The 108610-nt window shown below is 70.7% G+C and carries 111 protein-coding genes and 1 riboswitch (2 of these 112 only partly in view); of the genes, 58 read left to right on the forward strand and 53 right to left on the reverse strand.

The annotated features are described in order from the left end of the window. On the reverse strand, nt 1–1364 hold the 5' portion of the coding sequence (locus G9Q37_RS17390) for a feruloyl-CoA synthase (RefSeq protein ID WP_166229162.1). 475 nt of this gene lie to the left of the window's left edge; 1364 of the gene's 1839 nt are visible here — the first part of the coding sequence; its start codon is at nt 1362–1364; the stop codon falls past the left edge of the window. 134 nt (nt 1365–1498) lie between these two features. On the opposite strand from G9Q37_RS17390, the gene G9Q37_RS17395 reads away from it, so the two are divergent. Beyond that, entirely contained in the window at nt 1499–2137 is a 639-nt protein-coding gene (locus G9Q37_RS17395; RefSeq protein ID WP_166229164.1) for a TetR/AcrR family transcriptional regulator, read from the forward strand. A 4-nt stretch (nt 2138–2141) separates the two neighbouring features. Here the strand turns inward: G9Q37_RS17395 and G9Q37_RS17400 are convergent, their stop codons facing one another. The 9 genes from G9Q37_RS17400 to G9Q37_RS17440 form a co-directional block, all read right to left on the reverse strand. Next, on the reverse strand, nt 2142–2771 hold the full coding sequence (locus G9Q37_RS17400) for a LysE family transporter (RefSeq protein ID WP_166229166.1): 630 nt from the start codon (nt 2769–2771) through the stop codon (nt 2142–2144). A 35-nt stretch (nt 2772–2806) separates the two neighbouring features. After that, a complete protein-coding gene (locus G9Q37_RS17405) occupies nt 2807–3325 on the reverse strand; it encodes a hypothetical protein (RefSeq protein WP_166229168.1) in 519 nt (172 codons plus the stop codon). A 120-nt stretch (nt 3326–3445) separates the two neighbouring features. Beyond that, on the reverse strand, nt 3446–3700 hold the full coding sequence (gene infA / locus G9Q37_RS17410; RefSeq protein ID WP_166229170.1) for a translation initiation factor IF-1: 255 nt from the start codon (nt 3698–3700) through the stop codon (nt 3446–3448). 180 nt (nt 3701–3880) lie between these two features. After that, entirely contained in the window at nt 3881–4141 is a 261-nt protein-coding gene (minE, locus tag G9Q37_RS17415) for a cell division topological specificity factor MinE (RefSeq protein WP_166229172.1), read from the reverse strand. A gap of 1 nt (nt 4142) precedes the next feature. After that, entirely contained in the window at nt 4143–4958 is an 816-nt protein-coding gene (gene minD, locus G9Q37_RS17420; protein WP_166229174.1) for a septum site-determining protein MinD, read from the reverse strand. Nucleotides 4959–4984: 26 nt separating this feature from the next. After that, nucleotides 4985–5731 (reverse strand): septum site-determining protein MinC, encoded by a 747-nt coding sequence (gene minC, locus G9Q37_RS17425; protein ID WP_166229176.1) that lies wholly within the window; start codon nt 5729–5731, stop codon nt 4985–4987. 319 nt (nt 5732–6050) lie between these two features. After that, nucleotides 6051–6626, reverse strand: a complete 576-nt coding sequence (locus G9Q37_RS17430) for a Spy/CpxP family protein refolding chaperone (protein ID WP_166229178.1) — start codon at nt 6624–6626, stop codon at nt 6051–6053. 64 nt (nt 6627–6690) lie between these two features. Next, on the reverse strand, nt 6691–7167 hold the full coding sequence (gene cueR / locus G9Q37_RS17435) for a Cu(I)-responsive transcriptional regulator (protein ID WP_166229180.1): 477 nt from the start codon (nt 7165–7167) through the stop codon (nt 6691–6693). Further along, nucleotides 7167–7364 (reverse strand): heavy-metal-associated domain-containing protein, encoded by a 198-nt coding sequence (locus G9Q37_RS17440; RefSeq protein ID WP_166229182.1) that lies wholly within the window; start codon nt 7362–7364, stop codon nt 7167–7169. Before G9Q37_RS17440 ends, cueR begins: the two co-directional genes overlap by 1 nt. A 127-nt stretch (nt 7365–7491) precedes the next feature. Between G9Q37_RS17440 and G9Q37_RS17445 the strand changes: the two genes are divergently transcribed. Then, nucleotides 7492–9753, forward strand: a complete 2262-nt coding sequence (locus G9Q37_RS17445) for a heavy metal translocating P-type ATPase (protein ID WP_240936424.1) — start codon at nt 7492–7494, stop codon at nt 9751–9753. 62 nt (nt 9754–9815) lie between these two features. Continuing rightward, nucleotides 9816–10397, forward strand: a complete 582-nt coding sequence (locus G9Q37_RS17450) for a hemerythrin domain-containing protein (RefSeq protein ID WP_166229186.1) — start codon at nt 9816–9818, stop codon at nt 10395–10397. Nucleotides 10398–10436: 39 nt separating this feature from the next. Here the strand turns inward: G9Q37_RS17450 and G9Q37_RS17455 are convergent, their stop codons facing one another. Further along, nucleotides 10437–11798, reverse strand: coding sequence for a transaminase (locus tag G9Q37_RS17455; RefSeq protein ID WP_166229188.1), 1362 nt, complete (start codon nt 11796–11798; stop codon nt 10437–10439). Nucleotides 11799–11896: 98 nt separating this feature from the next. Here G9Q37_RS17455 and G9Q37_RS17460 point away from each other — a divergent pair, with 98 nt between their 5' ends. Next, the gene (locus G9Q37_RS17460) at nt 11897–13099 is read left to right on the forward strand and encodes a YbfB/YjiJ family MFS transporter (RefSeq protein ID WP_166229190.1); all 1203 of its coding nucleotides are present in this window, start codon (nt 11897–11899) and stop codon (nt 13097–13099) included. Nucleotides 13100–13114: 15 nt separating this feature from the next. Here the strand turns inward: G9Q37_RS17460 and G9Q37_RS17465 are convergent, their stop codons facing one another. The 3 genes from G9Q37_RS17465 to G9Q37_RS17475 form a co-directional block, all read right to left on the reverse strand. Further along, entirely contained in the window at nt 13115–14650 is a 1536-nt protein-coding gene (locus tag G9Q37_RS17465) for a hypothetical protein (protein ID WP_166229192.1), read from the reverse strand. Nucleotides 14651–14753: 103 nt separating this feature from the next. Continuing rightward, complete coding sequence (locus G9Q37_RS17470) at nt 14754–16496, reverse strand: ATP-binding response regulator (RefSeq protein WP_240936425.1); 1743 nt, start codon at nt 16494–16496, stop codon at nt 14754–14756. Beyond that, a complete protein-coding gene (locus G9Q37_RS17475; protein ID WP_166229194.1) occupies nt 16493–17173 on the reverse strand; it encodes a response regulator transcription factor in 681 nt (226 codons plus the stop codon). The genes G9Q37_RS17470 and G9Q37_RS17475 overlap by 4 nt, the downstream gene beginning before the upstream one ends. A gap of 189 nt (nt 17174–17362) precedes the next feature. Here G9Q37_RS17475 and speB point away from each other — a divergent pair, with 189 nt between their 5' ends. Both speB and G9Q37_RS17485 read left to right on the forward strand, forming a co-directional pair. Then, nucleotides 17363–18295, forward strand: a complete 933-nt coding sequence (gene speB / locus G9Q37_RS17480; protein ID WP_166229196.1) for an agmatinase — start codon at nt 17363–17365, stop codon at nt 18293–18295. A gap of 2 nt (nt 18296–18297) precedes the next feature. Beyond that, nucleotides 18298–19605 (forward strand): NAD(P)/FAD-dependent oxidoreductase, encoded by a 1308-nt coding sequence (locus G9Q37_RS17485; protein WP_166229198.1) that lies wholly within the window; start codon nt 18298–18300, stop codon nt 19603–19605. A gap of 46 nt (nt 19606–19651) precedes the next feature. Here G9Q37_RS17485 and pdxR read toward each other — a convergent pair whose 3' ends face one another. Then, nucleotides 19652–21142 (reverse strand): MocR-like pyridoxine biosynthesis transcription factor PdxR, encoded by a 1491-nt coding sequence (gene pdxR / locus G9Q37_RS17490; protein ID WP_166229200.1) that lies wholly within the window; start codon nt 21140–21142, stop codon nt 19652–19654. Nucleotides 21143–21247: 105 nt separating this feature from the next. Between pdxR and G9Q37_RS17495 the strand changes: the two genes are divergently transcribed. The 12 genes from G9Q37_RS17495 to G9Q37_RS17550 all read left to right on the forward strand — a co-directional run bounded on the left by G9Q37_RS17495 (nt 21248) and on the right by G9Q37_RS17550 (nt 35147). Beyond that, nucleotides 21248–22048 (forward strand): gamma-glutamyl-gamma-aminobutyrate hydrolase family protein, encoded by an 801-nt coding sequence (locus G9Q37_RS17495; protein WP_205710673.1) that lies wholly within the window; start codon nt 21248–21250, stop codon nt 22046–22048. A 59-nt stretch (nt 22049–22107) separates the two neighbouring features. Next, the gene (locus tag G9Q37_RS17500) at nt 22108–23469 is read left to right on the forward strand and encodes a glutamine synthetase family protein (RefSeq protein ID WP_166229202.1); all 1362 of its coding nucleotides are present in this window, start codon (nt 22108–22110) and stop codon (nt 23467–23469) included. A 15-nt stretch (nt 23470–23484) separates the two neighbouring features. Then, a complete protein-coding gene (locus G9Q37_RS17505; protein ID WP_166229203.1) occupies nt 23485–24924 on the forward strand; it encodes an aspartate aminotransferase family protein in 1440 nt (479 codons plus the stop codon). A gap of 235 nt (nt 24925–25159) precedes the next feature. After that, the gene (locus G9Q37_RS17510; RefSeq protein WP_166229205.1) at nt 25160–26338 is read left to right on the forward strand and encodes an extracellular solute-binding protein; all 1179 of its coding nucleotides are present in this window, start codon (nt 25160–25162) and stop codon (nt 26336–26338) included. A gap of 107 nt (nt 26339–26445) precedes the next feature. Beyond that, nucleotides 26446–27549 carry an ABC transporter ATP-binding protein gene (locus G9Q37_RS17515; protein WP_166229207.1) on the forward strand — a complete coding sequence of 368 codons (1104 nt, stop codon included), beginning with the start codon at nt 26446–26448 and terminating at the stop codon, nt 27547–27549. 16 nt (nt 27550–27565) lie between these two features. After that, a complete protein-coding gene (locus tag G9Q37_RS17520; protein ID WP_166229209.1) occupies nt 27566–28471 on the forward strand; it encodes an ABC transporter permease in 906 nt (301 codons plus the stop codon). A 10-nt stretch (nt 28472–28481) separates the two neighbouring features. After that, nucleotides 28482–29318, forward strand: coding sequence for an ABC transporter permease (locus tag G9Q37_RS17525; RefSeq protein ID WP_166229211.1), 837 nt, complete (start codon nt 28482–28484; stop codon nt 29316–29318). 145 nt (nt 29319–29463) lie between these two features. After that, nucleotides 29464–30030, forward strand: coding sequence for an outer membrane beta-barrel protein (locus G9Q37_RS17530; RefSeq protein WP_166229213.1), 567 nt, complete (start codon nt 29464–29466; stop codon nt 30028–30030). 166 nt (nt 30031–30196) lie between these two features. Continuing rightward, nucleotides 30197–31687 carry an aldehyde dehydrogenase gene (locus G9Q37_RS17535; RefSeq protein WP_166229215.1) on the forward strand — a complete coding sequence of 497 codons (1491 nt, stop codon included), beginning with the start codon at nt 30197–30199 and terminating at the stop codon, nt 31685–31687. Nucleotides 31688–31697: 10 nt separating this feature from the next. Next, nucleotides 31698–33005: a 4-aminobutyrate--2-oxoglutarate transaminase gene (gene gabT, locus G9Q37_RS17540; protein ID WP_166229217.1), complete on the forward strand. Its 1308-nt coding sequence runs from the start codon at nt 31698–31700 to the stop codon at nt 33003–33005. Then, nucleotides 33002–34366, forward strand: coding sequence for a type III glutamate--ammonia ligase (gene glnT, locus G9Q37_RS17545; protein ID WP_166229219.1), 1365 nt, complete (start codon nt 33002–33004; stop codon nt 34364–34366). Before gabT ends, glnT begins: the two co-directional genes overlap by 4 nt. A gap of 37 nt (nt 34367–34403) precedes the next feature. Beyond that, nucleotides 34404–35147: a BUD32 family EKC/KEOPS complex subunit gene (locus tag G9Q37_RS17550; RefSeq protein ID WP_166229221.1), complete on the forward strand. Its 744-nt coding sequence runs from the start codon at nt 34404–34406 to the stop codon at nt 35145–35147. A 6-nt stretch (nt 35148–35153) separates the two neighbouring features. Here the strand turns inward: G9Q37_RS17550 and G9Q37_RS17555 are convergent, their stop codons facing one another. The 4 genes from G9Q37_RS17555 to G9Q37_RS17570 form a co-directional block, all read right to left on the reverse strand. After that, the gene (locus G9Q37_RS17555) at nt 35154–35924 is read right to left on the reverse strand and encodes a class II aldolase/adducin family protein (protein WP_166229223.1); all 771 of its coding nucleotides are present in this window, start codon (nt 35922–35924) and stop codon (nt 35154–35156) included. Nucleotides 35925–36019: 95 nt separating this feature from the next. Continuing rightward, entirely contained in the window at nt 36020–36211 is a 192-nt protein-coding gene (locus G9Q37_RS17560; RefSeq protein WP_166229225.1) for a YgaP family membrane protein, read from the reverse strand. A gap of 74 nt (nt 36212–36285) precedes the next feature. Continuing rightward, nucleotides 36286–36540 (reverse strand): YkgJ family cysteine cluster protein, encoded by a 255-nt coding sequence (locus G9Q37_RS17565; protein WP_166229227.1) that lies wholly within the window; start codon nt 36538–36540, stop codon nt 36286–36288. Nucleotides 36541–36552: 12 nt separating this feature from the next. Beyond that, complete coding sequence (locus G9Q37_RS17570) at nt 36553–37146, reverse strand: NADPH-dependent FMN reductase (RefSeq protein WP_166229229.1); 594 nt, start codon at nt 37144–37146, stop codon at nt 36553–36555. Nucleotides 37147–37247: 101 nt separating this feature from the next. Here G9Q37_RS17570 and mnmG point away from each other — a divergent pair, with 101 nt between their 5' ends. The 6 genes from mnmG (at nt 37248) to G9Q37_RS17600 (ending at nt 42831) form a co-directional block, all read left to right on the forward strand. Then, the gene (gene mnmG, locus G9Q37_RS17575; protein ID WP_166229231.1) at nt 37248–39200 is read left to right on the forward strand and encodes a tRNA uridine-5-carboxymethylaminomethyl(34) synthesis enzyme MnmG; all 1953 of its coding nucleotides are present in this window, start codon (nt 37248–37250) and stop codon (nt 39198–39200) included. After that, on the forward strand, nt 39197–39880 hold the full coding sequence (gene rsmG / locus G9Q37_RS17580) for a 16S rRNA (guanine(527)-N(7))-methyltransferase RsmG (RefSeq protein WP_166229233.1): 684 nt from the start codon (nt 39197–39199) through the stop codon (nt 39878–39880). The genes mnmG and rsmG overlap by 4 nt, the downstream gene beginning before the upstream one ends. Nucleotides 39881–39961: 81 nt before the next feature. Next, complete coding sequence (locus G9Q37_RS17585; RefSeq protein WP_166229235.1) at nt 39962–40576, forward strand: LysE family translocator; 615 nt, start codon at nt 39962–39964, stop codon at nt 40574–40576. A gap of 5 nt (nt 40577–40581) precedes the next feature. Next, complete coding sequence (locus G9Q37_RS17590) at nt 40582–41352, forward strand: ParA family protein (protein WP_166229237.1); 771 nt, start codon at nt 40582–40584, stop codon at nt 41350–41352. Between the two features lie 16 nt (nt 41353–41368). Next, nucleotides 41369–41914, forward strand: coding sequence for an RBBP9/YdeN family alpha/beta hydrolase (locus tag G9Q37_RS17595; protein ID WP_166229239.1), 546 nt, complete (start codon nt 41369–41371; stop codon nt 41912–41914). After that, the gene (locus G9Q37_RS17600) at nt 41914–42831 is read left to right on the forward strand and encodes a ParB/RepB/Spo0J family partition protein (RefSeq protein ID WP_166229241.1); all 918 of its coding nucleotides are present in this window, start codon (nt 41914–41916) and stop codon (nt 42829–42831) included. The genes G9Q37_RS17595 and G9Q37_RS17600 overlap by 1 nt, the downstream gene beginning before the upstream one ends. 43 nt (nt 42832–42874) lie before the next feature. On the opposite strand, the gene G9Q37_RS17605 is transcribed toward G9Q37_RS17600, so the two are convergent. Both G9Q37_RS17605 and G9Q37_RS17610 read right to left on the reverse strand, forming a co-directional pair. After that, nucleotides 42875–44299 (reverse strand): FAD-binding oxidoreductase, encoded by a 1425-nt coding sequence (locus tag G9Q37_RS17605; protein ID WP_166229242.1) that lies wholly within the window; start codon nt 44297–44299, stop codon nt 42875–42877. Between the two features lie 74 nt (nt 44300–44373). Then, nucleotides 44374–44592 carry a hypothetical protein gene (locus G9Q37_RS17610; RefSeq protein ID WP_166229244.1) on the reverse strand — a complete coding sequence of 73 codons (219 nt, stop codon included), beginning with the start codon at nt 44590–44592 and terminating at the stop codon, nt 44374–44376. Between the two features lie 177 nt (nt 44593–44769). Here G9Q37_RS17610 and G9Q37_RS17615 point away from each other — a divergent pair, with 177 nt between their 5' ends. Both G9Q37_RS17615 and G9Q37_RS17620 read left to right on the forward strand, forming a co-directional pair. After that, nucleotides 44770–45336, forward strand: a complete 567-nt coding sequence (locus tag G9Q37_RS17615) for a cob(I)yrinic acid a,c-diamide adenosyltransferase (protein WP_166229246.1) — start codon at nt 44770–44772, stop codon at nt 45334–45336. Beyond that, entirely contained in the window at nt 45333–45686 is a 354-nt protein-coding gene (locus tag G9Q37_RS17620; RefSeq protein WP_166229248.1) for a hypothetical protein, read from the forward strand. Before G9Q37_RS17615 ends, G9Q37_RS17620 begins: the two co-directional genes overlap by 4 nt. 45 nt (nt 45687–45731) lie before the next feature. Here G9Q37_RS17620 and G9Q37_RS17625 read toward each other — a convergent pair whose 3' ends face one another. Both G9Q37_RS17625 and G9Q37_RS17630 read right to left on the reverse strand, forming a co-directional pair. Then, nucleotides 45732–47027: a solute carrier family 23 protein gene (locus tag G9Q37_RS17625; protein WP_166229250.1), complete on the reverse strand. Its 1296-nt coding sequence runs from the start codon at nt 47025–47027 to the stop codon at nt 45732–45734. A 92-nt stretch (nt 47028–47119) separates the two neighbouring features. Further along, on the reverse strand, nt 47120–47788 hold the full coding sequence (locus G9Q37_RS17630; protein WP_166229253.1) for a TetR/AcrR family transcriptional regulator: 669 nt from the start codon (nt 47786–47788) through the stop codon (nt 47120–47122). 101 nt (nt 47789–47889) lie between these two features. Here G9Q37_RS17630 and G9Q37_RS17635 point away from each other — a divergent pair, with 101 nt between their 5' ends. Further along, nucleotides 47890–49971 (forward strand): acetoacetate--CoA ligase, encoded by a 2082-nt coding sequence (locus G9Q37_RS17635; RefSeq protein WP_166229255.1) that lies wholly within the window; start codon nt 47890–47892, stop codon nt 49969–49971. A 16-nt stretch (nt 49972–49987) separates the two neighbouring features. Here G9Q37_RS17635 and G9Q37_RS17640 read toward each other — a convergent pair whose 3' ends face one another. The 4 genes from G9Q37_RS17640 to G9Q37_RS17655 form a co-directional block, all read right to left on the reverse strand. Continuing rightward, on the reverse strand, nt 49988–50581 hold the full coding sequence (locus tag G9Q37_RS17640) for a hypothetical protein (protein ID WP_166229257.1): 594 nt from the start codon (nt 50579–50581) through the stop codon (nt 49988–49990). A gap of 109 nt (nt 50582–50690) precedes the next feature. After that, nucleotides 50691–51593, reverse strand: coding sequence for a DMT family transporter (locus tag G9Q37_RS17645; RefSeq protein ID WP_166229259.1), 903 nt, complete (start codon nt 51591–51593; stop codon nt 50691–50693). Between the two features lie 40 nt (nt 51594–51633). Continuing rightward, nucleotides 51634–52146 carry a MarR family winged helix-turn-helix transcriptional regulator gene (locus G9Q37_RS17650; RefSeq protein ID WP_166229261.1) on the reverse strand — a complete coding sequence of 171 codons (513 nt, stop codon included), beginning with the start codon at nt 52144–52146 and terminating at the stop codon, nt 51634–51636. After that, nucleotides 52143–52664 carry a flavin reductase family protein gene (locus G9Q37_RS17655; protein ID WP_166229263.1) on the reverse strand — a complete coding sequence of 174 codons (522 nt, stop codon included), beginning with the start codon at nt 52662–52664 and terminating at the stop codon, nt 52143–52145. Before G9Q37_RS17655 ends, G9Q37_RS17650 begins: the two co-directional genes overlap by 4 nt. Before the next feature lie 75 nt (nt 52665–52739). Between G9Q37_RS17655 and G9Q37_RS17660 the strand changes: the two genes are divergently transcribed. The 3 genes from G9Q37_RS17660 to G9Q37_RS17670 are packed head-to-tail and all read left to right on the forward strand — an operon-like array spanning nt 52740 to nt 55890. Next, nucleotides 52740–53789 carry a 2,5-dihydroxypyridine 5,6-dioxygenase NicX family protein gene (locus G9Q37_RS17660; RefSeq protein ID WP_166229265.1) on the forward strand — a complete coding sequence of 350 codons (1050 nt, stop codon included), beginning with the start codon at nt 52740–52742 and terminating at the stop codon, nt 53787–53789. Further along, nucleotides 53786–54601: an alpha/beta fold hydrolase gene (locus G9Q37_RS17665; protein ID WP_166229267.1), complete on the forward strand. Its 816-nt coding sequence runs from the start codon at nt 53786–53788 to the stop codon at nt 54599–54601. The genes G9Q37_RS17660 and G9Q37_RS17665 overlap by 4 nt, the downstream gene beginning before the upstream one ends. A 23-nt stretch (nt 54602–54624) precedes the next feature. Next, entirely contained in the window at nt 54625–55890 is a 1266-nt protein-coding gene (locus G9Q37_RS17670; RefSeq protein WP_420810295.1) for an acyl-CoA dehydrogenase family protein, read from the forward strand. On the opposite strand, the gene G9Q37_RS17675 is transcribed toward G9Q37_RS17670, so the two are convergent. Further along, nucleotides 55863–57212, reverse strand: coding sequence for a D-amino acid dehydrogenase (locus G9Q37_RS17675; protein ID WP_166229269.1), 1350 nt, complete (start codon nt 57210–57212; stop codon nt 55863–55865). The genes G9Q37_RS17670 and G9Q37_RS17675 overlap by 28 nt on opposite strands. Nucleotides 57213–57328: 116 nt before the next feature. Here G9Q37_RS17675 and G9Q37_RS17680 point away from each other — a divergent pair, with 116 nt between their 5' ends. Further along, complete coding sequence (locus G9Q37_RS17680; RefSeq protein ID WP_166229271.1) at nt 57329–58246, forward strand: LysR family transcriptional regulator ArgP; 918 nt, start codon at nt 57329–57331, stop codon at nt 58244–58246. A 57-nt stretch (nt 58247–58303) separates the two neighbouring features. Here the strand turns inward: G9Q37_RS17680 and G9Q37_RS17685 are convergent, their stop codons facing one another. Beyond that, a complete protein-coding gene (locus tag G9Q37_RS17685) occupies nt 58304–58759 on the reverse strand; it encodes a fasciclin domain-containing protein (protein ID WP_166229273.1) in 456 nt (151 codons plus the stop codon). Between the two features lie 177 nt (nt 58760–58936). On the opposite strand from G9Q37_RS17685, the gene G9Q37_RS17690 reads away from it, so the two are divergent. Then, complete coding sequence (locus G9Q37_RS17690; protein ID WP_240936426.1) at nt 58937–59572, forward strand: TetR/AcrR family transcriptional regulator; 636 nt, start codon at nt 58937–58939, stop codon at nt 59570–59572. A gap of 12 nt (nt 59573–59584) precedes the next feature. On the opposite strand, the gene G9Q37_RS17695 is transcribed toward G9Q37_RS17690, so the two are convergent. The 3 genes from G9Q37_RS17695 to G9Q37_RS17705 form a co-directional block, all read right to left on the reverse strand. Beyond that, complete coding sequence (locus tag G9Q37_RS17695) at nt 59585–60007, reverse strand: universal stress protein (RefSeq protein WP_166229275.1); 423 nt, start codon at nt 60005–60007, stop codon at nt 59585–59587. Nucleotides 60008–60091: 84 nt separating this feature from the next. After that, nucleotides 60092–60895, reverse strand: coding sequence for a metallophosphoesterase (locus tag G9Q37_RS17700; RefSeq protein WP_166229277.1), 804 nt, complete (start codon nt 60893–60895; stop codon nt 60092–60094). Further along, on the reverse strand, nt 60892–61866 hold the full coding sequence (locus G9Q37_RS17705) for a LysR family transcriptional regulator (protein WP_166231461.1): 975 nt from the start codon (nt 61864–61866) through the stop codon (nt 60892–60894). The genes G9Q37_RS17700 and G9Q37_RS17705 overlap by 4 nt, the downstream gene beginning before the upstream one ends. 105 nt (nt 61867–61971) lie before the next feature. On the opposite strand from G9Q37_RS17705, the gene G9Q37_RS17710 reads away from it, so the two are divergent. Next, nucleotides 61972–62508, forward strand: a complete 537-nt coding sequence (locus G9Q37_RS17710; RefSeq protein WP_166229279.1) for a hypothetical protein — start codon at nt 61972–61974, stop codon at nt 62506–62508. 65 nt (nt 62509–62573) lie between these two features. Here G9Q37_RS17710 and G9Q37_RS17715 read toward each other — a convergent pair whose 3' ends face one another. From G9Q37_RS17715 to G9Q37_RS17730, 4 genes are all read right to left on the reverse strand, one after another. After that, entirely contained in the window at nt 62574–64430 is a 1857-nt protein-coding gene (locus tag G9Q37_RS17715) for a phosphoenolpyruvate carboxykinase (GTP) (protein ID WP_166229280.1), read from the reverse strand. A 311-nt stretch (nt 64431–64741) separates the two neighbouring features. Beyond that, complete coding sequence (locus G9Q37_RS17720) at nt 64742–64882, reverse strand: hypothetical protein (RefSeq protein WP_166229282.1); 141 nt, start codon at nt 64880–64882, stop codon at nt 64742–64744. Nucleotides 64883–64935: 53 nt separating this feature from the next. Further along, complete coding sequence (locus G9Q37_RS17725) at nt 64936–65340, reverse strand: PaaI family thioesterase (RefSeq protein WP_166229284.1); 405 nt, start codon at nt 65338–65340, stop codon at nt 64936–64938. A 19-nt stretch (nt 65341–65359) separates the two neighbouring features. Continuing rightward, the gene (locus G9Q37_RS17730) at nt 65360–66559 is read right to left on the reverse strand and encodes a threonine ammonia-lyase (protein ID WP_166229286.1); all 1200 of its coding nucleotides are present in this window, start codon (nt 66557–66559) and stop codon (nt 65360–65362) included. Nucleotides 66560–66829: 270 nt separating this feature from the next. On the opposite strand from G9Q37_RS17730, the gene G9Q37_RS17735 reads away from it, so the two are divergent. Further along, on the forward strand, nt 66830–69103 hold the full coding sequence (locus G9Q37_RS17735) for an ATP-binding protein (RefSeq protein WP_420810320.1): 2274 nt from the start codon (nt 66830–66832) through the stop codon (nt 69101–69103). 63 nt (nt 69104–69166) lie between these two features. Here G9Q37_RS17735 and G9Q37_RS17740 read toward each other — a convergent pair whose 3' ends face one another. The 3 genes from G9Q37_RS17740 to G9Q37_RS17750 all read right to left on the reverse strand — a co-directional run bounded on the left by G9Q37_RS17740 (nt 69167) and on the right by G9Q37_RS17750 (nt 72200). Further along, nucleotides 69167–69511, reverse strand: a complete 345-nt coding sequence (locus G9Q37_RS17740) for a hypothetical protein (protein WP_166229288.1) — start codon at nt 69509–69511, stop codon at nt 69167–69169. Between the two features lie 346 nt (nt 69512–69857). Continuing rightward, nucleotides 69858–71759 (reverse strand): DNA helicase RecQ, encoded by a 1902-nt coding sequence (gene recQ / locus G9Q37_RS17745; RefSeq protein ID WP_166229290.1) that lies wholly within the window; start codon nt 71757–71759, stop codon nt 69858–69860. A 21-nt stretch (nt 71760–71780) separates the two neighbouring features. After that, nucleotides 71781–72200, reverse strand: a complete 420-nt coding sequence (locus G9Q37_RS17750; RefSeq protein ID WP_166229292.1) for a rhodanese-like domain-containing protein — start codon at nt 72198–72200, stop codon at nt 71781–71783. Between the two features lie 70 nt (nt 72201–72270). On the opposite strand from G9Q37_RS17750, the gene G9Q37_RS17755 reads away from it, so the two are divergent. The 10 genes from G9Q37_RS17755 (at nt 72271) to G9Q37_RS17800 (ending at nt 81003) form a co-directional block, all read left to right on the forward strand. Then, a complete protein-coding gene (locus G9Q37_RS17755) occupies nt 72271–73329 on the forward strand; it encodes a homocysteine S-methyltransferase family protein (RefSeq protein WP_166229294.1) in 1059 nt (352 codons plus the stop codon). A 233-nt stretch (nt 73330–73562) separates the two neighbouring features. Next, nucleotides 73563–74513 (forward strand): TerC family protein, encoded by a 951-nt coding sequence (locus G9Q37_RS17760; protein ID WP_166229296.1) that lies wholly within the window; start codon nt 73563–73565, stop codon nt 74511–74513. Between the two features lie 52 nt (nt 74514–74565). After that, nucleotides 74566–75777 carry a PAS domain-containing sensor histidine kinase gene (locus G9Q37_RS17765; RefSeq protein WP_166229297.1) on the forward strand — a complete coding sequence of 404 codons (1212 nt, stop codon included), beginning with the start codon at nt 74566–74568 and terminating at the stop codon, nt 75775–75777. Further along, nucleotides 75774–76466: a response regulator gene (locus tag G9Q37_RS17770; RefSeq protein ID WP_166229299.1), complete on the forward strand. Its 693-nt coding sequence runs from the start codon at nt 75774–75776 to the stop codon at nt 76464–76466. Before G9Q37_RS17765 ends, G9Q37_RS17770 begins: the two co-directional genes overlap by 4 nt. Before the next feature lie 133 nt (nt 76467–76599). After that, a complete protein-coding gene (locus G9Q37_RS17775; protein WP_166229301.1) occupies nt 76600–78009 on the forward strand; it encodes a CmpA/NrtA family ABC transporter substrate-binding protein in 1410 nt (469 codons plus the stop codon). Between the two features lies 1 nt (nt 78010). Next, nucleotides 78011–78880: a nitrate ABC transporter permease gene (gene ntrB, locus G9Q37_RS17780; RefSeq protein ID WP_166229303.1), complete on the forward strand. Its 870-nt coding sequence runs from the start codon at nt 78011–78013 to the stop codon at nt 78878–78880. Then, entirely contained in the window at nt 78870–79739 is an 870-nt protein-coding gene (locus G9Q37_RS17785; RefSeq protein ID WP_166229305.1) for an ABC transporter ATP-binding protein, read from the forward strand. The genes ntrB and G9Q37_RS17785 overlap by 11 nt, the downstream gene beginning before the upstream one ends. Before the next feature lie 35 nt (nt 79740–79774). Further along, complete coding sequence (gene cynS / locus G9Q37_RS17790) at nt 79775–80218, forward strand: cyanase (protein WP_166229307.1); 444 nt, start codon at nt 79775–79777, stop codon at nt 80216–80218. A gap of 4 nt (nt 80219–80222) precedes the next feature. Next, nucleotides 80223–80693 carry a nuclear transport factor 2 family protein gene (locus tag G9Q37_RS17795; RefSeq protein WP_166229309.1) on the forward strand — a complete coding sequence of 157 codons (471 nt, stop codon included), beginning with the start codon at nt 80223–80225 and terminating at the stop codon, nt 80691–80693. Nucleotides 80694–80763: 70 nt separating this feature from the next. Further along, a complete protein-coding gene (locus G9Q37_RS17800; protein WP_166229311.1) occupies nt 80764–81003 on the forward strand; it encodes a hypothetical protein in 240 nt (79 codons plus the stop codon). A gap of 4 nt (nt 81004–81007) precedes the next feature. Here the strand turns inward: G9Q37_RS17800 and G9Q37_RS21965 are convergent, their stop codons facing one another. The 3 genes from G9Q37_RS21965 to G9Q37_RS17815 form a co-directional block, all read right to left on the reverse strand. Further along, a complete protein-coding gene (locus tag G9Q37_RS21965; protein WP_277345023.1) occupies nt 81008–81136 on the reverse strand; it encodes a PIN domain-containing protein in 129 nt (42 codons plus the stop codon). Nucleotides 81137–81269: 133 nt separating this feature from the next. Next, nucleotides 81270–81485, reverse strand: a complete 216-nt coding sequence (locus tag G9Q37_RS17810) for an AbrB/MazE/SpoVT family DNA-binding domain-containing protein (protein WP_166229313.1) — start codon at nt 81483–81485, stop codon at nt 81270–81272. A gap of 59 nt (nt 81486–81544) precedes the next feature. Continuing rightward, nucleotides 81545–82414: a pirin family protein gene (locus G9Q37_RS17815; RefSeq protein ID WP_166229315.1), complete on the reverse strand. Its 870-nt coding sequence runs from the start codon at nt 82412–82414 to the stop codon at nt 81545–81547. A gap of 79 nt (nt 82415–82493) precedes the next feature. Between G9Q37_RS17815 and G9Q37_RS17820 the strand changes: the two genes are divergently transcribed. Beyond that, nucleotides 82494–83549 carry an RNA methyltransferase gene (locus tag G9Q37_RS17820; RefSeq protein WP_166229317.1) on the forward strand — a complete coding sequence of 352 codons (1056 nt, stop codon included), beginning with the start codon at nt 82494–82496 and terminating at the stop codon, nt 83547–83549. A 21-nt stretch (nt 83550–83570) separates the two neighbouring features. Here G9Q37_RS17820 and G9Q37_RS17825 read toward each other — a convergent pair whose 3' ends face one another. The 6 genes from G9Q37_RS17825 to G9Q37_RS17850 form a co-directional block, all read right to left on the reverse strand. Then, nucleotides 83571–84755 carry a cation:proton antiporter gene (locus G9Q37_RS17825; protein WP_166229319.1) on the reverse strand — a complete coding sequence of 395 codons (1185 nt, stop codon included), beginning with the start codon at nt 84753–84755 and terminating at the stop codon, nt 83571–83573. A 77-nt stretch (nt 84756–84832) separates the two neighbouring features. Then, the gene (locus tag G9Q37_RS17830; RefSeq protein WP_166229320.1) at nt 84833–86110 is read right to left on the reverse strand and encodes an FAD-dependent oxidoreductase; all 1278 of its coding nucleotides are present in this window, start codon (nt 86108–86110) and stop codon (nt 84833–84835) included. Then, nucleotides 86107–87255, reverse strand: coding sequence for an acyl-CoA dehydrogenase family protein (locus tag G9Q37_RS17835; RefSeq protein ID WP_166229322.1), 1149 nt, complete (start codon nt 87253–87255; stop codon nt 86107–86109). The genes G9Q37_RS17830 and G9Q37_RS17835 overlap by 4 nt, the downstream gene beginning before the upstream one ends. 5 nt (nt 87256–87260) lie before the next feature. Next, entirely contained in the window at nt 87261–87818 is a 558-nt protein-coding gene (locus G9Q37_RS17840) for an OsmC family protein (RefSeq protein ID WP_166229324.1), read from the reverse strand. Nucleotides 87819–87878: 60 nt separating this feature from the next. Further along, the gene (locus G9Q37_RS17845; protein WP_166229326.1) at nt 87879–88763 is read right to left on the reverse strand and encodes a sulfurtransferase; all 885 of its coding nucleotides are present in this window, start codon (nt 88761–88763) and stop codon (nt 87879–87881) included. Nucleotides 88764–88957: 194 nt separating this feature from the next. Next, nucleotides 88958–90559, reverse strand: coding sequence for a sigma 54-interacting transcriptional regulator (locus G9Q37_RS17850; protein ID WP_166229328.1), 1602 nt, complete (start codon nt 90557–90559; stop codon nt 88958–88960). Nucleotides 90560–90619: 60 nt separating this feature from the next. Further along, nucleotides 90620–90713, forward strand: a riboswitch (S-adenosyl-L-homocysteine riboswitch). Between the two features lie 88 nt (nt 90714–90801). On the opposite strand from G9Q37_RS17850, the gene metH reads away from it, so the two are divergent. Beyond that, nucleotides 90802–93498 carry a methionine synthase gene (gene metH / locus G9Q37_RS17855; protein WP_240936679.1) on the forward strand — a complete coding sequence of 899 codons (2697 nt, stop codon included), beginning with the start codon at nt 90802–90804 and terminating at the stop codon, nt 93496–93498. Between the two features lie 10 nt (nt 93499–93508). Here metH and G9Q37_RS17860 read toward each other — a convergent pair whose 3' ends face one another. Continuing rightward, nucleotides 93509–95035, reverse strand: a complete 1527-nt coding sequence (locus G9Q37_RS17860; protein ID WP_166229332.1) for a YifB family Mg chelatase-like AAA ATPase — start codon at nt 95033–95035, stop codon at nt 93509–93511. Between the two features lie 329 nt (nt 95036–95364). Between G9Q37_RS17860 and G9Q37_RS17865 the strand changes: the two genes are divergently transcribed. The 8 genes from G9Q37_RS17865 to G9Q37_RS17900 all read left to right on the forward strand — a co-directional run bounded on the left by G9Q37_RS17865 (nt 95365) and on the right by G9Q37_RS17900 (nt 101889). Then, nucleotides 95365–95703 carry a P-II family nitrogen regulator gene (locus tag G9Q37_RS17865; protein WP_070400158.1) on the forward strand — a complete coding sequence of 113 codons (339 nt, stop codon included), beginning with the start codon at nt 95365–95367 and terminating at the stop codon, nt 95701–95703. Between the two features lie 33 nt (nt 95704–95736). Then, nucleotides 95737–97272: an ammonium transporter gene (locus G9Q37_RS17870; protein WP_166229334.1), complete on the forward strand. Its 1536-nt coding sequence runs from the start codon at nt 95737–95739 to the stop codon at nt 97270–97272. A gap of 151 nt (nt 97273–97423) precedes the next feature. Beyond that, complete coding sequence (locus tag G9Q37_RS17875; protein WP_166222755.1) at nt 97424–97648, forward strand: hypothetical protein; 225 nt, start codon at nt 97424–97426, stop codon at nt 97646–97648. A 92-nt stretch (nt 97649–97740) separates the two neighbouring features. Beyond that, nucleotides 97741–98868 carry a glycolate oxidase subunit GlcE gene (glcE, locus tag G9Q37_RS17880; protein WP_166229336.1) on the forward strand — a complete coding sequence of 376 codons (1128 nt, stop codon included), beginning with the start codon at nt 97741–97743 and terminating at the stop codon, nt 98866–98868. A gap of 1 nt (nt 98869) precedes the next feature. Continuing rightward, complete coding sequence (glcF, locus tag G9Q37_RS17885; protein WP_166229338.1) at nt 98870–100102, forward strand: glycolate oxidase subunit GlcF; 1233 nt, start codon at nt 98870–98872, stop codon at nt 100100–100102. Nucleotides 100103–100108: 6 nt separating this feature from the next. Then, nucleotides 100109–100477 (forward strand): CidA/LrgA family protein, encoded by a 369-nt coding sequence (locus tag G9Q37_RS17890; RefSeq protein WP_166229340.1) that lies wholly within the window; start codon nt 100109–100111, stop codon nt 100475–100477. Then, a complete protein-coding gene (locus tag G9Q37_RS17895) occupies nt 100467–101207 on the forward strand; it encodes an LrgB family protein (RefSeq protein WP_166229342.1) in 741 nt (246 codons plus the stop codon). Before G9Q37_RS17890 ends, G9Q37_RS17895 begins: the two co-directional genes overlap by 11 nt. Before the next feature lie 118 nt (nt 101208–101325). After that, on the forward strand, nt 101326–101889 hold the full coding sequence (locus G9Q37_RS17900; protein WP_166229344.1) for a hypothetical protein: 564 nt from the start codon (nt 101326–101328) through the stop codon (nt 101887–101889). A 3-nt stretch (nt 101890–101892) separates the two neighbouring features. Here G9Q37_RS17900 and G9Q37_RS17905 read toward each other — a convergent pair whose 3' ends face one another. Further along, nucleotides 101893–102318: a CesT family type III secretion system chaperone gene (locus tag G9Q37_RS17905; RefSeq protein ID WP_166229346.1), complete on the reverse strand. Its 426-nt coding sequence runs from the start codon at nt 102316–102318 to the stop codon at nt 101893–101895. 182 nt (nt 102319–102500) lie between these two features. Between G9Q37_RS17905 and G9Q37_RS17910 the strand changes: the two genes are divergently transcribed. Beyond that, nucleotides 102501–102959, forward strand: coding sequence for a hypothetical protein (locus tag G9Q37_RS17910; protein ID WP_166229348.1), 459 nt, complete (start codon nt 102501–102503; stop codon nt 102957–102959). A gap of 3 nt (nt 102960–102962) precedes the next feature. Here the strand turns inward: G9Q37_RS17910 and G9Q37_RS17915 are convergent, their stop codons facing one another. Next, on the reverse strand, nt 102963–103451 hold the full coding sequence (locus G9Q37_RS17915) for a glutathione peroxidase (RefSeq protein WP_166229350.1): 489 nt from the start codon (nt 103449–103451) through the stop codon (nt 102963–102965). A gap of 166 nt (nt 103452–103617) precedes the next feature. Between G9Q37_RS17915 and G9Q37_RS17920 the strand changes: the two genes are divergently transcribed. Continuing rightward, entirely contained in the window at nt 103618–104778 is a 1161-nt protein-coding gene (locus G9Q37_RS17920; RefSeq protein ID WP_166229352.1) for a response regulator, read from the forward strand. 18 nt (nt 104779–104796) lie between these two features. On the opposite strand, the gene lplT is transcribed toward G9Q37_RS17920, so the two are convergent. Continuing rightward, nucleotides 104797–106068: a lysophospholipid transporter LplT gene (gene lplT, locus G9Q37_RS17925; protein ID WP_166229354.1), complete on the reverse strand. Its 1272-nt coding sequence runs from the start codon at nt 106066–106068 to the stop codon at nt 104797–104799. Nucleotides 106069–106256: 188 nt separating this feature from the next. Between lplT and alr the strand changes: the two genes are divergently transcribed. Continuing rightward, on the forward strand, nt 106257–107366 hold the full coding sequence (alr, locus tag G9Q37_RS17930) for an alanine racemase (protein WP_166229356.1): 1110 nt from the start codon (nt 106257–106259) through the stop codon (nt 107364–107366). Nucleotides 107367–107379: 13 nt separating this feature from the next. Here alr and G9Q37_RS17935 read toward each other — a convergent pair whose 3' ends face one another. Next, nucleotides 107380–108006 carry a hypothetical protein gene (locus G9Q37_RS17935; RefSeq protein WP_166229358.1) on the reverse strand — a complete coding sequence of 209 codons (627 nt, stop codon included), beginning with the start codon at nt 108004–108006 and terminating at the stop codon, nt 107380–107382. A gap of 45 nt (nt 108007–108051) precedes the next feature. Here G9Q37_RS17935 and G9Q37_RS17940 point away from each other — a divergent pair, with 45 nt between their 5' ends. After that, nucleotides 108052–108610, forward strand: the 5' portion of a protein-coding gene (locus G9Q37_RS17940; protein WP_166229360.1) for an ABC transporter substrate-binding protein. 173 nt of this gene lie beyond the right edge of the window; the window shows 559 of its 732 coding nt (coding positions 1–559); it begins with the start codon at nt 108052–108054; the stop codon falls past the right edge of the window.

Below are 108610 nucleotides of genomic sequence, written 5' to 3' on the forward strand. Positions count from 1 at the left end.
AGGTAGCCGGCGTCGCCGATGCGGTAGTAGCCCTCTTCGTCGAAGGCCTGGGCGCTGAGCTCGGGCGCGTGGCGGTAGCCGGGGAAGATGTTCACGCCGCGGATGCGCAGCTCGTGCTTCTCGCCGTTGGGCACGAACTTGAGTTCGACACCGGGCAGCACCCCGCCGATCACGCCCGCGCGCTCCATGCGCCAGTGCGCGCTCGTGACCGCGGGCGCGGTCTCGGTGGAGCCCCAGGAGGTGGTGAGCCAGACCTCGCGGCCCAGCACGCGCCTGGCGAGCCGCTGCAGCCGTTCCCAGCTGGCCTGCGGCAGCGCGGCACCGGCGTAGAACACCGTGCGCAGCCGGCCCAGCACGCGGCGCGCCAGGTCCTCGTCGGCCTCGAGCAGGGGCATGGCCATGTCGAAGCCACGCGGCACGTTGAACCAGATGGTGGGCTGCACCTCGGCGAGGTTGGCCACCGTCTTCTCGATCAGGCCCGGCGCGGGCCGGCCTTCGTCGATCACCAGCGTGCCGCCGTGGCACATCACCATGTGCAGGTTGTGGTTGCCGCCGAAGGTGTGGCTCCAGGGCAGCCAGTCGACCAGCACCGGCTTTTCATGGCGCAGGAAACGCCAGGCCTGCGCGATCATCTGCTGGTTCGCGCACAGCATGCGGTGTGTGTTGATCACCACCTTGGGCGTGCCGGTGGAGCCCGAGGTGAGCAGGTACTTGGCCGTGGTGTCGGGCGTGATGGCCTCGAAGGCCGTGCGCACCGCGGGCGTCTCGTCGCCAGCCAGCAGTTGTTCAAAAGCCAGGGCCCCCGGGATGCGGTCCTGCACGGTGTCGGCGCCCTGGCTGAACACCACGGGCACCTGCAGGCCGCTGCTGGCGATCGCGGGGCCGTACACCGCGGCGTCGGACGCATAGACCAGCGCGGGCTGCAGCGTGTGCAGGATGCCGTGCACCTTGCTGTACTCGCGCGTGAGGCGGCAGTAGGCGCTCGACACGGTGCAGCTCGCGCGGCCGATGTGCTGCGCGGCGAGCACCAGCAGCAGGTGGTCGATGCCGTTGTCGGACAGCACCACCACCGGCGCGTCGGGCGCGAGGTCCAGGCCCAGCAGGGCCTGCGCGACGCGGCCCACCTGCGCGCGCAAGGCGCCCCAGCTCAGGCGGCGCCAGCCGCCCTCGGGCGTGCGCTCGGCCAGCGCGGGCGCGTCGGGCGTGTGGCGGGCCCAGTGCTCGAGCCATTCGCCCACGCAGCGCGCGTAATCACCCAGGGGCTCGGGCGAGCGCAGCACAAAGCTGCCGTCGGCCCGGTGTTCCACCGTGGCCGCGGGCGGTGCGATCCAGGCGGGATCGGCCATCCAGTCGAGGGTGCTCATGGTCTCCATACAGTTATGTATGTTTGATAACCAATGCTATCGAGGGTTTTCACCAGGGGGGTACAGGGTTTCTCCCTAGCTCCGTACATTTCTGTACGGAGCCCTTTGGAGATGCCATCGATAGAATCCGCGCCGTGAGTTCGAGCAGCGACAGCCCCAAGGCCACCGCCCCGGCGCGCAAGACCCGCGCGGGCGGCGAGGCCGCGCGCGTGTCGCTCACGCCCGAGACCTGGATCGAGGCCGCGACCGGGGTGCTGGTGGACCAGGGCATCGACCACGTGCGCGTGGACCTGCTCGCGCAGCACCTGGGCGTCACGCGCGGCAGCTTCTACTGGCACTTCAAGGACCGCGAGGACCTGCTGCGCCGGGTGTTGCAGGCCTGGCGCGAGACCGCCACCGAAAACCTCACGGCCCGGCTCGAGTCCGCGCACGAAGACCCGATGGCGCAGCTGCGCGACGTGCTTTCGCTGCCATTTCGCGGCCGCTCCGCGGCGCGCGCGGCGCGCATCGAGCTCGCGATCCGCGCCTGGGCCCGGCGCGACCAGATGGCGCGCTTCGCGGTCGACGAGGCCGACGCGAGCCGCATCGGCTACATCGCGCAGGTGTTCTCGGCGCTGGGTTTTCCGGTGATGGAAGCGCGCTCGCGCGCCTTCATGCTCTACGGCTACATCGTGTCGGAATCGCTCATGCCCACGCTGAGCAGCAAGGCCCAGCAGGACGAGCGGCGCCGCTTCGCGGAGCGGCTGTTCACGCAGCGCGTGACGCCGGTCTGATCGCTCAAGCGCTGCGCTTGAACAGCGCGAGCAGCCCGCCCGCCACCACGAACAGCGTGCCGAACACGCGGTTGAGGGCGCGCACATGGGCGCTCGACTTGAGCGAACTCAGCAGCCGCGCCGCGAGCGCGGTGTAGCCCGCCATCACCACCAGGTCGGTGAAGCCCAGCGTGAGCGCGATCACCAGGTACTGGGGTGCGAGCGGTTGAGCGAGGTTGAGGAACTGCGGCACCACGGCGAGCAGGAACACCGTGCCCTTGGGGTTGAGCGCGTTGATGATCCAGCCGCGCACGATGAGCTCGCGCGCGCGCCGCGGCGTGGCGTCGGTGCCGGCCTCGGCGATGGGCCGTGCGGGCGCGCGCCATTGCTGGATGCCCAGCCACACCAGGTAGGCCACGCCGGCCCACTTGATGACCGTGAAGGCCGTGGCCGAGGCGGCCACCAGCGCGCCCAGGCCCACGCCCACCACCAGGATCTGCGTCCAGATGCCCAGCACCAGCCCCAGGGTGGTGAGGTAGCCGCGGCGGAAACCGTGCGACAGGCCCGAGCTCATGGCGGCCACGGCGCCCGCGCCCGGCGAGATGCTGATGGCCCAGGACGCGGCGAAAAAGGCGAGCCAGGTGGTGAATTCCATGGTGGTCGGCAAGGGCAACAGAGGGGGCAGCGATGCTACCGGATCCTCAGCTTGAACTGCAGCAGCAGCGCGCCGTCCACGTTCTTCATCGAGGGGATCACGCCCAGGTTGACGCCGAAGCGCCGGCCTTCGATGGTGGCCATGGGCAGGGCCGCGAAGAAGGTGCCGCCGCGCTCGATCGCGGGATAGCCATTGAGCACGCCGATGGCCGCACCGAGCTTGACGGGCCCGATCTGCCAGGGCTGCCAGTTCACGGCCGCGTACTGCGAGTGCTTGCCCAGGCTGTTGTCGTACACGCCCGCCATCAGCGCCACGTCGGGCGAGCGGCGCCACTCGAGGCCGAAGCCGAGGTTGCGCTCGTTGTAGTGCGCGTGGCGGTTGAAGTGGCGCGAGAAGCCGCCGATGTTGACCCACACCGAAGGCGTCTCGGCGGCGGGGATGGCGGGGCCTTCATCGGCGCGTGCGGCAAAGGCCACCAGCGGCAGCGCCAGGGCGATCAGCCAGGCCCGGGACGCGGGCAGGGAAGGGCGGGAAACAGCTGGGCGCGCAAACATCGGTCACCTCGATCACGGTATCCCCGGTGGGGACATGCCTGTGATCTCGGCGCCGCAGCGGCGCCCTGAATGCCACCGGTCGGGCTAACACCCGACCGTGACAAGCGCGTGACGGGATGCTCAGCTGCGCTTGCGCGGCGCAGCGGGGCCGCGACCTTCGAGGTGGCGGAAATTGATGCGGCCCTTGGTCAGGTCGTAGGGCGAAAGTTCCAGCGAAACACGGTCACCCGCGAGGATGCGGATGTGGTTCTTCTTCATCTTGCCGGCGGAATAGGCAATGAGCTGGTGCCCGTTGTCCAGGGTCACGCGAAAACGCGTGTCGGGCAACACCTCGTTGACGATACCCATCATGTCGATCAGTTCTTCCTTGGCCATGCGGATCCTTTTCAGTGGCAACGACGCCACCACGCAAGCCGCCCGGAGCTGCAGCGCAGGCCCGGGTGCGTGGAAGCGAGGAAATGGCCATCGGGGCGATGGCCGGCGAACGGCCCGGGTGCGGAGCCCGGGCAGGCGCGCGGCGGCGCGCGAAACCCCGGGATTTTACCGGGTCGCGCTTCAGCGCTTCTCGGGCAGCTCGATCTTGACCTCGAGCACGTCAAGGTTGTCCTGGCGTTCGAGCTGCACCTTGATGTCGTTGGGGTCGATGCGGATGTACTTGCCGATCACCGCCACGAGCTCGCGCTGCAGCGCGGGCAGGTAGTCGGGTTCCGCGGCGCTGCGGCCGGCCCGCTCGTGCGCGAGGATGATCTGCAGCCGCTCCTTGGCGACGCTGGCGGTCTTTTTCTTCTCGCCGAGCAGGAAGGACAGCAGGGACATGTCACTTCCCTCCGAACAGGCGCTTGAAGAAGCCGGCCTTCTCGGCCTCGATGAAGCGCAGGGGCTTTTCGGCGCCCAGGAAACGGTCGATCACGTCGCCATAGGCCTCGGCCACGTCGCTGCCCTTGAGGTGGATCGCCGGCGTGCCCTGGTTGGACGCCGTGAGCACGCTCTCGCTCTCGGGGATCACGCCGATCAGCGGGATGCGCAGGATGTCCTGGATGTCCTGCAGCGAGAGCATCTGGCCGTCGGCCACGCGCGAGGGGTTGTAGCGCGTGATCAGCAGGTGCTCTTTGATCGGGTCCTTGCCGTCGATGGCGCGCTGGGTCTTGCTCGAAAGCATGCCCAGGATGCGGTCGGAGTCGCGCACGCTGGACACCTCGGGGTTGGTCACCACCAGGGCCTCGTCGGCGTAATGCATGGCCATGAGCGCGCCGGTTTCGATGCCCGCGGGGGAGTCGCAGACGATGAAGTCGAAACCCATCTCGACCAGTTCGTCGAGCACACGCTTGACGCCCTCCTGCGAGAGCGCGTCCTTGTCGCGCGTCTGGCTGGCCGCGAGCACGTACAGCGTGTCGACCTGCTTGTCCTTGATCAGGGCCTGGCCGAGCTTGGCCTCGCCGTGGATCACGTTGATCAGGTCGTAGACCACGCGGCGCTCGCAACCCATGATGAGGTCGAGGTTGCGCAGGCCGACGTCGAAATCGATGACGGCGGTCTTGTGGCCGCGCAGCGCGAGGCCGGTGGCGAAGCTGGCGCTGGTGGTGGTCTTGCCCACCCCGCCCTTGCCGGAGGTGACGACGACGATACGGGTCATGGTGCGGTTCCTTGGATTCGGATGGTTCAGGCAGGCAGCGGATCGATCACGAGCTTCTCGCCGTCGGGCGTGCGTTGCAGGCGCACCTGGGCCGGCTTGCCGTGCAGCTCGCTGGGCAGGGGCACTTCGCTCGTGCGGTAGATGCCGGCGATGGACACCAGCTCGGGTGCCATGGCCAGCGAAAAAATGCGCGCATCGGCAAAGCCGCGCGCACCCGCGATGGCCTTGCCGCGCAGCGGCGCGTACACGTGGATGTGGCCGTCGGCGATGACCTCGGCGCCCGGGTTCACGGGCGCCATCACCACCAGGTCGCGGCCCCGCGCATACACCTGCTGGCCCGAGCGCAGCGGCTTGTCCACCACCAGCGCGGCCGGGTTCACGGGCGGCGGGGGCGGTGGCGCCGCGGCCTCGCGCGCCGGCTGGCGCGGTGCTTCGCGCGGCAGGTTGATGCCATCGGCCAGCGGCAGGCCGGCGCTGCGGGCCGCGGCGCGCTGGGCGTCGTCGAGCGCGTGCACGGCGACTGCGCGCAGGCGGTGCTCCTGCAGCAGGGCCGCCACGGCCGCGAGGTCGGGCGTGCCCGCATCGGCCACGCCCTGCAGATCGATCAGCAAGGGATCGTGGTCGAAGAACTCGGGCTGGTCGCCGTAGCGTTCGCCGAACTCGCGGCGCAGCAGATCCAGATCGCTCGACTTGAGCAGCAGGGCCAGCAGCGGGAGGTGGGCGCTCTTGAGGTCGAAACTGGCGGGCGCTTGGCCGCCCAGGGACACGGGCATGGACGGAGGTCGGGCACGGCGGAAAGGCGCGCAGTGTAGCAGCGGGCACCGGGGCGTCCGGTGAGCGTTCGTGACCGGATGTTGGACAAACCTGTGGAAAGTTCTGGCACAAGCCCGCTGTTGTCCACAGGCGGGGCGCGGGCGGCGGGATTGTCCCCATCGGCGAACACCGGGAACCGGGCCCTCCCCACAGGCTTGTCCGGTTCACAAACGCCTTGCGCCACAAAGGAAAAGGGCGCTTGTCCACAGAAGACAGCGCCCTTCTACTACCTACGACTATCTTTTAAAAAGAAACCATAGATAAGACAGCCGAACTCCTTCAGCCGCGACCAGGGCCCTGGTGCGGGCCGCCGTGGCGGTGGTCGTGGCCGCGGTGGTGGCCGCGCTCGCCGCGCGGGCCGAACGCGGGCTGCTGCGCGTCGAAGGCTTTCTGTTGGGCGGGATTGAGTTGCGCGTAGAAGCTGCGGATCGCGTCATGGCGCTGGGCCATCGCGCGGTCGCGCTCGGCCTTCATCGCGTCCATGCGGTCCAGGCGCTCGGGCGTGCTCAGCTTGCTCCAGGCTTCGCGGTCCATGGGCGGCTGGGCCGGGCCTTGCGGGGGCTGCATGCGCGCCACGAAGGCGTTCCACGCAGGCTCCTGCTGCGGCGTGAGCTGCAGGCTGGCTTTCAGACGGGCCTGGTGCTCGGCCATGCGCTGTTGCAGGCGTTGCTGGTGCTCGGCATGGCGCTGCGCGTCGGCGCGCGGCGCGCCCGGGCGCTCGGCCTTCACCGCGGCGGGCGGCTGGCCGGCGGCCGGGGGGCTGGGCATGTTCTGCGCCAGTGCGGTCAGGGACAGGCCGACGATGGTCGTGGCCAGGACGGTGGCGGCGGTGCGGCGGACAAACAAGGTCTTCATGGTCACTCCTGGAAAGGGCCACCGGGGTGGTGGCGTGGGAATGACTGTGCGCCGCAACCGTGCATCAACCGTGCAACAAGCGCGGCGATTCTGTGTTCTTTCGGTAAAGACCGGTGTCGCCCGCGCCGCCGAGGTCGTCGAGGATGGGGCAGTCGGGCCGCTGGTTGCCCGGGCAGCGCTGCACCAGGTCCTGCAGCGTGCGGCGCATGGCCTCGAGGGCGGCGATGCGTTCGCCCAGTTCTTCGATGTGGCGTTGCGCGATGCGCTTGACGTTCTCGCTGCTGCGCCGGCGGTTGTGCCAGAGGTTCACGAGGTCGCGGATCTCGTCGAGCGTGAAGCCCATGTCGCGCGCGCGCCGGATGAAGCGCAGCGTGTGCACGTCGGCCTCGGCGTACTGGCGGTAATTGCCCTCGGTGCGGTGCACCGCGCCCAGCAGGCCGAGGTTTTCGTAGTGGCGCAGCATCTTGGGCGAGATGCCGCTGAGCTGCGCGGCCTGGCCGATGTTGACCGGCCAGGGCACCGAGGACAGGTCTGTGTTCATCAGGCGCTCACCGCGTAGCCTTCCTCGCGGATGGCCTCGGCGATCTTCTCGCGCGGCTGGGTGCTGGTCACGTCGACGCGGTTGTGCGGCCGGTCGATGCGCACCTCGGCCTGCGGGTCGAGCTGTTTGATGGCGGTGGTCACGGCGCGTTCGCAGTGGCTGCAGGTCATGCCCTGCACGGTGAAGGTCTGGTTCATGGAATAGCTCCGGGGGTTGAAGGGACGGCTTCATTCTCAAGCTTGACACCATGTCAAGGTCAAGCGCAGGGTGTTCCGATCGGTGGTTCTTGACCTTGCCATCGTGGCAAGGTGCACCATGCCGGGCATGAACACCACCACCACCCTGTCCCCGGCCACGGCCGATGCCGAGGTCTGCGAGATCGACCTCGGCATCGGCGGCATGACCTGCGCCTCGTGCGTGGGCCGTGTGGAGCGCGCCCTGCGCAAGCAGCCCGGCGTGATCGATGCGAGCGTGAACCTTGCCACCGAGACCGCGCGCGTGACCGCTGCCGCGGGCGACCCGGCGCTGACCGCGAGGCTCAGGCGCGCGGTGCGCGACGCCGGTTACGAGCCGCGCGCGGTCGAGACCGACGACGACCCCGATCGCGAGCGCGTGCTCGGCGTGCCGCGCAACGCCTGGCCCGTGCTGATCGCCGCGCTGCTGTCGGCGCCGCTCGTGGGGCCCATGGTGGGCGACCTGCTGGGCAAGCACTGGATGCTGCCTGCGCTCTGGCAGTTCGTGCTCGCCACGCCGGTGCAGTTCGTGCTGGGCGCGCGTTTCTACCGCGCGGGCTGGCACGCGCTCAAGGCCGGCAGCGGCAACATGGAGCTGCTGGTGGCCATCGGCACCACGGCCGGCTGGGCCCTGTCGACCTGGCTCTGGTGGCGCGCCGACGCGGGCGAGATGGTGCACCTCTACTACGAAGGCTCGGCCGTGGTGATCACGCTGGTGCTGCTGGGCAAATGGCTCGAAGCGCGCGCCAAGCGCCAGACCACCGAGGCGATCCGCGCGCTGCAGGCCCTGCGGCCCGAGCGCGCGCGGCTGCTGCCCGACGGCGTGCGCCGCACCGAGATGGTCGAGGTGCCGGTGGAAGAACTGCTGCCGGGCGACCGCATCCAGGTGCTGCCGGGCGAGCGCTTCGCGGCCGATGGCGAGGTGGTGGACGGCCACACCCAGGCCGACGAATCCATGCTCACCGGAGAGGCCATGCCCGTGCCCAAGGCGCCGGGCAGCGGCGTCACGGGCGGCTCGCTCAATGGCGAAGGCCTGGTGGTGGTCGAGGTGCGCGCGAGTGGTGCGCAATCGGTGCTCGCGCAAATCATTGCGCTGGTGCAGGACGCGCAGGCCGGCAAGGCGCCGGTGCAGCGCCTGGTCGACCGCGTGGCCGCGGTGTTCGTGCCGGTGGTGCTGGCGATCGGCGTCGTCACGCTGCTGGCCTGGCTCGCGCTGGGTGCGCCGCTGGAAGACGCTCTGCAGCACGCGGTGGCGGTGCTGGTGATCGCCTGCCCCTGCGCGTTGGGCCTGGCCACGCCCGCGGCCATCATGGCCGGCACCGGCGTGGCCGCGCGGCACGGCATCCTGATCCGCGACGCCGAGGCGCTGGAGATCGCGCACCGCGTGCAGGCGGTGGCCTTCGACAAGACCGGCACGCTCACCGAAGGCCGGCCGCGCCTGTTGTTCCTTGCGGGCGAGCCAGGCAGCGACGAGGCCGCGTTGCTGGTGCAGGCGGCCGCATTGCAGGCCGGCAGCGAACACCCGCTGGCCCGCGCGGTGCTGCAGGCGGCGCGCGAGCGCGGCCTGGCCTGGCCCGAGGCGCGCGAGTTGCAGGCCGTGACCGGCCGCGGCGTGCAGGGCACGGTGGACGGCGCGCTGCTGCTGTTGGGCAGCCTGCGCTGGATGGAGGCGTTGGGGGTGGGCATGACCGCGTTGCAGCCCGCGGTGCAGCGCGCGCTCGCGCAGGGCGCGTCGGTTTCGGTCCTGGCGCGCCGCGACGCCCCCGACCGCTTGACGGCGCTCGCGGTGCTGGCCTTCGGCGACGAGCCCAAGCCCGGTGCGCGCGAGGCCCTGGCGCGCCTGCGCGAGCGCGGCCTGCGGCTTGCGCTGGTCTCGGGCGACAACCGCGCCGCGGCCGAGGCCATGGCCGAGCGCCTGGGCCTGCGGCCCGAAGAGGTGATGGCCGAGGTGCTGCCGGCCGACAAGGCCGCGGCGATCCGTTCGCTGCAACAGGGCGGCCGCGTGGTGGCCATGGTGGGCGACGGCGTGAACGACGCGCCCGCGCTGGCCGCGGCCGACGTGGGCCTGGCCATGGGCCACAGCGAAGGCGCGAGCGCCGACGTGGCCCTGCACGCCGCGGGCATCACGCTCATGCGTGGCGAACCGCAGCTGGTGGCGGCGGCTTTCGACATCTCGCGCCGCACGGTGCGCAAGATCCGCCAGAACCTGTTCTGGGCCTTTGCCTACAACGTGGCCGGCATACCGCTGGCGGCGCTGGGTTTTCTGAACCCGGTGGTGGCCGGCGCGGCCATGGCACTGAGCTCGGTGAGCGTGGTGAGCAACGCGCTGCTGCTCAAACGCTGGCGGCCTTGACCTGTGTCAAGACGCAGGGTGGTCGCGCGTGGGATGCTCGTGGCCATTGTGAGGAGATGCCCATGAAACGCGACGCCCTGCGCACCGTTCGCGACGAGCACGCGAGCCTGGCCGCGATGCTGCGCTCCATGCTGGCGATGATCGAACGCGGGCCCGAGACCGACGGGCCCGAGCGTTTCTTCGATGTGCTGCGGGCGATGCTGTTCTACATCGGCGAGTTTCCCGAGAAGCTGCACCACCCCAAGGAATCGGACCTGCTGTTCCCGCGCGTGGCGCGCGCCGCGCCGCACACGCTCGAGGCCATCCAGCGCCTCGAGAAAGAGCACATGGGCGGCGAAGACCGCGTGCGCGAGCTCGTGCACCTGCTCATGGCCTGGGAGTACCTGGGCGAGCCGCGCCGCCAGGCCTTCGTCGACGAGGTGCAGGCCTACGTGAATTTCTACCTCGCGCACATGCGCCTCGAAGAGCAGCTCGTGCTGCCCGCGGCCGAGCAGTCGCTGAGCGACGAAGACCGCCGCCTGCTCGACGCCGCCTTCGCCGCGCACACCGATCCGCTGAGCCCCGAAGGCGCGCGCGACCCGGCCTTCGACCGCCTGTTCACGCGCATCGTGCGGCTCGCGCCCGCGCCGGTGGGCGTGGGCTGAGGTCCCGGCGGGCGCCTGGGCTGGTGTTTGGGCTGGCGTTCAACGCGCCAGTTCGTCCAGCAATTGCTCGAACACCGCGAGCAGCGCGGCCACATCGCCTTCGCGGGTCTCGGGGCTCACCAGCATCATGCTGTGGAAGGGCGTGAGCAGCACGCCGCGGTTGAGCATGAACAGGTGCGTGAGCGCTTCGAGTTCGCTCTGGGCATGGTCGCGCACGTCCTGCGCGTGGCGCGGCGTGTGCGGCATGAACTGCAGTTCGAGCCGCGCGCCCAGGCGCGTCACGGTCCAGGGCCGCTGCGCCCGCGCGATGCGATGCACCAGGCCTTGTTCGAGCTCGGCCGCGAGTGCGAGCATGTGGCGGTAGTTCGGTGCCGTGTGCAGGTGCGTGAGCGCGGCGTCGAGCGCGGCCAATGTAAGCGCGTTGCCCGCCAGCGTGGTGCCGATGCCGCTGTGGCCCTCGGGCGCGGCCGCCTTGGCCGCGGCCATGCGCGCACCCACCGCGTGCGTGAAGCCGTAGACCGCGCAGGGCAGGCCGCCGGCCACGGCCTTGCCCACCACCAGCACGTCGGGGTCGAGCGCATGGGCGCGCGCGTAGCCGCCGAGCGCGGTGGACACGGTGTGGGTCTCGTCCATCACGAACAGCACGCCGTGGCGGCGGCACAGCGCGCGCACGGCGGGCCAGAAGCCGTCGGCGGGCGGCACCAGGCCGAAGTTGGTGAGCGCGGGTTCGGCGAGCAGGCAGGCCACGTCGCCGGCCGCGAGCGCGGCCTCGAGCGCGGCGAGGTCGTTGAAGGGCACCACGCGCGTGAACGCGGCGTGGTTGTGCACCTGGCCCAGCACCGAGGGCCGGGGCAGGGTGCGGCCGGTGGCGGGGTCGAGGTCGACCAGGGTGTCGTCGACCGCGCCGTGGTAGCAGCCGTCGAACACCAGCAGTTGCGGCCGGCCCGTGATGGCGCGCGCCCAGCGCAGCACGAAGCGGTTGGCGTCGCTCGCGCTCAGCGCCATCTGCCACAGCGGCAGGCCGAACACGCGCTGCAGGGCCTCGCCCACGGCCGGGCTGCGCGTGGAAGGCAGCATGCAGGTGAGGCCTTGCGCGGCCTGCTCGGCGATGGCGTGTGCAAGCGGCGCGGGGCTGTGGCCGAACATGGCGCCGGTGTCGCCGAGGCAGAAGTCGGCGTAGCGGTGGCCGTCGGCGCAGGTGAGCGTGATGCCTTGCGCGCTGTGCACGGCCAGCGTGGCGGGCGTGGGCCAGTCGCGCATCCAGTGCAGGGGCACGCCGAAGAGGTAGTGGGCGCGCGCGGCCTCGGCCTGGGCCACGGAGCGCGGGTGGGTGGCGATGAAGCGCTCGCGCTCGGCCTGCTGCAGGGCCGCGATGCGCTGCGAAGCGATGGAGGGGTTCATGCGGCCACTCTACGGCCACACGCAGCGGCCGCACGGAGCCAGTGCGCGGGCGCCGGGGCGGACCGGCGCGACAGGCCCTGCGGGGGCACACGGCCACAATGCCGCGCATGCCGACCCGCGATCACCCCCTTCCCCTGTTGCGCCTGGCGCTGGCGCTCTCGCTCGGGGCCGCGGTCTCGCTGGGCATCACGCGTTTCGCCTACGGCCTGCTGTTGCCACCCATGCGCGAGGACCTGGGCTGGAGCTACACGCTCGCGGGCGCGATGAACACGGTGAACGCGGCCGGCTACCTGATCGGCGCGCTCGCCACGCCGCTGCTGATGCGCCGCTGGCGGCCCGCGACGGTGCTGCTCGCGGGCTCGCTGCTGGCCTCGCTGTTCATGGGCCTGAGCGGCTTTTTTACGGCGGCCGCGCCGCTGCTCGCGCAGCGCCTGCTCGCGGGCGTGGCGAGCGCGCTGGTCTTCATCACGGGCGGCCTGCTCGCGGCGCGGCTGGGCGCGCGCGACCCAGCGCGCAGCGGCTTCCTGCTGGGCCTGTATTACGGCGGCACGGGCCTGGGCATCGTGGTGTCGGCGCTGGGCGTGCCGCCGGTGCTCGCGGCCGCCGCGGCGCAGCCGCACGGCTGGGCCTGGGCCTGGTGGATGCTGGCGCTGGCCTGCCTGCTGGCCACGGCCTTCATGGTGTGGCCCGCGCGGGTGCTCGCGGCGCTGCCCGCGCCGGCGCCGAACGCGCAGGCGCCGGGCCACCGCGTGTTCCGCGTGCGCGATTTCGGCTTCGGCCTCGCGGGCTACGGCTGTTTCGGCATCGGCTACATCGGCTACATGACCTTCGTGATCGCGCTGCTGCGCGAACAGGGCAGCACGGCCGCGGCGCTGACGCTGTTCTACGCGCTGCTGGGCGTGGCGGTGCTGGCCTCGTCGCGCATCTGGGCCGGCCTGCTCGACCGCGAGCGCGGCGGCGGGGCGTTGGCGCGGCTGAACGCGCTGCTGGGCGTGGCGGCCATCGTGCCCGCGCTCACCGCGGCCTGGCCGCTGGTGCTGGCCTCGGGCCTGCTGTTCGGCGCGGTGTTCCTGTCGGTGGTGGCGTCGACCACCGCGCTGGTGCGCCACAACCTGCCGCCCGCGCAGTGGGCCGCGGGCATCAGCGCCTTCACCATCGTGTTCGCGGCCGGCCAGATCGTGGGGCCCACGGTGGTGGGCCTGATCGCCGATGGCCCCGGCGGCCTGGCGCGCGGGCTGGTCTTCTCGGCCGCGGCGCTGTGGCTGGGCGCGCTGCTGGCCTGGCGCCAGCGCGCGCTCTGAGCGTCGGCCCGTCGGTCAGCGGTAGACGTTGACCCAGGGCACGGCGCCACCCACGCCATCGAGCACGTGCCAGGCGGCCGCGGCGCTGCCGTCGGCCGACACCGCGAGCGCGGCGTCGCTGTCGAAGCCGATGTTGCTCGCGAGCGACCACACGCCGCTCTGCGTGCCCCAGTTGCCGGCCGTGTCGCGCACGCGCGAGACCAGGCGGTAGCTGGGTTCGTACGCACCCCAGACGAGCACGATGTTGCCCGTGCTGTCGCGCTGCATCATGGCGCCGCTGATGATGCTGCCCGTGCTGGCGCTGAGCATGCCGGCCGTGCCCACGGTGCCGCCGGCCGTCACGGTGTTGGTGTAGAGCAGGTTGCCCCCGGCGCTGGCCTGCTGCCAGATGACGACCGCGGTGCCGTCGTTGGCGAGCGCGACGCGGCTGAACAGGCTTTCGGCGCCGGTCTGGTCGACCTCGACCGCACTGCCCCAGGCGCCGCCCGCGGCGCGGCGCGCGAGCAGCACGCTGCGGTTTTCGCCGACCACGGGCGAGGTGCGGTGCATCGCGGCGGCAGCCGAGCCGTCGGACGCGATCGCCACGTCTTCGAGCACGCTGTTGTAGCCGCTCACGGGCGTGGTCAGCAGGGCCGGTGTGGCCCAGCCACCGCCCTGGGTGAACACGGTGGCGGCGGCGTACTGGCCGGCGGTCGGGCCCGCAACGATGTTGGTGGTCCAGCCGGCGACCACGTCGCCGTTGGCATTGACGGCCAGGCGCGGCGTCAGGCCGATGCCGTTGATGCCGCTGCCCGCGGGGAAGTCGATGTCCACGTACGGGCCCCAGGTGCCATTGGCGGCCATGCGCGCGGCCAGCGCGCGCCGGGTGTTGAAGACCGCGGGGAAGACGTCGAAGTCCTGGCCCCAGACGGCGGTGGCCACGCCGTTGTTGTCCATCACCAGCGCCACGCGCGAGAAGCTGGAGCCGAGGTCGTCGTCTTCGAGCAGGGTGGGCGTGGCCCAGGCGCCGCCCGCGGTCTGGTGCGAGCCGTACAGGCTGTCGCGCAGGTTGGAGCGGCCGATGAAGGCGATGGCGGCGGTGCCGTTGGGCGCCAGGCCGACGCTCATGCCATGGAAGCTCGGGCGGTCGGCGCTGGTCCAGCTGGCCACCACGTCGGTCGGGCCCCAGCCGGCGCCGGGTGTGTAGCGGCGCGTGAGCAGCGAGCGGTCACCGGTGCCCAGGTCGGCGTCGACCCAGGCCACGATGAAGGCCCCGTTGGCGTTGGCGGCCACCACGGGCCCGGCCGTGCCGTTGGAGGGCCCGTCGGTGGCGCGCAGGCGTTCCGCGGTCTGCCAGGCGCGCGCGGTGGGTGTCGCGGGCGCAGGCGCCGGGGCGGGGGTCGCGGCCGGCGCAGGGGCGGGTGCGGGGCTGTCGCCACCGCCGCCACCGCAGGCGCCGAGCAGCACGGCGGCCATCAGACCGGCGAGCAGCCGGGGCGAGCGGGCGTGGCGTGGCGAGGGCGCGCAGGAAACGGCGGGTGCGGCGGTGTGCGTGGGCGTGACAGCGGCCATGGGTGCTCCTGGTGGCGCGCCCCGGATGGCCGCGCTCGGGGGGCACGATACGGAGGCCGGCACGGCACGAACAGTGCCGAAGGTCACGATCTGCGGGCCGCGCTCAGGGCGCCATCAGGTCGGCCAGCGCCTGGCGCAGCCGCAACGGATCGACCGGCTTGTAGAGCACGGGCAGGCCTGCGTCGCGCAGGCGCTGCAGCCGCTCGGGCGCGGTCTCGCCGGTCACGAGCAGCAGCGGCAGGCCCGGCGCGTAGCGCTCGCGCAATCGCTGCGCCACCTGCAGGCCGTCGGCGCCGTCGGCGAGGCGGAAGTCGCAGATCAGGGCGTCGAAGGCCTGCGTGGCCAGGGCCTCGGCGGCGCGCGCTTCGCCGTCCACCGCGGTGAGCTGCACGCCCCAGCCACCGAGCAGCGCGCCCGTGGCCTGCGCGATGTCGGCCTCGTCGTCGATCAGCAGCACGCGTTGCGGCAGGGCGCGCTGATCGGCGGGCTCGGCGGGCAGGGGCAGCGGCGCGCGCGCGGGCGGCGCCTCGGCCAGCGGCAGTTCGATGCGAAAACGCGTGCCGCGGCCCGGGTGCGAGTGCAGCGCGATCGGGTGTTCGAGCAGCGCGGCGAGCCGGCGCACGATGGCCAGGCCCATGCCCAGGCCGCGCGTGCGGTCGCGACCGGGGTTGTCGACCTGGTAGAACTCGTCGAACACCCGGCCCGCGTGCTCGGGCGCGATGCCGATGCCGGTGTCGATCACCTCGACCCACACGCGGCGCCCGCGCAGGCGCGCCACCACCAGCACGCCGCCGCGCGGCGTGTACTTGATGGCGTTCTCGACCAGGTTGGCGAGCAGGCGCAGCAGCAGCTGCGGGTCGCTGCGCACCCACAGGCCGGTGGCGCGGATGCGCAGCTGCAGCCCGGCTTCTTCGGCGCGGTTGGCGAACAGCGGCAGCAGCGCGGTGAAGACGTCGGCCAGCGCCAGGGCCTGGGGCTCGGGCTCGATCACGCCCGCGTCCAGGCGCGAGACGTCGAGCATGGTGTCGAGCGAGGCCCCGAGCGCGCGCACCGCGCCCATCAGGCGCTGCGCGTGCGCGAGCGCCGAGCGGCCCTTGAGCTCGCGCTCGATCACCGCGCCGAACAGCGCGATGGCGTGCAGCGGCTGGCGCAGGTCGTGGCTGGCGGCGGCGAAGAAGCGGGTCTTGTCTTCGCTGGCGCGGCGCGTGATCGCCATCTGCTCGGCGAGCTGTTCGGCCAGGGCCTCTTTCTCGAAGCGCGTGTGCAGCGCTTCGGTGAGCAGTCGGTGCAGGTTGCGCGCGAACAGCAGCGTGGCGCCCAGGTAGACCAGGCAGCAGCCCGCCAGAAAGGCGTGCAGGGTGTCGCCCTGCCAGAGCAGGGCCGAGGCCAGGCCCAGCACCATGGGCACGGTGAAGGCCAGCACCGAGGCCCAGCGCGTGGCCATGGCGGGCACGCCGGCGCTGCAGATGCCCAGGATCACGAGCATGAGCAGCGCGGTCAGCGGCTGGTTGCCCGCGGGCAGGAAGCACCAGGGCGCCAGGCCCCAGGTGAGGCTGTAGAAGGCGTGCTCGCGCACGTGCACGCGCGCCCAGTGCGCGCTGCGCTCGGCGGCCTGCGGGTCGCGGTGCCAGCGGCCCAGCAGCGGATAGCGCAGGGTCTGCAGGATGTGCAGGCCCCACCACACCAGCACGCCCGGCTCGCGCAGCTGCCACCAGTAGAGCGCGACCATGCTCCAGGCAATGGCCACGTCGGCCAGCGTGGAGGGCGCGAGGTTGCGAAACAGCGCCGCGACCTGCGCGCGGTGCACGCGCTCGTCGATGCCGATCGGCGCGGGGGCGGCGTTCAACGCAGCTGGCTGATGAGCTGGGCGCGCGAGCGCACGCCGAAGAGCAGCAGCAGGGCCGAGACGTGGTTCTTCACCGTGCCCTCGCTGAGGTGGGCGCGCAGCGCGATCTCGCGGTTGGAGGCGCCGGCCAGCACCCATTCGAGCACCTGGGTCTGGCGCTCGGTGAGCGAGAGGCGCTGGCCCTGGGCGCCGTGCCAGCGCGAGGCCGGCACGGGGTCGTCGGCCAGCGCGGCGGCGCAGGCGCGGTCGTGTTCGCCGAAGGTGCCGCGCGAGCGGATGAAGCCGATGACGTGTTGCAGGTCGCCCGCCTTGGGCAGGTAGGCCAGCGCGCCGCGCGAGACCGCGTGGCGCATCAGGCCCGGGTCGCCCACCCCGGAGAGCACCACCACGGGCGCGCCCGGGAAGGCGCGCAGGAAGTCGTCGAGGCCGCTCATGCCGTGGGCGTCGGGCAGCTGCAGGTCGAGCAGCACCAGGCCGATGCGGTGGCGCTGGGCGCGGTAGAGGTCGAGCGCTTCGGCCAGGGTGCGGGCCTCGAACACCGGCACGCTCTGGCCGGTGTCGGCCGCGTGCGACTGCACCAGCGTGAGCAGGCCCAGGCGGACCAGGTCGTGGTCGTCGACCACCAGCAGGCCGGACGCGGTGGTGGCGGGGACGGTGGGCTCGGCGATGGCGTCCATGGCGCGAATGGTAGGCAGCGCCCGCGGCGCCGGGAAGTGACCAAAGTCATTCACATCCCCCAGAGCGATGGTCTGCGCGGTGGACGCCGGGGGCGGCGGCGAAGTGGCTCCCTGGGGCGCGCGCGGGCGGCGCTATCGTCCCGCACCCCTTGTCCCGAAGCCCTTTTCCGCGCTTTGCCGCCTGTCGCCATGGCCCTCGGTCAGTTCGCTTTTGCCAACAACACCAACCGTTTCCTGGCCTGCGCGCCGCTCGACACGCAGCCCTACGCCGTCTGCGGCGTGCCCTACGACGGCGTGGTCACCAACCGCCCGGGCGCGCGCTTTGGCCCGCAGGCCATCCGCGCGGCCAGCCTCATGCTGTGCGACGGCATCCACCCGGTGTTCGACGTGTCGCCGCTGGCGCACGTGGGCGACGCGCTCGACATGCGCCTGCCCAACGCCTCGCCGCTGCCCGAGGTGCGCGCCCACATCGAGCGCCAGGCCGCGGCGCTGATGGCCAGGCACCACTGCGTGTTCCTCGGCGGCGACCACTCGATCACGCTGTCGCTGCTGCGCGCGGCGCGCCAGCGCCATGGCCAGCCGCTCGCGCTGCTGCACTTCGACGCCCACTGCGACACCTGGACCGACCACTTCGGCGAGCCCTCGGGCCACGGCACCTGGACCTACGAGGCGATCCAGGAAGGCCTGGTGAGCCCCGCGCACGCGGTGCAGGTGGGCATCCGCTCGAGCGGCGAGCGCGCGGCGCGCGAGTACGTGGCCGACCAGGGCGGCGCGATCTACACCGCGCGGGCGCTGCGCGGCCTCGACGGCGCGGCGCTGGCGCCCACGCTGCAGGCCATCCGCGAACGACTGGGCGATCGCCCGGCCTACCTCACGCTCGACATCGACGTGCTCGACCCGGCCTTTGCGCCCGGCACCGGCACGCCCGAGCCCGGCGGTCTCACGAGCGCGCAGGTGCTGAGCTTTCTCGAAGAACTGGCCGATCTGAACTGGGTCGGCATGGACTGCGTGGAGGTCGCGCCCGCCTACGACCACGCCGAGCTCACCACCAACGCCGCCGCCTGTTTCGTGTGGACCTACCTCGCCGGGCGCGTGGCGCGCGACCGGGATCGGGGGCGCTGAGCATGTGGGGCTCGCTGACCGGTTCGGACACCCAGCTCAACCAGCGCAGCTACTACGAGGCCAGCGTGCAGCGCGGCGCGCCGCGCGCGCCGCTGCGCGAGCACCTGCACGTGGACGCGCTGGTGGTGGGCGCGGGCTTTTCGGGTCTGTCGGCCGCGCTCGAGATGGCACAGCGCGGGCTGTCGGTGGCGGTGCTCGAGGCCGAGCGCATCGGCAGCGGCGCGAGCGGGCGCAACGGCGGCCAGGCCATCGTGGGCTATGCGAGCGGGCAGGGCCCGTTTGAGCAGCAGCTGGGCCGCGAAGACGCCGAGCGCGCCTGGGCGATGTCGCTCGAGGCCATCGACCTGATCGACCGCCGCATCGCCGAACACCGCATCGACTGCGACCGCGCCCTCGGCTACGTGTACGTGGCCGAGAACGCCCGCAAGGCGCGCGCGCTGCGCGAGGAAATGGACGGCCTGCAGGCGCGCGGCATCGGTGTGGAATGGGCCGAGGGCGCCGACATGGGCGCGCTGATCGGCAGCGATCACTACCGCGCCGCAGCGCGCGAGCGGCGCAGCGGCCACCTGCACCCGCTCAAGTACGCGCTGGGCCTGGCGCGCGCGGCCGAGGCCGCGGGCGTGCGCGTCTTCGAGCGCTCGGCGGTGACGGCACTGCAGCGCGGCGACACGCTGGTGGCGCGCACCGCGCAAGGCCAGGTCTCGGCGCGCTTCGGCGTGCTCGCGGGCAACTGCATGCTGGCCGAGCACGGCCCCGCGGTGGCGCCCGAGATCGCGGCGCGCATCATGCCCGTGGGCACCTACATCCTGGGCACCGCACCGGTCGACCCGGCGCTGGCGGCGCGGCTGATCCCGGGCAACGCCGCGGTGTGCGACAACAACTTCGTGCTCGACTACTACCGCTTCAGCGCCGACCACCGCATGCTGTTCGGCGGCCGCGTGAGCTACACCACGCGCACCCCGGCGCGGCTGGAGCAGACCATGCAGGCGCGCATGGCCGCGGTGTTCCCCGCGCTGCGCGCGGTGCCGGTGGAGCACCTCTGGGGCGGCTTCGTGGACATCAGCATGAACCGCGCGCCCGACTTCGGCCGCCTGGGCCCCAACCTGTACTACCTGCAGGGCTTCAGCGGCCACGGCGTGGCGCTCACCGGCCTGGCGGGCCAGCTCGTGGCCGAGGCCGTGCTGGGCCAGGCCAGCCGCTTCGACGTGTACGCGCGGCTGCGCCACCGGCGCTTCCCCGGCGGGCCGCTGCTGCGCACGCCCAGCCTGGCACTGGGCATGCTGTGGCACCGCTTGCGCGACGTGCTGTGAGCGACAGGCCTTACAAATCCGAAAATGAATTTCGGATTTGTAAGCGCTACCCCACCGCCTTGCGCACCGCCGCCGCGATCAGCGGCCCGCACTGGCGGATCTCGGCCAGCGCGGCGTAGCCATAGCCGATGACCAGGCCGCGCAGGTCGGTGCGGCGCAGGCAGTAGGCCGAGAGCGGGCGCACGATCAGGCCCTGCTGCGCCAGGCGCTGGGCGATGGCCTGGTCGTCGATGCGCGCGGGCAGGCGCAGGCACAGGTGCAGGCCCTGCTCGGCGCCGCTGATGCGCGGCGCGTCCGGGCCCTCGCCGCCGAGTACGGGGCCGAGCGCTTCGAGCAGGCACTGGCGGCGCTCGGCGTAGGTCTGGCGCGCGCGCCGCAGCGAGCTCGCGAAGTGGCCCATCTCGATGAACTCGGCCAGCGCCGCCTGGGTGGGCATGTGGCCGGGGCGGTGCAGGTCGTAGTGGGCCTGGCGGAAGGCCTCGACCAGGCCCTTGGGCACCACCAGGTAGCCGAGCTTCAGCCCGGGGTAGAGCACCTTGGAGAAGGTGCCCATGTAGAGCACGCGGCCGTCGAGGTCCAGGCCTTCGAGGCTGGAGATCGGCGGGCCGCTGAAGCGGTACTCGCTGTCGTAGTCGTCTTCGAGCACCCAGGCGCCGTGCGCGCGCGCCGTGGCCAGCAGCTGGTGGCGGCGCGCCAGCGACATCACCTCGCCCGTGGGGTACTGGTGCGAGGGCGTGACGTAGATCAGCGTGGGCGGCTCGGCGTCGTCGGCCTCGGTGGGGCGGATGCCCTCGTCGTCGGTGGCCACGGGGTGCACGCGCTGGCCGTTGGCCATGAAGGCCTTCATCGCGCCCCAGTAGGCCGGGTCTTCCACCCACACGGTGTCGCCGTGGTCGGCGAGCAGCCGCGCGCAGAGCTCGAGCGATTGCTGCGTGCCGGTTGTGACGATGACCTGGTCGGCCTCGAGCTGCACGCTGCGGAACACGCGCAGGTAGTCGGCGATGGCGCGGCGCAGCGGCGCGTAACCGCCCGAGGTGTTGTAGTCGAGCATGTCCGGGTAGGTCATGCGCCAGTGCTTGTTCTGCAGCCGCTGCCAGAGCGCGAGCGGGAAGGCGCTGAAGTCGGCGATGCCCGGCGTGAAGGGCTGCACCTCGAGCTCGTGGGCGCTGAAGCGGTGCGCGAGCGCTTCGCCGCGCCGCGACAGCCGCGGCGCCTGGCGGTGCGGCGCCTGGGCCGGCGCGCCACGCAGCGCGCGCGCGCCGCTGGCGCGCGGCACGTGGTCGTTCACGTAGGTGCCGCTGCCCACGCGGCTGGCCAGGTAGCCCTCGACGCTGAGCTGGTTGATGGCCGCGACCACGGTGTTGCGCGACAGGGCCAGGTCCTGCGCGAGGTCGCGGCTGGAGGGCAGGCGCTCGCCGGCGCCGAGCTTGCCATCGAGCATGGCGCGGCGCAGCGCCTCGTAGAGCTGGCGATGCAGGGGCAGGGCGTCTTGCGCGCCCAGGCGGTTCATCTCGGCCAGCAGGAATTCGGACAGCATGGGGGGCGGGTCAGGGCGTCAAGTGGCACCATTCGGGGGCCGCAACTGGCCCTCATTATCATCCAATCGACCCGCCACAATGTCCGCAGACCGTCAGGAGAATCCATGAACAAGCCGCCATGCATGGTCTGGCTGCCGGCCGACCACCGCCTGCTGGGCGATCACGGTCACCAGATGCCCTTTCTGTTGCTGGGCGACAAGTACGCGCGGGCCGTGAAGGTCGGGGCGCAGGCCCAGCCCGTCATGTTCCCGCTCGCCGACGCCGAGCAGATCGACGAGCTGCTGGCCATGGTCGACGGCGTGATGCTCACCGGCTCGCCCTCGAACGTGCACCCCTCGCACTTCCACGAGGAGGTGGCCGACCCCAGCCTGCCGCTCGACCCCGACCGCGACCTGCTCACGCTGGCGCTGGTCAAGGCCTGTGTGCACCAGGGCGTGCCGCTGCTGGGCATCTGCCGCGGCTTCCAGGAGATCAACGTGGCCCTGGGCGGCGCGCTCTACCAGCGCGTGCACCAGGTGCCCGGCATGAACGACCACCGCGAGCCCAAGAGCGCCCCGCCAGACGAGCAGTACGCGCCCCGCCATGCGATCCGCATCGCCGAGGGCAGCGCCTTCGCCGAGTGGGCGCAGGCCACGACGGCACAGGTGAACTCGCTGCACGGCCAGGGCATCGCGCGGCTGGCCGAGGGCCTGGAGCCACTGGCCTGGGCACCCGACGGTCTGATCGAGGCCTTCGCCGTGAAGGGTGCGCGCACCTTCGCCTACGCCATGCAGTGGCACCCCGAGTGGCGCTGCTGGGACACCCCGTTCTACGCCGCCATCTTCGAGGCCTTCGGCCGCGCCTGCCGCCAGCGCCGCAGCCTGCGCCTGCAGGCCAGCGACCTCGCGCGCAGCCAGCCCGGTTAGCTGCGCTCATCCGCCCCCGACCCCGAACGATTTGCCCAACGCAGAAACAGGAGCCGGCCATGAGCGCCCCCAAGAATTTCAACGAGCTGGAGAACTGGCTCAACGAACACCGCGTCACCGAAGTCGAATGCCTGGTGCCCGACCTCACCGGCGTGGCGCGCGGCAAGATCCTGCCGCGCGAGAAGTTCACCGAAGACCGCGGCATGCGGCTGCCGCACGCCATCGTGGCCATGAGCGTGACCGGTGAGCAGCCCGCCAGCGGCCCGTACTACGACGTGGTCGAGCCCACCGACCGCGACATGCAGCTGCGCCCCGACCCGAGCACGGTGCGCATCGTGCCCTGGGCCACCGACCCCACGGCGCAGGTGATCCACGACTGCTTCGACCACAAGGGCCAGCTCGTGCCCTACGCACCGCGCAGCGTGCTGCGCCGCATCTGCGACCTGTACGCCGCCGAGGGCTGGGACCCGGTGATCGCGCCCGAGCTCGAGTTCTACCTGACCGCGCGCAACACCGACCCCAACACCCTGCTGCGCCCGCCGATCGGCCGCAGCGGCCGCGCCGAGACCTCGCGCCAGGCCTACTCGATCGACGCCGTCAACGAGTTCGACCCGCTGTTCGAGGAGATCTACGAGTACTGCAATCTCATGGGCCTGAACGTGGACACGCTGATCCACGAGATCGGCGCGGGCCAGATGGAGATCAACTTCTTCCACGACCACCCGCTGGGCCTGGCCGACGAGGTCTTCTTCTTCAAGCGCACGGTGCGCGAGTGCGCGCTGCGCCACGACATGTACGCCACCTTCATGGCCAAGCCCATCGCGGGCGAGCCGGGCAGCGCCATGCACATGCACCAGAGCGTGGTGCACAAGGAGACCGGCAAGAACATCTTCAGCAACCCCGACGGCACGGCCTCGGACGCGTTCTTCCATTACATCGGCGGCCTGCAGCGCTACATCCCGGCCGCGATGGCGCTGGTGGCGCCCTACGTGAACAGCTACCGGCGCCTGAGCCGCCACACGGCCGCACCGATCAACATCGAGTGGGGCCACGACAACCGCACCGTGGGCATCCGCTCGCCCATCGCCTCGCCCGAGGCGCGCCGCATCGAGAACCGCGTGATCGGCGCCGACGCCAACCCCTACGTGGCCATGGCCATGACGCTGGCCTGCGGCTACCTGGGCATGAAGAACAAGATCAAGCCCAAGCCCGAGATGAAGGGCGACGCCTACCTCTCGCCCTACGCGCTGCCGCGCAGCCTGGGCGAGGCGCTCGACTGGCTGCGCCGCGAACCCGACCTGCACGAGGTGCTGGGCCACGAGTTCGTGACCATCTACACCGAGATCAAGGAACTCGAGTTCGACGAGTTCATGAAGGTGATCTCGCCCTGGGAGCGCGAACACCTCCTGCTCCACGTCTGACCCGGAAAGCCTGCCATGAACCCCTCCACCCTGATCGCCCCTCCCGCGCTGGTGCGCCGCGCCGAACAGCAGGACACCCAGGCCATCCAGGCCCTCGACAGCGCGCACTACATCCACCCCTTCACCGACCACGGCGATCTCGCCACGCGCGGGGCGCGGGTGATCACGCGCGCCGAGGGCATCTACATCTGGGATTCCGAGGGGCACAAGATCCTCGACGCCATGAGCGGGCTGTGGTGCGTGAACGCGGGCTACGGGCGCAAGGAGCTGGCCGACGCGGCCTACCAGCAGCTCATGACGCTGCCCTACTACAACAGCTTCTTCCAGACCACCAACGTGCCCGCCACGCAGCTCGCGGCCAAACTCGCGGCGCTCGCGCCCGAGGTCGGCGGGCGGCGCTTCGAGCACGTGTTCTTCAGCTCCAGCGGCAGCGAGAGCAACGACACCAACGTGCGTCTGGTGCGCCGCTACTGGGACCTGCTGGGCCAGCCGCAGCGCAAGACCATCATCAGCCGCCACAACGCGTACCACGGCTCCACCATGGCCGGCGCCTCGCTCGGCGGCATGGACGGCATGCACGCCCAGGGCGACCTGCCCATCCCGGGCATCGTGCACGTGATGCAGCCCTACTACCTCGAGAACGCACTGCCCGGCGAGAGCGAGGCCGACTTCGGCCTGCGCGCGGCGCGCGCGATCGAGCAGAAGATCCTCGAGCTCGGCGCCGACAAGGTGGCGGCCTTCATCGCCGAGCCGGTGCAGGGCGCGGGCGGCGTGATCATCCCGCCCGCCACCTACTGGCCCGAGGTGCAGCGCATCGTCGACCAGTACGGCATCCTGCTCATCTCCGACGAGGTGATCTGCGCCTTCGGCCGCCTGGGCCACTGGTTCGCCTACGAGAAGTTCGGCTACCGGCCCGACCTGGTCACCTTCGCCAAGGGCGTGACCAGCGGCTACGTGCCCCTGGGCGGCGTGATGGTGGGCGACCGCGTGGCCAAGGTGCTGATCGAGCAGGGCGGCGAGTTCAACCACGGCTACACCTACAGCGGCCACCCCGTGGCCTGCGCCGTGGCACTGGCCAACCTGGAACTGATGGAGCGTGAGCAGCTGCCGCGCAAGGTGCGCGAAGACATCGGCCCCTACCTGGCCGAGCGCTTCACCGAGATCGGCCGGCACCCGCTGGTGGGCGTGGCCGAGACCTGCGGCTTCGTGGGCGGTCTGGTGCTGGTCAAGGACAAGGCCACGCGGGCGATGTACGACCCCGAGCTGGCCGTGGGCATGATGTGCCGCGCCCACTGCTTCCGCAACGGCCTGATCATGCGCGCCGTGGGCGACCGCATGATCATCGCCCCGCCGCTGGTGATGACCCGGGCCCAGATCGACGACATGGTGGAGCTGATCCTGCGCTGCCTCGACGCCACGCTCGCGGAACTGCGCGAAAAAGGGCTGCATGGGTGACTCGGCCGCCGCGCCGGGCCGCCCCAAGCCAGGCCGCACCCCCTCGGGGGGCAGCGGCGCGCGGAGTGCGGCGCGTGGGGGCTCTAGAATGGCCGCCGATCCCTTTTCTGGGGCATGGCTGGCGGTCAAAAGCGGGGCATTCCCGGTCTGGAACTTGCATGCCACCCCTGGGTCATCTGCCTGCCGTTGGGTTCGACGGTTCGGGTCCTAAACCTCCTGTGGAGTGAGCAACACCATGAAGAAGCACGTTCTGGCACTCGCGATGGCGGCCATGCTGGTCGCCGCCTGCGGCAAGAAAGAAGAGGCCGCCCCGGCCCCGGCACCCGCGCCGGCGGCCACCGCACCCGCCCCGGCCCCGGCGCCGGCCGGCCCGGTGCTCGATGACGAGAAGGTTCTCAACATCTACAACTGGCCCGACTACATCCCCGAGAACATGATCGCGGAGTTCGAGAAGGCCACGGGCATCAAGGTCAACTACGACACCTTCGAGACCAACGAGGCGCTGCACGCCAAGCTGGTCGCGGGCAATACCGGCTACGACATCGTGGTGCCGGGCAGCGTCTTCGCCAAGCCCCAGATCGAAGCCGGCTTCTTCCAGCCGCTCGACAAGGCCAAGCTCAAGAACTACGGCAACCTCGATCCGGCCGTGATGTCGGTGCTGACCAAGGCCGACCCCGACAACAAGTTCCTCGTGCCCTGGGCCTGGAGCTTCACCACCGTGGGCATCAACAAGACCAAGGTCGCCAAGGCCCTGGGCAGCACGCCCATGCCCGAGAACGCCTGGGACCTGGTGTTCAAGCCCGAGTACACGAGCAAGCTCAAGTCCTGCGGCATCGCCTACCTCGACTCGCCGACCGAGATCATCCCGGTGGCGCTGCACTACATCGGCAAGGACGCGTACTCCAACAACCCGGCCGACTACAAGGAAGCCACGGCCATGCTGGCCAAGGTGCGCAAGGACATCCGCCTGTTCAGCTCGACCATGATCGACGACATCGCCGGCGGCAAGGCCTGCGTGGCCATCGGCTGGGCGGGTGACGTGAACATCGCGGCCGGCCGCGCCAAGGAGAACGGCTCCAAGGACGAGATCGAAGCGCTGCTGCCCTCGACCGGCGCGCTGTCGTTCTTCGACACCATGGCCATCACCAAGGACGCCAAGCACCCGAACAACGCGCACGCGTTCATCGACTTCTTCCTCTCGCCCGAGAGCGGTGCCGCGATGGCCAACGAGATGAGCTACAACGCGGGCAACAAGGCCGCGCTGCCGCAGGTCAAGCCCGAGATGGTGGCCAACAAGACCATCTTCGTGGAAGAGGCCTACATGCCCAAGATGATCCCCCCGAGCAGCTTCACGAACGAAGCGCGTGAGGCGATGGCCACGGCCTACAACGCCTTCAAGAAGGGCGGCAAGTAAGCCCAGGCCTTCACGGGCCTCGACACCCCGGGCTGTTCGTACTCCAGTATGAACAGCCCTTTTTCTTGCCGGGCCGGTCCCGGTCCCCACACACAACAGGCGTACTCATGGCATCTGCGGGCAATCCTGAGGGCTATCTGGTCACCGAGAAGGTGGTGAAGCGTTTCGACGAGGCCGTGGCCGTCGACGAGGTCTCGCTGTCCATCGCCAAGGGTGAGATCTTCGCGCTGCTGGGCAGCTCGGGCTGCGGCAAGTCGACGCTGCTGCGCATGCTGGCCGGCTTCGAAAAGCCCACCTCGGGCCGGCTGCTGCTCGGCGGCCAGGACCTGGCCGCGCTGCCGCCCTACGAGCGGCCGGTGAACATGATGTTCCAGAGCTACGCGCTGTTTCCGCACCTGAGCGTGTGGGAGAACGTGGCCTTCGGCCTCAAGCGCGAAGGCCTGCCGTCCGACCAGATCGCCAAGCGCGTGGACGAAATGCTCGCGCTGGTGCAGCTCACGCCCTACGCCAAGCGCAAGCCGCACCAGCTCTCGGGCGGCCAGCAGCAGCGCGTGGCGCTCGCGCGCAGCCTGGCCAAGCGGCCCAAGCTGCTGCTGCTCGACGAACCGCTGGGCGCGCTCGACAAGAAGCTGCGCGAGCAGACGCAGTTCGAGCTCGTCAACATCATCGAGAAGGTGGGCGTGACCTGCGTGATGGTCACGCACGACCAGGAAGAGGCCATGACGGTGGCCAACCGCATCGCCATCATGAGCAAGGGCCGGGTGCTGCAGGTGGGCACGCCGCAGCAGGTCTACGAGTACCCCACGAACCGCTTCGTGGCCGACTTCATCGGCAACGTGAACCTGTTCGAAGGCAAGCTCAGCGTGGACGAGCCCGACCGCTGCGCGGCCAGCACCACCATCGGCGAGATCCACGTGGGCCACGGCATCAGCGGCGCCCTCGGCATGCCGGTGTCGGTCGCGGTGCGGCCCGAGAAGATCAGCATCGGCAAGCAGCGCCCCGCGGGCATGGACCACAACGTGTTCGGCGGCCGCGTGAAGGAGATCGCCTACTTCGGCTCGTACAACACCTACATCGTGGTCACGCCGCAGGGCGCGCGCGTGAAGATCACCGAGCCCAACGGCTCGCGCCACGAGCAGCTCGACATCACCTGGGAAGACGAGGTCTTCTTCTGGTGGGACGACACCGACGCCGTGGTGCTGCGCGACTGAGCCGCCGGAGCAGACCATGAAGCTGTCCATGCCCGGCAAGCGATTCGTCATCGGCGTGCCCTACGCCTGGCTGATCGTCTTCTTCTTCCTGCCCTTCCTGATCCTGCTGTACATCAGCTTCGTGGACATGGGCGGCGACATCAGCCCCTTCAAGCCGCTGTGGGACCCGGACACCGGCGTGCTGCGGCTCAAGTACGAGAACTACCTGTCCATCTTCCGCGAGGAAGAGGGCGCGCGCCTGTTCCAGACGCTCTACATCGACGCCTACCTGCGCTCGATCGGCTACGCGATGGCCACCGCGGTGTTCTGCCTGGTGCTGGGCTACCCGTTCGCGTACTTCATCGCGCGCTCGCCGGCCAGCGTGCGTCCGGCGCTGCTGCTGCTGGTGATGCTGCCGTTCTGGACCTCGTTCCTGCTGCGCGTGTACGCCTGGAAGGGCATCCTCGCCGACCAGGGCATGCTCAACCGCCTGCTCATGGCGATCGGGCTCACGAGCGAGCCCATTCCCATGCTCTACACCAGCGTGTCCATGCTGGTGGGCATGACCTATGTGTACCTGCCCTTCATGATCCTGCCGCTGTACGCGAACCTGGTGAAGATGGACTTCCGCCTGCTCGAGGCCGCCTACGACCTCGGCACCACGCCCTTCAAGGCCTTCTGGCTCGTGACGGTGCCGCTGTCCAAGGCCGGCATCGTGGCCGGCTTCATGCTGGTGTTCATCCCCTGCGTGGGCGAGTTCGTGATCCCCTCGCTGCTCGGCGGGCCCGAGAACCTCATGATCGGCCGCGTGGTCTGGGACGAGATGTTCACCGCCAACAACTGGCCGCGCTCGACCGCGCTTGCCGTGGTGATGATCGGTCTCATCGTCGTGCCGCTGGCGGTGTACTACAAGGTCACCGGCGACGCCGCCGAGAAGCGTTGAGGAGCGCGCCATGAAACAACTGCTCGAAAAGCACTTCGGCAAGGTCTGGCTGCTGGTCGTCTTCGCCTTCCTGTACCTGCCACTGGCCTTCATGGTGCTGTTCTCGTTCAACAGCACCCGCCAGGACGCGCGCTTCACCGGCTTCTCGCTGCGCTGGTACGAGGCCCTGCTCAACGACAACAAGATCGTCGACGGCTTCTTCCTCTCGCTCAAGATCGCCGCCATCACGGGCGTGCTGTCGGCGGTGCTCGCCACCTTCGCGGCCTTCGTGCTGGTGCGCTACCGCCGCTTCATCGGCCGCACGGTGTTCAGTGGCATGGTGAACGCGCCGCTGGTGATGCCCGAGGTGATCATCGGCCTGTCGCTGCTGCTGCTGTTCGTGGGCGCGCAGAACCTGTTCGACTGGCCGCAGCGTGGCCTGCTCACCATCGTGCTCGGCCACACGCTGCTCGGCATGGCCTACGGCATGGTGGTGATCCAGAGCCGGCTGCTCGAGATGGACCGTTCGATCGAAGAGGCCGCCATGGACCTGGGCGCGCGCCCGCACCAGGTGTTCTTCCTGGTCACGCTGCCCAACATCTTCCAGGCCATCCTCGCGGCCTTCCTGCTCGCGTTCACGCTCTCGTTCGACGACGTGGTGATCACCGAATTCCTCAGCGGCCCGGGCGTGAGCACGCTGCCGCAGGTGATCTTCGGCTACGCGCGCCGCGGCATCAACCCGACCATCTACGCCGCGGCCACCATCCTCATCGTGACCGTGACCATCGTGGTGGTGAGCTACGCGGTGTGGGTGGCGCGCCAGACCCGCAAGCGCGAGCGCGAAATGGCGGCGGCGCTGCGCAGCTGAGCCCCCGGGCCCGGGGATCCGTGGCGCTGCCCCGTGGCATGGGCGCCACGGCGTAGGCCATCGGCCCGAGTGGTGGACCTGGCCCGGTTCGCAAGAATGCGGGCTCTCCGGAATTCGGAGAGTTCTTTCTTCTTACTTGCGAACCATGAAAAGCACCCGCCTCCTGGCCCTTGCGGCCGCCTGTCTTGCCCTGTCCACGGCGCACGCCCAGACCGCAGAAGCGGCCGCCCACAGCGGCATGTACGCCGAGATCGGCTATGCCGCGCCCGAGTTCAAGACGTCCGATGGCATCGACTCGATGAAGGCCTCGCCCAGCCTCGTGTCGGGTGTCTTCGGCTACCAGTTGCATCCCAACTTCGCGGTCGAAGGCTTCCTGGGCCTGGGCGCCGGCAAGGACGGCTTGAAGTTCAACGGCCTGAGCGTGCCGGTGAACGTCAAGCTGGGCACCCTGTATGGCGTGTTCGCCCGGCCCAGCGTGGCCGTCAGCGAGTCCGTCGACCTGTTCGCCCGCATCGGCTGGATGAGCACCGAACTCAAGGCCTCCGGCCCCGGTGGGAGCTATGCCGACCGGAACTCCAGCCTCGCTTACGGCGTCGGCGCCAACTTCAACCTGTCCAAGACCTCGTACCTGCAGGCGAGCTGGACGAGCTTCTACGACAAGCACGAGACCCAGATCCAGGGTCTCGGCCTGGCCTACGGCATGCGCTTCTGAGCCATCCCTGTCTCCCCGTCTCCAAGGCTCTGGCCACCTTCGGGTGGCCTTTTTTTGGGCGCCGCGCGCGCAGTGGACGCCAGCTCGCCCGGGAAAGTGGCTGCCCATGGCCGGGCGCAGGCGGCGTAGCATGGGCCGATTCTTCAGGCCCCGCACCACCCACGCCATGACCACTGCCACGCCCGACACCCCCTCCCTCGCCTTCGACGGCCGCGCCTTCATCAACGGCGAGCGCGTCGCGGCGCGCGACGGCCAGACCTTCGACTGCTTCTCGCCGGTGGACGGCCGCCTGCTCGCGCCCGTGGCGCGTGGCCAGGCCGCCGACATCGACGCCGCCGTGGCCGCGGCGCGCGCGGCCTTCGAAGACCGCCGCTGGGCCGGCCTGGCGCCGGCGCGCCGCAAGCGCGTGATGCTGGCCTTCGCCGACCTGCTGCTCAAGCACGCCGACGAGCTCGCGCTCACCGAAACGCTCGACATGGGCAAGCCCGTGCGCTACGCGCGCAGCGTGGACGTGAACAGCGCGGCCAACTGCATCCGCTGGTACGGCGAGGCGGTGGACAAGGTCTACGACGAGATCGCGCCCACGCCCGACACCGCGCTGGCCCTGATCACGCGCGAGCCCGTGGGCGTGGTGGGCGTGATCGTGCCCTGGAACTACCCCATGATCATGGCCGCCTGGAAGATCGCCCCGGCGCTGGCCGCGGGCAACTCGGTGGTCTTGAAGCCCAGCGAGAAAAGCCCGCTCACCGCGTTGCGCCTGGCCGAGCTCGCGCTGGCCGCGGGCCTGCCGCCGGGCGTGTTCAACGTGGTGCCCGGTTACGGTCCCGAAGCGGGCAGCCCGCTCGCGCTGCACATGGACGTGGACTGCATCGCCTTCACCGGCAGCACGCGCGTGGGCAAGCAGATCCACGTGATGGCCGGCCAGAGCAACTTGAAGCGCGCCTGGACCGAGCTCGGCGGCAAGTCGCCCAACATCGTGTTCGCCGATTGCCCGAACCTGGACAAGGCCGTCGAGGCCGCGGTGGGCAGCATCTTCTTCAACCAGGGCGAGAGCTGCAACGCGCCCTCGCGCCTGTTCGTCGAGGCCTCGATCAAAGACGCCTTCCTCGAGAAGGCGCTCAAGCTGGTGCCGCAGTACCAGCCGGGCAACCCGCTGGACAAAGCCACGGTGATGGGCGCGATCGTCGACAAGACCCAGCTCGACACGGTGTTGCGCTACATCGAGAGCGGCAAGAAGGAGGGCGCGAAGCTGCTCGCGGGCGGCGAGCAGGCCGAGCCCGTGAAGGGCGGCTGCTACGTGCTGCCCACCATCTTCGACGGCGTGAAGAACGACATGACCATCGCGCGCGAGGAAATCTTCGGCCCGGTGCTGTCGGTGCTCTCGTTCACCGACGCGGCCGACGTGGTCAGGCAGGCCAACAGCAACATCTACGGCCTGCAGGCCGCGGTGTGGACGCGCGACATCAACAAGGCCCACGGCGTGGCGCGCGCCCTGCGCGCCGGCACGGTGCACGTGAACCAGTACGACGAAGACGACATCACCGTGCCCTTCGGCGGCTTCAAGCAGAGCGGCGTGGGCCGCGACAAGTCGCTGCACGCCTTCGACAAGTACACGGAAGTCAAAACGACCTGGATCCGCATCGACAGCCCGATCTGAGGAGAGCCGCATGAACGCCCCGCAAACGCCCGAGACCCTGAGCGCCCCGCACACCAACGCCGCCTGGCACCAGCGCCGGCTCGCGGCCACGCCGCGCGGCGTGGGCGTGTTCGGCGACTTCTTCATCGAGCGCGCGAAGAACGCCGAGTTCTGGGACATCGAGGGCCGGCGCTTCATCGACTTCGCGGGCGGCATCGCGGTACTCAACACCGGCCACGTGCACCCCAAGGTGCAGGCCGCCATCGCGGCCCAGCTGCAGCGCTTCACGCACAGCTGTTACCAGGTGGTGCCCTATGCCGAGTACGTGTCGCTGGCCGAGCGCCTCAACGCCATGGTGCCCATCGCCGGGCCGGTGAAGACGGCGTTCTTCTCGACCGGCGCCGAGGCGATCGAGAACGCGGTGAAGATCGCGCGCGCGGCCACGGGGCGCAGCGGCGTGATCGCCTTCGGCGGCGCCTTCCACGGCCGCAGCCTGTTCGCGGTGTCGCTCACGGGCAAGGTACAGCCCTACAAGGCCGGCTTCGGGCCCTTCCCGCCCGAGATCTACCACGTGCCCTTTCCCTGCCACTGCAGCTCGCTCGACGACACGAAGCGCGCGATCGAGCACCTCTTCAAGGCCGACATCGAACCCTCGCGCGTGGCGGCCATCGTGTTCGAGCCGGTGCAGGGCGAGGGCGGCTTCAACCCGATCCAGCCCGCGGCCGTGAAGTGGCTGCGTGAGCTCTGCGACCAGCACGGCATCCTGCTCATCGCCGACGAGGTGCAGACCGGCTTCGCGCGCACCGGCCGCATGTTCGCCATGGAGCACTTTGGCGTGCAGCCCGACCTCATGACCCTGGCCAAGAGCCTGGCCGGCGGCACCACGCTCTCGGCCGTGTGCGGCCGCGCGGCCGTGATGGACGGGCCCGCGCCCGGCGGCCTGGGCGGCACCTACGCCGGTCACCCGCTGGCCATCGCCGCGGCGCACGCGGTGATCGACGTGATGGAAGAAGAACGCCTGTGCGAGCGCGCGCAACGGCTGGGCGACAAGCTGCTCGCGCACCTGATCGCCCAGCGCGCGGTGCACCCGCGCATCGGCGACATCCGCGGCCTGGGCGCGATGGTGGCCAACGAATTCGTCGACCCGAAAACCGGCGCGCCCGACGCCGACACGGCCAAGCGCGTGCAGATGGCCGCCCTCCGGCGCGGCCTGCTGTTGCTCACCTGCGGCGTGCACGGCAACGTGATCCGCTACCTGTTTCCGCTGACGGTGGAAGACGCGGTCTTCGACGAGGGTCTGGCCATCCTCGACGCGGCGCTGGCCGAGGTGCTGGCGTGAACGACCGCAGCGCGGCCCCTGGCAACAACGCAGGCGCCGCGCTCGACGAGCGCATCGCGGCGCTGCGCGCCCAGGGCGTGCATTCGGTGCTCGCCACCTTCACCGACCTCGAGGGTACGCCCAAGGGCAAGCTGGTGCCGCTCGATGGACTGCCCGGCGCGGTGTCGCAGGGCGCGGGCTTCGCGGGCCCGAGCATCGTGGGCACCGGCCTGCCGCGCATGGGCGCGCGCAGCGAGTACATGGGCCGTGTGCGGCCCGAGAGCCTGCGGCCCTTGCCCTTCATGCCCGGCGTGGCGCACGCGGTGTGCGACGGTTACGCGGGCGGCGAGCCGCTGGACACCGACCCGCGCCAGGTGCTGCGGCGCCAAGTGGCGCGGCTGCGCGAGCGCGGCTGGACGCTTTGGGTGGGCATCGAGCCCGAGTTCTTCCTGCTCAGGCGCGGCGACGACGGCCGCTGGGGCGTGGCCGATGCGCGCGACCGCCTCGCCAAGCCCTCGTACGACCTGCGCTCGATCGGCCGCAACCTGGGCTTCCTCGACGACATGCGCGAGGCGCTGGCGGCGCTGGGTTTCGCGCTCGAGCAGATCGACCACGAAGACGCGAGCGGGCAGTACGAAATCAACTACCGCCACGACGACGCGCTCGCCGCGGCCGACCGCTACCAGCTCTTCAAGCTCACCGCGCAGGCCGTCGCCGAGCGCCACGGCTGCACCTTCTCGACCATGCCCAAGCCGCTCGCGCACGCGCCGGGCAGCGGCCTGCATTTCCACCTGAGCCTGAGCGACGCGGGCGGCGGCCCGCTGATGGGCGATGACCAGGGCGCACTCGGCCTGAGCGATGCGGGCTGGGGCTTCGCCGCGGGCCTGCTCGCGCACGCCGACGCGCTGGCCGCGGTCTGCGCGCCCACGGTCAACAGCTACAAGCGCCTGGCCGCGAGCGATTGCGCCTCGGGCACCACCTGGGCGCCGGTGTGGAAGGCCGTGGGCGAAAACAACCGCACCTGCCTGCTGCGCGCGGTGGCGGGCCGGCTCGAATGGCGGCTGCCCGACCCGGCCTGCAACGTGTACCTGGCGCTCGCGGCCACGCTGGCCGCGGGGCTCGACGGCATCGACCGCGGCCTGCCCGCGCCCCGGCCTTGCGAGGACGACCTCTACCAGCGCCACGCCGCGGGCGAGCCCGTGCCCGAGCGCCTGCCGCGCGACCTGCACGAAGCGCTGCGCGGGCTCGAGGCCGACGCCGTGGTGCGCGCCGCGCTGGGCGAGCCCCTGGTGGCGCAGTTCCTCGCGCTCAAGCGCGCCGAGTGGGCCGAGTACCACGCGCAGGTGAGCGACTGGGAACTGCGGCGCTACGCCGAGGGCTGATCGGGCCTCGGCACGGCCGATCGCGATAATCGCGGCCGTGAGTTCTCCCAGCACCACCGCCGGCGCCAAGACCTGGACCAAGACCACCGACCGCCCGCTGCGCAGCGCGCGCAAGTCGCTGGGCATCTGGCTGTTCGCGCGCTTCGTGGGCGTGCCCGTGCCCTGGGCCGCCACGCGCCAGACCGACGCCGTGGCCCTGCTGGCCTTCGAACACCAGCGCCTGCTCGACCTGGCGGCCGCGGGCGAGGCCGTGCCCACGGTGCTCGCCTTCGATGGCCACGCGCTGGTCACGAGCGACATCGGCACCACGCTGGACTACCTGCTGTTCCAGCGCGAGCCCAACCAGCGCCTGCCGCTGATGACCGCGGCCGCGGCCGACCTCGCGGCCTTTCACGCGCGCGGCCACTGGCACGGCGGCGCGCAGGCGCGCAACATCACCTGGGACGGCGCGCGCTTTGCGCGGCTCGATTTCGAGGAGCGGCTGGTGCCGGGCCTGCCGCTGGCCATGGTGCAGCGCTACGACGTGCTGCAGCTCATGCTCTCGCTCGCCCGGCTCATCGAGCCCCTGGGGCCCTCGGCCGTGCACGCCGTGCTGAGCGCCTACGCCGCGGTGGACGAAGCCCAGGGCGAAGCGCTCAAGCGCTTCATCCGACGGCTGCTGCCGCGGCTGGCGCGCGTGGCGCGCATCGCGGCCTGGTCCTCGCGGCTCGACGGCTCGCGCGAGCTCATGCGCCTGCGCACCGTGATGCAGGGCATGGCGGCCTTCGTCGAGACGCGCTGAGGCGCTTCAGGTCTTGTAGCCCGGGTCCAGGCGCTCGAGCTTGCGCAGCTGGGCGGGCCAGGCGATCTGCGCGCCCTGGCCCGCGGTGGCCACGCGCATCACGTCGGCCATGCCGGCGAGGATGCGCGGGTCGACCTGGGTGAGTTCGCTGCCGCCGGCCAGCGCGTCGATCTGGATGCGGCAGGTGTTCTCGAAGGTGTACATCGAGAGGAAGGCGTCGGGCACGGTGCGGCCCACGGTGAGCAGGCCGTGGTTGCGCAGCACCAGGTAATTGGCCTTGCCGAGGTCGGCCTGCAGGCGCGGCTTCTCGTCGGGGCGGAAGGCCACGCCCTCGTAGTCGTGGTACGCGAGCGAGGCCAGCACGAAGGTGCTCTGCTGGCTGATGGGCAGCACGCCGTGCTTTTGCGCGCTCACCGCCACGCCCGCGCGCGAATGCGTGTGCAGCACGCAGCCCGCCTCGGGCCGGGCCTCGTGCACCGCGCTGTGGATCACGAAGCCCGCGGGGTTCACGGGAAAGGGCGAGTCGTGCAGCTTGTTGCAGGCCATGTCGACCTTCACCAGGCTGCTGGCGGTGATCTCGTCGAACATCAGCCCGTAGGGGTTGATGAGGAACTGGTGCTCGCCGCCGCTCACGCTGTCGGGCAGCTTGGCGCTGATGTGGGTGAAGACCAGGTCGCTCCAGCCGTAGGCCGCCACCAGCCGGTAGCAGGCCGCGAGCTCGCAGCGCAGCGCCCATTCTTCGGCGCTGACCACTTCTTTGAGGGACGGGATGTGCATGGCGTGTCTCCGCGGCCGCCTCGGGGCGGGCGGCCTGCCATGCACTGTAGGCGCTGGGTCGCGTGCGGGCCTGTCCGCACGGCGACGCGCGGGGCTCAGCCCTTCGTCTTGCAGGTGTTCAGGCCCAGCATCGCGTAGGGCGGGCACCAGCCCACCAGGCCGGTGAGCAGCGGCACCACGCCGAGCCAGCCCCACCAGCCCACGGTGCCGGTGGCGGCCAGGGCGATCAGCACCAGGCCGAGGAGGATGCGAAGGGTGCGGTCGATGCCGCCGACGTTGCGGGTCATGGCTAGCTCCATCAGTGAACGGTGATGTTCAGGGCGATTGGACGCCCGGGCCTGGCGGTTCGCCTTGATCCAGATCAGGGTTGTGTCACGCGCTCCAGCCGCGCCAGCCACAGCATGGCGTGTGAGCGCTCGCTGCCACACATTTCCAGGCTGGGCTTGAGGGAGCTGCACACCGCGGGCCGCTCGGGCCGGCCGAACAGGCGGCAGCGCAAGGCCTCGTCGAGCTGCGGGCAGGGCAGGCCCGCCGGCTTGCCCTGGGGCAGGCCGGGCAGGGGGCTGCTGATGGACGGGGCGGTGCAGCAGGCCGCGCAGCCCGGGCGGCAGTCCATGGCGGGCGGCGCTCAGGGCGCGTTGAGCTTGCGCGCGGCGTGCAGCGTCTGCTCCACCACGCCCTGCACCGCCGCGAGCGCCGTGGCGTTCACGAGCCGGCCCTCGGCGTCGAAGGCCTCGCCGGCCTTGGCGAGCGCGAACTGGCGCGGCGTGAGCCAGCACTGCAGGTTGAGCAGCAGCGGGCTCAGGTGCGACAGGCTGCGCAAGCCGCCGAGCGCGCCCGGCGAGGCGCTGAGCAGGCCCACCACCTTGCCCGCGAAGGGCTTGGTGCCGCTGGACCATTCCGGGTCGCCCTTGATGGGGCTGGACACCCAGTCGATGGTGTTCTTGAGCAGGCCGGTGTAGCTGCCGTTGTACTCGGGCGAGCAGACGATCCAGGCCGGGTGGGCGTGGAAGATTTCCTTCAGCCGGCGGGCCGCGTCGGGCGTGCCACGCGCTTCGAGGTCGGCGTTGTAGAGCGGCAGTTCGTGCTCGGCGAGCTCGAGCAGCGTCACCTGCGCGCCCGCGGCGCGGCCGACCTCGGCGGCCACGCGGGCCAGGCGGCGGTTGAACGACTGGGCGCGGGTGCTGCCGGCGAAAACGAGGAGGGGAGTGGGTGCGGTCATGGGGGCGGATTCTGGCACCCGGCCACGCGCGCCGCGCCTTGATGGGACAATCGCGGGCTTGCCCGCGCCGGTCTTCCACCGCCGCGGGCTTTGGAGTTCACATGCTGTACCCCCAGGAATTTGATGTCATCGTCGTCGGCGGCGGCCACGCCGGCACCGAGGCCGCGCTCGCCGCGGCGCGCATGGGCTGCGCCACGCTGCTGCTCACGCACAACATCGAGACGCTCGGCCAGATGAGCTGCAACCCCAGCATCGGCGGCATCGGCAAGGGCCACCTGGTGAAAGAGGTGGACGCGCTCGGCGGCGCGATGGCCATCGCCACCGACGAGGGCGGCATCCAGTTCCGCATCCTCAACGGCAGCAAGGGCCCGGCGGTTCGCGCCACGCGCGCCCAGGCCGACCGCGTGCTCTACAAGGCCGCGATCCGCCGCCGCCTGGAGAACCAGCCGAACCTGTGGCTGTTCCAGCAGGCGGTGGACGACCTGATGGTGGAGGGCGACCGCGTGGTGGGTGCGGTGACGCAGGTGGGCATCCGCTTCCGCGCCCGCACCGTGGTGCTCACGGCGGGCACCTTCCTCGACGGCAAGATCCACGTGGGCCTGAACAACTACAGCGCGGGCCGCGCGGGCGACCCGCCCGCGGTGTCGCTGTCGGCGCGCCTCAAAGAGCTCCGGCTGCCGCAGGGCCGCCTCAAGACCGGTACCCCGCCGCGGCTGGATGGCCGCACCATCGACTGGAGCCAGTGCACCGAGCAGCCCGGCGACCTCGATCCGGTGCCGGTGTTCAGCTTCATGGGCAACGCCGCGATGCACCCGCGCCAGGTGCCCTGCTGGATCACGCACACCAACGAGCGCACGCACGAGATCATCCGCAGCGGCTTCGACCGCAGCCCCATGTTCACCGGCAAGATCGAGGGCGTGGGGCCGCGCTACTGCCCGAGCGTGGAAGACAAGATCAACCGCTTCGCCGACAAGGACAGCCACCAGATCTTCCTCGAGCCCGAGGGCCTGACCACGCACGAGGTCTACCCCAACGGCATTTCCACCAGCCTGCCCTTCGACATCCAGTACGCGCTGGTGCGCAGCATGAAGGGGCTGGAGAACGCGCACATCCTGCGCCCGGGCTACGCGATCGAGTACGACTACTTCGACCCGCGCTCGCTCAAGAGCAGCTTCGAGACCAAACAGATCGCGGGCCTGTTCTTCGCGGGCCAGATCAACGGCACCACCGGCTATGAGGAGGCGGCGGCCCAGGGGCTGTTCGCCGGCATCAACGCCGCGCTGCAGTGCCGCGGCGAAGCGCCCTGGCTGCCCTCGCGCGACCAGGCCTATCTGGGTGTGCTGGTCGACGACCTCGTGACCCAGGGCGTGACCGAGCCCTACCGCATGTTCACCAGCCGCGCCGAATTCCGGCTGCAGCTGCGTGAGGACAACGCCGACATGCGCCTGACCGAAGCCGGCCGCCGCCTGGGCCTGGTGGACGACGCGCGCTGGGACGCCTTCAGCCGCAAGCGCGACGCGGTTTCACGTGAAACCGAGCGCCTCAAGTCGACCTGGGTGAACCCGCGTGTGCTGCCTGCGGAAGAGGGCGAGCGTGTGCTGGGCAAGGCCATCGAGCACGAGCACAACCTGTTCGACTTGCTGCGCCGTCCCGGCGTGTCCTACGCGGCGCTCACCGGCATGAACGGCGGCGCCTACGCGAGCGACGCGGTTTCACGTGAAACGCTGGGCGATCTGGCCGAGCCCGTGATCGAGCAAGTGGAGATCGCGGCCAAGTACAGCGGCTACATCGACCGGCAGAAGGCCGAGGTGGAGCGCGCCGCGAACTTCGAGCACCTGCGTCTGCCCGCCGACATCGACTACCTCCAGGTCACGTCGCTCTCGTTCGAGGCCCGCCAGAAACTGGCCAAGCACCGGCCCGAGACCCTGGGCCAGGCGGCGCGCATTTCGGGCATCACGCCCGCGAGCATCTCCCTGCTGCTGATCCACCTGAAGAAAGGTGGCTTCAAGGGCTTTGCCTCGCTGCGCACCGAGCCGGAGGCCGCTGCGCAATGAGCACCCTGCCCGAAGCCCTGCGCCGGGAGTTGCGCCAGGACCTGCTCGTGGGTCTGCGCGCGCTCGAGCTGGAGTTCGACGAGGCCCAGGTCGAGTTGTTGCTCGACTACATGGCGCTGATCGAGAAGTGGAACCGGGTCTACAACCTCACGGCGGTGCGCGAGCCCGGTGAGATGCTGACCCACCACGTGCTCGACAGCCTGGCCGTGGTCGGCCCGCTGCTGCGCGAAACCGACGGACGCCCCGTGCGCCTGCTCGACGTGGGCTCGGGCGCGGGTCTGCCGGGCGTGGTGATCGCCATTGCCTGCCCGCACATCGAGGTGACCTGCGTGGACACGGTGGCCAAGAAGGCGGCCTTCATCCAGCAGGTGGCGACCGAGCTCGCGCTCGTGAACCTGCACGGCCTGCACACCCGGGTCGAGAGCCTGGATCGCCGCCGGGGGGAGGAGGGCTTCGACGTCATCACCTCGCGCGCCTTCGCGGCGCTGGTCGACTTCGTGGACTGGTCGCACAAGGCGCTGCAGACCGGGGGCGTGTGGATGGCCCTCAAGGGCAAGCACCCGCAGGCCGAACTGCTCGCACTGCCGCCCGGCATCGACGTGTTTCACGTGGAACCGATCGCCGTGCCCGGCCTCAAGGCCGACCGCTGCATCGTCTGGATGCGCGACCGCCGCGCCTGAGCGCGCCCGGCGACGCGGGGCGGGCCGGTTCCGCGCGGCCCCTCACGTACACTCGACCCTCTTTTGTGAGGGGCCACCACCATGTTCGGCATCGCGGACTACGGCGCTTTTGTCATCGCCATCGTCGTGTTTCTCGCCATTCCCGGGCCGGGCAACCTGGCCCTGATCACCTCGACCAGCAAGGGCGGCGTGAAGGGCGGACTGGCCGCCACCATGGGGGTGATCGCCGGTGACCAGGTGCTGATGTGGGCGGCCGTGGCCGGCGTGGCCGCGCTGCTGGCCGCCACGCCCGCGCTGTTCGGCGCGGTGCAGTGGCTGGGCGCGATCTACCTGGCCTGGCTGGGCTGGAAGATGCTCAGCGCCAAGCCCGGCGACGCGCCGGTGCTCAACATCCGCCCGCGCCAGTACTTCCAGCAGGCCGCGGCCATCACCTTGCTCAATCCCAAGGCCATCGTGTTCTACATGGCCTTCTTCCCGCTGTTTGTGGACCCGGCCCGCCACCAGGGCCTGATCACCTTCGGCGCCATGGCCGCGACCATCGCGGCGCTCACCTTCGCTTACGGCCTGGGCATGACGCTGATCGTGCACTTCCTGGCCGAGCGCCTGCGCGCCAACCCCACGATCGGCCGCGTGCTCGAGAAGGTGGCGGGTGTGTTCCTGATCGGCTTCGGTGTGAAGCTGGCCCTGTCCAAGTAAGCCCCATGGCCAAGATCTTTTGTGTTGCGAACCAGAAGGGCGGCGTCGGCAAGACGACCACCACGGTGAACCTGGCGGCGGGGCTGGCCAAGGTGGGGCAGCGCGTGCTCATGGTCGACCTCGACCCCCAGGGCAATGCCACCATGGGCTCGGGGGTGGACAAGCGCGCCATGGCGCTGTCGGTGTACGACGTGCTGCTCGAGTCCGCGTCGGTGGCCGAGGCCGCGGTGTTCTCCGAGAAGTGCGGCTACCACGTGCTCGGCGCCAACCGCGAGCTCGCGGGCGCCGAGGTGGAACTGGTGGAGGTGGAGCGCCGCGAGCGCCGCCTCAAGCAGGCCCTGGCCGCGGTGGCCGACCAGTACGACTTCGTGCTGATCGACTGCCCGCCCTCGCTCAGCATGCTCACGCTCAACGGCCTGTGTTCGGCGCACGGCGTGATCGTGCCCATGCAGTGCGAGTACTTCGCGCTCGAAGGCCTGACCGATCTGGTCAACACCATCAAGCAGGTGCACGCCAACCTCAACAAAGACCTGCAGATCATCGGCCTGCTGCGCGTGATGTTCGACCCGCGCATCACCCTGCAGCAGCAGGTGAGCGACCAGCTCAAGGCCCACTTCGGCGACAAGGTGTTCGACACCGTGATCCCGCGCAACGTGCGCCTGGCCGAAGCGCCGAGCTACGGTCTGCCCGGCGTGGTGTTCGATCCGGCCGCGCGCGGCAGCCAGGCCTTCGTCGCCTTTGCCGAAGAGATGGTCCAGCGCATCAAGAAGATGTAAGGGGAGGGCGTTTCACGTGAAACCCGAGAACGTGCTGATCCTGCCGGGTTGGCAGAACAGCGGCCCCGCCCACTGGCAGAGCCGCTGGGAAAAGGCCCACGGCTACCGCCGCGTCGAGCAGCACGACTGGATGACACCCCAGCGCGGCGACTGGATGGCCCGCCTCGAAGACGTGGTGCTCGGCGCCGACGGCCCGGTGGTGCTCGTGGCCCACAGCCTGGGCTGCATCCTCACGGCGGCCTGGGCCGCGCATTCGCGCAGCACCGCGCGCGTGCGTGGCGCGCTGCTGGTGGCGCCGGGCGACAGCGAGCGGCCCGACCTGCGCGATCAGCTGCCGAGCTGGTCGCCCATCGTGCGCCAGCGCCTGCCTTTCCCGGCCGTGCTCGTGGGCAGCCACGACGACCCGTACTGCAGCTTCGAACGCGCCCAGGGCTTCGCGGCCGACTGGGGTGCGCGCTTCATCGACCTCGGCAACGCCGGCCACATCAACGCCGACTCGGGCCTGGGCGACTGGCCCCAGGGCCGGGCCTGGCTCCAGGAACTCCAGAAAGACACGCACTGATGGTCACCAAAAAACCCAAGGGCCTGGGCCGCGGCCTCGAAGCCCTGCTCGGCCCCAAGGTCGACGACACGCCCGCGGGCACCGAGGCCCAGGCCGGCGCGCCGTCCACGCTGCCGCTCGACCAGCTCGTGGCCGGCCAGTACCAGCCGCGCACGCGCATGGACGAGGGTGCGCTTTACGAACTGGCCGAGAGCATCAAGGCCCAGGGCATCATGCAACCGATCCTGGTGCGCAAGCTCGCGAGCGGCCCGAACGCGGGCAAGCACGAGATCATCGCGGGCGAGCGGCGCTTCCGCGCCTCGAAGCTCGCGGGCCTCAGCGAGGTGCCGGTGCTGGTGCGCGAGGTGCCCGACGAGTCGGCCGCGGCGATGGCGCTGATCGAGAACATCCAGCGCGAAGACCTCAACCCGCTCGAAGAGGCGCACGGCCTGCAGCGCTTGGTGAAAGAGTTTGGGCTCACTCACGAGCAGGCGGCCCAGGCCGTGGGCCGTTCGCGCAGCGCGGCCAGCAACCTGCTGCGCCTGCTGCAGCTCGCCGAGCCGGTGCAGACCATGCTCATGGCCGGCGACCTCGACATGGGCCACGCGCGCGCCCTGCTGCCGCTGGACAAGGCCACGCAGATCACGGCGGCGAATCAGATCGCGACCAAGCAGTACTCGGTGCGCGAGGCCGAGAACCTGGTGAAGAAGCTCGCCGCCGAGTTCGCGCTCGCGCCGCAGAAGCCGCGCAAGGAAAAGTCGCGCGACATCCGGCGCGTGGAAGAGGAGCTGGCCGACCTGCTGACCGCCGAGGTCGAGGTGCGCGTGAAAAAGCGCGTGAAGCGCCACGGCCGCGTGGAAGAGATGGGCGAGCTGGCGATCCAGTTCGGCTCGCTGGAAGCCTTGAACGGCATCATCGAGCGGCTGAGGAACAGCTGAGCGCCCACCGCGCTTCGGGCGCCCCCCGGCCGGGGGCGCCCGCTCAGAGCGCGAAGATCTTGCCCGGGTTGAGGATGTTGTCCGGGTCGAGCGCGCGCTTGATGGTGCGCATCATCTCCACCGCGCCCGCGCCGGCTTCGTCGAGCAGGAAGCCCATCTTGTGCAGGCCCACGCCGTGTTCGCCGGTGCAGGTGCCTTCGAGGCGCAGCGCGCGGGCCACGAGCTTGACGTTGAGCGCCTCGGCGATGCGGCGTTCTTCGGCGCTGTCGGGGTCGATCAGGTAGCCGAAGTGGAAGTTGCCGTCGCCCACGTGCCCCACGAGGAAGTAGGGCAGGCCGGCGGCGTCGGCCTCGGCCACGGAATCGAGCAGGCAGTCGGCCAGGCGGCTGATGGGCACGCAGGTGTCGGTGCTCACGGCGCGGCAGCCGGGCTTGCTCTGGATGGCCGCGAAATAGGCGTTGTGCCGCGCGGTCCACAGGCGCGTGCGCTCCTCGGGTGTGGTGGCCCATTCGAAGGCGTTGCCACCGAACTCGCTGGCGATCTCCTGCACCGTCTCGGCCTGCTCCTGCACGCTGGCGGGCGAGCCGTGGAATTCCATCAGCAGCATGTGCTCTTCGCGCAGGCCGAGCTTGCTGTGGGCGTTGACCATGCGCACGGTGTTGGCGTCGATCAGCTCGCAGCGCGCGATCGGCACGCCAAGCTGGATCACCTGGATCACCGTGCGCACCGCGGCCTCGATCGTGGGGAAGGAGCAGATGGCGGCCGAAATCGCCTCGGGCAGCGGGTAGAGCTTGAGCGTGACTTCGGTGATCACGCCCAGCGTGCCCTCGCTGCCCACCATCAGGCGTGTGAGGTCGTAGCCCGCGCTGCTTTTCTTGGCGCGCGTGCCGGTGCGCAGCACCTCGCCGCGGGCCGTGACCACCTCGAGCGCGAGCACGTTTTCGCGCATGGTGCCGTAGCGCACGGCGTTGGTGCCGCTGGCGCGCGTGGCCGTCATGCCGCCAATGGAGGCGTCGGCCCCCGGGTCGATGGGGAAGAACAGGCCTTCGCTCTTCACGGCCTCGTTGAGCGCCTTGCGCGTCACGCCCGGCTGCACCGTCACGGTGAGGTCTTCGGCGTTGATGGACAGCACCTTGTCCATGCGGCCCACGTCGATGCTGATGCCGCCCTGCACCGCGAGCAGGTGGCCTTCGAGCGAGGACCCCACACCGAAGGGGATCACGGGCACCTTGTGCTGTGCGCACAGGGCCACGGCATCGGCCACATCCTGCGTGGACTGCGCGAACACCACGGCGGCCGGCGGCGGCACGGTGAAGGTCGACTCGTCGCGGCCGTGCTGCTCGCGCACCGCCAGCGCGGTGGAACACTGGGCGCCGAAGCGCGCCTGCAGCGCGGCGATGAAGTCGGCGGGCACCTCGCGCTGCGCCACCGTGGGCAGCAGGTGGGTGATGTCGGTGGGGGCGTTCATGGGCGGTCTCCGGCGCGTGTTCTGCAGAACGCGGCAGTTTACGCCCGGGCCTGGCCGCTGCGCTCAGCGCGGGGTCATGGGCGCGGCAGGCGCGCCGTGAGCGGCGGCAGGCTGCCCGTGGCCGCCGACGGGGCCGACTGCGTGCTGGCGCCGCTGCTGGCGTGGCGCGAGGGCAGGGTGTTGTGGGCCGCGGTGAGGCCGCCCATGGCCAGGGTCCAGGCCGCGATCAGTTGCACGCTGCGGCCTTCGAAGTGCAGTCGGCTGCGGGCGGGCGTGTCGGAGCTTCGTCGCATGGATGGAGGTCAGAGGCTGTGGAACGAAGCCGCATTGCAGCCCGGGGCGGCGCCGCGCGCCAGGCTTTTTGCCGGGCGTTGCGCGCTTGACCGCGGCTTCACGCGGTTCACATTTCCCTAAGGCCTGTTACGTGCAGGGCATCGCGCACAATCGGTTTCCGTTCGACGAGGATCACCATGGGCAACCGACTCACGCAGATCGCCACGCGCACCGGCGACGCCGGCACCACCGGCCTGGGCGACAACACCCGCGTCTCCAAGGACAGCCTGCGTGTGCACGCCATGGGCGATGTGGACGAGCTCAACTCCCACATCGGCCTGCTGCTGTGCGAAGCGCTGCCGCCGGACGTGCGCGCGCTGCTGGTAGAGATCCAGCACCAGCTGTTCAACCTGGGTGGCGAGCTCTCCATCCCCGGCTACGAGCTGCTCAAGCCCGAGGCCGTGGCCGCGCTCGACGCCGCCCTGGCCGAGCACAACGCCACCCTGCCGCGCCTGCAGGAGTTCATCCTGCCCGCGGGCAACCGCGCCGCCAGCCAGGCCCATGTGTGCCGCACCGTGGCGCGCCGCGCCGAGCGAGCGGTGGTGGCGCTGGGTCAGGCCGAGCCGGTGAACGATGCGCCGCGCCAGTACCTGAACCGGCTGTCCGACCTGATGTTCGTGCTCGCGCGCGTGCTCAACCGCATGAACGGCGGCGACGACGTGTACTGGAAGAGCCAGCGCCTGCAGCAGGGGGACGCCGCGTGAACCGGGGCACCGCACGCGGCCTGGCCGCGGCGCTGGCCCTGGCCGCGCTGTTCGGCCCCGCACGGGCACAGGCCCCGGCGAGCCGCCCGGCCGAGGTGGTGCTGGCCTGCGACGCGGTGTACCTGCCCGCGCGCACCAACTGGGTCCGCGAGGTGCGTTTCACGCTCGACGAGCGCCGCATCCGCGGCGTCGCCATCGACGGCGTGCCGGTCTACACCTTCACTGTGTACGAGACCGTGCTGCTCACGTCGCTGGACAACGAGCGCATCCAGCTCGACACGGCCACGCTGACCTGGCGCAGCGATTTCCGCGGCCAGTCGACGTCGGAAGGCCGCTGCGAGCGGCGCTGAACGCGCGGCCCGGGGCGCCGCCACCGCGGCCGGCGCCCCTTGTTTTCAGGCCTTGGCGTTGCCGCGGCCCAGCAGCCAGTACAGCAGGATCGCGCCGAAGGTGGCGGTACCGATGCCGCCGAGCGCGAAGCCGCCGAACTTGAGGGTGTACTCGCCCGTGCCGAGGATGATGGGAATGGCGGCCACGAGCAGGTTGCGGTTGTCCGAGAAATCGACCTTGTTGTCGACCCAGATCTTGGCGCCCGCGATCGCGATCAGGCCGAACACCACGATGGACACGCCGCCCATGACGGCCAGCGGGATGGTCTGGATCAGCGCGCCGAACTTGGGGCTGAAGCCCAGCACCACGGCGATCACCGCGGCCACCACGAACATGGCGGTGGAGTAGATCTTGGTCGCGGCCATCACGCCGATGTTCTCGGCGTAGGTGGTCACGCCGGTGCCGCCCGCGGCGCCGCTCACCACGGTGGCGATGCCGTCGCCGATGAAGGCCTTGCCCAGGTAGGGGTTGAGGTCGCGGCCGGTCATGGCGCTCACGGCCTTCACGTGACCCAGGTTCTCGGCCACCAGGATGATGGCCACGGGCGCGATCAGCAGCATGGCCTGCGCGCTGAACACCGGCGCCGAGAACGCGGGCATGCCGAACCAGGCCGCGTTGGCGATGCCGCTGAAGTCGATCGGCTTGCCCAGGCCCATGCCGTTGGTGAGCACGGCGTAGATCACGCTGGCCACGATCAGGCCCACGAGGATCAGCAGCCGCTGCACCATGCCGCGCGTGTACACGGCCACCAGGCCCACGCTCACGAAGGTGATGGCCTGCATCCAGGCGTCGAAGCCGGTGGGCGCCATGTTCTTGATGGGGATGGCCGCCAGGTTCAGGCCGATCACCGCCACCACGGTGCCCGTGACCACGGGCGGCATGAGGCGCTCGACCCAGCCCGTGCCCACGGCCTGCACCACGAAGCCGATCAGGATGTAGAGCACACCGCAGGCGATGATGCCGCCGAGCGCCACGCCCAGGTTGGGGTTGGGGCCGGTGCCGCCGTAGCCGCTGGCCGCGATGACCACGCCGATGAAGGCGAAGCTCGAGCCCAGGTAGCTCGGCACCTTGCCGCCCGTGATGAGGAAGAAAATGAGCGTGCCGATGCCGCTCATGAGAATGGCCACGTTGGGGTTGAAGCCCATCAGCAGCGGCGCGAGCACGGTGGCGCCGAACATGGCGATCACGTGCTGCACGCCCATCACCGTGGTCTGGGGCCACGGCAGTCGTTCATCGGGCGCGATCACGCCGCCTTGTGCCAGTGTGCTGGCGCTTTTTTCGGTCCAGTTGAACAGCCCCATCTCGCTCGCTCCTTCTTGGTTTGGGTGGCGGCGATTGTGCAAGCAAGTGCCGCGCCGGTGGCGTCGCCCAGGCGCGGGCAGGGGCACGGCGATCAGGTCTGGGCGCGGGCATCGGTCGCACCGCCGCCGTGCAGCACGGCCGCGAGCCCGCTGACCGCGTAGGCCACGAGCCGCGGCGCGGCCGTGCGGTCGAAGCCGAGCGCGCCCCCTGGCAGCAGTTGCTCGATGCGCCGGTCGCGCAGGTGCAGCGCCACCGCGCCGAGCGTGAACTGGCAGCCCCAGGCGATCTCGGTCGGGCCGGCCGTGGGCACGGCCTCGCCCAGCGCGAGCATGAAGCGCTGCACCAGGGGGTCGAAGCCCGCGCCCATGGGGTGCTCGGTCACGGGCGAGCCCTGCTGCAGCTCGCGCGCGAGCAGCCGCGCGTAGGCCGCGGTCGACGGGTTGTGGCGCAGGTGCACCAGCGGCAGCACGAAGGCCTCGACGATGCGCAGCAGGCCTTGCGCCTCGCGTGCGTGGCGGCGGGCCTCGTCGATCGTGGCCAGGCGCGCATGGTGGCAGGCCGCGCGGTGGTGGAACACGGCCCTGAACAGGTCGTGCTTGCGGCCGAAGTAATAGCCCACGAGGGCCAGCGGCACGCGCGCGGCGTCGGCGATCTGGCGCAGCGTGACGCCGTGGAAGCCGTGGTCGGCGAACAGGCGCTCGGCGGTGACGAGGATGGTTTCCTGGCGGAGGGTGCGCAGTGGCGGTGCGGTCTGTTCCATGGTGTCGGCAGGTGCGGACCGCCGGGGCCGGGGCCGCAGCCCGCGTGACAGACAGGGCCGCGGCGTGCCGCTAACCTGCTCCCACCCGACCCGAGCCCACCATGCCCCAACCGCCCAACATTCCCCAGATCCGCCGCTACACCGACTGGCTCGCGACCCACCGGGGTTTGCGTTTCGAGGACTACCCCGCGTTGTGGCGCTGGTCGGTGACCGACCTGGAGGCCTTCTGGGGCAGCGTGGACGAATACTTTAGTTTGCAGATGCGGCCGGAGGGGGGGCGGGTATTGGCCGCCAACACCATGCCCGGCACGCACTGGTTCCCGGGCGGGCGCGCCAACTACGCGCACCAGGTGTTGCGGCACGTGGCCCCGGCCCACGCGGCGGGCATGCCGGCGCTGATCTCGCGCAACGAAAAAGGCCTGGCGCGCGAGCTCGGATGGCCCGAGCTGCAGCGCCAGGTGGCCGCACTCGCGCTGCACCTGCGCGAGCAGGGCGTGCGCCGCGGCGATCGTGTGGCCGCCTACCTGCCCAACATCCCCGAGACAGCGATCGCCTTCCTCGCGGTGGTGAGCATCGGCGCGGTGTGGAGCGTGTGCGCGCCCGACATGGGCACCAACGCCGTGCTCGACCGCTTCCGCCAGATCGAGCCCGTGGCCCTGATCGCCTGTGACGGCGTGACCTACGGCCAGCGCGACATCGACCGCCTGGGCGTGGTGGCCGAACTTCGTGCGGCCCTGCCCACGCTGCGCCACGTGGTGCTGCACACCAACCTGGCCGACACGCCCGAGGCGAAGGCGCGTGCGCTCGCGCAGGCCGCGCCCTGCGCCCACTTCGAGGCCGTGTGCGCGCGCGACGACGCGGCCACCGCCGCCTTCGAGCCCGAGTGGCTGCCCTTCGACCACCCGCTGTGGATCGTGTATTCGAGCGGCACCACCGGCCTGCCCAAACCCATCGTGCACGGCCACGGCGGCACGGTGTTGGTGGGCATGGCGCTCAAGATCCTGCACAACGACATCGGCTGCAGCTACGACCCCAACAACTGGGGCGAGCGTTACCACTGGTACAGCTCCACGGGCTGGGTGATGTGGAACGCGCAGGTCAGCGGCCTGCTCAACGGCACCACCTGCGTCATCTACGACGGCAACCCCGGAGGCGCCAAGGAGCGGCCCGACTGGACCACGCTGTGGCGCTTCGCGGCCGAGACCGGCGTGAGTTTCTTCGGCGCGGGCGCGGCTTTCTACGCCAACTGCCTCAAGGCGGGCGTGGACCTGTCCACCTGCGGCGACCTCTCGCGCGTGCGCGCGCTGGGCAGCACGGGCTCACCGCTGTCGGAAGACGCGCAGCGCTGGGGCAGCGCGCAGTTCGCCGCGATCGCCGCCAACCCGGCGCAGCACGACATCTGGTGGTGCAACATCAGCGGCGGCACCGATTTCGCCGGGGCCTTCATCGGCGGTCACCGCGAACTGCCGCAGGTGCCCGGGCGCATGCAGTGCCGGCTGCTCGGTTGCGCGGTGGAGTCGTGGAACGAGCAAGGCCAGGCCGTGATCGACGAGGTGGGCGAGCTCGTGTGCGTGCAGCCCATTCCCTCGATGCCGCTGCACTTCGTGGGCGACGTGGACAACCGCCGCCTCATCGGCAGCTACTTCGACGCCTACCCGCCCGGCCACGGCCGCAAGCCCGGTGGCGGCGATCTCGGGCCCGAGGCCGGCGCGGTGTGGCGGCACGGCGACTGGCTGCGCATCCTGCCCGACGGCTCGTGCGTGATCTACGGCCGCTCCGACGCCACCATCAACCGCCACGGCCTGCGCATGGGCACCAGCGAGATCTACAGCGCCGTCGAGGCCCTGCCCGAGGTGCTCGACTCCATGGTGGTCGACCTCGAGTACCTGGGCCGCGAGAGCTGGATGCCGCTGTTCGTGGTGCTGCGCGAGGGCCACACGCTCGACGACGCGCTGCGCGAGCGCCTGCGTGGCGCGATCCGCAGCGCGCTGTCGCCGCGCTTCGTGCCCGACGCGATCTACCAGGTGGCCGAGATCCCGCGCACGCTCTCGGGCAAGAAGCAGGAGCTGCCGATCAAGAAGCTGCTGCTGGGCCAGCCGATCGAGAAGGTCATCAACCGCGAGGCCATGGCCAACCCGGGCTGTCTCGACTGGTACGTGCAGCTGGCGCGCGAGCGGGCCTGAGTGCGGGGGCGCGGGCTCAGTGCACGAACACCCGCGCCGGGTCGAGGGCAAGCGGGTAACCCGCGCCGTCCACAGCCACGCCCTGGACGGCGGGCGTGAGGAAGAGCTGGCCGTCCTGCACGTCGGCGAGCAGGCGGCCCGTGCCCAGGCCGGCGGCGCTGCCGTCCGGAATGCGGGTGAGGCTGATGCCATTGCCGTCCACCGCACTCGAGTGGCTCGACATGAACAGGGCCTGCCCGCGGATGGCGTTGGCGCGCGTGGGCAGCGTGACTGCCGCGACCGGCAGCGTGAAGCCCTCTTCGACCACACCCTTGGGCACCGCGCAGGCGGTGTCGGTGAACAGGTCGATGGTGACCTTGAGATCGAGCGTGTCGCCGCTGGTGGCGGTGATCGTGTGGCTGCGCAAGCGGCTGCTGTACGCGGGGTTGTAGGCGAACGAGGGGGCGCAGGCGCCGGTGGCGTCCGGCTTCCACACGCCCGCGAACTCCGCGAGCGACAACGACGGCGTGGCCGGGGTGTGTGCATCACCGCCACCGCCACCGCCGCCACCGCCGCAGGCGGAGAGGGCGAGCGACAGCGCGAGGGCGGACAACACTGGGAAGGTCTTCATGAATGGGCTCCGGTCCGTGCACGGAGACACGGGCGAACCGAATGGCCCGACAACCGCTCCCCTGGGACCGGCCTGGGTGGCAGGGGCGCGCGCTCTGTTCCCGCCCCCGCTAGCGCCGGCTCACCAGCACGATGCCCAGCGCCACGCCCGCCAGCGCCAGTATGAGCTGCACCGTGAGCGGCTCGCCCAGCAGCAGCACGCCGAACACCAGCGCGAACACCGGCGTAAGGAAGGTGAAGGTGCTCATCTGCGTCGCGGGGTAGTGGCGCAGCATCCACATCCAGGTGAGGTAGCTCGCGAAAGCGCCGACCACGCTCTGCAGCGCGATCGAGCCCCAGGCGCGCGCCGAGTAGTGAAAGCCCCAGGGCTCACCGAGCAGCAGCGAGAGCACCGGCGCCACGGCCGCGGTCACGGCCACCTGGTAGAAGAGCGTTTTCTCGGCACTGGCACTGGCCATGCGGCTGGCGCGGATGGTGAGCGTGGTCAGGCCCCAGAGAATGCCCGCGGCCAGGCCCATGGCATCGCCGCGCCATTGGCCCGCCACCGGCGAGGCGTGCAGGAAGCCTTCGCTGAAGGCCAGGGCCACGGCCACGAAGGCGATGGACAGGCCGGCCCATTGCACGCGGCGCAGGGTTTCGCTGGGCACCACGCGCGGCAGCAGCAGCGCCACCACGAAGGGGCTGGTGTAGAGGAACACCGTGAGCCGCGAGGCGCTGGTGAACTGCAGGCCCAGGTAGATGAAGCTGAACTCGCCCGCGAACAGCAGGCCGGCGAGCAGGCCCGCGCCCAGCGTGCCGTCGCGGTTGAAGAGCGGCACGCCGCGCGCCACGCACCACAGCCACAGCAGCGCGGTCGCGCCCCAGAAGCGCACCGTGGCCTGCCACAGCGGCGGCACCTCGGTGGCGGCCACCTTGATGAGGATCTGCTGGAAGCCCCAGAAGGCGCAGCACACGATGAGCAGCGCGATGGCCAGGGCGTCGAGGTGGGGTTTGCGTTCGGGCGTGGCAGACATGGGGCGCGATTGTGGCCCGGGCCGGGCCCCGGGGGTGTCGTCAGCGCGGCTGCGCGAGGCGGCGCAGCTGGGCCTTGAGGCGCTGCACCTCGGCGGCCGAGAGCTCGCCCAGCACCTCGGCCTCGTGGGCGCGCGCGCGGCGCAGCAGCGGCTGCACCTTCTCGCGGCCCGCGGGCGTGATGGCCACCAGCGTGCGGCGCTGGTCGGCCGGGTCGTCCTGCAAGGCCACCCAGCCCTGCGCGACCAGGCGCTGCAGCAGCTTGGTCACCGTGGGCTGCTGGCTCAGCACCTCGTGCGCGAGCCGGCCCACGCTCATGGGCGGCTCGCCGCTGAGCACCGCGAGCACGCGCCACTCGAGCGAGCCCAGGCCCGCTTCGCGCACCTGGGCGTCGAAGTCCTTGAACAGCGCGTGGTTGGCCTGGCCGAGCAGGTAGCCCAGATAGTCGTGGGTGAAACGCTCGCCCCCACGCTCCGCCGCTGCGCGGGTCGCTGCCCCCCGAGGGGACTGATCCGCCTTGGGGCGGCCCGGCGGCGGATCGTGCGCTGCGCTCACAAGGGGTGCTCCGTGTAGAAGCGGCCGCCGTGAAAGAGCAGGGGCGAGGCCTCGGCCCGGTGGGCGCAGCGCTCGACCTCGCCCACGAAGATCACGTGGTCACCTTCGGTGTACTGGCTGCGGTTGAAGCACTCGAACACCGCGGCCGCGCCCTGCAGCAGCGGCGCGCCGTTGCCGCCCTCGCTGAAGGCCACGCCGGCCCAGCGGTCGATGTCGCGCGCGGCGAAGCGCTCGGCCAGGGCCTGCTGGTCGGCCGCGAGCACGTTGATCGCGTAGTGCTGGCCGTTGCGGAAGGCCGCCATCGAGCCCGCGCGGTGCGCCAGGCTCCAGAGCACCAGCGGCGGCGACAGCGACACCGAATTGAAGGAGTTGGCGGTCAGGCCCACCAGCGTGCCATCGGCGGTGCGCGCCGTCACGATGGTGACGCCGGTGGCGAACATGCCCAGTGAGGCGCGGAACTCCTGCGCCGAAAAATCGGGCGGGCGCGCCACCAGGCCGGATTGACGGGCAGGAGACATGGGCTGCAATTTACATGAATTTTCATGAATAATGGCCGCCAGACGACCAACCCCCACCCGCGACAAGGAGACCGGATGCTGCAGGAGCGGATCGAACCCGCCTGGATCGACGCCTTCGAGGCCATGCTGCGGCGCTGTGCGCTGCAGGCTGGCGAAGTGGTGGCGATTCTCGGCGAGACGCAAAGCCGGCCCGTGCTGGTGGAATTGGCGCACCTGGCCGCGGCGCGGCTGGGCGCGCGCTGCTTCCGCCTCACGCTGCCTTCGGTGTTCAGCACCAGCGAGCCGGTGCAGCGCTCCACCGGCGCTTGCCCCGCGATCCAGCAGCTGCAGCCGGTGATCGCCGCGCTCGCGGGCAGCCAGCTCGTGATCGACTGCACCGCCGAGGGCCTGATGCACGCGCCCGAGCTGCCCGCCATCCTCGCGGGCGCGGGCGGCACGCAGCCGCGCGTGGTCTACGTGAGCAACGAACACCCCGAGGCGCTGATGCGCCTGCTGCCCGACGAGGCCACCGAAGCGCGCGTGAAGGCGCACGTGAAGCGCCTGCGCGGCGCCCAGCGCATGCGCGTGACCTCGGCCGCGGGCACCGACCTGCACATCGACCTGGCCGGCGCGGTGTTCGGCGGCAACTGGGGCAGCACCACGCGGCCCGGCACGCTCACGCACTGGCCCGGCGGCCTGGTGCTGGGCTTTCCTGCCGCGGGCACGGTCAACGGCACGCTGGTGCTGGCCGAGGGCGACGTCAACCTCACCTTCAAGCGCTACATCGAGCGGCCGATCGCGCTCACCGTCGAGGCCGACACGGTCACGCGCATCGAGGGCCGCGGCGTCGATGCCGAGCTGCTGCGCAGCCACTACGCGGCCTGGAACGAGCCCGAGGCCTATGCGGTGAGCCACGTGGGCTACGGCCTCAACGAGCGCGCGCGCTGGGACAGCATGGCGCTCTACGACAAACGCGATTTCAACGGCACCGAGTTGCGCGCCTTCGCGGGCAACTTCCTTTACAGCACCGGCGCCAACGAGGTCGCGGGCCGGCACACGCGCGGGCACTTCGACTTCCCGCTGCGCCACTGCACCGTCGCGCTCGACGGGCAGGTGGTGATCGATGCCGGGCAGGTGGTGGCATGAACAGCCTGCCCACCTTCACCGCGCTCGGCAGCGGGCCCACCGTGCTCATGCTGCACGGCATCGGCGGTGGCCACCTGGCCTTTGCGCCGCAGGTCGAAACGCTTGCGGGCGCGGGCTACCGCGCCATCGCCTGGGACATGCCGGGCTACGGCCGCAGCGCGCCCATCGAGCCCTACACCTTCAAGGGCCTGGCGCAAAGCTGCGTCGACCTGATCGACGCCCTGCAGTGCGAGAGCGTGGTGCTGGTGGGCCACAGCATGGGCGGCATGGTCGCGCAGGAGGTGGTGGCACGACGCCCCGACAAGGTCAGCCGCCTGGTGCTCGCGGGCACCTCGGCCGCCTTCGGCAAGCGCACCGACGGCCGCAGCGCCGAGGCCTGGGCGCAGCAGTTCATCGCCCAGCGCACCGCGCCGCTGGACGCCGGCAAGAGCATGGCCGAAGTGGCCCAGGTGCTGGTGCCGCAGATGACCGGCCCGGGCGCCTTGCCCGAAGGCCTGCGCCTGGCCGAGCACTGCATGGGCGGTGTGCCCGCGGCCACCTACCGGCGCGCGCTCGAATGCCTGGTCACCTTCGACCGCCAGCAGCAGCTCGCCGACATCCGCGTGCCCACGCTGCTCATCGGCGGCGAGTTCGACCGCGTGGCCGCGCCCGCGGTGATGAAGCAGATGGCCGACAGCATTCCGCGCGCGCGCTACGCCGAGCTCAAGGGCATCGGCCACCTCATGAACCTCGAAGCGCCCGACGACTTCGACGGCCTGCTGCTGGGCTTTCTGGCCGAGCCCGCGCCCGCGCCGCACGCCGACCTGCACTGAGACCGCCCCAAGGAGACACGCCCATGAACCGCGACCCCCTGTCCACCGGCCTGGACTTCACGCCCGCCGTGGGCGACATGGCTTTCACGCCGCTGCAGCGCGAACTGCTCACCGTGGCCCACCGCCTGGGCCGCGAGAAGTTCGCGCCGCGCGCCGCGCAATGGGACCGCGAGGCGAGCTTTCCCTTCGCCAACTACGACGACCTGCGCGAGGCTGGCTTCCTCAAGCTCTGCGTGCCGCGCGAGCACGGCGGCCTGGGCGCCGACTACCCCACCTACATGATGGTGGCGGCCGAGATCGGCCGCTTCTGCGGCGCCACCGCACTCACCTGGAACATGCACATCTGCAGCACCATGTGGACGGGCGTGCTCGCCGACGGCATACCCATGACCGACGCGCAGCGCAGCGAGCACACGGCGCGGCGCGAGCTGCACTTCCGCCGCATCGTCGACGACGGCGCGCTCTATGCCCAGCCCTTCAGCGAAGGCTCGGCCGCCGCGGCCGGGCGCGCACCCTTCGGCACCACGGCGAAGAAGGTCGAGGGCGGCTGGCGCATCAATGGCCGCAAGATTTTCGCCAGCCTCTCGGGTGCGGCCGACTACTACGGCATCCTCTGCACCGAAGACGTGGACGGCAAAGACCCCGACCCGCGCGACACGATGTACATCAGCGTGCCCGCGACCAGCGAGGGCCTGACCATCAGTGGCGATTGGGACCCGCTGGGCATGCGCGGCACCGTCAGCCGCAACCTGCACTTCCAGGACGTGTTCGTGAGCGACGCCGAGCAGCTCATGCCGCGCGGCATCTACTTCACCGGCGCGCAGACCTGGCCCGCCATGTTCTTCACGCTCGCGCCCACCTACCTGGGCCTGGCCAACGCGGCCTACGACTTCACCGTGAAGTACCTGCGCGGCGAGGTCGAGGGCGAGCCGCCCGTGAAACGCCGCCAGTACCCGACCAAGCAGATCGCGGTGGCGCAGATGCGCATCCAGCTCGAGGCCATGAAGAGCCTGTTCGTGCGCGCCATTCAGGAAGCGCGGCCCAACCCGGGCAAGGACGAGAAGCTGCGCCTGTACGCCGCGCACCACACGGTGATGGAGGGTGCCAACGACATCGCGCGCCTGGCCATCCGCACCTGTGGCGGCCAGAGCATGATGAAGCACCTGCCGCTGGAGCGCCTCTACCGCGACAGCCGCTGCGGCTCGCTCATGCTGCCCTGGACGGCCGAGCTCATCGTCGACCGCATGGGGCGCGAAACGCTTTACGAGCCAGGCGAGAGAGACGCCTGAGCGCGCGCGGCGCGCGGCAGGCGCGTGTCGGCTTCGAAGCCGTGGAAGCCGAAGGCCATGGCGGGCCGTTCGCCGCTGATGAGCTCGGCCAGGGCCTTGCCCGAACCGGCGCCGTGCGTCCAGCCCAGCGTGCCGTGGCCCGCGTTGATCCACAGGCCTTTCACGGGCAGGCGGCCGATCAGGGGAATGTTGGTCGGCGTCGCGGGGCGCAGGCCGGTCCAGAAGCGCGGGTTGCCGCCCTCGGCCGGCAGCCGCGTGTCGGCCACGCCGGGGAACACCTCTTCGATGCGGCGCACCAGCATCTCGCAGCGTTTGCGGGCCAGCGGCGTGTCCAGCGACAGGTCGAAGCCACCGAGTTCAATGGTGCCGGCCACGCGCAGCTCGTTGCCCAGGCGCGAGAGCGCGATCTTGCGGCTGTCGTCGATCATGCTCACGAAGGGCGCGCGCTCGGGCTCGAGCAGCGGCAGCGTGGCGCTGTAGCCCTTGCCCGGGTAGATCGGCACGCGCACGCCGATGCGCGCGAGCAGCGGCGTGGTGTACGAACCGCAGGCCACCACGGTGGCGTCGGCCTTGAGCGCAGTGAGCACGCCGGTGTCGCGGCTGCGCACCCGCACATGGGTCACCGCGCCACCGGCCACCTCGATCTGCTCGATGTCGTGGCCGAACAGCAGGCGCGCGCCGCGCGCGGCGCACAGCGCAGCCAGCTGCTGCGTGAACACGCGCGCGTCGCCCGACTCGTCGCTTTCGGTGAAGGTGCCGCCCACGATGCGATCGCCGTACGAGGCCAGCGCGGGTTCGATGCGCAGCAGCTCGTCGCGCGAGACCACGCGGCGCTTCACGCCGAAGCGGCCCATGAGCTCGGCCGCACCGGCCGCGCCGTCGAAGGATTTCTGGTCGACGTAGAAGTGCGCGATGCCGCGCTCGAGCCGGTGGTAATCGATGCCGGTCTCGCGCACCACGTCTTTCAGTGCCGCGTGGCTGTACGAGCCCAGCGCCACCAGCTGCGCCACGTTGCGCTCGAAGGCCGCGTCGTTGCACTGCGCCAGGAACTGCAGGCCCCAGCGCCACTGCGCCGGGTCGAGCTGCGGGCGAAACAGCAGCGGCGAGGTGGGCGAAAACATCCACTTGAGCGCTTTCAGCGGCGCTTCGCGGTTGGCCCAGGGCTCGCAATAGCTGACCGAGATCTGCGCGGCGTTGGCAAAGCTGGTTTCCAGTGCCGCGTCGGGCTGGCGCTCGACGAGCGTGACCTCGTGGCCGCGCTGCAGCAGGTGCCAGGCGGTGCTCACGCCGATGATGCCGGCGCCCAGAACGGTGACTTTCATGGTGGATCTCCCGGCGCGGTGCGCCTGTGCCACCAGTGTCGGGAAATCCCCGTCCGAAATGAAGCGGGATTCAAGCAAAATCGAGTTCATCAGTTTGGCTGATGAAAGAACCCCCGATGAGCACCTTCGATCCCGACGCCCTCGAATGCCTGGCCGCCATCGTGGAAGAGGGCGGCTTCGAGCGCGCCGCGCAGCGCCTGTCCATCACGCAGTCGGCCGTGTCGCAGCGGCTGCGCGCGCTCGAGGCGCAGGTGGGCACGGTGCTGATCGTGCGCAGCCGCCCGCTCAAGCCCACGCCCGCGGGCCAGCTCATGCTCAAGCACGCCAAGATGATGCGGCTGCTGCGCGCCGACCTCGAGAAGGACCTGAAGGAGCTCGCGCCCAGCAACGCCGCCAGCGGCCGCGGCGAGGAGCGCATTTCGGTGGCCATCAACGCCGACAGCATCGCCACCTGGGCCCTGCCCGCCCTCGACGCGCTGGCGCGCGCGGGCCTGCCGGTGGAAATCATCGCCGACGATCAGGAGTTCACCCACGAGTGGCTGCGCGAAGGCCAGGTGCTGGGCTGCGTGACCTCGCTGGGCCAGGCGCTGCGCGGCTGCCGCATGGAGCCGCTGGGCGTGATGGACTACGTGCTGGTGGCAGAGCCCGGCTTTGCGCTGGAGCACTGTCCCAAGGGCCTTAACACGCAGAACTTCCACCGCCTGCCCTTCATCGCCTTCAACCGCAAGGACCAGCTGCAGCACGCCTTTGTCGAACAGCGCTTCGGCCTCTCGCGCGTGGTGCTCAAGCAGCGCTTCGTGCCGTCCAGCGAAGGCCAGGTGCGCGCGGTGCTCGCGGGCTGGGGCGTGAGCGTGGTGCCCGAGCTGCTGGTGCGCGAACGCATCGCGCGCGGAGAACTGGTGGACCTGGCGCCGCGCCACCGCGTGGGCGTGGCGCTGCACTGGCACTGCTGGAACCTGAGCTCTGACGTGCTCGACGCGCTGAGCGCGGCGCTGCGCGACGCGGCCGGCCGGGCCCTGCGCGCGCCGCTCTGAGGCGCGCAAAAAAAAGCCCCGCGCGGGCGGGGCCTGGGCAGCGCCTGCGCGCCGGCCTCACTTGGGCATGATCACCGTGTCGATCACGTGGATGACGCCGTTGCTCGCGGCCACGTCGGTCGCCACCACCTTGGCGTTGTCCACGGTCACACCGCCCGAGGTGCCCACCGTGATCTCGCCGCCCTGCACGGTCTTCACCTTGCCGGCCTTCACGTCCTTGGCCATCACCTTGCCCGGCACCACGTGGTAGGTGAGCACGGCGGTGAGCTTGGCCTTGTCCTTGAGCAGCGCATCGAGCTGGTCCTTGGGGATCTTGGCAAAGGCCTCGTCCGACGGCGCGAACACCGTGAACGGGCCCGGGCCCTTGAGGGTGTCCACCAGGCCGGCGGCCTGCACCGCGGTCACCAGGGTCTTGAACGAGCCGGCGGACACGGCGGTGTCCACGATGTCCTTGGCGTGGGCGGCAGCGAGGGCGCCGAACGCGAGCACGGAGGCAATGAGGGTCTTCTTCATGCAGAGGTCCTTCCTGAAGCCGCGGTCAACATAGACCGCGGCGGAAATTTAAACCATGTTGTTCGCAAGAAGACTGAATAGTCTTAAAGACGACCAAAAAGTAAGGAAGTCGACGATCAGGTTGAACTCGGGCAGAATCCGGCGATCACAACGGGCTTTTGCCTCGATCGCCTTTCCATGCCGCCAGCCGCCAAGTCCTCCGCCGCCCCCAAGCTCAGCTTTCGCGAGCAGATGCACCTCGCCCGCGAGGACGCCATCATTTCGGCGGTCAACCGTTTCCTGGCCGAGAAGGGCTTCGACGCCATGACCGTCGACGAGGTCGCGGCCGACGTGGGCATCGCCAAGGCCAGCCTGTACAAGCACTTCCCGAGCAAGGAAGACCTGGCCGCCGCGGCCATGGTGCGTGTGATGGACCGCGCGCGCGCCTTCCTTGACGGCCTGCAGGCCGACCCGAACGCGCGCCCGCTCGACCAGCTCAAGGCGGTGGCGCGCTGGACCATGGAGGTGCAGCTCGATGGCGAGATGCCCTCGCTGCCGAGCGAGAACTCCTCGCTGCGCACCACGCTGATCAACAACAAGGCCTACATGGACGGCCTGATGGATGTGAGCGAGCGCCTGGGCGCGTGGATCACCGCGGCCCAGGCCGACGGCAGCATCAGCCCTGCGCTGCCGCCCATCGCGGTGCTCTACACGCTGTACGCGCGCGCCTGCGATCCGGTGCTCGGCTTTCTCAAGATGTCCGAGCTCTACACGCGCGAGCAGATCGTCGACATGGTGCTCAGCACCTGCTTCGAAGGCCTGCGCGCGCGCTGATGCCGACGGTGCTCAGCGCACCAGCAGCACGGGGGATTTGCACTGGGCCAGCACCTTGGTGGCCACCGAACCCAGCACCAGGTTGCCCAGCGCGCCGTGGCCGTGCGAGCCCATGATCACCAGGTCGAACTTGCCGGCGTCGGCGGCCTTGGCGATGAGTTCGCCCGCGGGGCCCACCTTGTGCACCACCTTGGCCGCGATGCCGTGGCGCTGCAGGAATTTGGCCACCGGCCCCGTGATCTTGGCCGCTTCGTCCTCGTGGAACTTGTTGGCCACCGTGGCGCCCACGGCCGCGCGGGCCCGCGGGGGCAGCGGGGCCTGCACGCTGATTGCGGTGAAGTCGTTGTCGCTGCCGAACAGCTCGTCGTGGGCCGCGAGGTAGGCCAACATTTTCTTGGTGTAGGCGCTGCCGTCGACAGCAAGCAGGATCTTCATCGGGTGCTCCTTGGTGTTGTGGGAAGAGGAAATGCAGGAGCGCGCAGTGTAGGGCCCGGCCTGCGCCTTGCGCCTTGAGCCGGATCAAGCCGGACCGATGTCCACCGTTCCCACGGGATCGAATCCGAGCTGCTCGTGCTTGTCGCGGTAGCCGAGCGGGTTGGCCTTGATGCGGCAGCGGCCCACGCGCACGTCGGTCGGGCAGTGCAGGTGGCCATGCAGCCAGAGGTCCGCGAGCGGCAGCAGATCGTCGAGTGCGTTGCAAAAGCCCGCGGTGCCCGGCGTGAGGCCGTAACGCGGGTCGGCGCTGTGCAGCGTGGGCGCGAAATGGGTGACCACCACCGTGGGCCCGTCGAAGGGCTGGACCAGCGCGTCGCGCAGCCAGGCCTGGCATTCGATGCCCAGCGCGCGCATGGCCGCGGCGTCGAACAGCGCGCCGCCGCGCTGGCTCGCCATGCTACGCAGGTAATGGTTGGCGGCGCGAAAGGCTTTCTCGCGCTGCTGCAGGGGGTCGGTGCCCGGCGGGCGGATCGCGTCGTAGTCGGTCCACAGCGTGGTGCCCACGAAGCGCACGCCCCGCCAGATCCAGGTCTCGCGCTCGAGCCAGCGCAGGCCCAGGCGTTCGCAGGTGGCGCGCAGGCGGGCGTGGGCGTCGTCCACGTCGAGCGCGTCGTACTCGTGGTTGCCCGGGACGAACAGCACTGGTACCGGCCAATCCGCGAAACGGCCCAGGCCCCAGTCGGGCTCGGGCATGGTGCTGCCGTCGCGGCGGCGCTGGTACGAGCCCACGTCGCCCGCGAGCACCAGCAGCTCCGCGCCCGGGGCGGGGCGTGGCTCGAAATCGGGGTTGGCCTCGAGGTGCAGGTCGCTGAGCAACTGGATCTTCATGCGCCGATTGTCGCGGCCTCGCCCAGCCCGTCGCGCGCGGCCCGGGCCACGGCCTCGCGCAGCCAGCGGTGCGCGCCGTCGTGCTGGCGCTGGCGGTGCCACAGCGTGTCCACGTGCACCTCGGGCACGTCCAGCGGCAGCTCGGCGATCGCGAGCTCGTTCTCCATGCCGGTGGCCGACACGAAGTGGCGCGGCAGCACGGTGAGCAGGTCGGTGGTGGTGACCACGCGCCCCGCGGTGAAGAACTGGTTCACCGTGAGCACCACCCGGCGGATGCGCGAGCGTGCGGTCAGCGCCTCGTCGACGAAGCCGAAGGGCCGGCCCGAGAAACTCACGAGCAGGTGGCGCGCCGCGCAGTACTCGTCGAGCGTGAGCGGGCGGCCGGCCATGGGGTGGCCGCGGCGCATCACCACCACGTAGCGGCCATCGTAGAGCCGCTGGAAGGCGAAGCGCGGCAGCTCGTCCTGCTGCTGCGCCGCACCGAGTTCGGCGATGACCGCCGGGAAGTGACCGATGGCCACGTCCACCGTGCCGCTTTCCAGCAGCTCGCGCGGATCGCGCGTGGTCAGCGGCAGCACGCGCAGGTTCACGCCCGGGGCCTCGGCCTCGCAGATGTTGACCAGGCTGGGCACCAGCTTGGCGGCGGTGGCGTCGGCCATGGCGAGGTGAAAGGTGTTGCTCGCCGAGCCGGGCTCGAACTCACCGGGCGCGAGCGCCCCGCGCAGCAGGCCCAGCGCCTCGCGCACCGCGGGCCACAGCGCCATGGCCGCGGGCGTGGGCTCCACGCCGAAGCCCGCGCGCCGCACCAGCTCGTCGCCCAGCAGCTCGCGCAGGCGGCGCAGGGCGTTGCTCACCGCCGGCTGGGTCATGGCCAGGTTGTGGGCCGCGCGCGTGAGGTTGCGCTCGGCCATCACCTCGTCGAAGACGCGCAGCAGGTTGAGGTCGAAGGTGCGGAAGTTTGGCGGATTCATCATGACGATGAATGGTATCCATCATCAAAATAAAGTGGCGAGATATCGGGGTAAACCCTAGAGTACCGCCCATGCACCCCACCGGGTGTTCTTCAAGGAGTTGCCATGAGCACCACCCTCTCCGCACCGCTGTCTGTTGCCGCCTCTGCTTCCGCTTCGCCCGCCGCCTCTTCCGACGGCGCCCGCCGCCTGAGCGCCCTCCTGCTCGCCGCCGTGCTCGCCACGCTGGTCGTGATCGCCGACCAGGTGATCGACACCTGGGCCGATGGCCACCTCATGCTCGCCTGGGTCAGCCTCTGGGCCCTGGTGTTCGCCGGCCTCGCGCTGTTCGCCGACACCGCCCGCCGCGGCGCCCGCCGCGCCGTGGCCGCGCTCGACGACTGGTCGCGTTCGCTGGCCGAGGCCCGCGCCGAAATGCGCCTGTGGGAAATGGCCCGCCAGGACCCGCGCCTCATGACCGAGCTGGTCGCCGCGCGCAACCGCGCCGAAGTCGAACTGGAAACCCAAGCCGCCCCGGCCCAGGACTTCAGCGATGCACTGGCCCCGATCGGCCTGCCCCAGGCCGCCACGGTCGACACGCGCAGCTACTGGGAACGTCTGGCCGCCAGCCGCGCCCGCTACGCCAAGATGCACTTCATCTGACCAGCGCCCGCGCATGAAAAAAGCCGCTCCGAGGAGCGGCTTTTTTGCGTCTGCGGGGCGCCCGCTCAGGCGGCCAGGCGCTGCTCGATGCGGGCCTTGGTGTCGGTCAGCTCGCGCGGCAGGTGGTAGGCCAGCTGCTGGAACAGCTCGGCGTGCAGCTCCAGCTCCTTCACCCAGGCGGCCTTGTCGATCGCGGTGACGGTGGCGTACTGCTCGCGCGAGAAGGCCAGGCCGTTCCACTGGATGTCCTCGTAGCGCGGGCTCGTGCCGAAGGCGTGTTCCACGCCCTGGCCGCGGCCTTCGATGCGGTCGATCATCCACTTGAGCACGCGCATGTTCTCGCCGAAGCCCGGCCACACGAACTTGCCGCTCTCGTCCTTGCGGAACCAGTTGACGCAGAAGATGCCCGGCAGCTTGGCGCCCTGGGCCTGCAGCTTGCTGCCCATGTCGAGCCAGTGCTGGAAGTAGTCGCTCATGTTGTAGCCCGTGAAGGGCAGCATGGCGAACGGGTCGCGGCGCACCACGCCCTGAGCGCCGAAGGCGGCGGCGGTGGTTTCCGAACCCATGGTGGCGGCCATGTAGACGCCTTCGGTCCAGTCGCGCGCTTCGGTCACCAGCGGCACGGTGGTGCTGCGGCGGCCGCCGAAGATGAAGGCGTCGATCGCCACGCCCTTGGGATCGTCCCAGGCGCTGTCGAGCGCGGGGTTGTTGGTGGCGGCGACGGTGAAGCGTGCGTTGGGGTGCGCGGCCTTGGCGCCGGTTTCCTTGGCGATCTGCGGCGTCCAGTCCTTGCCTTGCCAGTCGATGGCGTGCGCAGGCGCATCGCCCATGCCCTCCCACCAGACGTCGCCGTCGTCGGTGAGCGCGACGTTGGTGAAGATCACGTCCTTGTTCAGGCTGGCCATGCAGTTGGGGTTGGTCAGCGTGTTGGTGCCGGGGGCCACGCCGAAGTAGCCGGCCTCGGGGTTGATCGCGTACAGGCGGCCGTCGGCGGCCGGCTTGATCCAGGCGATGTCGTCGCCGATGGTCGTGACCTTCCAGCCTTCGAAGCCCTGCGGCGGGATCAGCATGGCGAAGTTGGTCTTGCCGCAGGCGCTGGGGAAGGCCGCGGCCACGTGGTACTTCTTGCCTTCGGGGCTGGTCACGCCCAGGATCAGCATGTGCTCGGCCAGCCAGCCCTGCTGGCGGCCCATGGTGGAGGCGATGCGCAGCGCGAAGCACTTCTTGCCCAGCAGCGCATTGCCGCCGTAGCCCGAGCCGTAGCTCCAGATCTCGCGCGTCTCGGGGTAGTGCACGATGTACTTGACCGTGGGGTTGCAGGGCCAGACGGTCTTGTCTTTTTCACCGGGCTGCAGCGGCGCGCCCACGGTGTGCACGCAGGGCACGAAGTCGCCGTCGGCGCCGAGCACGTCGAACACGGCCTTGCCCATGCGGGTCATGAGCTTCATGTTCACCGCCACGTAGGCGCTGTCGGAGAGCTCCACGCCGATGTGGGCGATGGGGCTGCCCAGCGGACCCATGCTGAACGGCACCACGTACATGGTGCGGCCGCGCATGCAGCCGTCGAACAGCGGCTGCAGGGTGGCGCGCATCTCGGCCGGGGCTTTCCAGTTGTTGGTCGGGCCGGCGTCTTCCTGGCGCTCGCTGCAAATGAAAGTGCGGTCTTCCACGCGCGCCACGTCGGACGGGTCGGTGCTCGCGAGGTAGCTGTTGGCGCGCTTGGCCGGGTTCAGGCGCTTGAAGGTGCCGGCGTCGACCAGCTGCTGGCACAGGCGGTCGTACTCGGCGTCGCTGCCGTCGCACCAGACGATCTGGTCGGGCTTGCACAGCGCAGCCATGTCGGCCACCCAGGCGATCAGCCGCGCGTGCTTCACGTAGGAGGGGGTGTTGAGGGCCAGGCCCTGCATCACGGGAGAGTTCATCGGACGGACTCCAGAGGTTGAAAACCAGGGGCGGCTCAAGACACCGACAGCCGCAAAAGCGGCTGTCCTGGGGGGCCTGGGCGGCGGATCGGGTCGGTCGGCGCGGCGGCGCGGATCGGCCAATGGCGCAATTTTAGGGACGGGGGCTGCGGGTTACACCCCAGTTACATGCAAACCCCGCATAACGTGATGCAGTTGGCGTGCCCGAATCGGTTTGCATGCATACGAAAGGACGCAAAAAAGCCGAAGGCCCCGTGGGGGGCCTTCGGCGGGGGCGCGGAACGCCGCGCGGGTTCGGGCGCTGCCGGGGATCAGGCCATGAAGACGGCGATGAAGGCCAGCAGGAACATGAGCACGCCGCCGGCGATGGGCAGCACGATGGGCATCAGCGGCGTGATGGACTCGACCACGTCTTCGGTCTGCTCGGGGGTGTGCTGCGGTTGCTGGGCCATGTCTGCTCCGGTGCGGTGACGACGAAAAACGCGGATTTTAGGCGATGTGCGCGTCAGAGCAGCGCGTAGGTGGTGGTGGCGCGGCAGGCGCTCTTGCCGTCCTCGGCCCCGCGGATGTCGATCTCGCCGAAGGCCAGGCTCTTGCCGGCGCGGATCACGCGCGCCTCGATCAGCGCGTCCTGCCCCGACAGCGGCTTGAGGAAGCTGGTGTTCATCTGCACCGTGGTGCAGGGCCGGAAAGCGCCGAAGTGGCGGATCAGCGCGAGCACCATGGCCGTGTCGGCCGCGGCCATCATGGCCTGGCCGCACAACATGCCGCCCACGCGGCTGAGCTGGTCGCTTTGCGGCAGGCGCAGCGTGACCACGCCCTCGGCGTGGCTTTCGACCGTGAGGCCCAGGGCCTGGACCCAGGGGGCGAAGTACTCGGGCAGGGCGGCTTGCAGCGTGGCGTGGTCCATGGCGGCAGGGGGGCTGGGGTTACTGGACGTGCGCGGCAAAGCCCGCGCCATTGAGCAGGTCGATCACCTGTTGCACGTGCTCGCGCCCGCGCGTCTGCAGCACGAGCTCGATCTCCACGTTCTGGGCCGCCAGCAGGGTGAAGGCGCGCTGGTGGTGCACCTCGTCGATGTTGGCGCCGGCCTCGGCCACCAGGGCGGTGATGCGCGCAAGATTGCCCGGCACGTCGCGCGCGTTGACGGCGATGCGCGCGAGGCGGCCCGCGCGCACCATGCCGCGCTCGATGATCGAGGCCAGCAGCATCGGGTCGATGTTGCCGCCGCACAGCACCAGACCCACGCGCCGGCCGCGGAACCGCTGCGGGTGCTTGAGCAGCGCGGCCAGGCCGGCCGCGCCCGCGCCCTCGACGAGGGTCTTCTCGATCTCGAGCAGCATCACGATGGCCTGCTCGATGTCGCCTTCGTCGACCAGCAGCAGGTCGTCCACGCGTTCGCGCACGATGGGGATGTTGACCTCGCCCGGCGTGCCCACGGCGATGCCTTCGGCGATGGTGCTGCTGCCCTGCGCGTGGTGCGTGCCCTTGATGGCGTTGACCATGGCGGGGAAGCGCTCGGTCTGCACGCCGACCACCTCGATGCCGGGGCGCAGCGCCTTGGCCGCGGTGGCCATGCCGGCGATCAGGCCGCCGCCGCCGACAGCGATCACCAGGGTGTCGAGGTCGGGCACGTCGGCCAGCATCTCAAGCGCCACCGTGCCCTGGCCGGCCACGATGGCCTCGTCGTCGTAGGGGTGCACGAACACCAGGCCCTGCCGCTCGGCCAGTGCGCGCGCGTGGGCGCGGGCCTCGTCGAGCGTATCGCCGTGCAGCACCACCTCGGCGCCGAAGCCGCGGGTGCGCTCCACCTTCACACCGGGTGTGAAGCGCGGCATGACGATCACGGCGCGCAGGCCCAGGCGCTGCGCGTGGTAGGCCACGCCCTGCGCGTGGTTGCCCGCGCTCATGGCGATCACGCCGCGCGAGCGCTCCTCGGGCGTGAGCTGCGCGAGCTTGTTGCAGGCCCCACGCTCCTTGAAGGACGCGGTGTATTGCAGGTTCTCGAACTTCAGGAACACCTGGCAGCCCGTGAGCTGCGAGAGCGTGCGCGATTCCACGCAGGGGGTGCGCAGGAGCTGGCCTTCGAGGCGGGCGGCCGCGGCGCGGATGTCGTCGATCTGGAGCATGGCGCGATTGTGGCCTCGCCGCCGTGGAAAAAGCCCCGGAACGCCTGTCATCACGCACTTCCATCAGGCATCAAGCTGCGTTATGGTGCGCCGCACAGGGGCCGTACTCCCAGGCGCCCCGCCACCGTGGAGGTTGTCGCCCGAGGTTCGCACATGAACAAAAGGCCCTTGTCACCGACTCCCCTGGTCCGCCCGCCGGAAGCGCGCGCGCTGGGCGAAGGGCGCCTGCATGTGCCGCACGGCCTGCGCCAGGCCCCGGTGCTCGATCTCATGTGCTCGCACTTCGTGCTCACGCTGGCCGCACGCCAGGGCCCGCGCTTCAACGTGCGGCGCGACCTCAACACCCTGCTGTCGCTCGCTGGCCGCCACCTGGTGTGGCCGCACACGGTGCTGCAGCGCCTGCGCGAATTCCTGCAGCGCCGCTGCAAGGACAACGACCTCTGGGCCGGCCACGACAAGCTCGCCACCGGCGCATTCATGGACCGCTACGGCGTGTGGCGCGGCCCCTATGAAGAGGGCACGCTGTTCTTCTACCTCGACGAATACGCCAAGGAAGCGCCCAAGGACCTGCTCTCGGTGCTGGCGGTCACGGGCGACTGGCTGAGCCAGGCGCTCAAGAAGCAGAGCACGCTGGTGGAAAAGAACATCGACGCGCTGGCCGAGCTGCTGCAGCTCAACCGCGCCGAGCGCGCGCTGCTGCTCTACGGCACGCTCGCGCGCTACCAGCGCGACCTGCGCTCCATCCTGGTCGAGTTCAAGGTCAACAACGCGCCCGAGGCCTATGCGGCCATCGCCGACGTGGCCGGCGTGAAGGCCAGCGAGGTGGGCGAGGCGCTGCGCGCGGGCTCGCGGCTCGAGCGCATCGGCATGGTCGAGAACCTGATCTCCGAGCACAACATCACCGACCTGGCCGACCTCATGAAGGTCAGCGAAAAGCTGCCGCCGGTGCTCATGCGCGAATACCGCTCGCAGAGCGAGCTCATGGCGGTGTTCACGCGGCCGGCCGCGAAGTCGGCCCTGAGCCCGGCCGACTTCGACTACGTGGCCGACGACGTGCGCCTGCTCAGCGGTCTGCTGCGCGAGGCCGTGGCGCGCAAGGAAGCCGGCGTCAACGTGCTGCTCTACGGCCCCCCTGGCACCGGCAAGACCGAGCTCGCGCGCGTGGTCGCGCAGGCCGCGGGCCTGGCGCTGTTCGAAGTCGAGTACGCCGACCGCGACGGCAACGCGCTCTCGGGCCGCGACCGCTACCGCTCGCTGCAGATCGCGCAGGTCTTTCTCAAGGGCACGGCGCAGTCGGCGCTGCTGTTCGACGAGGTCGAGGACGTGTTCCCCCCGATCTCCAACGAGGCCGCGCAGTTCATGGCGCGCGCCGAGCAGGTGCCCGCGCCGCACAGCCATTCGGTGAGCGGCAAGGCCTGGGTCAACCAGGTGCTCGAATCGAACGCCGTGCCCACGGTCTGGATCACCAACCGCATCGAGCAGATCGACCCGGCCTTTCGCCGCCGCTTCGCCTACCACCTGGAGCTCAAGAGCCCGCCGCCCGGCGCGCGCGAGCAGCTGGTGCGCAAGACGCTCGACGGCGTGGCTGTGAGCGACGCCCTGGTGGCGCGCCTGACCGAGCGCAAGGGCCTCACGCCGGCGCAGATCCGCACCGCGGTGCGCTTCGCGCAGCTGGCGGCCGCGCCCGTGCGCGCGAGCGGCCGTCGCACGGGCAAGGCGGCCCGGGCGGCCGCGCCGCCGATGCTCGACGAGCTCATCGAGCGCCAGCTGCTGCACGCCGACCGCGCGCTCGGCCGGGCCCCCGATGCGGTGCAGCGCCCCAGCGTCACGCAGTACAGCCTGGACATGCTCAACGTCGACGCGCGCCACCCGATCCCGCGCATCATCGAAGCGCTCAAGGCGCGCGGCCACGGCTGCCTGTGTTTCCATGGCGCGCCCGGCACCGGCAAGACCGCGCTGGCCGAGCACATCGCCCAGCAGCTCGGCCGCCCGCTCATGATCCGCCGCGCGAGCGACCTCGTGAGCAAGTTCGTGGGCGAAACCGAGCAGCAGATGGCCGCCATGTTCCGCGAGGCCGAGGCCGAGCGCGCGGTGCTGCTGCTCGACGAGGCCGACAGCTTCCTGCAGGACCGCCGCGGCGCGCAGCGCACCTACGAAGTCACCGAGGTCAACGAGATGCTGCAGGGCATGGAGCGCTTCGCGGGCATCTTCGTGTGCACCACCAACCTCATGGACAGCATCGACCAGGCGGCGCTGCGGCGCTTCACCTTCAAGATCCGCTTCAAGCCGCTCACGCGCGCGCAGCGCGAGACCATGTTCGTGGTCGAGGCCCTGGGCGGCGACCCGGCCCGCCTCGACGCCGCCTGGGCCCGCCGGCTGGGGCTGCTCGAGCAGCTGTGCCCGGGCGACTTCGCGGCCGTCAAGCGCCAGGCCGACATCCTCGGCGCGGCCATGGAGCCGGCCGAGTTCCTCGAGCAGCTCGAGGCCGAGCACCGCATCAAGCCCGAGGTGCGCGAGCAGCGCGGCATGGGCTTCGTGCACTAGCGCCCGCGAGCGCCCAGCAAAAAGGCCACCCGGAGGTGGCCTTTTTCATGGGGGGCTGCGCGCTCAGTGCAGCAGGCTCATGGGTTTGCTGGGCAGCTCGTCGGCGTCGTAGTCGGGGTGGTGCTCGACGAAGAAGGCCAGCTTGGCATCCAGGCGCGCGAGGCGGCGGTTGGCCTCGCCTTCGTGGTGGTGCTTGCAGATCAGGTTGAACAGCTTGCCGCGCAGGAACCACAGGTCGCGCGGGGACAGGCAGCTCATGAGGGCGGCGTGCAGGCGCACGCGCAGCGGGTCCTGGATGTCGGCCATGGCCGCGTGGAATTCGTCGACGAGGTAGTCCAGGTCCAGCACCTGGGTGTCCTGCTGGATGGGCGCCTTGCGCTTGCCAAGCCAGTTCAGTCTGAAAAACATTGCCGCGCTCCGTGCAGTCGATTCGTGTGATGGGAGAACCCCTTGGTTGGAACATCGGCAGCGGCCCGCCGCTCTTGAGCGGTGGGAGCCGGCGGATGGGCGGCTCCCGACGGGCGGTCTGGCGTGTCCAACGGAGGTGTGCTCTCTCGCCGATGGAACCCCGAAAAGTTCGAAGAAGGCATTACCGCGGTCGCTGGGCAAGCCCGGGAGGGTTTGCGATCGAGGCCGTGGCAGCCATGGGTGCATGGTGCCGGCCGCCTGGGGTGGGCACAAATGGGAACGCTTGCAGCGCCTTGTGGTGAAAACCCCGCAGGGCGCGCCCGGGCCTTCCCGGCGGGCGGGGGCCTCAGAGGAAGGCGCTCACCACGCCCACCACGTCTTCGCCATAGGCCGCGCGCTTCTTCTCGCCGATGCCGCTGATGCCGTCGAGATCGCTGATGTCGGTGGGGCGGCGCTGCGCGATCGCGCGCAGCGTGGCGTCGTGAAAGATCACGTAGGCCGGCAGGTTGTGCGCCTTGGCCACCTGCGCGCGCCAGGCCTTGAGCGCCTCCAGGCATTCGCGTTCCACCAGCGACAGCGGCGTGCCGTCGTCGCCCAGCGGCGGCTTGGCGCGCGCGCTGCGCGAGCGCGAGGGCGCGCGCTCGGCCTGGATGCGCAGCCGCACCCCGGCCTCGCCCTTGAGGATGGCGCGCGCGCCGTCGGCCAGGTGCAGGGTGTTGTAGGGCGCGTCGGTCACGCGCACCGCCTCGATGGCGATGAGCTGGCGCAGCAGCGCGCGCCACTGGGTCTCGCTCCAGTCGGCGCCGATGCCGAAGGTGCTCAGGGTTTCATGGCCGTTCTGCAGCACCTTCTCGGTCGACTTGCCGCGCAGGATGTCCATGATGTGGCCCGCGCCGTAGCCGTGGCCGCTGGCCTGCTGCACGCGGTAGATGCACGAGAGCAGCTTGCGCGCGGGCTCGGTGGCGTCGAACAGCTCGGGCGGGTTCAGGCAGTTGTCGCAGTTGCCGCAGGGCTGGCTGTCTTCGCCGAAGTAGCGCAGCAGGCGCACGCGGCGGCAGTCGCTGGCCTCGGCGAGCGCGAGCAGGGCGTCGAGCTTGCCGCGCAGCACCTGCTTGAATTCGTCGGGCGCGGGGCTGTCGTCGATCATGCGGCGCTGGTTCACCACGTCCTGCAGGCCGTAGGCCATCCAGGCGTTGGCGGGCTCGCCGTCGCGGCCCGCGCGGCCGGTTTCCTGGTAGTAGCCCTCGATGTTCTTGGGCATGTCCAGGTGCGCCACGAAGCGCACGTCGGGCTTGTCGATGCCCATGCCGAACGCGATCGTGGCCACCATGATCAGGCCCTCTTCGCGCAGGAACCGGTCCTGGTGCTGCTGGCGCACGGCGGCGTCGAGGCCCGCGTGGTAGGGCAGGGCCTTGAGCCCGGCCTGCTGCAGCATCTCGGCCACCTCTTCGACGCGGCGGCGCGACTGGCAGTACACCACGCCCGCGTCGTGCTGGCCCTGCGCGCCCATGTGCTCGTCGCGGATGAAGCGCAGCAGCTGGCCGGTGGCGTCCTTCTTCTCGACCAGCATGTAGCGGATGTTGGGCCGGTCGAAGCTGCTCACGAAGGTGCGCGCGTCCTGCAGCTGCAGCCGCTCGACGATGTCGGCGCGCGTGAGCGCGTCGGCCGTGGCCGTGAGCGCGATGCGCGGCACGCCCGCGAAGCGCTCGGGCAGCACCGCGAGCTCGCGGTACTCGGGGCGGAAGTCGTGGCCCCACTGGCTCACGCAGTGGGCCTCGTCGATCGCGAACAGGCTCAGCCGGCCCTGCGCGTGCAGGCTCTCGAGCATGGCCTGGCAGCGCGGCGTGAGCAGCCGCTCGGGCGCCACGTAGAGCAGGGTGAGTTCGCCGCGGCGCAGCTGTTGCTCGATGCGCTGCGCGTCGTCGAGCGAGAGGCTGCTGTTGAGGTAGGCCGCGCTCACGCCGGCCTCGGTGAGCGCGCCCACCTGGTCGTGCATGAGCGCGATCAGCGGCGACACCACCACCGCCACGCCATGCCCCGCGCGCTCGCGCACGATGGCCGGCACCTGGTAGCACAGCGACTTGCCGCCGCCCGTGGGCATGAGCACCAGCGCGTCGCCGCCGTCGCTCACGTGGCTGACGATCTGCGCCTGCGGGCCGCGGAAGGCCTCGTAGCCGAACACCGACTGCAGCACGCCGATGCACTGCTCGAGGGTCTCGGCGCCGGGCGCCAGGTCGATCGCTCCCATGCTGGACTCAGGCCCGCCGGCTCACATCTGTTCCCACGGCAGGCCGTCGTGGCGCCAGCCGTTGAGCGTGGAGCGGTGGAAGTGCTCGTTGAGCTCGCCCTCGAAGCCGTGCAGCACGTGCTGCACGTCGGTGAAGCCCGCGGCTTCGAGCGCCTTGGCCGCGTCGAGCGTGCGCTTGCCGCTGCGGCAGATCAGCAGCAGCGGCCGGTCCTTGGCGCCGGCCTCGCGCGCCACGGCCTGCGCGAAGCGCTCGGGATCGGGCGTGAGGTCGGGGTATTCGTACCAGGGGATGTTCTCGACCCCGGGCGGACGGCCCACGTAGAGCGATTCGATCTCCATGCGCACGTCCACGAACAGCGGCGGTTCCTGGCCCAGGGCGCGGCGGCGCTCGGTTTCGGCCTGCAGCCAGGTCCAGGCTTCCTTGGGGGACAGGTGCTTCATGGGCGCGTATTGTCGGCCATGCCTTGCCCCTGCCCGACGAGGGGCAGGGGGGCCTTCTTACAATTCCTTGATGGACAAGACCCCTTCCGCCCACGCCCGCGGCTACACCCGCGCCCAGGCCCTGCCGGCCATCCTCGAGCAACGCATCGCCATCCTCGACGGTGCGATGGGCACCATGATCCAGCGCTTCAAGCTCGACGAAGCGCAGTACCGCGGTGAACGCTTCAAGGACTTCCCCAAGGACGTGAAGGGCAACAACGAGCTGCTCAGCCTCACGCGGCCCGACGTGATCCGCGACATCCACGAGGGCTACCTCGCCGCGGGCGCCGACCTGATCGAGACCAACACCTTCGGCGCCACCACCATCGCGCAGGCCGACTACGACATGGCCCACCTCGCGCGCGAGATGAACCTGGCCTCGGCGCGCCTGGCGCGCGAAGCCTGCGACAAGTTCAGCACGCCCGACAAGCCGCGCTTCGTGGCCGGCGCGCTCGGCCCCACGCCCAAGACCGCGAGCATCAGCCCCGACGTGAACGACGCCGGTGCGCGCAACGTCACCTTCGACGAGCTGCGCGCGGCCTACCGCGAGCAGGTCGAGGCCCTGATGGAAGGCGGCGCCGACGTGCTGCTGGTCGAGACCATCTTCGACACGCTCAACGCCAAGGCCGCGCTGTTCGCCATCGACGAGGTCTTCGAGGCCACGGGCGAGCGGCTGCCGCTGATCGTCAGCGGCACCGTCACCGACGCCTCGGGCCGCATCCTCAGCGGCCAGACGGTGAACGCCTTCTGGGCCAGCGTGCGCCACCTGCAGCCGCTGGCCGTGGGCCTGAACTGCGCGCTCGGCGCGGCGCTGATGCGGCCCTACATCCAGGAGCTGGCCAAGGTCGCGGGCGACACCTTCATCAGCTGCTACCCCAACGCCGGCCTGCCCAACCCCATGAGCGACACCGGCTTCGACGAGACGCCCGAGGTCACCAGCCGCCTGCTGCACGAGTTCGCGGCCGAGGGCCTGGTGAACATCGTGGGCGGCTGCTGCGGCACCACGCCCGACCACATCGCCGCCATCGGCCGCGCGGTGCAGCCACTGGCGCCGCGCCACCGCGCCGGCTTCTACGCCGAAGCCGCCTGAGCCCGGCCCTGCCCGATACCCGACGATTTGCTCGGGTATCGGCGCCGCGGTGACAATTGCGCTTCCCTTCAAGGGGAGTAGTCGGCCTGCCACCCCGCGCACAGCGAGGCCTCGGCAGTGCGGCGTTCTCGTCAATTCGCGGTTTTCAAAGGCCGCCGGGAACGTCCAGCCACCCAGCGGGTGGTGGTGGCAAGACCTTGGGGTGTTCGTCAACACCAAAACTGAGGTCTTTCATGGAAAGCATTGCCCCGCTGTGGTTGTGGGTGGTTTTTGTCGCGTTCGTCCTGGCCGCGCTGTTCGTCGACTTCGTGCTGCTCAAGAAGCAGGGCGCCCACGAGGTGGGCGTGAAGGAAGCGCTCAACTGGTCGCTGATCTGGATCGCGCTGAGCTTCGTGTTCAACGGCCTGCTCTGGTGGGCCGTCAAGGACACCACGGGCTCCACCGCCGTGGCCAACGAGAAGTCGCTCGAGTTCCTCACGGGCTACCTGATCGAGAAGAGCCTGGCGGTCGACAACATCTTCGTCTTCCTGATGATCTTCACCTACTTCGCGGTGCCGCCGGCATTCCAGAAGCGGGTGCTCATGATCGGCATCCTGGGCGCCATCGTGCTGCGCACGGTGATGATCCTCATCGGCGGCTGGCTGCTGGCGCAGTTCCACTGGATCCTCTACGTGTTCGGCGCCTTCCTTGTGCTCACGGGCATCAAGATGTGGTGGGCCGCGGGCAAGGAGCCCAGCCTCGACGAGAACCCCGCGCTCAAGCTGCTGCGCCGCCTCATGCCGGTGAGCCAGAACTTCGACGGCGAAAAATTCTTCACCGTGGAGAACGGCAAGCGCATCGCCACGCCGCTGCTGATGGTGGTGGCCCTGGTGGGCGTGACCGACGTGATCTTCGCGGTCGACTCCATCCCCGCCATCTTCGCCATCACGCGCGATCCGTTCATCGTGCTCACGAGCAACGTGTTCGCCATCCTGGGTCTGCGCGCCATGTTCTTCCTGCTGCAGGCCGTGGCCAGCAAGTTCCACCTGCTCAACTACGGCCTGGCGGTGATCCTGGTGTTCATCGGCACCAAGATGATGCTGATCGACATCTTCAAGATCCCGGTGGCGGTGTCGCTGGGCGTGGTGGTGGGCATCCTGGCCATCACCATGGTCTGGAGCGCCAAGACCGCGCCGAACACCTGAGCGCTGCCGCGGCGCGCACCAACATGGCACAGGCGTTGCTAATGCCTGTGCCATGAGCGCACTCGAGATCCCCAGCCTGGTGAGCAGCGCGGTGGCCCCGTCCACCGCGGCCTGGCGCGACCCGCTGGGCCTGCTGCTCGCGAGCACGGGCGAGGGCGTGTTCGGCGTCGACCTCGACGGCCTGTGCGTGTTCATCAACCACGCGGGCGCGCGCATGATCGGCTACCGGCCCGAAGAGCTGCTGGGCTGCAACATGCACGAGCTCACCCACCATTCGCACGCCGACGGCGCGGCCTACCCGGTGGAAGACTGCCCCATCTTCAACGCCTTTCGCGGCGGCGAGCCCTGCCGCATCGACACCGAGGTGTTCTGGCGCCGCGACGGCAGCGCCTTTCCGGTCGAGTACAGCAGCCATCCCATCGTCGACGGCGGCGCGGTGCGCGGTGCGGTGGTGACCTTCATCGACATCACCGAGCGCCGCCGCGCGGCCGACGCGCTGCAGGCGGCCAAGGACCAGCTCGAGCTGCGTGTGCGCGAGCGCACCCACGCCTTGGAGACCGCGCTGCACCAGCTGCGCGAACTCGCGGCGCGCACCGAAGCCGTGCGCGAAGAAGAGCGCACCCGCATCGCGCGCGAGGTGCACGACGAGCTGGGCAGCCTGCTGGTGGCGCTCAAGATGGACGTGAACTGGATGGACAAGCGCCTGTCCGAGCAGGGCCGGCGCAGCGCGCCCGAGGCCGAGGACATGCGCGCGCGCATGCGCTGCAAGTGCCAGAACATGAGCCGGCTGATCGAGAACGCGGTCGACAACGTGGGCCGCATCATCACCGACCTGCGCCCCAGCATCCTCGACCACCAGGGCCTGTGGGCCGCGCTCGAATGGCAGGCGCAGGAGTTCGTGGCCAGCGCCGAACTGGCGCTCGACTGGCACCTGGACGTGGACGACGCGCCCGAGCCTGCCGAGCCGCAGGCCATGGCGGTGTTCCGCATCTTCCAGGAGATGCTCTCCAACGTCGGCCGCCACGCGCGGGCCCGTCGGGTGGCGGTGCGCATCCGTCACCGCGACGGGCAGCTGCAACTGTCGGTGCGCGACGATGGCATCGGCGCGCCCCCCCAGGCCTTCGAGGCCGCGGATGCCTACGGTGTGATGGGCATGCGCGAACGCGCGCGGCACTTCGGGGGCGACATCCACATCCAGAGCCAACCGGGCCAGGGCACGCACATGGCGCTCACCATGGCGCTCAAACCCGACCAGACCGCATGAACAGCGAATTCAGCGAGGCCAGCCGCTTCGATCTGCTGGCCGACACCATCCGCGTGCTGATCGGCGACGACCACCGCATCGTGCGCGAAGGCCTCAAGCAGATCCTGGCCGAAGCGCCCGACGTGACCGTGGTGGCCGAGGCGCAGAGCGGCGACGAGGTGCTGGCCCAGGTGCGCGCGCTCGGCGGGCCCGAGGGCATCGACCTGGTGCTGCTCGACGTGGCCATGCCCGGCAGCGACGGCCTCGACGTGCTGCAGCGCCTGCGCAAGGAGCACCCGCGCCTGCCCGTGCTCATGCTCAGCACCTACCCCGAGAAGCAGTACGCGGTGCGCTGCATCCGCCTGGGCGCCTGCGGTTACCTCAACAAGAGCGCCGACCCCGACGACATGCTGCTTGCGGTGCGCAAGTGCGCGGGCGGCGGCCGCTACCTCACGCCCGCCACGGCCGAGGCGCTGGCCGCGGCCGTCGGCGGCGCGCACGCGCAGGTCGGGCCCGAGGCGCTGTCGCACCGCGAGCACCAGGTCTACCGCCTGCTCACGCAGGGGCTCACCGTGAGCGAAATTGGTGCACAGCTCGGCCTGGCCCCCAACACGGTGAGCACCTACCGGGCGCGCATCCTCGAAAAGACCGGCACCAAGAACGACGTCGAGCTCGCGCTGTACGCCGAAAGGCACCGTGCGGGCGCCTGAATCGCGCGGTTTGTAGGGCTGGCCCTACACGGCATCGGGCGCGGGCCCACAAAAATCCGCCGCGCGCGCGGGCGGCCCACCAACTGGCCCGCGGCTTGCAATTCGGTGGCATCTCCAACCCATGAGGTGCGCCATGTCCGAATTCTTCGACCCGTACAACGCCGACAAGCCGCTGATGCTCAAGTGCAGCTGTGGCCGCGACCACAGCGTGGCCGAACACCAGGCCGAAGAGGCCGCGGCCGCGCAGGCCGCCGCCACGCTGCGCGAACGCAGCGAGACCAGCGAATTCGAGGCCTACAGCAACGCCTTCGTCGAGGCCACGCTGGTGAAGTCGCTGTTCCCGCACGAGCCGGTGCGCCGCGCCTTCCTCAAGGCCGTGGGCCGGCGCACCGCCATGGCCGCCATCGCCAGCGTGCTGCCCGTGGCCAGCCTGCAGGCCATGGCGCAGGAAAAGGGCGCGCTGGAGAAGACCAAGCTCAAGGTGGGCTTCATCCCCATCACCTGCGCCACGCCGCTGATCATGGCCCACCCGCTGGGCTTCTACAGCAAGCAGGGCCTGGACGTGGAGGTCACCAAGACCGCGGGCTGGGCCCTGGTGCGCGACAAGATGATCAACAAGGAGTACGACGCCTCGCACTTCCTGTCGCCCATGCCCCTGGCCATCTCGCTGGGCCTGGGCAGCAACGCCGTGCCCATGAACGTGGCCACGGTGCAGAACATCAACGGCCAGGCCATCACGCTCAGCCTCAAGCACAAGGACAACCGCGACCCGAAGAACTGGAAGGGCTTCAAGTTCGGCATCCCCTTCGAGTACTCGATGCACAACTTCCTGTTGCGCTACTACCTCGCGGAGAACGGCCTCAACCCCGACACCGACGTGCAGCTGCGCGTGATCCCGCCGGCCGAGATGGTGGCCAACCTGCGCGCGGGCAACATCGACGGCTTCCTCGGCCCCGATCCCTTCAACCAGCGCGCGGTGTTCGACGAGGTGGGCTTCATCCACGTGCTCACCAAAGACCTCTGGAACGGCCACCCCTGCTGCGCCTTCGGCACCAGCACCGAGTTCATCCGCCAGAACCCCAACACCTTCGCGGCCCTGTACCGCGCGGTGCTCAACGCCGCGGCCATGGCGCGCCAGCCCAAGAACCGCGAGCTCATCGCCAAGGTGATCGCGCCCACGCAGTACCTGAACCAGCCCGAGGCCGTGCTCACGCAGGTGCTCACGGGCCGCTTCGCCGACGGCCTGGGCAAGATCCAGAACGTGCCCGAGCGCGCCGACTTCGACCCCATGCCCTGGCAGAGCATGGCGGTGTGGATGCTCACGCAGATGCAGCGCTGGGGCTACATCAAAGGCGAGGTCGACTACAAGCAGATCGCCGAGCGCGTGTTCCTCATCACCGACGCGCGCAAGCACATGAAGGAACTCGGCCAGGACTTCAAGGCCGGCCCGGCCTACGAGAAGCACACCATCATGGGCAAGGTGTTCGACCCGGCCAGGCCCGCCGAGTACCTCAACAGCTTCTCGATCCGCAAGGCGGCCTGAGATGAAGCGCATGCACCTCAACCTGCGCGCCGCGCTGGTCTCGCTGCTGCTGTTCGCGGTCTTCATCGGCGCCTGGCAGCTCGCCACCACCACCGGCGCCGCGGGCGCGGCGGCCGGCAACCTCACGGCCGAAGAGATCGAGTACGCCAAGATGATGGGCAAGGACCCCACGGGCGGCGCCGCCAAGGGCAGCGGCTTTCCGCCGCCGCTGGAGGTCGCACGCACCAGCTGGGGCCACCTGTCGGACCCGTTCTACGACAACGGCCCCAACGACAAGGGCATCGGCATCCAGCTCGCGCACTCGCTGGCGCGCGTGGGCCTGGGCTTCGTGCTCGCGATGCTGGTGGCGCTGCCGCTGGGCTTCCTGATCGGCATGTCGCCGCTCATGCAGAAGGCCTTCAACCCCTTCGTGCAGGTCTTGAAGCCCATCAGCCCGCTGGCCTGGATGCCGCTGGCGCTCTACACGCTCAAGGACTCGAGCGTGAGCGGCATCTTCGTGATCTTCATCTGCTCGATCTGGCCGATGCTGATCAACACCGCCTTCGGCGTGGCCTCGGTCAAGCGCGACTGGCTCAACGTGGCGGCCACGCTCGAGGTGAACCCGCTGCGCAAGGCCTTCCTGGTGATACTGCCCGCGGCCGCGCCCACCATCCTCACCGGCATGCGCATCAGCATGGGCATCGCCTGGCTGGTCATCGTGGCCGCCGAGATGCTCGTGGGCGGCACCGGCATCGGCTACTTCGTGTGGAACGAGTGGAACAACCTCTCGCTCACCAACGTGATCTTCGCGGTGCTGATGATCGGCGTCGTGGGCATGCTGCTCGACCTGGTGTTCGCGCAGCTGCAGAAGGCGGTGACCTATGTGGAGTGATTCCCGTCAACTCGGCCCCGCGTCCGCGGCGCCGGCAACGAAAGATGCGCCCATGAGTGCCAGCCCCCGCGCCTTCCTGCAGGTGGAGAACCTCGGCAAGGCCTACCAGGCCGACCGCCCCGTGTTCGCCGACGTGAACTTCGGCATCCAGAAGGGCGAGTTCGTCTGCATCATCGGCCACAGCGGCTGCGGCAAGACCACCATCCTCAACGTGCTGGCGGGCCTGGACACCGCGAGCCAGGGCCACGCCTTCATGGACGGCCGCGAGATCGCCGGCCCCAGCCTGGAGCGCGGCGTGGTGTTCCAGGGCCATGCGCTCATGCCCTGGCTCACGGTGCGCCAGAACATCGCCTTCGCGGTGCGCTCGCGCTGGCCCGACATGGGCCGCGCCGAGCTCGACGCGCAGGTGGAGAAGTACGTGGCGATGGTGGGCCTGGCACACGCCATCGACAAGAAGCCCTCGCAGCTCTCGGGCGGCATGAAGCAGCGCGTGGGCATCGCGCGCGCCTTCGCCATCCAGCCCAAGATGCTGCTGCTCGACGAGCCCTTCGGCGCGCTGGACGCGCTCACGCGCGGCACCATCCAGGACGAGCTCATGGGCATCGTGCGCCAGACCCAGCAGACCGTTTTCATGATCACGCACGACGTGGACGAGGCCATCCTGCTGGCCGACCGCATCCTGCTCATGAGCAACGGCGCCGACGTGGACGGCCGCTACAAGCCCGGCGGTCTGGCCGAAGTGGTGGAGAACCCGCTGCCGCGCGACCGCACCCGCACCCAGCTGCACCACCTTGACGGCTACTACCCGCTGCGCAACCACATCGTCGATTTCCTCGTTTCGCGGGCAAAAGCCCACTGATTTCCCCCCCACCAAAACGTTTCCAGAGGCAAACCATGAGCCGCATCGCCGTCACCGAAAAGATCGTCACCACCAAGGTCAGCAAAGGGCTGAAGTGGGAAGACGTGGCCAAGAAAGTCGGCCAGTCCAAGGAATGGACCACCGCCCTGTGCCTGGGCCAGATGACCGCCACGCCCGCCCAGGCCAAGGTGCTGGGCAAGATCTTCGGCCTCAGCGCCGAAGAGCAGAAATGGCTGCAGGTCGTGCCCTACAAGGGCTCGCTGCCCACCAGCGTGCCCACCGACCCGCTGATCTACCGCTTCTACGAACTCGTGAGCGTCTACGGCACCACCTTCAAGGAACTGATCCACGAAGAGTTCGGCGACGGCATCATGAGCGCGATCGACTTCAAGATGGACATGAAGCGCCAGGCCGACCCCAACGGCGACCGCGTGAACATCGTGATGTCGGGCAAGTTCCTGCCGTACAAGCAGTACTGAGCCCATGACGGAGCCGCGCCCGCCGCTGCCGCCGTTCACGCGCGAATCGGCCACCGACAAGGTGCGCATGGCCGAGGACGCGTGGAACACGCGCGACCCTGACCGCGTGGTGAAGGTCTACACGCCCGACACCCGCTGGCGCAACCGCGCCGAGTTCCCGCGCGGCCGCGACGAGGTGCACGCCTTCCTCACGCGCAAGTGGGCCAGGGAGCTCGAGTACCGGCTCATCAAGGAGCTCTGGGCCTTCGATGGCGCGCGCATCGCGGTGCGCTTCGTCTACGAATGGCACGACGACTCGGGCCAGTGGTACCGCTCGCACGGCAACGAGAACTGGCAGTTCACCGAGCAGGGCTACATGGCGCAGCGCCACGCGAGCATAAACGACCGCCCGATCCATGCGAGCGAGCGCCTGTTCCACTGGCCGCTGGGCCCGCGGCCGGCGGACCACCCGGGGCTGAGCGAACTCGGGCTGTAGCCGCGCCGCGCGCGGGAACCCGAAGCGGCCGGCGAGCGACTCACGGGCTCGCCCGTGAAGCCTGCCCGCCATGTACTGCCGCACCCTCAACTACCGCGATCCCTACGGCCGCTTTGCCATCCTGGTCGAAGAGCAGCCCGACGGTTCGCTCAAGCTCTGGGAGTTCGACGTGCCCGGCGAAGCCGCGCGCCGGCGCTACGTGATCGACAAGGTCGCCGAAAGCCTGGCGCGCCAGAGCCGGCGGTTGCAGGTGGTGTGGGGCGCGGCGCGCGTGGCGCGCAAATGCGCCGACGACCCGATGTGGCCGTGAGGGCTCAGTGGCGCGTGGCCTTGTTGAAGCAGATCACGTGCGGCAGGCCTTCGAAGTGGGCGTCGCAGGTGAGCAGTTCGGCACCGCGTTGCACGGCGCTCGCATAAACGATGGCATCCGCTGTGGCCAGCATGTATTCCCGGTGCTGGTCGGCACGATGCAATCGGCCGCGGTCGGCAGTTGCTTGCCAAGCTGCTGTCCCAGGGCGGATCCGGTGAGCCATTCGATCCACGCGGAGGTGTCCACCACCCGCAGACGGGCCGCCATCAGTAGCGGTCCTTGCGGTCGCGGTAGCCCTCCTTGTTCCGCGCGCCCTTGGCCAGGCCGGCGAGTTCGTTGAGCGCGGGAACCGGCATCACCAGCACGCCCTTGTCTTTAGGGATGAACACGAACGACTGGCCCGCCTCCCAGCGCAGCGCTTCCCGAACCGCTTTGGGGATGGAGATCTGGAACTTGCTGGACAGGGTGGCGGTCGCGTTCATGTCTGGCCCTTTTGGCATCGATCGACGATTCGTAAGAATGGCCGGTTCGTGATGCCCTGTCAGCCCGGCAGCGGAATCCACTCCTGATCGTCCCCCGGCGGCAGCGCGATGCGCCCCGCCGCCCAGTCGGCCTTGGCCTGTTCGATGCGCTCCTTGCGCGACGACACGAAGTTCCACCAGATGTGCCGCTCGCCCAGCGGCTCGCCGCCGAACAGCATGAGCGTGGCCGCGCTGCGCGCGGTCACGAAGGCGTCGGTGTCGGCCCCGAACACCAGCAACTGGCCTGGCTGGTAGGCCTGCCCCGCGTGCTCGACGTCGCCGCGCGCCACGTACAGCGCCTGCTCGGCATGGCCGCCCGGCAGGCGCACGCGCGCGCCCGCCTCGGCCTCGGCGTGCACGTGGAACAGCGGCGAGAGCGTGGCCACGGGGCTCTTTGCGCCGTAGGCCTCGCCCGCCACCAGCCGCCGCCACACGCCGTCCTCGCGCCACTGGGGCAGTTCGGCCTTGGGCGTGTGCGCGAAGGCAGGCGCGGTCTCTTCGTGCCCGGCGGGCAACGCCACCCAGCTCTGCATCAGCTCCAGCCCGCCGCCCTCGAACGAGTCGGGGTGGGTGAAGCGTTCGCTGTGGCTGATGCCGCGGCCCGCGGTCATCCAGTTCACGTCGCCGGGGCGGATGTCCAGCACCGTGCCCAGGCTGTCGCGGTGCGTCATCGAGCCGCTGAGCAGGTAGCTCACCGTGGCCAGCCCGATGTGCGGGTGCGGCCGAACGTCGGCGCCCGCGATGGCCTCGCGCGACAGCGTGACCGGCCCGGCGTGGTCCCAGAAGATGAAGGGACCGACCATGCGGCGCTTCGCGTAGGGCAGCACGCGCCGCACGGTCAGGCCGTGGCCCAGGTCGGCGGCGCGCGCGGTGATCACCATTTCCAGCATCGGGGTCTCCTCGGGTCTCGGGCGGCCATTGTGGGGCCTGGGGCCCGGGCCTGCGCCGCTGGGCGACAATCCCCGCCCCATGCACCTGAGCGAGCTGCACCAACGCCTCACGGCCCTCGGGGCCGGGCCGCTGCATGCGCAGCGCGTGCTGCGCCACTGGCTGCACGCGCTGCCCGCCGACGCCGGCCGCCGCAAACCCGAGCACCACTTTCCCAAGGCCTTGTTCGAGGCCCTGCCCGCGCTGCGCGACGAACTCGCGGGCCTGGCGCGGCTGCAGGCCGAGCACCCGGGCGAAGACGGCTCGGCGCGCCTGCTGGTGGCGCTGCGCGACGGCCAGACCGTGGAGAGCGTGCGCCTGCCGCGCGGCGGGCTCTGCGTGTCGACCCAGGTCGGCTGCGCCGTGGGCTGCGGCTTCTGCATGACCGGCACGGGCGGCCTGATCCGCCAGCTCGGCAGCGCCGAGATCGTGGCCCAGGTGGCGCTGGCGCGTGCGGGCCGGCCGGTGAACAAGGTGGTGTTCATGGGCATGGGCGAGCCCGCGCACAACCTCGACGCGGTGCTCGAGGCCATCGGGCTGCTGGGCACCGTCGGCGGCATCGGCCACAAGAACCTGGTGTTCTCCACCGTGGGCGACGAGCGCGCCTTCGACGCGCTGCCGCGCGGCGTGGTCAAGCCCGCGCTCGCGCTCTCGCTGCACACCACCCGCGCCGATCTGCGCGAGCGGCTGCTGCCGCGCGCCCCGCGCCTGTCGCCCGAGCAGCTCGTGGAGCGCGCCGACGCCTACGCGCGCGCCACCGGCTACCCGGTGCAATACCAGTGGACCCTGCTCGACGGCGTCAACGACGGCGACGACGAGATCGAGGGCATCGTGCGCCTGCTCGGCGGGCGCTACGGCGTGCTGAACATGATCCCGTACAACGCCGTGGACGGCCTGCCGTTCCAGCGTCCCGCGTGGGAGAAGGCGGCCGACATCGCGCGCCGCCTGCACCGCCGCGGCATCCTCACCAAGCTGCGCCATTCCGCGGGGCAGGACGTGGATGCCGGCTGCGGCCAGCTGCGCGCGCGCTCGCTCGACACCGGCGAGCGCGTGGTGGCGCTGCGCCGGCGCCCGGTGGGCAGCGCCGGCCCGGCCTGAACGCGGCGCGGCCGACCGCCCTCAACCCCGCGCCCAGCGCGCCAGCGTGGGCGTGACCATGGGCACCGTGAGCATGGTGCTGCCCACCGCCATCAGCAGCAGCGCCGTGAAGGTCACGCTGGTGATGATGGCTTTGTCGAGCAGCACGTTGGCGAAGATGATCATGATCAGCGCCTTGGTCTGCAACAGCCAGCCGATCACGCGCGCCTCGTCGCGCGGCCAGCCGAGCCAGCGGCCCGCCAGCCGCATGGCCAGCAGCTTGCCGCCCACCGACACCGCGAGCAGCAGCGCGGCCGCACCGAGCACCGCGAGCCCGCCGGCCTGCCATTCGGTGCGCAGGCCGGTGCTCAGGAAGAACACCGGCATGACCACCAGCAGCACGTGGTGGCGCAGCTGGTCGAGCTGGGCCTGGTCGAACCACTCGGCGTCCATCACCGCACCGGCCAGGAACGCGCCCACCATGTAGTGCAGGCCGGCCCAGTCCGCGGCCAGGCCGCAGGCGGCCAGCCAGATCAGGCCCAGGTACCAGCGGTCGGCCGGCGGCACCGCGCGCATGAGGCGGCGCATGAACAGGGTGCACAGGCCGAACACCGCGAGGAAGCCGATCTGCCGACCCACGCGCGCCCATTCGGTGAGGATGATGGCGAGCACGGCCCAGATCACGATGTCGTCCAGGCTGGCGTAGCGCAGGATGCGCTGGCCCAGCGGCGCGCGCAGGATCTGCAGCTTCTCCATCAGCAGGATCAGGATGGGCAGGGCCGTGACCGCGCAGGCCATGCCGATGCCGAGCAGGAACTGCCAGGGCAGGGCGCGCGGCCCAATCCAGCCCGGCGTGAGCAGCAGCACCACGGCCGCGGCCGCGCCCAGCAGCAGCGGCACACCCATCGCCAGGCCCGCGGTGATGCCGCTCTCGCGCCGGTGCGCCCATGCCTGGCGCAGATCGAGCTCGATGCCCGCGATCCACACGAACAGCATCACCGCCCACTGGGCCACGCCCGACAGCGCCTGGGTCACGGGCGCGTTGAAGACGAAGCGGTGGAGCTCGGGAAACGCCGCGCCGAGCACGCCGGGCCCGAGCACGATGCCGGTGAGGATCTGCACCACCACCAGCGGCGCGACGTGGTCGGTGCGGCCCAGCCGCCAGACCAGGTAGGGCAGGCTGAACACGATCAGCAGGGCGACCAGGAAGATTTCGGAGGAGCTCATGCGCGCGCGGTGGAGGGCGGAGCGCGCGAGTGTGCCAGCGCCCGCGCGCCCATACGGTGGCCCCGGGCGCGGGCCGCCTAGTGCAGCGTGAGCGGCAGCGAGCCCGTCTTCACGCGCACCACCGGCGCGCGCGGCACGTAGGGCGCGGGCGCGGCGCCACAGATGTCGGCCGCGATCGCGCGCGCCTGGCGCGCGATGGGTTCGATGTAGCGGCTGGGTTGGCCGTCGATGGCGATGCAGTCGCCCAGCGCGTGGATGCGCTCGGCGCTGGTGCGCAGGTTGTGCGGCGTCACGCGGATGCCGTTGTCCCAGGCCAGGCCCGCGCTGCGCGCAAGCCGCCCGGGCGTCTCCAGGCCCGCGGCCACTACCACTTGGTCGGCCGCGAAGCGCTGGCCATCGGTGGTGGCGAGGCGCAGCCGACCGCCCACCCGTTCGAGCGACTGCACCTGCACCCCGCCCACGAAGCGGATGCTCAGGTCGCGCCAGGCCTGCAGCAGCTGCGTGCCCGCGCCCTGGGCCTGCCAGCGCGCCAGCGGCTGGTCGCAGGCGTCGAGCAGCGTCACGCGGTGGCCGCCGATCGCCAGGTCGTTGGCGAGCTCGCTGCCGATCAGGCCCGCGCCCACGATCAGCACCTCGCGCGGGGCGTCGCCGAGCCGCTGGCGCAGGCGCTGGTAGGCGGCCAGGTGGTTCACGCGCCAGCACAGCTCGGGCGGCAGGCCCTCGGGCACGCGCGCCTGCGCGCCGTGCGCGAGCACCAGGTGGTCGTAGCGCAGGTTGCCGCGCGTGGTGCGCAGGGTGCGCGTGTCGGTGCAGATGCGGACCGCCTGCGTGTGCGGCAGCAGGCGCAGGCCCAGGCGGGCCGCGGCATCGGCGCCGCGCTCGCGCACCAGCGCGCCGTCGTCGAGGCGGCGCGCGATGGCCACCGACAGCAGCGGCTTGTCGTACACGTCGCCGGCGCACTGGCTCACGAGCGTGATCGGCAACGTGGGGTGCAGCGCGCGCAGCGCCTCGGCGGTCTGCCAGCCCGCGCGGCCCGCACCCACGATCACCACGCCGGCTTCACCGCCGCTGGCGGGCAGCGTGGCGCTGGCCGTGGCGCGCGCGCGCAATGCGTCGATGGCGGGCGCTTCGTAGAGCCGGAAGTCCGCCTTGGTCACGCCGCACAGCGGGCAGGCCCAGTCCTCGGGGATGTCCTCGTAGCGCGTGCCGGGCGCCAGGCCGCTGTCGGCGTCGCCCAGCGCCTCGTCGTAGACGTAGCCGCAGGCCTCGCAGAGGTACTGGCGGTAGGGGCCGAGCGCGCGCACGGCCTGCGCGGTGGTGGTGACGGCAAGGGTGGGGGCGGCGGGCGTGTTCATGCGGGCATGGCCTCGGCGCTCAGGCGCGCGATCTCCTTGCGCAGGTGCTTGATCGCGGGCGTGACGATGGCCACGAAGTGCGACTCGCGCACGCGGCGCTGCACCTCGCTGCTCAGCAGGTAGCCGCGCGCGCCCTGGTGCAGCAGCGCCGACTGCGCCGCGCGCAGCGCGAGCTCGGCGCCGTGCGCGCGCGCGTCGAGCACGTCGATGAAGAAGTCCACCGAGGGGTCGAAGGGCGTGTCGGCCAGCGCCATCACGCGCGCGGTGAGCGCGTCGAGCTCGGCCTGCAGCGCCGCCGGCCGGTCTTCGAGAAACTGGTTCACGTGGCCGAGCTGGTCTTCCACCGCCCACATGGTGTCGATCGCGCCCTGCGTCACGCCCACGGCCATGCCGCACTGGAGCAGCACGAAGGCGCCGCGGATGCGCGCGATGAAGGGCCTGGCCGGATCGGCCATGGTGTCGTCGGCGCCGATGAACAGGTCTTTCACGCGCAGTGCATAGGTGCCCGTGCCTTCCATGGCCGAGAAGCTCGGGCAGTCGCGCAGCTCCACGCCGGGGGCGTCGCAGCGCAGCAGGAACATCACCTCGCGCACCACCTCGCCCTGTTCGTTGACCACGCCCGCGAGCGCGCCGCAGGCGTGGCCCGGGCCCAGGTTGCTGACCCAGGGCAGGGTGCCGTTGACGCGGTAGCCGCCCTCGACCGGCGTGGCCTTGAGCAGCAGGCCCTCGATCTGCGCGTAGCTCTTCATGGGGTTGGACATGGCCGTGCCGCCGAGCGCGTCGCCGCGCGCCAGCGCCATCAGCACCTCGCCCGTGAGCGCGGGGTTGCCCGAGGCCTGCAGGTACAGGCCGCACACGGCCTGGCACCAGACCATGAAGCCGGTGGCGCCGCACACGCGCGAGACCTCGGCCATGGCCTGCAGGGCCAGCCGGTAGTCGCCGCGGCCCGCGGGCGCGTCGAGGTGCGCGCTCATGGCGCCGAGCGCGGCCAGTTGTTGCAGTTCGGCGCGCGGGTAGTAGCCCTCGCGGTCGATGGCCTCCACCACGCGGGCCAGCGGGCCGCGCGCGACGTCGCGCACGGCGGCCAGCACCGCGTCGGGGCTGAGGGGCGCGAGCGGGTCGCGGGGCAGGTCGGCCAGGTCCATGGTGTTCAGGCCATCGAGATCTCGAACGGGATCGGGTTGCGCATGGTGTTGGCCACGGGCGAGTAGTAATTGGCGTGGCGCACGATTTCGTCGAGTTCTTCGCGCGTCGCGTCGCCTTCCACCAGCACCTTCACGCGGATGGCCTGGAAGCCCATCTCGGGCGGCTGCTTCTCCAGCGCGCCGCCCGCGCCCCAGGCCGCGGGGTTGCCGATGTCGCCTTCGAGGAAGACCTCGAGGCGGCTGAGCTTCACGCCCTTCCAGGTGGCGACCGCGGTCACGCCCACGGCGATGCAGCCGCCCAGGCCGGACAGCACGATCTCGCCCGGCGCGGGTGCGGTGTCCTGGCCGAACAGGTGCAGCGGCTCGTCCACCACCACCGGCGCGTGGTTGCCCACGTAGCTGAGCGAGCGGTACTGGCCCTCCATGACGGTGTGGACCTTGTTGGTGCCGCGGCTGCCCGGGTTGGCCTTGCCCTTGGCGGCGAAGGCCGCCAGGCCGGCGGCGTCGATGGGACGCAGGTGGGCCTTGACGGTGGTGGGTTCGGCGGTGGCGGTGGTGGACATGGTGTCTCCGTGGGGATTGAAAAAAAAACGGGGGATCAGGCGGCGAGCGAAGCGCTGGGATCAGGCGGCCAGCGCCAGGGCGGGCTTGGCCGCCTTGATCGGCAGGCCGGTTTCGATGGGCAGCGCGGGGTCGCGCGACCACTCGTTCCACGAGCCGAAGTACATGCGCACGTCGGCGAAGCCGGCCTGCTTGAGCGCGAGGAAGGTGTTGGACGCGCGCGCGCCCTTGAAGCAGTAGAGGTAGATGGTGTCGTCGGTGCCCACGCCCACGGTGGCGAGTTCGGCCTTGACCTCGTCGGGCGTCTTGAACACCGGGCCCTGCGGCGAGGGCTTCATGAAGCGGTACCACTCGACCCATTTCGCGCCCGGCAGGCGGCCCTTGCGCGGCGCGAAGTCGCGGCCGTAGGGGCTGGAGCTTTCGCCGATCCACTCGTCCACATCGCGCACGTCGAGCAGCACCACGTCCGTGCCCAGGGCCTTTTCCACATCGGCCTGGGTGAGCATCACGTCGGTGGTGGCGAGCGTGGGGAAGGTGGCGGGCACCGGCGTGGCGGCTTCGGTGCTCACCGGCAGGCCGGCGGCCTTCCAGGCGCTGAAGCCGCCGTTGAGCACCTTGACCTTGGGGTAGCCCAGCCAGGTGAGCAGGTAGTAGCCGCGGCACGACTGGCCGTAGCCGCTGTTCATCGCGTCCTCGTAGAACACCGCGGTCTCGGCGCCCGACAGGCCCACGGCGCCGAGCGCGGCGGCAAAGCTGCTCTTGAGCGCTTCCAGGCCCTCGGGCGTGGAGGTGGCGAGGTAGGTGAAGATCTCGCGCAGGTTGACCGCGCCGGGGATGTGACCGGCCGCGTAGGCCTCGGGGTCGCGTGTGTCGATGACGACCACGGGGTCGCTGGCTTGCAGGGTTTGCAGTTGCTCGGGGGCGATCAGGGTGGCTTCGATGCTCATGGAGACCTCGCGAGGTTGAAGGGCCGGAAGGGATGTCCGGACCTGCACAGCGCAATGCCCGTGCCAAGCCGCTCGATGAGCGAAAAGATGATTCAAATCAACGGCTTGCGCACAGGTAGCCGTTCCGTGCCGGGGCCTGTGCAACGCCACTGTGTCGACAATGTGTTCACACAATGCGAGGCGGCCCGGGCCGCTCAGCGCAGCTGCGCCTTGCGCAGCCGGTAGCTGAACTGGCGCAGCGTGAGGCCCAGGCTTTGCGCCGCGCGCGTCTGGTTGCCATGGTGGCGCGCGAGCGCGTCGCGCAGCGCCTGCACGCTGTGCGACTGCGCGCTCTGGTACTCGCGCACCAGCGGCGCTTCGCTGGCCGGCAGCGGGCCGCTCGCGGGTCGCGCCGCCGCGCGCTCGTGCTCGGGCATGAAGCGGCGCAGCGCGGCCGCGCCCACCAGCGGGTCTTCGGCCAGCAGCACCACGCGCTCGATCAGGTTGCCCAGCTCGCGGATGTTGCCCGGCCAGTCGTGGGCCTCGAGCGCGGCCAGCGCGTCGGCCGCCAGGTGCACGTTGCGCTGGTGCGCCTGGTTGGCGCGGCTCACGAAGTGCAGCGCGATGGCGCGGATGTCTTCGCGCCGCTCGCGCAGGCTGGGCAGGCGGATCGGCACCACGTTGAGCCGGTAGTACAGGTCCTGGCGGAAGCGGCCGGCCTGCACGTCGCGCGCGAGGTCGCGGTGCGTGGCGGCCACCAGGCGCACGTCCACGCGCACCTCGCGGCTGCCGCCCAGTCGCACCAGCGTGCCTTCCTGCAGCGTGCGCAGCAGCTTGCTCTGCAGCGCCAGCGGCAGCTCGCCGATCTCGTCGAGGAACAGCGTGCCCTGGTGGGCCTGCTCGAACCAGCCCGCGCGCGCGCCGGCCGCGCCGGTGAAGGCGCCGCGCTCGTGGCCGAACAGCTCCGACTCGAACAGCGACTCGGGAATGGCCGCGCAGTTGACCTTGATGAAGGGCTGGTCGCGCCGCGGGCTCGCCAGGTGCACCGCGCGCGCGAACAGCTCCTTGCCCGAGCCCGATTCGCCCAGCAGCAGCACCGTGGCCTGCGACTGCGACACGCGTTCGAGCTCGGCCAGGGCCTGCAGCAGCGGCGGCGAGCGGCCGATGAGGCCGTAGCGCGCGGCCGCGCTGTCGAGCGCGCGCTCGAGCGCGGCGTTGCGGGCCTGCAGCTGGCGCGTCTGCTCGGCCACGAGTTGCTCGAGCTCGAGCAGCTGCCCCGCGAGCGTGGCCAGGATGCGCAGCAGCGCAAGGTCGTCGTTGAGGTGGCGCTGGCGGCTGCGGATGCGGTGGCAGGCCAGCACGCCCACGGTGGCGCCGCGCACCGCCACGGGCAGTGCGATGAAGGCCACGGTCTGGGGCGGCAGCTGCGCGCGCCGCACGCTGCGGAACAGGAACAGCGGCTCGGCGTCCACGTCCTGCACGATGGCGGGCAGGCCGCTGGAAAGCACGCGCCCGGTCACGCCCTCGCCCCAGCGGTAGCGGCCGCGCGCACGCTCGGCGGCGGTGAGGCCGTAGGCGTGGCGGATCGCCGCCTGGCGCGTGCCGTCGGGCGCAAGGTCGTCGTCGACCAGCACCAGGCGGCCGCGGTTGAGCCCGAGCAGCTCGCTCATGAGGTGCAGCATCTCGTGGAACACATCGGCCGGCGCCAGGCTCCGGCCCACCAGGGCCATCACCTGGCGCATCAGCAGCAGTTCCTGGCCGCGCCAGTCGGTGGCGGCGTCGGGGCGGTCGGCGGGCAGGTCGGCGGGGCTGGGCATGGTGCTTCCCGCGTAGCAAGGCCCGCACCAGCCGCCAACAACCAGCCGCTAAAATCGCGGGTTCTCAAGGAGCGTTGCAGCGCCCGTCCCCGCCACGGGGCATCGGGCGTCAGGCTTGAGCGGGCATGACCAGCCCCAACGACGCTCACCAGACCGGTTTCTTGCAAACAACCCTGGTGAGCCGCATGTCCGCCGACCCCGTTCCGTCTTCCGTTTCCGCCGCCCCCTCCGCCGTGCGCCCCATGCTGCTGTCGGGCCTGGAGCCGCTCGTCATCGGCGAGGGCAGCCTGTTCGTCAACGTCGGCGAGCGCACCAACGTCACCGGCTCCAAGGCCTTCGCGCGCATGATCCTCGAAGGCCGCTTCGAGGACGCGCTCGCGGTGGCGCGCCAGCAGGTGGAGAACGGCGCGCAGATCGTGGACGTGAACATGGACGAGGCCATGCTCGACAGCGAGGCCGCCATGGTGCGCTTCCTCAACCTCATGGCCGGCGAGCCCGACATCGCGCGCGTGCCGGTGATGGTGGACAGCTCCAAGTGGAGCGTGATCGAGGCCGGCCTGCGCTGCCTGCAGGGCAAGGGCGTGGTGAACTCGATCTCGATGAAGGAAGGCGTAGAGGAATTCAAGCGCCAGGCGCGCCTCATCAAGCGCTACGGCGCGGCCACCGTGGTGATGGCCTTCGACGAGAAGGGCCAGGCCGACACCTACGAACGCAAGATCGAGATCTGCGAGCGCGCCTACCGCATCCTGGTCGACGAGGTGGGCTTCCCGCCCGAGGACATCGTCTTCGACCCCAACATCTTCGCGATCGCCACCGGCATCGAGGAGCACAACAACTACGCGGTCGACTTCATCGAGGCCACGCGCTGGATCAAGCGCAACCTGCCGGGCGCCAAGGTCTCGGGCGGCGTGTCCAACGTGAGCTTTTCCTTCCGCGGCAACGACCCGGTGCGCGAGGCCATCCACACCGTGTTCCTGTACCACGCGATCCAGGCCGGCATGGACATGGGCATCGTCAACGCCGGCATGGTCGGCGTGTACGACGAGCTCGAGCCGGTGCTGCGCGAGCGCGTGGAAGACGTGGTGCTCAACCGCCGGCCCGACGCGGCCGAGCGCCTGCTCGAGATCGCCGAGACCGCCAAGGGCGCGGCCAAGGACGATTCGCAGAAGAACGCCTGGCGCGAGCTGCCGCTGCGCGAGCGCCTGTCGCACGCGCTGGTGCGCGGCATCAACGACTTCATCACCGAAGACACCGAGGCCATGTGGCGCGAGATCGAGGCCGAAGGCGGACGTCCGCTCAACGTCATCGAAGGCCCGCTCATGGACGGCATGAACGTGGTGGGCGACCTGTTCGGCCAGGGCAAGATGTTCCTGCCGCAGGTGGTCAAGAGCGCGCGCGTGATGAAGCAGGCCGTGGCCCACCTGCTGCCCTACATCGAAGAAGAGAAGAAGCGCACGGAGGCCGCGGGCGGCGACGTGCGCAGCAAGGGCAAGATCGTCATCGCCACCGTCAAGGGCGACGTGCACGACATCGGCAAGAACATCGTCACCGTCGTGCTCCAGTGCAACAACTTCGAGGTGGTGAACATGGGCGTGATGGTCCCGTGCCACGAGATCCTGGCCAAGGCCAAGGTCGAGGGTGCGGACATCGTGGGCCTGTCGGGCCTGATCACGCCCAGCCTCGAAGAGATGCAGTACGTGGCCAGCGAGATGCAGAAGGACGAGCACTTCCGCGTGCGCAAGATCCCGCTGCTGATCGGCGGCGCCACCACCAGCCGCGTGCACACCGCGGTGAAGATCGCGCCGCACTACGAAGGCCCGGTGGTCTACGTGCCCGACGCCTCGCGCAGCGTGAGCGTGGCGCAGGGCCTGCTGTCCGAGCAGGCCGCGGCCTACATCGCCGAGGTCAACGCCGACTACGAGCGGGTGCGCCAGCAGCACGCCAACAAGAAGCAGGTGCCGCTGTGGCCGCTCGAGAAGGCGCGCGCCAACCGCACGCCGATCGCCTGGGCCGGCTACGCGCCGCCCGCGCCCAAGTTCATCGGCCGCCGCGTGTTCAAGAACGTGGACCTCGCCGAGCTCGCGAAATACATCGACTGGGGCCCGTTCTTCCAGACCTGGGACCTCGCCGGCCCCTTCCCCGAGATCCTCAAGGACGAGATCGTGGGCGAAGAGGCGCGCCGCGTGTTCAGCGACGGCAAGCGCATGCTGCAGCGCCTGATCGACGGCCGCTGGCTGCAGGCCAACGCGGTGATCGGCCTGTACCCGGCCAACAGCGTGAACAGCGACGACATCGCGCTCTACGCCGACGAGTCGCGCGAGCGCCCGGCGCTGGTCTGGCACGGCCTGCGCCAGCAGACCGAGAAGCAGGAGGTGGACGGCGTGATGCGCCCGAGCCGCTGCCTGGCCGACTTCGTCGCGCCGCAGGGCGTGGCGCGCGACTACGTGGGCGTGTTCGCCGTCACCGCGGGCATCGGCGTCGAGAAGAAGGAGCAGCAGTTCCTGGCCGACCACGACGACTACTCGGCCATCATGTTCAAGGCCCTGGCCGACCGCCTGGCCGAAGCACTGGCCGAGCAGATGCACCAGCGCGTGCGCACCGACCTCTGGGGCTACGCGCCCCACGAAGCGCTGAGCAACGAGGAGCTGATCGCCGAGAAGTACCAGGGCATCCGCCCCGCACCCGGCTACCCGGCCTGCCCCGACCACAGCGTCAAGCGCGGCCTGTTCGAGCTGCTGCAGGCCGGCGAGATCGGCATGTCGCTGACCGAAAGCCTGGCCATGGCGCCCGCGGCCAGCGTGAGCGGCTTCTACCTGAGCCACCCGCAGAGCACCTATTTCAACGTCGGCAAGATCGGTGACGACCAGCTCGCCGACCTCGCCGAGCGCAGCCGCGTGGCGCGCAACGAACTGCAGCGCTGGCTCGCCCCCAACCTCTGAGCGCCGGCGCTCAGCGCGCGGCCAGCGCGCGCCGGTACTGCACCGCTTCGGCCACGTCGGCCGCCTGCACCGCGCCGTGGCCGGCCAGGTCGGCGATGGTGCGCGCCACGCGCAGCGCGCGGTGCACCGCGCGGCCGCTCCAGCCCAGCCGCGTGGCCGCGGCCTGCAGCAGCTGCCGCGCGGGCGCGTCGGCGCTCGCGTGTTCGTCCAGCGCCTGCCCGCGCAAGGCCTGGTTGGCCACGCCCTGCCGCTGCAGCGCGCGCTCGCGCGCGGCCATCACGCGCGAGCGCACCGCGGCGCTGGGCTCGCCGCCCGGGCCCTGCAGCAGCTCGGTCGCGGGCAGGGCGGGCACCTCCACCTGCAGGTCGATGCGGTCGAGCAGCGGGCCGCTGAGCCGGCCCTGGTAGCGCGCCACCTGCTCGGGGCTGCAACGGCAGGCGCGCGTGGGGTGGCCGAGCCAGCCGCAGGGGCAGGGGTTCATGGCCGCCACAAGCTGGAAGTCGGCCGGGAACTCCACCTGCCAGGCCGCGCGCGCGATGTGGATGCGCCCGGTCTCCAGCGGCTCGCGCAGCGCTTCGAGTGCGTGGCGCGGGAACTCGGGCAGCTCGTCGAGAAAGAGCACGCCGCGGTGGGCGAGCGAGATCTCGCCGGGCCGCGGCGGCGAGCCGCCGCCCACCAGCGCCGCGGCCGAGGCGCTGTGGTGCGGGCTGCTGATCGGGCGCCGGCCCCAGTCGGCCGCGCAGAACCGGCCCGCGAGCGAGGCCACGGCCGCGGCCTCGAGCGCCTCGTGGTCGGCCATGGGCGGCAGCACGCCGGGCAGGCGCTGGGCCAGCATCGACTTGCCGGCGCCCGGCGGCCCCACCAGGAGCAGGCTGTGGCCGCCCGCGGCCGCGATTTCGAGCGCGCGCCGCGCGGCCGCCTGGCCGTGCACCTCGGCCAGGTCGGGCCCGGGCAGCGGCGCCGCCGGCGTGCGCGCGGCCACCGTGCTCCAGCCCCCGTCCTCGCCGCTGGCGGGCCGCTCGCGCCGGTAGCGCGCGGCCACATCGGCCAGGTGGCGCGCGCGCACCACGCGCGCCTGTGGCACCAGGGCCGCTTCTTCGGCGCTGCCCGGGGGCAGCACCAGCAGCGCGGGCACGGGCTCGCGCGCCAGTGCGAGCGCCATGGCCAGCGCGCCGCGCACCGGGCGCAGCTCGCCACCCAGCGACAGTTCGCCCGCGAACACCGCGTGGGTGAGCGCTTCCTCGCTGATCTGGCCACTGGCGGCGAGGATGCCCAGGGCGATCGGCAGGTCGAAGCGGCCCGAGTCCTTGGGCAGGTCGGCCGGCGCGAGGTTGACGGTGATGCGCTGGTTCGACGGGAATTCGAGCCCGCTGTGGGCGATGGCCGCGCGCACGCGCTCGCGCGCTTCCTTCACCTCGGTGTCGGCCAGGCCCACCAGCGTGAAGGCCGGCAGGCCATTGGCCAGGTGCACCTCCACGGTCACCGGGCGGGCCTGCAGGCCCTGCAAGGCTCGGCTGTGCACGCGCGCCAGTCCCATGCGTCGTCTCCCTGGATGGGTGCGCGGCCACCCCTTGCGGCCACGGGGCGGCGATTGTGGCGGCGCGCCGGCGCCGATGCTGCCCGGGGGTGTCGGGGGCGGACGGCGCCAAGCTGGTGCGGCGGCGCGGCGGCGGCCGCACCGGGCGGCCCCCGCACTCCCCAATCTGGGCGCCAAAGCACCGGAATGGTGCCATTTGGCGGCGTGCGGGCGGGCGCGGCCGACCCAGGCCTCTTTCTGGTGCCGTGTGTTCCCCAGGGGGTACACCGACTTGGCACACAAGCTGCTAATCCCGAGGTCGGATCAACCAACTCCCTGGAGGGATCGTCGTGAAAATGGTTTCAGCCGTCATCAAGCCGTTCAAGCTGGACGAAGTGCGCGAGGCACTGTCCGGTGTGGGCGTGCAGGGCATCACCGTCACCGAAGTCAAGGGCTTCGGCCGCCAGAAGGGCCACACCGAGCTGTACCGCGGCGCGGAGTACGTGGTCGACTTCCTGCCCAAGGTCAAGATCGAGGCCGCCGTGGCCGACGACCTCGTGGAGCGCGTGATCGAAGCCATCGAAGGTGCGGCCCGCACCGGCAAGATCGGCGACGGAAAGATCTTCGTTTCCCCGCTCGAACAGGTGGTTCGCATCCGCACCGGTGAAACCGGCAACGAGGCGATCTGAGCCATTTCCCGCATTCCAACCGAGATCATCCAAATGAAGAAATTCCTGGCTTCCCTGTTGCTGGGCCTGGGCCTGGCGATCGGCGGCGGCGCAGCCCTCGCCCAGTCAACCCCTGCGGCCGACACGCCGGCCGCTGCCGCACCGGCCGCGGCCGCACCTGCGGCTGAAGCGCCGGCTGCCGCCGCTCCGGCGGCCGCCGCCGAAGCACCGGCGGCTGCACCCGCCGCCGCCCCCACGCCCGACAAGGGCGACGTGAGCTGGCTCATGGTGTCCACGCTGCTCGTGACCTTCATGGCCGTGCCCGGCCTGGCCCTGTTCTACGGCGGCCTGGTGCGCAGCAAGAACATGCTGTCGGTGCTGATGCAGGTGATGGTCGTGTTCTCGCTGGTGGTGGTGCTGTGGGCCGTCTACGGCTACAGCCTGGCCTTTACCGAGGGCAACGCCTTCTTCGGCGGATTGAGCCGGTTGTTCCTCGCGGGCACCTGGGACAACGTCGCCGGCACCTTCGCGATGGGCGCCACCTTCAGCAAAGGCGTGGTGATCCCCGAACTGCTGTTCGCCGCCTTCCAGGCCACCTTCGCGGGCATCACCTGCGCGCTGATCGTGGGCGCCTTCGCCGAGCGCATCAAGTTCTCGGCCGTGCTGCTGTTCACCGTGATCTGGTTCACCTTCAGCTACGCCCCGATCGCCCACATGGTGTGGTTCTGGATGGGCCCCGACGCCTACACCAGCCCCGACGTGGTCGACGCCATGAACGCCAAGGCCGGCTACATCTGGCAGCACGGCGCGCTCGACTTCGCAGGCGGCACCGTGGTGCACATCAACGCCGCCGTGGCGGGCCTGGTGGGCGCCTTCATGGTGGGCAAGCGCATCGGCTACGGCAAGGAAGCCATGGCGCCGCACAGCCTGACGCTGACCATGGTCGGTGCCTCCATGCTGTGGGTGGGCTGGTTCGGCTTCAACGCCGGCTCCGCCCTGGAAGCCAACGGCTTCGCCGTGCTGGCCTTCATCAACACCCTGGTCGCGACCGCCGCCGCCGTGCTGGCCTGGAGCCTGGGTGAGTCCATGCTCAAGGGCAAGGCCTCGATGCTGGGTGCCGCCTCGGGCGCCGTCGCCGGCCTGGTGGCCATCACCCCGGCCGCCGGCAACGTCGGCATCCCCGGTGCGCTGGTCATCGGCCTTGTCGGCGGCTTCGCCTGCCTCTGGGGCGTGACCGGCCTCAAGAAGATGCTCGGCGCCGACGACTCGCTCGACGTGTTCGGCGTGCACGGCGTGGGCGGCATCGTGGGTGCGCTGCTGACCGGCGTGTTCAACTCCCCCAACCTCGGCGGCCCCAGCCTGGTGGCCGACTGGACCACGGTGGCCATGGTGGCGCCGGACGCTTACTCGATCGCCTCGCAGGTCTGGATCCAGGCCAAGGGCGTGCTGCTCACCATCGTGTGGTCGGGCGTGGTTTCGGTGGTCGCCTTCAAGATCGTCGACCTGACCATCGGCCTGCGCGTGAGCGAAGAGGCCGAGCGCGAAGGCCTGGACATCACCTCGCACGGCGAGACCGCCTACAACCGCTGATCTCCTCCAGGGTCACCCCCCGTCGACGGGCGGGGTGGTCATCCCCTCAGCCCGCGGCCCGCAAGGTCCGCGGGCTTTTTTGCGTACCCCCGGGGAGCAGCGCGCCGCGGCGCGGCCTAGCATGACCGCCCTGTTTCACAAGGGAGTGACGATGCATGCAAAGACGCTGTGGACCCTGGCCTTCGTGGTGGTGGTGCAGACCGGTGTGCCGTTTGCGTGGGCCAAAAAGCCCGCGCCGGCGCGTCAAGCCCCGGGCGCGCTGAAGTTCGTGCCCGCCCCGTCCGACGAATCCCCCGCGGCGCGCGAGCGCCGCCTGCGCCGCGAGTGCAAGGGCCGCCCCGACGCGGGCGCCTGTCTCGGCCTCACCGGCCGTTGACCGCGGCACCCGGCCCTCCGCTCTCGGCGATTGCAGCGCCGCGTGCAAAAAATTCAAGGGCGGCCCCAAGGCCGGCGACTACCATCGCCGCCATGTCAGCGACCCCCGGTGCCCCCACGGCCGATCACCCCGGCGAACTCATCGAACAGGTGCGCGCCGCCGTGGCCCAGGGCCGGCGCCTGCGCATCGCCGGCGGCGGCAGCAAGTCGTCGGTGAGCGGGCCCGTCGAGGGCGAAGCGCTGTCGGTGCGCGGCTGGTCGGGCGTGCTGAGCCACGAGCCGAGCGAGCTGGTCATCACCGTGCGCGCCGGCACGCCGCTGGCTGAGGTCGAGGCCGCGCTGGCCGAACACGGCCAGTGCCTGCCCTTCGAGCCGCCGCACCTGGGCGCGGGCGCCACCGTGGGCGGCATGGTGGCCAGCGGCCTGGCCGGCCCGGCGCGCGCCAGCGCGGGCGGCGTGCGCGACTACGTGCTCGGCGCGCGCCTGATCAACGGCCGCGGCGAGCTGCTCAGCTTCGGCGGCCAGGTCATGAAGAACGTGGCGGGCTACGACCTCAGCCGCGCCCTCGCGGGCAGCTGGGGCCTGCTCGGCGTGATCGCCGACGTGAGCCTCAAGGTGTTGCCCGTGCCGCCCGCCGAGGCCACGCTGCTGTTCCCTCTGGGCCAGCGCGACGCGCTCGAGCAGTTGCACCGCTGGGGCGGCGAGCCGCTGCCGCTGAACGCCTCGCGCTGGCAGGGCGAGCCGCCGCAGGGGCAACTGCTGGTGCGCCTGCGTGGCGCGGTGGCCGCGGTCGAGGCCGCCTGCAACCGCTTGCAGCGCGAGGCCGGCGGCGTGCGGCTCGACACCGCGCAGGCCGGCGCCGACTGGGCCGCGTGCCGCGACCACCGCCTGCCGTTTCTCGCCCAGGCGCCGTCGCCCGCGCACGGCCTGTGGCGCGTGTCGGTGCCACAGACCACGGGGCCGCTGCTCGCGGCCTGGCCGCAGCTCATCGAATGGCAGGGCGCGCAGCGCTGGCTCTGGGCCCCGCCCGAGGCCGAGCGCGAGATCCGCGACGCCGCGCGCGCGGCGGGCGGTCACGCCCAGCTGTTCCGCCAGCCCGCGACCGGCGCCGCGGGCGTGCGCCGCTTCGACACCCCCGCGCCCGCGCTGCAGACCGTGATGCAGCGCCTGCGCAGCGCCTTCGATCCCCACGGCGTGTTCTGCGGCCCCGCCGTGTTCTGACATGCAGACCCAGCTCGCCCCCGAGTACCGAGAGACCGCGGCCGGCCGCGAGGCCGAGGCCATCCTGCGCAAGTGCGTGCACTGCGGCTTCTGCACCGCCACCTGCCCCACCTACCAGCTGCTCGGCGACGAGCTCGACGGCCCGCGCGGGCGCATCTACCTGATCAAGCAGGTGCTCGAAGGCGCCACGCCCACGCGCAAGACCCAGCGCCACCTCGACCGCTGCCTCACCTGCCGCAACTGCGAAAGCACCTGCCCGAGCGGCGTGCAGTACGGGCACCTGGTCGACATCGGCCGCGCGCTGGTGGACGAGAAGGTGCCGCGCCCAGCGGGCGAACGCACCGTGCGCTGGCTGCTCAAGGAAGGCCTGCCCTCGCCGCTGTTCGGCCCCGCGATGAAGCTGGGCCAGGCCGTGCGCGGCCTGCTGCCCGACGCGCTCAAGGCCAAGGTGCCCGCGCCGCGCGACGCCGGCGCCTGGCCCACGCGCACCCACCCGCGGCGCATGCTCATGCTCGCGGGCTGCGTGCAGCCCGGCATGGCCCCGAACATCAACAGCGCCACCGCGCGCGTGCTCGACGCCGCGGGCATCCAGCCCGTGCTCGCGCCCGAGGCCGGCTGCTGCGGCGCGGTGAAGTTCCACCTCAACGACCACGAGGGCGGCCGCGCGCAGATGCGCGCCAACATCGACGCCTGGTGGCCCCACGTGGCGCAAGGCGCCGAGGCCATCGTGATGAACGCCTCGGGCTGCGGTGCCATGGTCAAGGACTACGGCCACCAGCTGCGCGACGACCCCGCCTACGCCGACAAGGCCGCGCGCATCAGCGCGCTCACGCGCGACCTGTCCGAGCTGCTGCCCGCGCTCGTGCCCGCGCTGCGGCCGAAACTGGCGGCCCTGCCCGACGCGCAGCGCGTCATCGCCTACCACCCGCCCTGCACGCTGCAGCACGGCCAGCAGCTGCGCGGCGGCGTCGAGCGCGGCTTGGGCGAGCTCGGCTTCACGGTGCGCACCGCCCGCATCGAGCCCCACCTGTGCTGCGGTTCGGCCGGCACGTATTCGGTGCTCGAGCCCGAGATCGCCACCACGCTGCGCGACCGCAAGCTCGACCACCTGGGCGAGCTGCGGCCTGCGGTCATTGCCAGCGCCAACATCGGCTGCATCACGCACCTGCAAAGCGGCACCGACACGCCGGTGCGGCACTGGGTCGAGCTGCTCGACGAGGCCTTGCAGGCCTGAGCGCCCATGATCCCCGCGCTGGCCACCCTGCTCGTGTTCCAGCTGCTGGGCGAGGTGGCGGTGCGCCTGACCGGCGCACCCGTGCCCGGTCCCGTGGTGGGGCTGGCGCTGCTGTTGCTGGCGCTGCTGCTGCGCCCGAGCGCGCTCGAGGCGATCAAGCCCACCACCCAGGGCCTGCTGCAGCACCTGTCGCTGCTGTTCGTGCCTGCGGGCGTGGGCGTGATGCAGCACCTGCAGCGCCTGGGCGACGAGGCGCTGGCCCTGGGCGTGGCGCTGGTGGTGAGCACCCTGCTGGGCCTGCTGGCCACCGCCTTCACCCTGCTCGCGCTCATGCACTGGCAGGCGCGCCGCGAGGGCCCGCGCGATGGCGGCTGAGTCCCCGCCCAGCCTGATGGCGCTGTGGGTCTACCTCGCGGCCACGCCGCTGCTGGGGCTCACGCTCACGCTGCTCGTGTACCACGGCGCCTTCGTGCTGTACCGGCGCAGCGGCTTCCACCCGCTGGCCAACCCGGTGCCGCTGGCCGTGGCGGTGCTGGCCACGCTGCTCTGGGTCACGGGCACGCCCTACGCCACCTACTTCGAGGGCGCGCAGTTCGTGCACTTCCTGCTCGGCCCGGCCACGGTGGCGCTGGCCGTGCCGCTGTTCGAGCAGATGCACCGCCTGCGCCGCCTGGCCCTGCCGCTGCTCGGGGCGCTGGTGGCCGGGGTGGTGGTCACCACGGTGAGCGCGATCGGCCTGGCCTGGGCCCTGGGCGCCTCGCGCATCACCCTGGCCTCGCTTGCGCCCAAGTCGGTCACCATGCCCGTGGCCATGGGCATCGCCGAGAAGCTCGGCGGCCTGCCCTCGCTCACCGCGGTGCTGGTGATGGCCACCGGCGTGAGCGCGGCGCTTGGCGCGCGCTACCTGTTCGATGCCTTGCGCATCCGGGAGCCCGCGGTGCGCGGCTTCGCGCTCGGCACCATCGCGCACGGCATCGGCACCGCGCGCGCTTTCCAGGTGAGCGAAGAGGCCGGCGCCTTCGCCGGGCTCGCCATGGGCCTGAGCGCGCTGTTCAGTGCGCTGGTGCTGCCGTGGCTGGCGGGGGGCTTGTTACGGGTGTTGTGAGGGCTGGCGTCGACCGGAAGGCCGAGGTGGGAGCGGGTGGCCACGGGCGGTTACGCAGACCCCGGCGTCGGGGCGTTTCCCCGCGCGCCACCCCTTCCCCCAACCCACCGGGTTCACCATGCACAAAGCCAGCAATCCCAACGCCTTCACCCGCAACCTTCATGGCCTCGAGTACCACAAGCGCAACGCCGGCGACGTGGCGCAGAACGTGAAGCGTGGCCTGCAAGCGGTCGTGTTGTTCCCCAAGCACCTGATCGGCCAGGTGCTTGGAGGGGACGTCGAATTCATCGAACCCAGCCGCCACGAGAAGCGCATGGCCTTTCGTCCAGAGGGCAGCAAGACCTACCAGCAGGCCCAGGCCACCGTTGCCGACGAAGCTGTGGCCCGGCACCTTGCGGAAAACGAAGATCAGCGCCTCTTCGGCCGGCTGGGCGTGGACGACCCTGATCAGGCCGAAGCGATGCAGACCTGCGCCGATCGCGCAATGAAAGAACTGTTCGCCAATCAAACGATCGGCGAAACGCTGCTGTTCCAATTCCAGCAGGGCGGCGCCGATGGCCGCGGCTATGTCGAGTTGCCGGTTGCCCAGCGCTACGAACTGCTGCCGGCGGATGCGGACCTGCGCGCAGTGTGTCTGAAGGCCATCGCAGAAGCGATCGCAATCGCGAAACTCGAAGACTGAGCGTCAGCCCGCCCGCTCCACCCCGATCAGCACCCGCTCGAACAGGTCGTTGGCCAGTGCCGCGTAGTGCCGCAGGCACTCGGCCAACTCGTGGGCGTCGAGCGCGCCCTGCTGCTCGCTCAGGCGCGCGCGCAGCACCAGGTGCCGGCTCTCGCGCTCCATGCCGATCACCTCGCCCATGGCGCCGTCGAGGCTGAGATTGAGCGCGAGGATCTCTTCCATCAGCTCCACGGGCCGCGCGTGCGGCCCGATCGGGCCCAGGTCGACATAGCAGAAGACGCCGTCGGGGTCGGCGGCTTCGTCGTGGAAGCTGCCCACCTTCACGCCGTCGAGCACGGTGTCGCGGCTCTCGAACAGCGCTTCGACATCGGCCAGGCCCAGCGCGCGCGACGCGTCTCGGCAGAGTTCACGGAATTGCTCGGGGGTCATGGCGGCCTCTGCATGCGAACGGCAAAAGGCCGATTGCAGCGGCTTCGCGCGCGCCGGTGCTCCGCCGGTTGGCGGATCGAATGGCCGATCCAGGATTGGTCTGATGGCTGCCGTTACCTAAGCCCCGGCGCGGTCTTCCGACTGCCGTCGCAAGTCCTTTCATCCTTTTGACCCAAGCCACCATGAACCGAAACAGCGCATCGATTTCTCCCCCTCCGCCCGCCTTCACCCGAACCCTCACGGGCGCGAAATACCATGAGCGCAACACCCTCGACCTGCTCCAGAACATGGGCCGTGGCTTCGAAGCCGTGGTGCTTTCACCCGTGCACCTGGTGCAGCAGATCACCCGCAACGACGGCCAGCCGGTCCGCTACATCCGGCCGAGCCGGCACCAGCAACGCATGGACGCGCGCCCGGAAGGCGCCAAGACCTACGGGGAGGCGCATGGCACCGAACCCAAGCACAAGGGCGGCCACCGCTGGAACGACCGCGTCGCAAAGTTGATGGACGAAGAGGACGAGATCTTGGCCCGCGACCCTTTCGCGGGCCGCGCTCTCGCGATGCTCAACAAGTTTCCGGAGGGCGGCTCCAATGGCACCAAGGCCGACCCCGTCGGCGAACGCCCCGACAGCGACGGCTGAACCTCAGCCCGCCAGCGCCTTCTCGATGTCCCCCGCGAGCTTCTCGGGGGCGTCCTGCGGCGCGTAGCGCTTGATCACCTGGCCGTCGCGGCCCACGAGGAACTTGGTGAAGTTCCACTTGATGGCCTTGCTGCCCAGCAGGCCCGGGGCCTCGGCGGTCAGCCAGCGGTACAGCGGGTGCGCGTTGGCGCCATTGACGTCGATCTTGGCCATCATGGGAAAGCTCACGCCGTAATTGAGCTGGCAAAAGCCCGCGATCTGCTCGTTGCTGCCCGGGTCCTGCGCGCCGAACTGGTTGCACGGAAAGCCCAGCACCGCGAGCCCGCGCGGGCCGTAGGTGGCGTGCAGCTTTTCCAGCCCCGCGAACTGCGGCGTGAAGCCGCAGGCGCTGGCGGTGTTCACGATCAGCAGCACCTGGCCGCGGTACTGCGAGAGCGGCACGGTCTGGCCGCCGATGGTCTGGGCTTCGAAGGAGTAGACGCTGTCGGGCATGGCGGGTCCTTGGGTGGGGTGGGCAAGTCGGTGAGCGGTCAGACGAAATCTTCACACAGGCCGACCGAAGGGTTCGCCCTGTCACGCAAAAGCAGTCGCTGCGGCGATACTGCGCGGCGTTTCCGAACGTAACCAAACCACCATCACCCACCGATCGGAGCCGTCCATGGGGGCTGCCTACACCGTGGCGCTGGTCGGGTTTTCCCAGACCGAGAGCGCCACCTTCGAATCGTTCTTCCGGCTCGCGGCCCGGCGGCCGCCCGCCTACGAGGTGCAGGAAGAAGTGCTCGACGCCCAGATCCTGGTGGTCAACGCCGACAACGCGCAGGCCCTGGGCCTGGTGCGCGACGCGCAGCTGCCGGGACGGGTGCTGCTCGTGGGCGGGCACGACGGCGGCACCGGCTGGCCGCTGCTGGCCAAGCCGATCCGGCTCGTTTCGCTGCTGGGCGCCCTCGACGCCCTGGTGGGCCTGCGCACCGCGCGGGCCGGCGCGGCCGCCGCCCCCCTGGTCCCGCAGGCCTTCGCGGCCACGGAACCCTTCAAGGCCTCGCAGCTGCAGGGTCTGGACGCGAGCATGCGGCTGGCCAGCGGCAGGCCGCAGGCCGCGCCGCTGCTGGCGCCGGCCGGCCGCACGCGCCGACGCAACTCCGAAACCGAGTTCCCGCCCACGCGGCCGCTCACGCGCGAGGAGCGGCGACAGCACGACGCCGCGCTGCCGGCCCGCGCCGCTGCGGCGCCGGTCACGGCCCCCGTCGCACCGCCCGCGGCCGCGCCCGCGGCGGCCAAGTCCGTGCGCATCCCCTTGAGCGGCCCGACCGATTTCGCGGGTCTGGACGAGCTCTTCAACGTGTCGCCGCCCGCGCCGCGCGCGCGCCACACGCGCAGCGCGCGCGACGAGCCGCCGCTGCCCGAGGCGGCGCGCGGTGACGCCCTGCTGGTCGGGCAGAGCCTGGTCGAGGGCCGCATCCTGCTCAAGCGCTTTCGCAAGTACGAGCTCAGCATCGACTGGTGCCGCGAGCCCGCGCAGGCCCAGGCCATGCTCGACGCGCACCCCTACCGCCTGGTGGTGATCGACCGCCTCGGCGGCAGCCCCGACGCCTTCGCGATCTGCCGCACGGCCAAGCAGCGCAAGAGCGGTCGCCCGGCGCCGGTGGTGATCCTGTTCGCGCCCAGCGCGGGCAGCATGGACCGCATGAAGGCCGGCCTTGCGGGCGCCGATGCCTACCTCTCGCGCTCGGTGGGCGAGGCCGATCTGTACAAGGTGCTCGCGCACCACCACCTGGTCAACCTCAACGGCTTCGCGCCGACCAACGTGGGCAGCTTCTGAAGCGCCCCCGCCGCGGCCTCAGCCGTGCAGGTCGTCGCGGCGCGCGATCTCCAGCAGGCGCTCGATCTCGTGCGCGTGCTCGCGCTGGTTGCGCTTGTGCCACGAGCCGATGAGGGCCATGGTGCCCGCCACCAGCAGGCCGAAGGCGGTGATGGCCGCGAAGGCCGACAGGCCCAGGCCGGTGGAGAAGCTGTAGAACGCGCCCAGGCCCAGGATGCAGGCCTGCTCGTTGAAGTTCTGCACCGCGATGGAACGGCCCGCGCCCATGAGGTTGTGCCCGCGGTGCTGCAGCAGCGCGTTCATGGGCACCACGAGGAAGCCGCCCAGCGCGCCCAGCAGCACGAGGAAGGGCGCAGCCACCCACACGTTGTCGATGAAGTTCATGAACACCACCAGCAGGCCCATGCCGATGCCCAGCGGGATCACGCGCGTGGCGCCGTCGAGCCGCATGCGCAGCGACGCCACCACCGCGCCCACCGCCGTGCCCAGCGCCACCACGCCCACCAGCGCCGAAGCCTGCGTGGTGCTGTAGCCCAGCGCGGCCGCGGCCCAGGCGAGCACGATGTAGCGCAGGTTGCCGCTCACGCCCCAGAACAGCGTGGTGGTGGCCAGCGAGATCTGGCCCAGGCGGTCGCGCCACAGGCGCATGTTGCAGGTCCAGAAGTCGGGCAGCAGCACCAGTGGGTTGCGCGGCATGGGGCGCGGCGTCACGCCGGTGAGCGGGATGCGCAGGTTGAAGGCCGCGGCCAGCGCGTACACCAGCACCAGCAGCGCGATCGCGGCGTCGGGCGCGTTGTCGATGCCCGGCAGCTGCAGCTTCATGAGCAGCGGCGCCACCGCGGGGCCCACGAGCTGGCCGCCCAGCAGCACGCCGAGGATGATGGAGGCGATCGTGAGGCCTTCGATCCAGCCGTTGGCCTTCACCAGCTGCGAGGGCGGCAGCAGCTCGGTGAGGATGCCGTACTTGGCCGGCGAGTACGCCGCCGCGCCCAGGCCCACCAGCGTGTAGGCCAGCAGCGGGTGCACGCCGAACAGCATGAGCAGGCAACCCGCCACCTTGATGGCGTTGCTGATGAACATGACCTGGCCCTTGGGCCTGGCGTCGGCGAACGCGCCCACGAAGGGCGCGAGCAGCACGTAGAACAGCGCGAACATGGGCACCAGCGCGGCGCCCTGCCATTCGGGCGCATGGCGGTGCCGCAGCAGCTCGATGGCCGCGACGAAGAGCGCGTTGTCAGCCAGCGAGCTGAAGAACTGCGCCGTCATGATGGTGTAGAAGCCGCGCTTCATGGCGATGAATCGGTTTGCTGTGCTGCCAGGATGAAGCGGCTCTGCCACGAATGTTCCCGCCGTTGTGCGACAGTTCGTGGCTCGTCTCCGGTCGGGTGGCGCGGGTTATAGCACGGTGATCCGCCCGGGCTGCCGTTAAGCCGCCCCGCCGCTCGGTCTGTCCCGCGCGCCTTGACATTTCTCACGCCATGCCCCGCCCCATCCTGGCCACCGTGCACACCGGCGCCCTGCGCCACAACCTCCAGGTCGCGCGCGAGCGCGCGCCCGACGCCCGCGTCTGGGCCGTGGTTAAGGCCAACGCCTACGGCCACGGCATCGAGCGCGCGTTCGAGGGCCTGCGCGGCGCCGACGGCTTCGCGCTGATCGACCTCGACGAAGCGCAGCGCGTGCGCGCGCTCGACTGGCGCGGCCCCATCCTGCTGCTCGAGGGCGTGTTCGAGCCGCGCGACCTCGAACTCTGCTCGCGCCTGAACCTGTGGCACGCGGTGCACTGCAGCGAACAGATCGACTGGCTGGCCGCGCACAAGACGCAGCAGCCGCACAAGGTCTTCCTCAAGCTCAACAGCGGCATGAACCGGCTGGGCTTCACGCCCGCGGCCTACCGCGCGGCCTGGGCGCGGCTCAACGCGCTGCCGCAGGTCGACGAGATCGGCCACATGACGCACTTCAGCGACGCCGACGGCGCGCGCGGCATCGCGCACCAGGTGGCGCTGTTCGAGCAGGCCACCGACGACCTGCCCGGCGAGCGCACGCTGGCCAACAGCGCGGCCATCCTGCGCCACGCGCGCGGCCCGCTGCGCGGCGCCAGCTGCGTGGCGGCCGACTGGGTGCGCGAAGGCATCGCGCTCTACGGCAGCGCGCCCGACTATCCCGAGCACAGCGCCGCCCACTGGGGCCTGGAGCCCACCATGACGCTGCGCACGCGGGTCATTGGCGTGCAGCAGCTGCAGCCCGGCGACACCGTGGGCTACGGCTCCACCTTCACGGCCACCGCACCCATGCGCATCGGCGTGATCGCCTGCGGCTACGCCGACGGCTACCCGCGCCACGCGCCCGGGGGCACGCCGGTGCTGGTGAACGGCCAGCGCAGCACCACCGTGGGCCGCGTGAGCATGGACATGATCACGGTCGACCTCACGGCCCAGCCCGAGGCCGGCATCGGCAGCGAGGTGGTGCTGTGGGGCCGCGCCGCCAATGGCGCGCGGCTGCCGGTCGACGAGATCGCCCACGCGGCCGGCACCATCGCCTACGAGCTGCTGTGCGCGGTGGCGCCGCGCGTGCGTTTCGAGGTCGACTGAGCGCGCCGCTGCCTCAGCGGTCTTTCGGCACCATCCAGGGCGGCAGCAACGGCGAGATGCACATGTGGCATTCGAAGGGCAGCGCGGCCAGCGCCGGGTAGGCCGACTGGAACGCGGTCTGGGCCTCGTCTTCCTTGAGCAGGCGGGGCTTGATGGTCCAGAAGATCTGGTTGCCCCGCGTCACCGTGTCGGCGCTGAAGCCGCCCAGGAACAGCACCGATCCGCTGGCGACCTGGAACGGCCGCGACAGCTCGGTGTTGCTCACCGCATGGCTGCGCGAGCGCTCCTTGGTGAGCGTGCCGTAGGTGAACCACTGCTTCACCGCGTAGCGGCCGGGCGGCAACTTCACGGCCAGCACCTGGTCCTTCACGTCCTTGGGCCAGGTGCCGTCTTCGCCGAGCGACATCGAGTACTCGGCGTTCGAGTCGAGGTTCTGCAGCACGAAGGCGAAGCCGCCGCTGTTGCTGCGCGAGAACTGGCCGGCCACGTAGGCCATGCCGGTCTCGGGCTTGGCCGTGGTCTGCACGGCCGGCTCGATCGTGGCGCATCCCGTCAGCAGGCCCAGCAGCAGCGCCAGGCCCATCCCCGCAAAACCCCTCATCATGTGCTCCTCGTCCTCGTTGGTGGCGGGCGCGAGCATGCCCCAAGCCGACAATCCGCGCTGTCCCTTCTTTCCCTGATCACGATGAACGCCACACCCGAGATCGTCCGCGCCTTCGCACCCACCGGCCGCCTGCGTGCCTCCATCAACACCGGCAACCCCATCCTCGCCGCACCCGACGCCCAGGCCGGCGCGCGCGGCGTGTCGGTCGATCTGGCGCGCGGCCTGGCCGAGCGCCTGGGCGTGCCGCTCGAGCTCGTGGTGTTCGACACCGCGGGCCAGTCGGTCGACGCGGTGACGCAGGAGCGGGCCGACGTCGGCTTCTTCGCCATCGATCCCAAGCGCGGCGAGGGCATCCACTTCACGCCGCCCTACGTGCTGATCGAGGGTTGTTATGCGGTGCGCAATGATTCGCCGCTGCAGGCCAACGACGAGGTCGACCGCCCCGGCCGGCGCGTGGTGGTGGGCCAGGGCAGCGCCTACGACCTGTTCCTGAGCCGCGAGCTCAAGCAGGCCAGCATCGAGCGCGCGCCCAGCTCGCCCGCGGTGGTGAGCCACTTCGTCGAACACGGCGCCGACGTGGCCGCGGGCGTGAAGCAGCAGCTCGAGGCCGACGCGCAGCGCCTGGGTGGCCTGCGCCTGC

This window comes from Hydrogenophaga crocea (assembly GCF_011388215.1).
GTDB lineage: Bacteria > Pseudomonadota > Gammaproteobacteria > Burkholderiales > Burkholderiaceae_C > Hydrogenophaga > Hydrogenophaga crocea.

Bases quoted from the DNA above. Each gene is read 5' to 3' on its own strand.
- G9Q37_RS17400 (WP_166229166.1), bottom strand. From the start codon at position 2,771: ATGGAATTCACCACCTGGCTCGCCTTTTTCGCCGCGTCCTGGGCCATC.
- G9Q37_RS17405 (WP_166229168.1), bottom strand. From the start codon at position 3,325: ATGTTTGCGCGCCCAGCTGTTTCCCGCCCTTCCCTGCCCGCGTCCCGG.
- infA (WP_166229170.1), bottom strand. From the start codon at position 3,700: ATGGCCAAGGAAGAACTGATCGACATGATGGGTATCGTCAACGAGGTG.
- minE (WP_166229172.1), bottom strand. From the start codon at position 4,141: ATGTCCCTGCTGTCCTTCCTGCTCGGCGAGAAGAAAAAGACCGCCAGC.
- minD (WP_166229174.1), bottom strand. From the start codon at position 4,958: ATGACCCGTATCGTCGTCGTCACCTCCGGCAAGGGCGGGGTGGGCAAG.
- minC (WP_166229176.1), bottom strand. From the start codon at position 5,731: ATGCCCGTGTCCCTGGGCGGCCAAGCGCCCGCCAGTTTCGACCTCAAG.
- G9Q37_RS17430 (WP_166229178.1), bottom strand. From the start codon at position 6,626: ATGAAGACCTTGTTTGTCCGCCGCACCGCCGCCACCGTCCTGGCCACG.
- cueR (WP_166229180.1), bottom strand. From the start codon at position 7,167: ATGAACACAGACCTGTCCTCGGTGCCCTGGCCGGTCAACATCGGCCAG.
- G9Q37_RS17440 (WP_166229182.1), bottom strand. From the start codon at position 7,364: ATGAACCAGACCTTCACCGTGCAGGGCATGACCTGCAGCCACTGCGAA.
- G9Q37_RS17445 (WP_240936424.1), top strand. From the start codon at position 7,492: ATGAACACCACCACCACCCTGTCCCCGGCCACGGCCGATGCCGAGGTC.
- G9Q37_RS17450 (WP_166229186.1), top strand. From the start codon at position 9,816: ATGAAACGCGACGCCCTGCGCACCGTTCGCGACGAGCACGCGAGCCTG.
- G9Q37_RS17455 (WP_166229188.1), bottom strand. From the start codon at position 11,798: ATGAACCCCTCCATCGCTTCGCAGCGCATCGCGGCCCTGCAGCAGGCC.
- G9Q37_RS17460 (WP_166229190.1), top strand. From the start codon at position 11,897: ATGCCGCGCATGCCGACCCGCGATCACCCCCTTCCCCTGTTGCGCCTG.
- G9Q37_RS17465 (WP_166229192.1), bottom strand. From the start codon at position 14,650: ATGGCCGCTGTCACGCCCACGCACACCGCCGCACCCGCCGTTTCCTGC.
- G9Q37_RS17475 (WP_166229194.1), bottom strand. From the start codon at position 17,173: ATGGACGCCATCGCCGAGCCCACCGTCCCCGCCACCACCGCGTCCGGC.
- speB (WP_166229196.1), top strand. From the start codon at position 17,363: ATGGCCCTCGGTCAGTTCGCTTTTGCCAACAACACCAACCGTTTCCTG.
- G9Q37_RS17485 (WP_166229198.1), top strand. From the start codon at position 18,298: ATGTGGGGCTCGCTGACCGGTTCGGACACCCAGCTCAACCAGCGCAGC.
- pdxR (WP_166229200.1), bottom strand. From the start codon at position 21,142: ATGCTGTCCGAATTCCTGCTGGCCGAGATGAACCGCCTGGGCGCGCAA.
- G9Q37_RS17495 (WP_205710673.1), top strand. From the start codon at position 21,248: ATGAACAAGCCGCCATGCATGGTCTGGCTGCCGGCCGACCACCGCCTG.
- G9Q37_RS17500 (WP_166229202.1), top strand. From the start codon at position 22,108: ATGAGCGCCCCCAAGAATTTCAACGAGCTGGAGAACTGGCTCAACGAA.
- G9Q37_RS17505 (WP_166229203.1), top strand. From the start codon at position 23,485: ATGAACCCCTCCACCCTGATCGCCCCTCCCGCGCTGGTGCGCCGCGCC.
- G9Q37_RS17510 (WP_166229205.1), top strand. From the start codon at position 25,160: ATGAAGAAGCACGTTCTGGCACTCGCGATGGCGGCCATGCTGGTCGCC.
- G9Q37_RS17515 (WP_166229207.1), top strand. From the start codon at position 26,446: ATGGCATCTGCGGGCAATCCTGAGGGCTATCTGGTCACCGAGAAGGTG.
- G9Q37_RS17520 (WP_166229209.1), top strand. From the start codon at position 27,566: ATGAAGCTGTCCATGCCCGGCAAGCGATTCGTCATCGGCGTGCCCTAC.
- G9Q37_RS17525 (WP_166229211.1), top strand. From the start codon at position 28,482: ATGAAACAACTGCTCGAAAAGCACTTCGGCAAGGTCTGGCTGCTGGTC.
- G9Q37_RS17530 (WP_166229213.1), top strand. From the start codon at position 29,464: ATGAAAAGCACCCGCCTCCTGGCCCTTGCGGCCGCCTGTCTTGCCCTG.
- G9Q37_RS17535 (WP_166229215.1), top strand. From the start codon at position 30,197: ATGACCACTGCCACGCCCGACACCCCCTCCCTCGCCTTCGACGGCCGC.
- gabT (WP_166229217.1), top strand. From the start codon at position 31,698: ATGAACGCCCCGCAAACGCCCGAGACCCTGAGCGCCCCGCACACCAAC.
- G9Q37_RS17555 (WP_166229223.1), bottom strand. From the start codon at position 35,924: ATGCACATCCCGTCCCTCAAAGAAGTGGTCAGCGCCGAAGAATGGGCG.
- G9Q37_RS17560 (WP_166229225.1), bottom strand. From the start codon at position 36,211: ATGACCCGCAACGTCGGCGGCATCGACCGCACCCTTCGCATCCTCCTC.
- G9Q37_RS17565 (WP_166229227.1), bottom strand. From the start codon at position 36,540: ATGGACTGCCGCCCGGGCTGCGCGGCCTGCTGCACCGCCCCGTCCATC.
- G9Q37_RS17570 (WP_166229229.1), bottom strand. From the start codon at position 37,146: ATGACCGCACCCACTCCCCTCCTCGTTTTCGCCGGCAGCACCCGCGCC.
- mnmG (WP_166229231.1), top strand. From the start codon at position 37,248: ATGCTGTACCCCCAGGAATTTGATGTCATCGTCGTCGGCGGCGGCCAC.
- rsmG (WP_166229233.1), top strand. From the start codon at position 39,197: ATGAGCACCCTGCCCGAAGCCCTGCGCCGGGAGTTGCGCCAGGACCTG.
- G9Q37_RS17585 (WP_166229235.1), top strand. From the start codon at position 39,962: ATGTTCGGCATCGCGGACTACGGCGCTTTTGTCATCGCCATCGTCGTG.
- G9Q37_RS17590 (WP_166229237.1), top strand. From the start codon at position 40,582: ATGGCCAAGATCTTTTGTGTTGCGAACCAGAAGGGCGGCGTCGGCAAG.
- G9Q37_RS17600 (WP_166229241.1), top strand. From the start codon at position 41,914: ATGGTCACCAAAAAACCCAAGGGCCTGGGCCGCGGCCTCGAAGCCCTG.
- G9Q37_RS17605 (WP_166229242.1), bottom strand. From the start codon at position 44,299: ATGAACGCCCCCACCGACATCACCCACCTGCTGCCCACGGTGGCGCAG.
- G9Q37_RS17610 (WP_166229244.1), bottom strand. From the start codon at position 44,592: ATGCGACGAAGCTCCGACACGCCCGCCCGCAGCCGACTGCACTTCGAA.
- G9Q37_RS17615 (WP_166229246.1), top strand. From the start codon at position 44,770: ATGGGCAACCGACTCACGCAGATCGCCACGCGCACCGGCGACGCCGGC.
- G9Q37_RS17625 (WP_166229250.1), bottom strand. From the start codon at position 47,027: ATGGGGCTGTTCAACTGGACCGAAAAAAGCGCCAGCACACTGGCACAA.
- G9Q37_RS17630 (WP_166229253.1), bottom strand. From the start codon at position 47,788: ATGGAACAGACCGCACCGCCACTGCGCACCCTCCGCCAGGAAACCATC.
- G9Q37_RS17635 (WP_166229255.1), top strand. From the start codon at position 47,890: ATGCCCCAACCGCCCAACATTCCCCAGATCCGCCGCTACACCGACTGG.
- G9Q37_RS17640 (WP_166229257.1), bottom strand. From the start codon at position 50,581: ATGAAGACCTTCCCAGTGTTGTCCGCCCTCGCGCTGTCGCTCGCCCTC.
- G9Q37_RS17645 (WP_166229259.1), bottom strand. From the start codon at position 51,593: ATGTCTGCCACGCCCGAACGCAAACCCCACCTCGACGCCCTGGCCATC.
- G9Q37_RS17655 (WP_166229263.1), bottom strand. From the start codon at position 52,664: ATGTCTCCTGCCCGTCAATCCGGCCTGGTGGCGCGCCCGCCCGATTTT.
- G9Q37_RS17660 (WP_166229265.1), top strand. From the start codon at position 52,740: ATGCTGCAGGAGCGGATCGAACCCGCCTGGATCGACGCCTTCGAGGCC.
- G9Q37_RS17665 (WP_166229267.1), top strand. From the start codon at position 53,786: ATGAACAGCCTGCCCACCTTCACCGCGCTCGGCAGCGGGCCCACCGTG.
- G9Q37_RS17670 (WP_420810295.1), top strand. From the start codon at position 54,625: ATGAACCGCGACCCCCTGTCCACCGGCCTGGACTTCACGCCCGCCGTG.
- G9Q37_RS17675 (WP_166229269.1), bottom strand. From the start codon at position 57,212: ATGAAAGTCACCGTTCTGGGCGCCGGCATCATCGGCGTGAGCACCGCC.
- G9Q37_RS17680 (WP_166229271.1), top strand. From the start codon at position 57,329: ATGAGCACCTTCGATCCCGACGCCCTCGAATGCCTGGCCGCCATCGTG.
- G9Q37_RS17685 (WP_166229273.1), bottom strand. From the start codon at position 58,759: ATGAAGAAGACCCTCATTGCCTCCGTGCTCGCGTTCGGCGCCCTCGCT.
- G9Q37_RS17690 (WP_240936426.1), top strand. From the start codon at position 58,937: ATGCCGCCAGCCGCCAAGTCCTCCGCCGCCCCCAAGCTCAGCTTTCGC.
- G9Q37_RS17695 (WP_166229275.1), bottom strand. From the start codon at position 60,007: ATGAAGATCCTGCTTGCTGTCGACGGCAGCGCCTACACCAAGAAAATG.
- G9Q37_RS17700 (WP_166229277.1), bottom strand. From the start codon at position 60,895: ATGAAGATCCAGTTGCTCAGCGACCTGCACCTCGAGGCCAACCCCGAT.
- G9Q37_RS17705 (WP_166231461.1), bottom strand. From the start codon at position 61,866: ATGAATCCGCCAAACTTCCGCACCTTCGACCTCAACCTGCTGCGCGTC.
- G9Q37_RS17710 (WP_166229279.1), top strand. From the start codon at position 61,972: ATGAGCACCACCCTCTCCGCACCGCTGTCTGTTGCCGCCTCTGCTTCC.
- G9Q37_RS17715 (WP_166229280.1), bottom strand. From the start codon at position 64,430: ATGAACTCTCCCGTGATGCAGGGCCTGGCCCTCAACACCCCCTCCTAC.
- G9Q37_RS17720 (WP_166229282.1), bottom strand. From the start codon at position 64,882: ATGGCCCAGCAACCGCAGCACACCCCCGAGCAGACCGAAGACGTGGTC.
- G9Q37_RS17725 (WP_166229284.1), bottom strand. From the start codon at position 65,340: ATGGACCACGCCACGCTGCAAGCCGCCCTGCCCGAGTACTTCGCCCCC.
- G9Q37_RS17730 (WP_166229286.1), bottom strand. From the start codon at position 66,559: ATGCTCCAGATCGACGACATCCGCGCCGCGGCCGCCCGCCTCGAAGGC.
- G9Q37_RS17735 (WP_420810320.1), top strand. From the start codon at position 66,830: ATGTGCTCGCACTTCGTGCTCACGCTGGCCGCACGCCAGGGCCCGCGC.
- G9Q37_RS17740 (WP_166229288.1), bottom strand. From the start codon at position 69,511: ATGTTTTTCAGACTGAACTGGCTTGGCAAGCGCAAGGCGCCCATCCAG.
- recQ (WP_166229290.1), bottom strand. From the start codon at position 71,759: ATGGGAGCGATCGACCTGGCGCCCGGCGCCGAGACCCTCGAGCAGTGC.
- G9Q37_RS17750 (WP_166229292.1), bottom strand. From the start codon at position 72,200: ATGAAGCACCTGTCCCCCAAGGAAGCCTGGACCTGGCTGCAGGCCGAA.
- G9Q37_RS17755 (WP_166229294.1), top strand. From the start codon at position 72,271: ATGGACAAGACCCCTTCCGCCCACGCCCGCGGCTACACCCGCGCCCAG.
- G9Q37_RS17760 (WP_166229296.1), top strand. From the start codon at position 73,563: ATGGAAAGCATTGCCCCGCTGTGGTTGTGGGTGGTTTTTGTCGCGTTC.
- G9Q37_RS17765 (WP_166229297.1), top strand. From the start codon at position 74,566: ATGAGCGCACTCGAGATCCCCAGCCTGGTGAGCAGCGCGGTGGCCCCG.
- G9Q37_RS17770 (WP_166229299.1), top strand. From the start codon at position 75,774: ATGAACAGCGAATTCAGCGAGGCCAGCCGCTTCGATCTGCTGGCCGAC.
- G9Q37_RS17775 (WP_166229301.1), top strand. From the start codon at position 76,600: ATGTCCGAATTCTTCGACCCGTACAACGCCGACAAGCCGCTGATGCTC.
- ntrB (WP_166229303.1), top strand. From the start codon at position 78,011: ATGAAGCGCATGCACCTCAACCTGCGCGCCGCGCTGGTCTCGCTGCTG.
- G9Q37_RS17785 (WP_166229305.1), top strand. From the start codon at position 78,870: ATGTGGAGTGATTCCCGTCAACTCGGCCCCGCGTCCGCGGCGCCGGCA.
- cynS (WP_166229307.1), top strand. From the start codon at position 79,775: ATGAGCCGCATCGCCGTCACCGAAAAGATCGTCACCACCAAGGTCAGC.
- G9Q37_RS17795 (WP_166229309.1), top strand. From the start codon at position 80,223: ATGACGGAGCCGCGCCCGCCGCTGCCGCCGTTCACGCGCGAATCGGCC.
- G9Q37_RS17800 (WP_166229311.1), top strand. From the start codon at position 80,764: ATGTACTGCCGCACCCTCAACTACCGCGATCCCTACGGCCGCTTTGCC.
- G9Q37_RS21965 (WP_277345023.1), bottom strand. From the start codon at position 81,136: ATGCTGGCCACAGCGGATGCCATCGTTTATGCGAGCGCCGTGCAACGC.
- G9Q37_RS17810 (WP_166229313.1), bottom strand. From the start codon at position 81,485: ATGAACGCGACCGCCACCCTGTCCAGCAAGTTCCAGATCTCCATCCCC.
- G9Q37_RS17815 (WP_166229315.1), bottom strand. From the start codon at position 82,414: ATGCTGGAAATGGTGATCACCGCGCGCGCCGCCGACCTGGGCCACGGC.
- G9Q37_RS17820 (WP_166229317.1), top strand. From the start codon at position 82,494: ATGCACCTGAGCGAGCTGCACCAACGCCTCACGGCCCTCGGGGCCGGG.
- G9Q37_RS17825 (WP_166229319.1), bottom strand. From the start codon at position 84,755: ATGAGCTCCTCCGAAATCTTCCTGGTCGCCCTGCTGATCGTGTTCAGC.
- G9Q37_RS17830 (WP_166229320.1), bottom strand. From the start codon at position 86,110: ATGAACACGCCCGCCGCCCCCACCCTTGCCGTCACCACCACCGCGCAG.
- G9Q37_RS17835 (WP_166229322.1), bottom strand. From the start codon at position 87,255: ATGGACCTGGCCGACCTGCCCCGCGACCCGCTCGCGCCCCTCAGCCCC.
- G9Q37_RS17840 (WP_166229324.1), bottom strand. From the start codon at position 87,818: ATGTCCACCACCGCCACCGCCGAACCCACCACCGTCAAGGCCCACCTG.
- G9Q37_RS17845 (WP_166229326.1), bottom strand. From the start codon at position 88,763: ATGAGCATCGAAGCCACCCTGATCGCCCCCGAGCAACTGCAAACCCTG.
- G9Q37_RS17850 (WP_166229328.1), bottom strand. From the start codon at position 90,559: ATGCCCAGCCCCGCCGACCTGCCCGCCGACCGCCCCGACGCCGCCACC.
- metH (WP_240936679.1), top strand. From the start codon at position 90,802: ATGCTGCTGTCGGGCCTGGAGCCGCTCGTCATCGGCGAGGGCAGCCTG.
- G9Q37_RS17860 (WP_166229332.1), bottom strand. From the start codon at position 95,035: ATGGGACTGGCGCGCGTGCACAGCCGAGCCTTGCAGGGCCTGCAGGCC.
- G9Q37_RS17870 (WP_166229334.1), top strand. From the start codon at position 95,737: ATGAAGAAATTCCTGGCTTCCCTGTTGCTGGGCCTGGGCCTGGCGATC.
- G9Q37_RS17875 (WP_166222755.1), top strand. From the start codon at position 97,424: ATGCATGCAAAGACGCTGTGGACCCTGGCCTTCGTGGTGGTGGTGCAG.
- glcE (WP_166229336.1), top strand. From the start codon at position 97,741: ATGTCAGCGACCCCCGGTGCCCCCACGGCCGATCACCCCGGCGAACTC.
- glcF (WP_166229338.1), top strand. From the start codon at position 98,870: ATGCAGACCCAGCTCGCCCCCGAGTACCGAGAGACCGCGGCCGGCCGC.
- G9Q37_RS17890 (WP_166229340.1), top strand. From the start codon at position 100,109: ATGATCCCCGCGCTGGCCACCCTGCTCGTGTTCCAGCTGCTGGGCGAG.
- G9Q37_RS17895 (WP_166229342.1), top strand. From the start codon at position 100,467: ATGGCGGCTGAGTCCCCGCCCAGCCTGATGGCGCTGTGGGTCTACCTC.
- G9Q37_RS17900 (WP_166229344.1), top strand. From the start codon at position 101,326: ATGCACAAAGCCAGCAATCCCAACGCCTTCACCCGCAACCTTCATGGC.
- G9Q37_RS17905 (WP_166229346.1), bottom strand. From the start codon at position 102,318: ATGACCCCCGAGCAATTCCGTGAACTCTGCCGAGACGCGTCGCGCGCG.
- G9Q37_RS17910 (WP_166229348.1), top strand. From the start codon at position 102,501: ATGAACCGAAACAGCGCATCGATTTCTCCCCCTCCGCCCGCCTTCACC.
- G9Q37_RS17915 (WP_166229350.1), bottom strand. From the start codon at position 103,451: ATGCCCGACAGCGTCTACTCCTTCGAAGCCCAGACCATCGGCGGCCAG.
- G9Q37_RS17920 (WP_166229352.1), top strand. From the start codon at position 103,618: ATGGGGGCTGCCTACACCGTGGCGCTGGTCGGGTTTTCCCAGACCGAG.
- lplT (WP_166229354.1), bottom strand. From the start codon at position 106,068: ATGAAGCGCGGCTTCTACACCATCATGACGGCGCAGTTCTTCAGCTCG.
- alr (WP_166229356.1), top strand. From the start codon at position 106,257: ATGCCCCGCCCCATCCTGGCCACCGTGCACACCGGCGCCCTGCGCCAC.
- G9Q37_RS17935 (WP_166229358.1), bottom strand. From the start codon at position 108,006: ATGCTCGCGCCCGCCACCAACGAGGACGAGGAGCACATGATGAGGGGT.